Genomic DNA, 84,000 nt, shown 5'->3' with positions numbered 1-84,000 from the left:
AAGTTCTGCTCCATCTAGTTGTTATGTTCATTATAAATAAAAGTACCCTATAAGAGAGACTTTTTTTAAGTGTCTATCTTATAGGGTACATTTTAGTTTTCTAAACGGGCTTTTTTCAGATTCTGAATTAAGTCATGGCACTTAATAAAATAGGTACTTGTTCGCTTTTTAGCTGCAGTAATGCCAATTGCTGTGGCCAGATGGGTCTTGCCGACACCACTTGGACCAAGGAATACAATGTTCTCATTTTCTTCGATAAAACGAAGGCTTTGAAAATCGAGTATTTGTTGCTGGTTAATACTTGGCTGGAAATCAAAATTAAAATCCTTTATTTCCTTTAAATGTGGAAATGCAGCGACTTTCACCATCGCATGAATCATATTTTGCTCACGTACATCGATTTCATAGTTTGTCAATTTAATAAGTGTATCGATAAAAGAAAGCTCATTTTTAATGCTAAAATCGATGACTTCATTCAAATGGATGCCCATTTGCTTTAATTTTAAATACGCTAAGTTTTGCTGTAGTTGCTGATAATTTGTACTCATTATTGAATTCATTTATACATTTCTCCAATCGCTGCTAAATTCCGTTTTGCTAAATCGTTAATATCAGGGTATTCGGGCATGGCCTTTGTTATCATTTCACGATAATGTGCCTCTTGATAATTTAGTTTTGCTTCACTTATTTTGTGTTGCGCGATTAGTTCCATGTTATAATAAATCCATAATTGATTATCGTACACTTGTAGCCCTACTTTTTTGCCTTGATACCCCGGTGGTACGGAGTATTGATTGGACTTGTAGGAAATCATGCTGGATGCATTGACTTTCACAAGCGTATGGTTGATTCGATAAGAATCTCTTACTCGTTCAGTTGGTAGCTGGAGTAAGTGATTCTTTTCTTTTTGGAATTCTAAAATCGGAATTTTATTCGTTCCTTGATGAATTTCATGATTGATACGATTACACAATTTTTCAATATAGGCGTGTAATTCAGTTATGTTAAACTTTCCTTGATAGGCATGGATCTCATCCAAAAACTTCATCGTTGTCTCCACTTTTCCTTTTGTTTGTGGACGACCTGTTACACAAGGCTTCACGTTAAATCCAAAATCTCTCGCAAAGTGCGCAAACTTCGCATTCACTTTTCCTGCAAAATGTTCTGTTCGTGCTTCATCCATCACGGTTTTCATATTGTCAGTGATGAGTTCTTCTGGTACACCACCCATTTTTTCAAACGTGTCGGTTAAGAAAGAAAATAAAACTGCCTGCGATTTAGAAATACTCATATAGAAGAACCGCATACGAGAGTAGCTTAGCACTAACACGGCTACATTAATCTCTACCTGTTCACCATCACTTGTTTCATAAAGAATACTTTCTTTCCAATCCAACTGTGCTTGTTTGGCCATACGTGTTTCATAACGGATACCGCCATTCAAAGAAGATACACGCTCAGCTTTCTCAAAGTAAGCCTTAAATTCTGGCGTATTGGCAATATAGGTACGGAATGTAGATTGCCCACACTCTAAACCATGGTTGTCTTTTAAATACTAAAAGATTACGTCGATAATAAAATACCTGCTTAGAATCTTCTGATAAAAGGCTGGCAATAATCGGATAGAACTCATCAATTTTAGATGGCTTATTACGCTTTGTTTTTGGTATAAAGCCATTTAGATATTTATCGATTGTTCGTCGATCTACGCCTATATCCCTTGCTAATCTACTTTTATTAATCTTCATGTTTAAATGCTCCATTACTTGTTTAAAATTTGCTAAATCTGAAAGACTATTAATTTTAAAATCTGTCTCAATCTCTAATTGAATATGCATACTAACACCTCAGTATTAGTATGAAATGGAAGAGCATTTTTGTACATCTTTATTCAAGCAGGAATGTACATATTTAAATTAGCATTTGTAGCTGACACTATTTATGAGATAATGAATCATAATGTATTAATATCAACATGCCGAAAGAGTGATTCTAATGACTAATGAGCATAAATCTATCAACTTGCACTACCGTAGCATGCGAATTGGCTATTTGATAGCTGTTGTTATCACTATCATATTAGGTCTATCTTCTAGAAAATGGAGTCTTCTACTTCCGTCATTTGTGGCGCAGAACGCTGGGGACATGCTATGGGCTATGATGGTCTATTTCGGATTTCGATTGTTGCTAGTGCGTAAGAGCACCCTCACAGCCATTTGGCTCAGTTTTTTGTTTAGCTTTGGCATTGAATTTAGCCAATTGTATCAGGAAGACTGGATTAATCAGATTCGTGGGACAACACTCGGGGCTTTGATACTTGGGAAAGGTTTTCTTGTAGAGGATTTGGTTCGATATACAGTGGGTATTATAATAGCTACTGTAATAGATAAGGTGACACTTAAGTTCTCCCTTCGAGGTTAAATAAGGATGTTTTCGAAAAGATTGTTGCTATTCAACTAAAGGGGCAGGTTTCTTTAATAATCAGGAATGAACTTTTATTTTTTTCAACCGTATTGAGTAGAGGAGTTTAGCAGTATTCAAATATAGGAGGTAATATGATGGTACTAATAATTCCAAAATGTATGAAGTGTAGTAATAAAATCAAGCATGATGAAGAAATATTTGTCCAAATTCGATATCCGAAACGAAAAGGATTTACTGAGATCAAAGCTTATTTAAATCTCGAAGGAAAGTTTATCTGTAAAGAGTGTTCAACGAAAATTAATAATTAAGATATTGTGCTTTAGTTAAATTTTGATTCACAAAATATATAAAGATAGAATTTATTCAACAAGTTTTGTAGATTAAATCTGCCGTTTTGTTTTAACATCAACAATCTTCGAGAAAACTGCCATAAACAATTAAATGAAAAATCGCTCGGGAATTTTATTAATTCTCTAGCGATTTTTCATTTTAGTGTTATCAATTAATGGAACCTTATTTTACATGATCAATCTTTATTACAATGCCATATGAATAATGGTCATCATGCTATTCATTAATCCAGTTGATTAATTCCCTATCAAAAATATCCGGTTCTTCAAACATTGGGTTATGGCCACTTTTTTCAAAAATGACCTTCTTCACATTTTCATATGAATCATCCATTACACCCCAGAGCGAAACAGGAGCTACTAAATAATCATACCTTCCTAACCCTACAAATATAGGCTTATCAATGTGAGCTAAAGATTGGATTAAATTTCGTTCAGCAAAAGCTACACCCCAAAGGTAATCGATCACTTCCATATTTGTATAGACGCCATCCCACATATAAGCAGCATCGAACGTATAATCATAAAAGCTATGCGCTCCCATGCGGATACACATATGCACAAATCGTCTTTCAGGATCATTGTGAATATCATTCTCTAAGAAGGCAATATCATGCTCAAATTGCTTTTTACGCTGGGCGCTGGCAGTTTCATTAAAAAATGAAAAACTTTGCTGCTGTCTCTCTTGACTGTTTGTCGGCGCTGAATTTAATAAAATAACCTTCTGAACATATTGAGGATATTTTTCGGCATATGCCAAAGCCATAAATGCGTGCCCAGAATGTCCTAAAATAATGAAATCCTCAAGCTTTAGCCATTGTCTTGCTGTTTCGATATCCTCAACAATTTTATCCAAAGTATAATCTTCTTTCATTAAAGAATGAGGAGGCTTTACAAAACCTCTATGATCTAAGAAGATAAATTGAAAATGTTTATATAAATTTTCCGAGAACAAGCGTGGATAATATACACTGCTACCCACTACCAATATCGGCTTACCTTGTCCCTTCACACAATATTTTAAATTAAATCCTTCACTTAAGATGCTTTGATAATTATTCATAATAATCGTCCTCTTTTCTTTTTATATAGAAGAGCTTCATATTATGCTCTTCTTTCAATCACTCCCTTTCTTTTTTACATTCCCGTGTTTTCTCCATAGAACGCTCAAGCATTCTAATTCACCCCATTATTATTTTATTAATTGAAAAACGAGCGCTGAGCCGCTTCGTTGTTGTCGATTTCGTACATAATCATAACTCAATATTTTTCTATTCAATATGCCTGATAATATAGAAAAGTAAAATTTTTAAAATTTAAATCAAGTATACAATATTAATTCAAAAGTTTAAAATTATTAAATATTAGAAAAAATAGAAAGATAGAGGATACAAGACAATGGATAAACGATTACAACACATCATTACATTAAGAGAGAATGGTCGATTGGAAGAAGCGAATCAATTAATGGTAGCTCTAGTTAATGAAGAGCCTGAAAATGGATACTACCAATTTCAATGTGCCTGGACATATGATTCATTAGGAAAAGAACAAAAGGCTGTCCCCCACTATGAAAAAGCGATTCAATTAGGGCTTAAGCCAGAATTTTTAGTAGAGCTTATTTAGGATTAGGTAGCACCTATCGTACATTAGGGCAATATGAACAGTCGAAACGTATTTTTGAACAAGCTCTAAGTGAGTTTCCAGAAGCCGAACATGTAAAGGTTTTTTATGCGATGACTCTCTATAATCTTAGTGAACATTCAAAGGCTATGGAAACTTTATTAAATACAGTAATTCACACTACTCATCATGAAGGAATAAAAGATTATAGCAAAGCCATTAAGTTCTACAGTAATAAGCTAGATCAAACTTGGGAATAACACAATAAAAGATCAGGCTCCTGTTTATGAACCTGATCTTTTCATATTACTAAATAGACCTAAAACCCTATTAAACTATATTACTTTGTGTTTCTCGATAAATTCAAGATAGTAAAAAAAGTTTTCATTGAAATGACCTTATATAGTGCAAGCTATTTATGCTGTGAAAATTTCATTTTGAAAGAATCTATGATAAAATAAGAACATGCATTCCCTCTCTCTTGATTTTCTTAACGGGTATATTTTGTTATGATAATAAATTGGGGTGCGAGAATTTGTCTTAAAATATAATATATAACGTCGGATAATCTGTTGTTTTTTTACAGAGATGAAAAACAAATTGGTCAGTCCTTAAATTGGAGTATAGACTGAGCTACTCCTTATGGATCAGCGTCGATCGACCGCTCCCAGAAAAGCGTCAGTCGAACGGAAAATCAACCTAGTTCTAGCTTTAAAATAAGTTTGGTTAAATTAATACGATTTATCTCAATATAAGAACAAATCTAAAGAGCATGTTTTGAAAAAAGATTGATCAAAACATGCTCTTATTTGGATTTTGTAGATTAACTTCTTAAAGCTTGATTATTTTTGAAATCCTTATTGCACGAAAGCCCCTGTTAGCACAATAAGATTTGTCAAAAAAGTATCCTATTAATGGATACCAAGATGCTTTTCAAACCAATTGCAAGCTTCAAGCTTCATATAATAATTAAATTGGTGATCTACAAAAGGCATGCTGAGTCGAAGATTTTCTGGCTGTTCAGCGTACAATGGTAACAACTTTTCATAGAGCTCTAATGAATAAGTAAATAGTGAATCAGTATCTTGATCGCCATTGATTATTAGTAATGGTTTTGGTGAAAAACTACTTAACTTTTCATATGGATCTATCATTCGGAAATACTCTGTTCTTTTTGCTATTTCTTTCGCTGCATTCTGAATCGGTTCTCTCCATTGTTCATAAGTACCTGTTGATAGGATACTATCTTTTCATGCTTTTGAAAAAGATGGCTTTCCAGCTATTGGAATCGCAACTTTTATATTAGGGTTATTAGCTGCGATATAAAATGTTGCATATCCTCCCATAGATAAACCTGATATTCCTATTTTATTCTTATCAATCTCATCTCTACTTTTAAAATATTCAATGAGACTTTGTATATCGAATGCGGACTGTTCTATTACTTCATGCATATGAACATAAGAATCAAGACCAGTATCTGGTGGAAATACTTTAGAAAATTTGTTAGTTTCGGTGTTCATTTTCCTCATACCATGGTCTTTGCAATCGATACTAACATAATAAAACCCTTTTTTAGCAAGCATATATCCAAAATCTAATGCTTGCTCACGGTCTCCTCCGTATCCATGAAGAAAAAAGATTAATGGGCATTTCTTTAATTCATTTTGATAAATACTTAAAATCGGTATGTTATTCACTATGCGATCTTCCATTAATATTTTTGTCAATGGTGATACCTCTCTATAATTATTCTATTTACTGCTATAATTAATATTGTCCATTTAAACTCACTCCTTTCTCGCATATTTATTCTTTGCTATATGTTCCTCTTCAAGAAAACTGCCCCGTTAGAAAATTTTGTTCCTTTATAAATAACTTATATTCCTCCATAAATCGCTCTGATTCTTCTAAGAATGGATAATGGTTACTTCTTTCAAAAATAACTAATTTTGAGTTCGGTATTTCATCATTCATTTCAATAGAATATATTACTGGACACTGTACATCATATTTACCACCTATTATTAAAGTTGGTGTTAATATAAATCCTAATTTTTTCGACACATCATATACTTGCAATTCTCGACTGAAAAAGTTCAAACGAATTGCAGATATTTCCTTACTAATACTTTGAGAAAAAAGTTCATCATACTTATCAGGCTCAAATAAAGATAGCTTTGTCCTTTCAGTTTTTAGTTTATTTCTTTTTTCTGTTAGTAAATCTGGGTGTTTTAAGATTTCAATCAGTTCTTGCATTCTGTTGAATTTAGGGTGTTCAGGATTATAAATACAATCTTTTGAAAATGTCATATATTCTCTTGCAGCTGCTCCAACAATTACATTGAAATCTACGCTATTTGAAAAATATATTCCGTAAATTATTCCTAACATACCTCCAGTTGAATGCCCTGCGAATCCCCATTTTACAAAACCTAATTTTTCACGTATAGCTTCTAAATCGAATATTGATTCCAACATACTCAGTTGATAAGGCTCTATTGCTTTTTCTGAATGTCCTGTCTCTCTTAAATTTACTAAAAATACTTTGTTTGTTTTTGTAAATGTCTCTGCAAAATAATCTCCTGTCTGATTAAATACAGAGTAATGATGGGTTATACAAAGTGGTTCCCCTTCTCCCTTGATAAATATTTCGAAGGTGCCTCGTGACGTATTAAGTAACTCCCTTTCCCAATATCCCACTGTTATCTCCCTTTCTTATTAAACTATCCTGCTCCGTTAGTGAAGTATTTATTTTTCTATGTATACTCTTTCTAGTAAATTGGAAATAATTCCTCTATAAACAATATTTTCGGAAGAATATATTTTATTAAATATCAAAAGCGTGGGAATCATATGAATCAGAAAAGAGAATTGAAGCATATCATCTTAAAACCTTTTTACACTATCTATCTTTCCTTTATAAAATTGCTCTTACCTTAGTTAATAAGGGGTATTTTTTAGATTGTTTCCAAAATCTCTTTTGCGATTTCATCAAGTTCTTCTGCGAGTTCATTATGTGTAGGTGTTTCAGCCACTCTAGTTAAATACTCTCTAAACTGAACTCTTGACTCTACTGGTAATTCTGTAACTAAAAAATGTAAAATAAACCACTTCCAGTTATCATCATCTGAAGATAAAACATCTTGCACATGTGGAACAATATCTTCTGGAAAAGTTAAAAGTAATTCTAATACGCTTGGTGCCACTGGCCAATTCATATCTTGAATCCATTCAAGGAGGTTAGGAAGTAAAGGCAATATTTTAACTCTATCCATTTTTTTAATCATTTCTACTCTATCATTATCAAATTTATGTCTTGGCAATAGATCTTCAAAGTTTTCCATATGAATCCCTCCCTTTGATTTTTATAGATGGAAATCTATTTATCATATCGGTCTTTATTAAATTAATCCGCGCCGTTAGTCAATAAGAAAAGCTACCTTTGACTTCGGTAGCTTGATCTTAAACTTTTGCCTCCGTTAGTACAACAAGCAAAATATTTAAACTCCCATAATTGTTTTTATACGGTCATTTTCTTCTTTCTTATCCAAATACTCAAATAGTCCAAGTCGATTCCCCCAAGGGTCAGTGAAAGTTCCCCATTTTGCAGAAACTTCTTCACGGGAGTATATCTCAAATTCGTCAATTTCCAACTCTTTAACTAGTCGATCTCTTTCAGCTACTATATCAGTTACCCCTAAACGTAAAGGCCCACTTTCCTCTGATGGTATTCCTTCAGCAACTTGCAACCAGCAACCAGGGATTATTTCCCATTCGGCAAATCCGTCGTGTGGTATGAAATCAGCTTTTTTGCTTAGTAATGCTTCATACCACTTATACCCTTCGTTAAAATCAGTTACACGAACTTGATTGGTTATTTCAAAAATCATCTATTTACCTCCTAAAAAAATACATATTACATGTATTCTATAAAGTAAGAAGCAATCCTTCTTATTAAACTAAATTGCACAGTTAGTCCAATAAAAAAAGAGCTGCCTAAGCAACTCAATATTCTTCAAGTAAAGCATTCCAAAAGTTTAAGAACAAGTTTCACAAGCCATTAGCTAGTTAGTTCAATTACCTAATGAATAAGATTTCACAACTCCTGAAAAAAGTTAAAAATTTCCTACAAGTAGAAGTTCCAGGTCAGTTAGCCAATTCCCATACTTCATGAGGGCCGACACGATGTCGGTCATTTCGGTAATGCCACAGGACGTGGCGTTCTAAGACCAAGTTCCTCTATTTCAGCAGTTGTCTTTTGTACCGAAAATGTAGCGACAGGTACAGGTGTCTTTTGTACCGAAAGCGTAGCGACAGGTACAGGTAGGTGTTTGGACACCCGCTGAAAAGTAACTTAAATTCGCATTTATCTCACCACCTATAGAGGTGGGAGATTTCTGTAACTGCCGTTTCACTTACGTTAACATTAAACAAGTGCTGAAAGAAGTTAAACACCATCTTCATTCTAAATTTTATGTTCTTTAACTAATGTTATATAATTGCCCGATAATTATTGAGTAATCTGCATCTAGATTTTCTTTGTTTTCGATGATGATTTTACCTTCATATAATGATTCACCTGTACGTAAATCACCGATAAAGAGGAAATGACCGTCAAAAACACGATCGACTAAATATAGTTTACCATCTGTAACCTGTAAAAAAGGTTTTTCTTCATCATTTTCAATGCTTGGATATTTTAAGTTTAAAGGCTCTTCCCACTGTTTCTTTTCTATATTATAACGGTACAGCTCTAAACCATTGGCTGAGCGAACAGGAATGAATATATCTGTTCCATGAAGAATCATAGACTCCTTATATGGTTCTAATTCGGCTGGAATTGTCCATTCCTTCACTTCATTATTGAGATAGTTATAAAGATACATTTTACTAGAAATCGTTTCAGGCTTATCATCATCTAGGTATTTGTAATTTTCAACCATATATAAGAGATAATTTTCATTTTGTACTTTATTATTGTCATTAAATATATTGATGCTGGCCTGGAATCTCTCTTCTGACGCTAATTTTGCAAGTATTGAGTCCTGCTCTAATTCCTTTTTGTTTTCATCAATCGTATATATATGCAGCTCTTCATCACCATTGAGATAGCTAGTTCCTAAAATCTTTATTTTTCCATTTTCTACATAGACATCTCTCTCATTAATCCAGTCATATCTCACTTGGTCAGGCATATTGATTTCAAATGAAGAACTGTCATTTGTATGTTTATCAAGTGTGTCGATTTGAAGAGTGAACAAATTTCCTCGGCCCTCTTTTCGACCATTACTTTGAAAAGTGGTGTAAATCAAACGGTCTTCGTCTTCAAAATACTGACCAGGATTTAATTCTTTTCCACGCATAAAACTACGGTGTTCTTCAATATATTTTTGAAACATCAAAGGGTTATTTCGTCCTATCAACTCTCCAATGAAAGACCTGCTCTGATTAGTCGAACCATTCTTTGATATATGCAACCCTCGAATAATATCACCACTCTGATAACTCGCTTGAAGAATAAGATTGTCGATTTCTCCCTTATTTCCGCTAGTTGTTTCGATTTTAAAGGATACACCCTTTGCCATTGCCTGTTGAATATAGTAAGAACCGATTGTCGTCACGATGATTAAACTAATCAATATCGTTTTCCAATATTTTTTCATTGTCATTCCCCCCTAGACCCTGATTTTATATTTTAGCAAATGATTTGCGATCCAAATGGCACTGCTTAATACGATGACGCTCATTACCAGTTCCATTAGAAAGACCTCAAGTGCGTAAAAATAGCCACTATCAAATTCATTCACTAGTATTGGTACAAAAAGGACTCCGAACGAAAGCATTCCATAAATGATTGCGAAAAAAATGCCTTTTAAACCGTAACTTCGTTCAATTAAAATGGCAGTGAATAGAACTGTTACAAAGATAAGCCCGACTCCATAAATCAGGATAAATTCTGTCAAGGTTTTCGGATACAGCCAGCCCCACATTCTTAAACTATAAATATCATAAAATGAAAAATGCGATTGTAAATCTGTTGGTATAATACTATTAAAAATTTGTATTTCGATCGGGATTAACAATATTTGCAAAGTAACCAAACCAAGTACCAACAACATAACAGTCGTCAATTTTGCGAGATAAATACTAATTCTTTCAGTTGGCAACATTAATAATCTGTAAATAAACGTATTTTTTCCAAACCAATCTCGATACCAAATAAAGAAAACATAAATCATCAACATGGCGATGCTAAAAAAGATTGGCATCATAAACCAACCAGATTCAATGAAACGATGAAAAGGAGAAACCCCGTATTCCTTAATATATTGGCTCATTGATAGTTGATTTTTATACATCACCTGATCTGCGTCATTCATATATACTTTCGACACGACAATCGCCCCAATGAACTGACTGACAATTATCAATCCTATTAAAGTTAGGTACAATTTAAAAATTCGATTTACTTCGAAATTAAGAAGTTTGAAAAAGTTTTTCATCCACAATACACCTCTCTCATGACATCAACGACTGATTTCCCTTCCTTTTCACGTACTTCCTCTACGCTAAACTCCTTTAATACTTCACCGTTATCAATAAGCACTGCTCTATCAATCAAGTGTTCAATATCACTAATTTCATGGGTTGTGATAATCACACCACGATCTTCAATTAAGTGGCTTGTAAACACTTCGGCAATCTGTTCACGGGAGAAAATATCAATACCAGAAAATGGTTCATCCATCAGTAAGTAATCCACATTCAGTGCCAAACCTAATATCATATTGACTTTAGCCATATTCCCCTTTGATAAATTGGCAATCCGTTCAGTAGGGTCTAGTTTAAAAAATTGCAGCAACTCTTCTGCTCTTTGAGGATCCCAGTTTTTATAAAAATCGGCCATGAACGCAAAGGCATCACAAATTTTCATTTGCGGCAACATCGTAATCGTATCTGGAATAAAGGTAACTTTTTCAAAGCTTTCTTTCCGGATTTTTTCTCCATCAATCAAAATTTCACCGCTATTAATAGGAGTGAGCGCCATAATAGCTTTCATGATTGTCGTCTTTCCTACGCCGTTTATACCGATTAAACAAGTAATTTCTCCTTTTTCAGCAGTAAAAGAAAGTCCTTTTAATACCTGTTTCCTGCCGTATTTTTTCATGACATTTTTTACTTCGATCATTTCGATTCCTCCGCTTCTCCACTTTCGGCATCATGCTTTTTCTTAACTAGTTCCAGCACTTCGGATAACGGTACATTGATGGATTTAATAGAACCTAAAAATAAGTCAACCGCTTCAATAATCAATTCCTCACGGACGCTTTTAAGGACCGCTTCATCTTTAGTAATGCAGCTAGGCATATTTCCCTCAGTAAAAATCAATCCTTGTTCCTCCATTTCCTTATAAGCTCGTTGTGCAGTATTTGGGTTAATCTTCAGCTGGTTGGCTAGTTCTCTTCTTGATGGAATCTCCTGACCAGGTTCAAAATAACCCTGGGCGATTTGCTCTTTAAAATGTCGGATAACCTGGACATAAACTGGATCCCGATTATTAAACTTTACAGTCAATTAACTCAACTCCCAGAGAATTATATTTTTCGTGTATTAAGCACCTAATACAGATTGAACATATTTGTGCGCTAAGTACTTTTAAAGAACTACCCGATTTATTATTTAGCCATTACCCGCTAATCGGCCTCGGTGTATTAACAGCTTAATACACCATTCTCAAAAAAATGTAAAAGTGTATTAAGCACACAATACACTCTTCGTAATGTATTATATGCTTAATACACTTTTTATGTCAATCAAATCCATGGAAATAAATATCCATGTTCAAAAAAACAACCAGTTGTAAAAGTACTTTCCACGTTCGAATGAGCTGCATGCTCCTAACCCATGCATGCACATTTTTTACAGAAAAAAAGTATTAATTTACCTTATATAAATTTGACACTTAATTTCATTGACAGAAAAGTATTTAATAACGTGAAATAACGGCTGCTTTACAAGCAACCGTCATTTATACCATAGTTTATAATGCCTTGGAAGCCTGATGAATTAGTGCAGCTACCATTTTGTCCATTTGTGCAAAACGATCGTCTTTTGTTTGACCATTCACATATCGATAATAGATTTGCTGACATATTACTGCTAATTTAAAGTAGGCAAATGTAATATAATAATCGATGGCTGAAACATCACGCCCGCTTTTCTCTGCATATCGGTTTATGAATTCCTGACGTGTATAAAACCCTGGTAAAGTCGTTATTGGTGGTTCACCAAATGCGTATAGTAACATTTTTGGGTCATCTGCATGCATCCAGTAGCTCATGGCCACGCCTAAATCTGCTAATGGGTCCCCCACAGTTGTCATCTCCAAATCAAAAAGACCAATCATCTCAGAGTAATCGCTTGTAAACATTGCGTTATTAAGCTTGTAGTCATAATGAATAATGGTTGCTTCATGATTAGAAGGTACATGATCCTTTAACCACTTTGTCAATACCGCTACTTCAGCATGCTCTGCCGTTTTCGCTTTATCATAGCGCTCAATCCAGCCATGTACTTGTCGTTCCATAAATCCGTCTGGCTTCACCATATCCTGTAGCTTCGTTTCCTTATAGGGTATTGCATGAAGAGCAACAAGTGAATCAACCATCTTTTCTGAAATGAGCCGTCCTAAATCCTCTGTATTTTCGGTTCCAGGTGGAAAATGAGTATCAAGTACGATACCCTTTTTACGTTCCATTAAAAAGAAATCACTACCGATAATCTCTCGATCTTCAACGTATACATAAGGTTTTGGTACAGCAGCTAAAAATGGATGTAATGCTGATAAAATCGTAAACTCTCGTTTCATGTCATGCGCTTTTTTAGCAACTGGTCCATGTGGAGGTCGACGAAGAACAACTTCAAATTCGCCTACTTTTAGGCAATAAGTCAAATTTGAATGTCCAGCACTAAACTGTGAAATTTCTAGCTTCCCCTCTGGTAACTCCGGAAATTGACTCTTTAAAAATGAATGTAATTTCACTTCATCAATACGTTCACTTGCCCTTACTTGTATCGTATCCATTGTACCCCTCCCTTATATGATCGAGCTCATGCCGCCATCAACAACTATGACATCCCCCGTTATATAATCTGAGGCAGCCGCGGCCAAAAATAATGCAACGCCTTTTAGGTCATTTTCAGTTCCTAAACGTTTTAACGGCGTCACTCCCATTAAATAATCTTGTCCACGCTCAATTAAGACTTTTGACATTTTGGTTGGGAAAAATCCTGGGGCAATCGCATTTACATTGACGCCATATGGTCCCCATTTTACAGCTAAGTCTTTTGTTAGTGTGATGACTGCACCTTTACTTGCGTTATAGCCAATTGTATCCATGAAATCAGGTAATGTACCACCTAGCCCTGCAACCGAGGCGATATTAATAATTTTTCCGCTCTTTTGTTCTAGCATTATTTTGCCAACAGCTTGGCTCATTAAAAATGTGCCATTGACGTTAACATCGAAGACTTTTTGCCAAGCCTCATACGGCATTTCAACAGCTGGAGTACCCCAAGACGCACCACTGTTATTGACTAAAATATCAATTTGGCCGAATGATTCAAGCGTTTTTGACACTACGTTCGCTATATCCTCTGGCTTTGTCACATCACAGGCAAGAGCTAATGTTTGTACACCTAATTCAGCTAATTCTGCGGCTACCTCTTCGCATGCCTCGACCTTTCTTGAGCACAGTACAATGTTAGCGCCTGCTTCAGCAAAGCCTTGTGCAATTTGAGCTCCAAGACCGCGTCCTCCCCCTGTTACGATGGCAGTTTTCCCCTTTAAGCTAAATAAGTCTAGTACCGTCATTTCACCAGCTCCTCTTGTTTTTTAGCATGCTTTTTCAGCTCCAGCTTGGCAACCGTGTTACGATGCACTTCATCCGGTCCATCCGCTAAACGTAATGTTCGGGAATTTGCCCACTGTGCCGCAAGCGTCGTATCAGGTCCTACCCCAGCAGCACCGAATGCTTGAATTGCTCGGTCAATAACTCGCAATGCCATATTTGGCGCCACTACTTTAATCATCGCAATTTCTGCCTTCGCTTCTTTATTTCCTACTGTGTCCATCATGTACGCTGCCTTTAGCGTTAAGAGTCTTGCCTGCTCAATATCGATACGGGACTCCGCAATACGCTCACGCATCACACCTTGGTCTGCGAGTGGTCGATGGAAAGCATGTCGCTCCTGAACACGCACGCACATTTCCTCTAATGCACGTTCAGCAGCTCCAATAAGGCGCATACAATGATGGATACGACCCGGCCCTAAACGACCTTGCGCAATCGCGAAGCCTTTTCCTTCTCCCCACAAAATATTTTCAACTGGTACTCGAACATTAGTAAACGTCACCTCACCGTGTCCTTCTGGTGCGTGATCATAGCCAAATGCCGTAAGCATACGCTCTATTTTCACTCCTGGTGTATCCATCGGCACTAAAATCATCGACTGTTGCTCATGGATCGGTGCTGTAGAATCCTTATGTTTCCCCATAAAAATAGCGATTTTACAACGAGGATCACCGGCTCCTGTCGTCCACCACTTATGTCCATTTAAAATATAATAATCGCCATCCCGTTCAATACTTGCCTCGATGTTTGTTGCATCACTAGACGCAACTGCAGGCTCAGTCATTGCAAAGCAGGAACGTATTTCTCCACGTAATAACGGTTCTAGCCACTGCTTCTTCTGCTGTTCTGAGCCGTAACGCACAAGCACCTCCATATTTCCTGTATCTGGCGCATTGCAATTAAACACTTCAGGAGCAAGTAAAGAGCGTCCCATAATTTCACATAAAGGTGCATATTCTAAATTCGTCAAACCTGCACCATATTCGCTTTCTGGCAAAAATAAATTCCATAGGCCCGCTTCTTTTGCCTTGCGCTTTAATTCCTCCATAATTGGTGGGATCGCTCCCCAACGATCTTCCATTGCTTCTACCTGTGCAGCAAACACTGCCTCATTTGGATAAATGTATTGCTCCATAAAATTTGTCAGCTTCTCTTGTAGTTTTACTACTTTTTCACTATAAGAAAAATTCATAAAAAAGCCCCCCTTTATTTGAACATCAAAATGATAAATGAATGAATATTCATTTTTATTCTTACATTAAATGTTACCGCTATATTTCTTGTAAATCAATGTCTATTAAACAAAAATTTGAATTATAGAGAAAATTCATACTCAAGACAGTGTTTTCAGCGTATAGAAAATCTCATTACGATAAAAAAATACAAGTCAAAACACTATTTTGCCATAATATGTATCTTCAAATCAGAATAGCGTCTTACATAACGTGTAGTTGATTTCCGTTCCGGCTGGGCGCTTTGTAGCTGCCGCTTTGCTTTCGCTACAGAAAACATTTGTTGTTGCTGTCGCTACGCTTTCGCACAGATAAAACAATTGCTGTTGCTTCGCTTTCGCACAGAGCAGAGCTTCCTGGGGGCGTCCGATGAGCCGCTTCGCTTCGCTGCAGGGGCTCATCTGTGACGCTAATCCCCGAGGAGTCGCCCAGTCTCCACTCCAATCAACTTTTATAAATGGTATACGTTTTAACAAACATCATCTACAATTTTGAGTGATAAACCATTCATTAAAATTGGTAAATTACGTAAAGAAACATAAAAAAAGAGTAACTTCTATTTCAAAGAAGTCACTCATCTCAATTAATTTAATCTTTAACTTTATTTTTGTGTCCTTTAGCTAACTTCATAGCGAAAAACTGAGGTATTAAATTTAAGACACTCACAATTACTACTAGTTGAGAAGGCGATAAGGGTTTAAAATAACCACCATCCCATCCTATCCCTAACGTGTCCTCCATCCTACCGATAAAGTAAAAGGAACTAACTGCCGATACAATATTACCGATAATAAAAGGAATTGAATTACATGGAAAATTCTCCCAAAAAGCAAAAAGTGAAGTCATTACAATCATCATTAAATAGCCGAGCATTGATCGGTTAGTAAAATCTTGGTACATCGAAAAATAAACAAAAGGAAAACAGTATAAACAAACTATTAAAATACCAATTACTATTTTTCTCATATTGTCCCCTCTCTTGTATATTGATAATTTACGTAGAAAACTTGGACAGCCAAATCTTTAACATACTCCAAGAATATGATTGCTTTTTTTCAACAGTTGTCGTTTAAGCTTTCTATAGTCTAAAGTGTTTTGCCTTTCTTCATAATATCAGTAAGCAATTCACGAATAGCCAAAGGTAAATGGCGATTTTTTAAATACACTACATAAACATTTCGCCGTAAATTGGGGCAATCTACTTCCTTTTGTACAATAGTTTTAGCTGTAGGACCTTTTAAATAGTTTTCTGGTAAAATGGTAATCCCTAAATTTTCACGAACGAGAGATACAGCCGTCTCAAAGCGTTCAATTTCAAATTGGATATTAATGTTTTTTCCAGCCTTTTCAAATGCATCTAAAATGTCATGTCTCGTTTGAAAGCCTTCTGTACTAATAATAAAAGGCTCTTCACTTAAATCTGCGATCGTCAGCTTCTCTTTCTTCGCTAATGGGTGATTTAATGGTAAAACGGCTACAAGTCGCTCTTCATATAAGCAGTGAACTTCGAGCTCTTCATCATCCATTATTTGATTTGTAATAATTAAATGTGTTTTATAGCTTTTAAGCGATTTTTCAACACGCTTACTCCCTAAAATATCTACTAGATGAATCATCATTTCTGGATATTCTTTTTTATACTCTGTAATGACTTTTGGGAGCCAATGCTTAATCGATTCCATCACGCCTATCGTTATTTCACTTGTGCCACGTACAATTACCTCATCCATTTCTATTTTTAAAACTTCCATGTTTTTCAATATAACGTTTGCTCGTTCATATAAAAGCTCGCCTGCTTCTGTTAATTGAAGATTTCTTGTATTCCTTTCAAGTAAAGGTGAGCCAATTTCTTGCTCTAATTTTTTAATAGCATTACTTAGAGAAGGCTGAGAAATATGCAGTTTTTCAGCTGCCTTCGAGAAATTCATTTGCTCCACAACTGCTAAAAAATATTGTAATTGTTTAAAATCCACAACAACATCCTCCTCATTTATAGTTTTAAGCTATAGATTAATATTAATTATATATTAGAAATAATAATTATGTGAATATATAATTTATTCATAACAATATTTTCACTAGAATAATATTGGAAATGGGGTTGATGAAGATATGTATACAATGACAGATCAAAAACAGTGGAAAGGCCGTATAGATTCAACTACTAATACGAGTAGTTTCCGTTTACATCAAAAAGTGAAAAGAATTCCTATTAATGATGTAAGCGCTTCAGATAATCAGCATGCCGGTATTGTGGGCTTTATATGTGATGAAGGTGTACGTCGTAATCAGGGACGTGTAGGGGCAGCAAGTGCACCAAATGCTCTACGTGAATCATTATCTAGCTTACCTTGGACATTTAATGATGAACAGCAAATTATAGATGTTGGTAACGTTCTTTGTCTTAATCACGCTTTAGAAGAGGCACAGCATGAGCTCGGTGAAATTGTCAAAACATTGCTAAATAAAAAAATACAATGTGTCGTGCTTGGCGGTGGACATGAAACATTATACGGACATTATTTAGGCGTTCGTGCAGCGTTACCTAAAGATGCGAAAATCGGGATCGTCAATATAGATGCTCATTTCGATTTACGACCATACGATGAGCAACCATCGTCTGGCACAATGTTCCGTCAGATTTTAGAGCAGGATCCACATGCCGATTACTTTGTTTTAGGCATACAACCTTTCGGCAATACAAAAGAACTATTTGATAAAGCCGATGAGTTGCATGTGAACTATGTGTTAGAAGAAAATATGACGCCAGAAAATAAAGCACAAATCATGCATGATCTTCAGCAATATATGGATAATCATGATTATATTCTCTTAACGCTCTGTATGGATGTACTAAATGCTGCTTTTGCACCGGGTGTTAGTGCTCCATCACCATTTGGACTAGATCCAAAAACTGTACGCACGATACTTCAACAAGTCACTTCACATCCAAATACACATTCTTTTGATATTTGTGAGGTAAATCCTTCTCTGGATGAGAATGGGCGCACAGTTAAACTAGGTGCTTATTTTGTTTACGAAGCACTAAATCACTTACTTAGGAGATAAGGTTCATGATCGAAATTAATCAAATTACAACAGTATTTCTAGCAGTTGCACTATTCGCATTGGGCGGCTGGCTCATCAATAAAATCGGTTTTTTAAAGCGTTTTTGTATACCAGCACCTGTTGTTGGTGGCTTACTATTCGCCGCATTGACCACTATTCTAAAAACAACAGGCGTATTAGAAATTTCGCTTGATACGTCATTACAAAGCTTATTTATGATTACTTTCTTCACAACAATTGGTTTAGGAGCAAGCTTTAAACTTGTGAAGCTTGGTGGAAAACTATTAATTATTTATTGGTTGGCTTGTGGTTTCCTAGCATTAATGCAAAATGTTATTGGTGTATCTCTTGCATCGCTAATGGGGATTCATCCATTAATCGGTATGATGGCTGGTGCTGTTTCTATGGAAGGTGGCCATGGTGCCGCTGCAGCATTTGGACAAACATTAGAAGACTTAGGTATTTCATCAGCCATGACAATCGGTGCGGCTGCAGCTACATGTGGTTTAGTGGCTGGTGGCTTAATCGGTGGTCCGATTGTAAAGTACTTAGTTGGTAAATATAATTTAACGCCAAATGAACAAGAAACGGAAGAAATTGATTTTGAAAATAAACATGAACAAATTACATCCGATTCATTCTTTACACAAGTATTATTAATTACGTTCTGTATGGCTGTAGGTACATATGTTGGAACATTATTCTCAGAAGCTACAGGTTTCGTACTACCTGGCTATGTTGGTTCAATGTTTGTAGCTGTACTAGTGCGCAATATTATGGATAAAATAAAACCTGAAGCGATTAACATGAAGAGCATTTCTTTAATCGGCGATGTGACTTTAGGTGTTTTCCTTTCAATGGCGCTCATGAGTATTAAATTATGGGAAATTGCTGATTTAGCACTACCACTATTCATCATTGTTTTCGCCCAAGTATTCTTCATTGTCTTATTTAGTATCTTTGTATTGTTTAAGATTCTTGGAAAGAATTACGATGCGGCGGTTATGGTTGCCGGTTTTGCTGGTCACGGTTTAGGGGCAACGCCAAATGCAATGGCCAATATGTCAGCAGTTGTCCAACGCTTCGGTCCATCTAAAAAAGCATTTCTTGTAGTACCCATTGTAGGAGCGTTTTTAATCGATGTTTTCGGTATTCCCATTATTATAACGACGATCAATCTATTTAAATAATAATGAGCCGTGCAACTGTCTAATAATGACAATTGCACGGCTTATTTTTTGACTTATTGATTATTGTAATATTTCACTAACAGTTACAAATTCGTAGCCTTGTTTTTGCAAGTAAAGAATTACGTTCTCCAAACCATTTGCTGTCGTTTGATGAATATCATGCATTAAAATAATGCTGCCATCTTTCACCGATGCTTTCACATACGTTAATATTTTATCAGCATTGCGATGCTTCCAATCTAGTGTATCGATTGACCATAGAATAGAAGGCATCGTCATGACAGAACGAACTTTATCATTCGTTGCACCATATGGTGGACGGAAAACCGTTGGATACTGACCAATCGCTGCATTAATTGCATTGTTAGTTCGATCAACCTCTTGTTTAACATTCGCTGTCGATAAGGCTGTTAACTTTGCATGGTCCCATGTATGATTGCCTATTTCATGGCCAGCCTCATAAATTTGCTTTACGACTGCTGAATTTTTAGAGACATTTTGCCCAACCATAAAAAATGTAGCCTTTGCATCATATTTCTTTAAAATCGCTAAAACTTGTGGGGTAACTTTTGCATCTGGCCCATCATCAAATGTTAAAGCCACACGCTTATTTGCCCCTTTCGCTACTGGTACACCTTTATTGTATACTTTGTTATCAGTTATTTGGATATTTGCTAGCTCTGAAGCTTTCACATAGCCCTTTTGTTCACCTGCTTCTACATAGGCCCAGCCTGCTAGCGTTGTATATTGCTGAACGACTGTTTTATTGGCAATTGTACCGAGAACCTCGCCACTTGGGCTAGCAGTTAAACGAAGCACAGCGCCATTAGTAGCATTTACTCGTTTTTTTGTCGCAACAGGTTTCTTTAAAGAATTTGTTGCTACATAACCTGTTTGATGACCATGTTGGACAAATGACCAACCTCCAGGTGCCGATCCATATACAAAGACCATACTATTTTCGTAAATCTGTCCGGCTTTTTGTGCACTTGGACTAGGGTATGTAAATAATGTTGTTCCATCTTTTTTCGTCACTACATATTTTTCGGATGTAAGGCTTACTAATGCTGCCGTTTCTACATATCCCTCTAGCTGTTGCGCTTTAATTCGAGTCCATCCCTCACTTACTGGTGTAGCTGTTACATAACTACCCTTCACTATTTGACCGATTACGGCACTTTCTACGGAAGGTTCTACATAAACTGTTGTGTCATTAGCTACTGATTGAATAACTGGTGTACCCTCAGCATTTGCAGAAGTATTACCCACAAACACAAAACTGATTAAAAAAGTCAAAATAATAGCATAGGGTAAAAGTTTTTTCATCGTTCGTCACCGCCCTTTTCATCACAGATGTCTTTTCTCATATGTTTTTTCCATAAAAGTATAGGATTCGACTTTAATTATAGAATAATAAATTATCCCAGGAAATAGTAGGAATCAACTAGTTTTTCTGATTTATAATTTCTGAATTACACATTTTTTAGGATGAACGGTTATCAATTTGTTTACTGATAATTTTCTAAAATAATTTCCTCCTTTTCTTCATCAAAAATCCCCCGTGGTAGCGCTGGCAATAGATGATGAAAACAATTGGCATGTAGTACCTCCCCTCTTAAATGAAAATGATCGATTGTATTCCCAAGCATGAATACTGTTTTAGCTATTTTGCCAACTTTCATTTGTCAAAGGCCCCAAGACGCCTTTTTCAGGTACTTGTGCAGTGCACCCTATAGATATGACGATTGAAACGATAAAAAAGTTATTATTTTTTTCATATTTTTTCCTCTTACAGCGCACCGTACGCTGTAAGAGCATCTTCAATATGGAATGGTGGTGTCCAAGCCTGCCCATTCGCATTCGTCGTCACGAAAATATATTGTTTACCATCTTTTTCGATAATCGAGGCTAAGCAAAGACCCGCTTCAGGTGTATAGCCCGTTTTCCCGCCCAATATTGTACCTTCCCCACCTGGTATTTTAGCTAATAGTGAGCTTGTTATCGTTAATTCATTTGGGACATGAGTCATATAACTTTTCGAAGTCAAAATTTGATAAAAGGTAGGATTTTTAATGGCATAATGAAATAGCTTACTTATATCACGGACACTGGAGACATGGGCGGGATCATGTAATCCACTGGCATTGACAAAATGGGTATCATTCATCCCTAATTCATGCGCTTTATTATTCATTAATGTCACAAATGCTTCTTCACTACCTGCCATCGCATCCGCAAGTGTTCCTGTAGCATCCGCCCCAGAGGCAAGCAGTGTGCCATATAATAAATCTTCTATCGTTACAAAATCTCCTGCCTTAAAGCCCGCCATGGAAGCATTTTGAACAGTAAATTTAGAAATCGTTTGTGGTGTAACGATTGTTTGCTTCTGCAGATCCGTACTCATTTCAATAGCAACAATCGCTGTCATAATTTTCGTTAATGATGCAGGATAAATAATGTCATCTGCATTTTTTTCGAATAATACATCTCCTTTTTCATTCAGCAACAAAGCATTTTTACTATGCAACGAAGGTAACTCTATTGGCGTTTGTTCCGTTATTGTGTTGTTCGTATAATAAAAAAAGAATGCAACCGCACATATAAAACAAAATAAGACAAATTTTTTCATAAAAAAACGCCCCCCACACATTATAATAGGAGGCATTTATGAATATTCCTGTAGGAAATTTATGAAGAAATTCTTAAAGCTGATTTTTTATTAATAAAAATCATCGAAATCCGAACAAATTCTCGTTATATCTTTATTCGCTAATTTAAAAAATACATCCTGAGATACTTCTAACTTCAGTGCATCATCCTTTTTTAAATCCGCATATACTCCTCGTAAAATACGACCTGTTAAACCATGTGAAATAGCAATCACTTTCGGTATATGTTGAATGTCTTCTAGCCAAGCACTTAGTCTGTTCACTACTGAGTCATAAGCTTCTCCATTAGGCGCATTAAAATACCAATTATACACGTCTGTATTTTGAAGAAGATTTGGCCAAGAATTTTCGATTTCTTTCATTGTTAGTCCAGCCCATTGTCCCACTGCAACCTCAGTTAAACGATCATCTTTTTCAACATTCTTCAAGTCATATCCAATTGTTTCACAAATTATTTCCGTGCTCTGCATGGCTCTGCCTAATGGGCTCGAAAAAATTTTCCATTCATTAGGATTTCCAATTAAACTTTTCAGCATTTGTGCATTTTGTTGTACTTGATGTACACCCACTTCTGTTAATGGAGAATCGAGCTCTCCTTGATATCGTCCTTGTGTATTAAATTCCGTTTCACTATGACGAAGTAAGTAAATCGTTTGATTCAATATTGTTTCCCCCTATAATTTCTCCCCCGCTGTCACTCATTTTAAAACAATAGAATGATATAGACAAATCCAAAGAACAAACATAATGGACTGTAGATCCAAGTATCATATTTAGCAAACTGTGAATGTTTTATTTTTTTAAAAATTCCAACATAATTAAAATCACCAATCGCCCGAATAGTGAAAACTATAGCACAGACAATACTTCCGATTTTAGATGGACTATTTGCTTGAAAGCTCTGCAAATAATCACCTTGAACAACGATAATGATACTAGCAAATAGAATAAGAATGGCTACGAATAATGTTCCCCATTTTCTTGGAGTAAAAACAGGTTTATGCTCCCCCTCTTTTACAGGGAGAACAGCTGCAGAACCCCATCGACCTCCAAATGCCCAATATATATGCAAAAAACTGATAAACCACAGTAATCCCGCAGCTACTAATGGTAAAATTGATTTCATATAGTTACCTCCAAATTATCGCAATCCTAAAACATACACTACCGTATGTTATGGTAATAATTTTGTCCCTTCAGGTTCTATAACCATATTAGGGACATTTATAATCGTGGATTAAAAGCTCAACCATTTTATCAAGATCAAAATTAGGATTTTCTTCAAACCTTGTCATCCATCCTACATACGTTAAATAGGCAAGTCTCGCTCTATCTATCGATTCAGCATTGTTTATGCCTTTTTTTTGATACAATTTCGCAACACAAGAAATTCTTTGTTCTTCAATATCCACTAAGCGTGCTGCAACAACAGGATCATATTTTGCCCAAGTATAAATACCAATTTCCATTTTTTTATCTCGATTAAAACTAATTTTTAATAGCTGTTCTAAGGAAGCCCCCTGTTGCTCCATACTTTGAACAATCAGCTTTGTTGCATGTATTTCCCAATAGTCGACCATAGAATCTAACAGCTCTTGATGGTCACGAAAATAGTGATAAAAGCTCCCTTTACTTATTTTTAGTAATCGAGCAAGTGCTTCGATACGAACTTTATGTATTCCTTCATCAGCTAATTGTTGTAAGCCTGCTTTTATCCAATCTTCCCTCGTTAATTGCATGTCATCTCTCCAGAAAAATACGGTAGCGTATGTTTTTGTTTTAGATTACTACTAATTTCATTTTTTGTAAATTGTTTAATCTATTTATTTTTATGAACTTTAATGTTATTGTCAATCGTAATATTTATAGTCATTACCCTCGGTAAAATACATGCACATACTAATATAATAGCTAAAAGTTTTTTCATCTTTCTCTCCTTTTTTCATTTTATATCGAAAAGATCGCTTATAGGCAGCAACGAGGAACCGTTGATATTAGCGGAAAATGGTGACTAAGAGTGAAAATCAACTTTGTCTATTGATCATATTTTTTGTCTACAGCTGAGGCCAAGTTTTATTAATCCCTTGACCTCAATGACAACTTATCAATTATGCCGAGGCATAATTGCGTGACATCCGAGCCAACAGATGTTTTTTGCGCGAAAGCGAAGCGTCAGCAGCAGATGTTTTTTGCGCGAAAGCGTAGTGTTAACGCAGCGTCAGCAACTTGTTTCTAGACTGAGTTCCTCTGTCTCAACGAACATTTGTAGCTGACGCTTTGCTTTCGCTACTAAAGACATTTGCTGAAAGAAGTTAAAATGTATTATCAAATAGACTTTCTGCTATGCCTAGTAAAATATCTTTCTCTGTAAATTCCATTAATTCTTCTCTCGTAATAGCTTTCTGTTGAATTAAGCGGTTTGACTGAATAGTCACGAGCTTTTCAAATAAGTTTCGAATATACCGACCGTTCGAAAAGTTTGGAATTGATTCGACTGGAATTTGGTGCAATTGCTCCTTCATATGGTGTGCAAATACGTCACCATACTGGTAATCATTATTTTTACATAGCATGGCAAAAATATCATAAAGCTCATCCGTGCTAAAATTATCAAACTGCACAAAATGATTGAAGCGTGATTTAAAGCCTGGATTAGCAAGAAGAAATTCCTCCATGAGCTCTGTATAACCAGCAACGATGACAACTAAATCATCACGTAAATCCTCCATCGACTTTAATAGACTATCAATCGCTTCTTTACCAAAAGCGTCCTGTTTATCATTAATTAGTGAATAAGCTTCATCTATAAAAAGCACGCCGCCCTTTGCTTTATTCACAACTTCCTGGACCTTCAAAGCCGTCTGACCAACATATCCCGCTACTAAGCCTGCACGATCTGTTTCAACAAAATGCCCGCTTGAGAGTACACCAAGATGTTTATATATTTGGCCTATGATACGTGCCACTGTTGTTTTTCCTGTACCTGGATTTCCAGAGAACACTAGATGATAGGTGATTGGGAAGCTTGTTAAACCATGGTCAACACGCAAGCTTTGAATTTTAATGAAATTAATTAGATTGTGTAATTCCTTCTTGGCATTTGGAAGTCCTACAAGTCCATCCAGCTGCTTCTGTAACTTTTCAATTTCTCGCTCTATTTCTGGTGTTATTCGTAAACGTTCACCGTTAATAAACTCACCGCTATAAATAATTTTTCCCTCTTCATTAAAATAATCTCCTCGACCGTGCTTTTCTCCATTTACAAGGTCTCCGATATAGGAAGCCTGTCCATTAGTATAATAAAGAGTACCATGTCCCGTCATAGCATCCTCTTTAAATTGCCCCTCCGACACTAGCACACCTTGACTAGAATAGTTCTTACCTTTTCCATGCTTCATATCCTCAAAGAAATAGCCTTCATATTGAAGGGATATTACACCATTTGAAAGCTCCTTAGTACTTGGCGATTCTGGTGCGAAGTATAGCTTTCCAGCACCTTGCATATGATTCCAGATAAAATCACCTTCATATTGTAAAAAACCACTTGGATAGTATTGTTTCCCCTTGCCTTTCTTCATGCCATGGACAAAATCACCCTCATATTGCGGCTGGTTTAAATGCGAATACTGTGTACGAAGCTCTTTAAATGGAGCAATAGCATCTTCCTCATAATACAAAATCCCGTAACCTTCCATTAAATCATTACGAAAATGCCCCTCATAATATACCTGACCATCCTTATATAAAATTCCATTACCTTGTTTTTTATTTTGAATAAATTCGCCCTGATAAATCATTTGACCTTTTAAATACATGATGCCATTACCTTGCTTCATATGATTGACGAATTCTCCCTCGAATAACAGCTCCCCTTCTTGGTCAAATAACGTACCTTTTCCATCATAAATGTCATGACCAAAGTCATTTTTCTTCACACCGCCACGATACATTAATGTACCATCTGGATACAATATATCCTTTTCTTCATGATTATATGTCATTTGATTGCCACCCTTTATCCATTCAGTATATGCTCAATTATAGCGTGGAAAAGAATACCTATGTGCAAATTTTCAGAATTAATAAGGTGATCTTTTTTATGAAATTACATTCTTATAAGGTAAAAATCCGCCTAGATTAGAATCTACGCGGATTTTTATCTTATTTTTTATATGTAGCGATAATTTTGCTGCATTGATTGAATCGTTTCAATCATCTCTTCTCTAAGCTCAATTGGCTCTAGCACTTCAATGTTTGCCCCTTGGCTCAGCAGCCACATTTTAATACCATGTCCAAAAACTTCTGCTTCAAATAAATATTGCCCATCTTTTTTGGATAATATTTTTGCTGTTGGTAAGCGATCTAACACAGCTTGCGGGGATGTTCCTTTAAAGATAAACTTCATACGCATTAGCTCGCCAGCATGCATAAACTGAATACGTTTGCGAAATTCCCCTTCTTGAAAACGTTCGGCATATGGTATTTGGAATTTTTTATCAAGCTCATGAAAATGTTGAATTCGGTCGACTCTATACACAATGGGCAAATCCTTTTCGTGCTTATTATCATAAGCAATTAAATAAAAGTAGTATTCTGAGAAAATGACCGCGAGTGGTTTTAAAATCTTTTCTGTAGGAATTATTTCGCCTTCACGTAAATAATCAATTTTAATGATTTTCTTTTTTTGAACCGCCTCAGATAGAACCCAAATTAAAGGCAATAGAGACTTTTTATGATTTAAATCTACGTACAAATGTTTTTCGTTTAAAATAATATTGTGAATAAACTCCTGCTTATCAGCCGCAACAATCGAAATAAGCTTATCTATAATAGCGCTCATTTCTGATTTTAGCAGTGCTCTTGATTCGATGAGAATTTTAACAATCGCTAAAACTTGCTCCTTCGATAAAATACTTTCCCCTTTATTTGTCAGTCTGTACACATTTTCTGTCCGCACATATTCTAAATGGCAACCCAATTTAGCTTTTTCCAGATACGCTCGAATTTCATTCAAATCCCGTTGTATGGTTTTTTCACCAACATTATGTGTAAATGCTTCTTGTTTTTTGTTAATTCCTTGACCATCCATTAGTCTGTCAAACATCGAAATGACGCGATAGCCTTTGTTTTGTTGTGAATCTACCATATATCCCACTCTCTCTTCAAAGTTACTTTTCTATTATACAAAAAGAGTTGGACACTATTAGTCCTTTTAACTACGTAATTTCTATTTTATTGGTATAATTGGCACGACATACTATACTTTTGTTATAATTCACTTTATTTTTACAGTTAATTCCGTATTAGCAGATAAAAAGGACCTCAATCTCGGTGTTTTATTAAAAGTCAAGTTATTTTCTACTGTTAAAGATTTAACAACATGATAAATAGAATGTTACACATTATAATAGCTTTTTGCAGAATTAGTTGAAGGACTAATTCTGCTTTTATTTTTATATAGATGTAGCTTTTTAATAAAGTTCGATTAAAAGTAAGTTGCAAACGCTGATTTTATACAGAAAGAAACCAACTGTTTTGAAACAAAGTTTGATCAAAACAGTTGGTTCTTTATTTATCTAGTTTGGTTTTTATAAAAAAGTTTGATTATTTCGGGATGCGAATATTCAATTAAAGCACCCCGTTAGCCCTTCATGCAGTGCAAAAATCAGCACTTCACCACAGAAAATGAAAGATGATTACGTTCTTTCATGGGAGTTTAAGTACAATGTTTCACAAATTGATAACTTCCTTGGAATTTAATACAACAAAAAGGTTCTAAAACCAAAGCCTTTTTAGTTAAATTACCTTTTAAATCCACCTTCTGAATGAATAATCTGACCAGTAATCCAATCTGCTTCATCGCTCACTAGAAATTTAATGGTTTTTGCAACATCTCTCGGTTTTCCTATTCTACCGAAAGGAAACATCGGTTTTAATTCATTTTTTATTTCTTCTGTCATCCAACCTGTATCAGTTGGACCTGGATTTAATGCATTAACCGTTATTCCTAAAGGGGCTAGTTCAGCCGACAACGTAATAGTTAAAGCATCAACTGCTCCTTTTGTTGTTGCATATGCTAATTCGCCAGGCATTGGTCCTTGAAACTGACCTGAAGTAATATTGACTATTCTTCCACCTGATTTCTTATCAAACCTTTGAGCAAATCTACTACTTAATAGTGTCGTTGCACGCACATTTACCATGTAATGTTTATCTAATTCTTCGGCAGTTAAATTAGAAAAATCGTTGTTGGTTGAGTATGCTGCGTTATTAATCAAGATATCAGGACTACCAAGTTGTTCAGAAACTTTATTTATAAGTTGTTCAGGTGCATCATGTTGAGTTAAATCCAACTCCATAAATGATACCTTAATACCTTTTTTTATTAATTCTTCTTTTAATTTAACGGGTTCATCTAATTCAATGCTCCAAGGCATTTTTTTATCATATTCCGTCCAATAAGTAAAAAATATATGATAACCCGAATCAGCTAACTCCTTACAAATAGCGGCTCCTATCCCTTTCAGACGGCTTACACCCGTAACAATCGCAACTTTCCCTTTTAATTGGTCCATTATCATCTCTCCCATACCTAATATTACTTTACCATGATTGACCAAATTACTTATTGAACTAAACTGCTTCGTTAGTTTAAGTACATTTCATCACAATCTTTATAGTTACATTAACATAAATATCCAAAAAAGAATCATCTAACCTCTAAGAAATTTACAGAGGAAGGATGATTTTAATCAAACTTTATTACAAATTATCGTTCTTTATTATAAATAATCAATCTTTATTACAAGCTACAATAGATAAGAATCAATTTATACTGTAAAATACTAGTAATAATAAGAGTGGGGGTGTATTTTATGAGTGATTATACATACTGTTTACCCGTTAGTGAGGAGAAATTCTTTCAAGTCGTGATAAGTGAACTGAAAAGAAAACATGCAGATATGTCATGGGAGGTTTTGAGAACAGCTACTTTATCTATTGAAGATTTAGGTACATCTTATTATGTTGATGGGGCAAGAGGAAGTCGTTGGGATGCTAAAGGTATAAATATAAAATTTGCATTACCTTCCGCAGCGATTGAAGAATTAGATAAACCCCAAATTAAGTCAACCTTATTTGATGTTTGCCAAAGTTTAATTCCATCAGAAGTCGGCTATGATTTAAAAGGTATTATATTTATACCAGATTTAACACTTGAATTTAGCTTAGACAGTGATATTGATACACTTACAACAATTGACGTATTTGGTTCTGCCTCTCTTCAAATCCTTTCAGATGAAATAAAGAAAAATCTAAAAGAAGATAAACCAGAACTTGCACTAGATAGATTACATACATTCTGTACGCGTTTTTTCAGACAACTATGTACTAAATATAAATTACCTTATGATAAAGAAGATGGATTACACACCTTATTCGGTAAGTATCGTAAGCACTTAGAAGCAAGTAATATTGTTGATTCTAATATGACATTACAAATTTTAAAAGTATATACGAACATTTTAAGTGAATATAATCAAGTTCGAAACAATAGAAGTTTTGCACACGATAATCAAATTCTAAACAGTAATGAAAGCAAGCTAATATGCAGTCATATTATTGCTATTCTCAAATTTATTGATGAAGTTGATGAAATGGTTGAATTAATACATTGGTTGTAAAACGAGTAATAAAGAGATATTGGAAAATGCACGTAAATATCCCTTTATTATTAGTCATGTTTATATATTTTTGGCTATTCGTAACAAGTAGTGGAAACTAATTTTTAAAAATAATTTCACTACGCATTTGAAACATATTGTGGAGAAAGGAATTAATAATATGATTAATGTATATGTAGATGATTTAAGAGATTGTCCTAGTGGTTTTGTCGTGGCAAGAACGTTTCAAGAAGCCATTCACTTACTTGAAACTCACGAAGTAGATATACTTTCTCTTGACCATGATTTAGGAGAAGATCTACAAGGTAATCTATTGCCAACAGGTTATGACTTAGTAAAGTATATTTGTGAAAAAGGGTTACGGGCAAACAAAATATATATTCATACGGACAACCCTGTTGGTAGAGAGAATATGTATCAAACACTGCATGGAGCGAAACGAAGAGGTTTCATTGATTCAGATATTGAAATTTACCACTATTCTATTACCGAAAATAAATATACCGAATGAAGTAATACTAAACAATTGAACGAACAAATTGTTTAGTAAGAAAAAGAATGGGCAAGTCCACTACTTATTACGAATGCCCATATTTTTTTAAATTATTTGAACTGTTCAAAATGATTTGCGACCCATCGTTGATGATTTTCAGCCACATATTGTTCAACTGCTAGTAAGCGATTCACTAACTCCTCTTTAGAAAGCTGCATATATTTTTTCTTAGCGTTATTTATATCCCGTTCAGAAGAAATCCTTCTTAATGCAGTTTCGTCAAATTTAGAAGGCATGACTGACTTTTTATGCGTGTTCTTTACTTTATAGGTTCTGCTATACTGTTGATAATAGGCATGTAGTTCCTCATTACGCTTAATGGTATTCATATGGATGCCCTTTCCTTTATCATCAAAGGCTTTCGAATGCTCGCTAATGTTATGATAGGTTACAGGAATTCCTTGAGTTACAAGAAAGTCAATGGTTTGTTTACCGATAGAAACAGAACGCTTCTTACGTTGCTGATGTACTTGATCAAGCCACTGATGTTTATCTAAATGGATTCCTTTTGGTGATTGGTTCATAGCTACGTTCCTCTCTATATTGCTTAATTAAATCAATCTCTTTCAATTCAATCTTCGCTTGCTTTGCCATCTCTTTCGCTTTTCGAACTTCGACCTCTAATCCCATTTGTTTAAATCGTCTTTCCATATCTTTTGATAACTGAATGACTTCTAATAATTCATCCTCTTGGTCTGGTTCGGGTATTTTTGCTTTGCAGCCTAAACATTGCATTTTAGTAGGACAAATGTAATCTGTAACACAAGTACCACCCAACACTTTATTAAATACACCAACTTTTTCGGCGTAGGCATCAAATTCTTTTTGCAACTCTTGTGGACTTCTTATATACACATCATCAATGTCTACATAACTTGAAATAACATCATGTAATTCACTTACTGATTCTGCGATTTGTGTAGGTGTGGGAGCTGAATAATACCCTGTTACATTCAAATCCTTCTGATGTAACATTTTTGCGACAATATCAATCGGCATTTTTTGACGCTGAACAGCTTCTGTTGCAAATGCATGACGTAAAAGGTGTGCTTTCACAGTTACAGCTTTTCCGTTCTGCCTCTCAAATAATAATCCATGAAGTAAAAATCGAATGGAACTGTGTAAAGCATTTCCTTGTAATGCTTTACCTGCATATTGGAAATAATAAGGTAAAGGTGTGGGGAATACGTGCCTTCTTCCCTCCCTGTAAAGGACACTTGGAATTTTATCAGCGTCATAATGTGCTTTTAACATCCTTGATACTGTTTGAATATGTTCCATCGTTTGTTTACTTAAATAAAACTCTTCTAACGAATCTCTTCCTTTAGGAATAGCTTTATAGGAATAATGTAGCTTGTTGTTCTTTTTCTTTACCTCAATACATTCTTTTGTATTACTGATTTGAAGTAATTCATTCCTTCTTGCACCTGTTGTTGTTAAAATGTCGATGGCTAATAGACCAAATGTACAAGCCACATAAAATGGTTCTACATCTATTAATAAACCTTCTGCTTTGTCCTTGTGTAAAGTGATAAATGTTGAAGGTGTTAGTATACCTTTATGCCTCGAATGAAACGTATAGGGTTTTTGCCCGTTATCAGACTCGTATCCCCATAAAGATAAGAAATTAAAAATCTTCTCATGTTCTTCGATGGGTCTGTTTTGTACCCACTTTCCTAAAACGTTCTGCTCAATTAATTCATTAAACCAAAGACCTTCAGGTGCTGAATCACTCTCTATTGATTCAGCACGAATAAACTCAAGAAAATAAGCATTATTTTCATCAGAATAAGTCGACTTTTTTTGTGTCGCTTGCTTTATAATAATATCTGAAAAATCCTTTTGATGGTTTAGTACAAAGGAAGGTTTGTCCCATAAACGAAAATAAAATACTTCCCCAATACGTTTTGGTTCCGCATAAGAAAATTCAATCGGTAATGATATTGAATCAGTTTCTATCACCCTTATTTGTTGATGAAACGCATCTCTCAATCTCTTCATTTGATTCCATCGTAGATTTGCTTCTGCACGTATTGTTGAAAGATGTGGCACAATAGCATCTGTTTCATCCTTACGAGTGTTTTGGGCTTGTTCTATGGCTAATTTAGTAAAGGAAAACTCTCTACTATCATATGAAAAGGGTGGTAATAAAAACTTATTATAATATTGCTGTTCACCTGAAGGAAGGTTTTCACTAATCCACTTTTTAGTATAGTATTCAGAAGAATTATATTTACTTAGTAAATCCTTTTTCATACTGTTAGAAGAATTGATACAAATATCACCTTTCAAATATTTATCTACATGGACATTTGGTTCGAAATCTGAAAATGAAGTAATGTTACATTCCCTAAAAATGTCTTTGAGTCTTGGATGAAGTATGCTTATTATAGTAAATATAGTTTGTGTGTCATTATTCCTAACTTCTCCAATTAACGCTATAAGCAACAATTGATTTTTCCAATCGAAAGTTAAGCAGTTGTTATACAAATATTTAAGCAACCGTTCATCTAATTTATCAATTAAAAATTCACTTTTATTATTTTGTAGACACATTAATCGAGTATCCATTTGCCCAAGCATTTTATCGTACCATTCTGTTTTAGGTCTTGACTGCGTTATTTCATCCAAATTTATTCCAACCCTTCTAACAATTCTTTTAAATCTTCATCAAAGTTTTCGATGATAGATGATTCAATGACTTCAAGCTTTGGTTTTGATTTCTTCAAAGATTTTTGTTTAATATAATCCTCTTCATTTTTCTGCATTTGCTCCAACATATTCTCATGAGCTTCTCGATGTTTCGTTTCATCAAAATGATGCTCATACACATTCATCGTATCTGGATTTTTCCACTTCATATATTTAATCAGCTCGTTTTTTCGTTGATGAATTTCTGTTTCATTTTGTGCAACGTTATAAATCTCTCGTAATCGAGAAGTAACGAACCAATGCCTTGCTTTATGTGGATTTAAACTTAGTTCATTACTCTTCATTGCTCGATTCCAGTGGTAGTACCAAGCGTGATAAGTAAGAGGTGTTCCATTTACTGATAAAAAGATAGGGGCATCATCAGGTAATTGTTCAAAATTTAAATGATTCTCGTCAAAGGGTTTTCTTTCAGTATCTATGTAGTGAAACAATATTTTCACCGTATCTTTGCTAACACGTATAAACTTTATTTTTCTACCATGACTCCCCTTATTGAAGGTAATAAATTCTTGATGACTTTTACGTTTGCGGTAATCACCAACTGTTAATTCAATAATTTCTGAGGCTCTTGCACCTGTTTCAAATAGCATACGAGCTATCACCATTTCACGAAGTGACCAACTTGCTTTTTTTCCAGCTTGATATACTTGATAAGGTAGATCTATATCATCAATAATTTGTGGTTGCCATTCTTCATTGATAATTTTAAAATAGGAATCCGTTAATCTTCTATGAGGGATAACTTCTTCTGTACCTGCAATTGAAGGCATTCTTGGCTTATCATCTCGAACACCCTTTATCTCAACTTTATAGCTGTGCAAGAGAGTTTGACCATCTATTAATGGATTACTATACGGATACCGTTTCAAACGAATCATAGCCTTATAAAAAGATTTTAATGCCGATAAAAAACGACTTATCGTATTAGGACTTTTACTAGTTAAATTTACAAAGCGAAACGTGTCTTTATCACGAATCTTACACTTCATTTCATACATCAAATAATCTTCAACCACAACACGTATTTTTTCTTCTGGATCATTCCATTGCACTTTCTTTCCTTGATAGTTGCTTTCTTTCTCTAACCATTTAAAAAATGGAAGTAGACAATTCAAATAGGATATGGCAGAACTTTTGTCTATTCTTCCGAAACAGTCATGGTAGTAATCTGTTAAAGGTAGAAAGGGGTGATTTTCTTTAAATACAAGTAGCTCATACTTACTTTCGATATGTTTAGGACAATATTCAAACCAATACAATTATTAACCCCCTCAAAAGGAACGAATATTCTTATTTTAATGTTTTTTTTTCGTCATTGTAAAATGTTCAGTCTTATAACAAATTTAAATAAGAAAGATAGTCAAAATAAAAAAGCACACCACTAAATTGCATTTAGTAATGTGCATTTTCATTAAATGTGTAACATTATAAGTGAAACACTATTAAATAATACTTAATGTACAATTACTTGTACTTAATCTTACAGAGTAATTGAAGTCCTTTTTATCTGCTAATAAAGTTGCCCTTAAAATGAGCTTAATTTCCGTTCTAGGCTACTCACTTTCGGGATCAGATCACACAGCGTCACAGATGAGACCCTGCAGCGAGAAACGCGAGTGAAGTGGCTCATCGGACGCCCCCAGGAAGTTTTGCTCTGTGCGAAAGCGTAGCGACAGCAACAACAAATGTTTTCTGTAGCGAAAGCAAAGCGGCAGCTACAACAAATGTTTTCTGTAGCGAAAGCAAAGCGGCAGCTACAAAGCGCCCAGCCGGAACGGAAACCAACCTCTAGCTTTGCCTAAGCGTCATACTTTATTTAAGTGACACCTTAATGAATTTCATCTACCATTTTTTTAACCAAGTAAAAATCTTGTTGACCGAAATCTTTTGCAGATTATTCCTTTACTCTTACTGCAGTTCCATATGCTAATACTTCTGATGTGCCGTCCATGACCGATGATGTTGAAAATCTTATCGCAACAATTGCATTTGCCCCTAGTTGTCTTGCTTCATCCTCCATAGCTTGTGTGGCAAGTTCTCGAGAGCGAGTGAGCATTTCTGCATACTCCTTCATCTCTCCTCCGACAATATTACGAAGTCCAGCCATCATATCGCGGCCAATATTTCTCGATTGTACCGAATTACCTTTTACTAAACCTATAGTTTCTACAATTTCTTTTCCCGCTACAATATCTGTTGTTGATAGTAACATACAATACTCCTCCTATTTTTTATATTTTTCAACGGCTTTAACAGCTTCAGTAATGGAAGTCGTAATCACTCCCGTGCGCTTAATCAAGCCAATCACAAATAAATTACGATAAACAAACTGATTTTCAATTCCGTCCCGTACAAGTGCCTCTATTTTCATCATATTGTCCCGGCCTTGTTGGCGAACATCTGTAAATACACCTACGATTGGTCGATTCAGCATCGCAAATGCACCAATTTCTGCCGCTACACCTGAATCAATCTCAACGCCATCTAATACGGCCACTAATACATCGCTATTTTGTAGCATCTCTAAATCCGCTTGCGCAATCGCCAAACTATCAGCATATGCCGTCTTATCATTTATCGCATCATTCTCCTGTGGTACGTATAATTCAATACCTGGTACTGCCTCTCTAATTGCTGCAGCTAGCTGCTCGTTAACTAAACGATCTCCTAAAGAAAATAATCCATTTGCTAAGTATGCCTTCATAATAAAACTCCTATTCCAACGTTTTTTCAAACACTATTTTATGTCGATCTTTTTTATCTACAAAAGTTGAGACAATATCATATCCGTGTTTAAGATTTGTTATGAGCATTGCTTTTCGCTCATTTCTACCATATGTACGAACTTTTTTAAAGCCAAGTGCCTGTAAATGTTCATGCTGTCGCCTCAATAATCGACTGGCAATCCCTTGACCACGTTTCTTTTCATGGACACCACCTAACCAACTATAAAAAACGCCATCCGGATGTATGTAGCCTAGTTTAAAGCCTATGATATCTTCATTTTCTATTGCTAATAAACAAATGAGTCCTTCTTTACTTTCTAGTTTTTCTAGTGGGAGATTTGCTCCATCAAATACATGTGCATGAATTTCCTGTAATTGCTTCAACCAATCATATGGTACGCCTTCAATTGTGACGATATGCATTTTTATCACCCCTATCTCTACAGTCATTCATTATAGCAGAAAAGGTTGAACTTTAAGGTTAAACATAAGTTCTGTCCAAATTCATCAAGACATTGGCAACGGCCACATGTCGCCCATTCTCCTCTAATGCCGCTGAGATACGGGGCATCCCTGTAGACGAGATAAATATGCTATCGCGTAGTTCTATACATAAAAATACTGGAATCCAATCCCCTTGTCATTTTAGAGAATGGATAACTTCCTTTTCAACTCTATTGAATAGAAATTCTAAGTTAGATTTCCATTCAATCCAGCATTCTGATTCACGCCATAATTCAGCGATTACCCTAATACCATCAGCAGTTGGAACTTCATCTCTTATATTAGCTAAATATCTTAAAATAAACTTCAACGATTCTTCATCCGCATTTATTGACTGTATTTTTTCAAAGTCGTCTTCACCGTCATATAATTTCCCTGTATCAAGATACATTACATAGAGCTCTGCAAGCGTCATTGCACTTATATCGAAGACGAAATCAATTTCATCGAAGCTCTCACCAAAGAATCCTCTCGTTTCATCACGGTAATAACCTCAGACAGCTCTATATGATTTGATTCTAAATTATTTTGGATATAGTCCTCTGAAAAACCGACTACATCCAAGCCTTCATCACTTTCTAATGGCTTACCTCATATACATTATAAAGCATTTCTAATCTAGCGTCGTTGCTGTGAAAATAAAAGCACGCCCATCCGCATTTAAAATTTGTAGTCCTTTACTTGTTTCAGCTAATGGCTTGTCCCAACGAACATGGCCACAGCAGACTAAAAGCTCAGCAGCATTTTGTAGTTCTTTCCAAATATTCGGATTTCCAGGCAGGCCCTGAGAGCTAATTTCCGGACTTTCATGAAGTAGCAGGATGTCGGGAACTTGCCTTAAAATGTTTCTGAGTTTTTCCAAATAATCGGCTTCCCCCATCCGATTCGGTTTATTCACCCTACCGATAATTCCTCCGATTCCTGCTACTGCAAGATTTGCATGCATGATCGTACCCCCATTCGTGAAGAAATGGATACCTGAGGTAGAATTCAATTCCGCTAGTTCCTCATTCCTCAAGAGATCGTGATTTCCTGCGATGCCTGTGATAAATCCAAAATGACTCTGAAAAGCTCTCCATACAGGCAAAGGACTACCGCTAGCACCCCTTTTGGTTAGATTAGTATACAAGTCTCCACATAAGCACACCATCACCTTGGCAGGGTCCAAATCTGACAAATGAATTTGAAACAAAAGGGAAAGCACTTCCGCAAGTTCCTCACCAAGTAACTTCTGGGTTTCTGCCATCTTTTCTTGATTATGACCTGCGATTCCTTGTAAATCAGAAGCAATAATTAGCGCATCCAACTCCTCTGGCAGTTCAAGCATCTCTCCCCAGTAAACGGGAAACCATTCATAAGAAATCCCTGCTCCCTTTGGTGCAGCGGTAATGTATGGTATTTTCTCTAAAGGCTCTTTGGCAATATCAACGATTTTTAATGCTCTTTTCATCTGTTTCTTCATTTAAACACATCACCCCTTACAGAAAGGTACCAAAGTAATAATTTCATCTTTTCATGTGAATAGCCATCTATACCTCTTCAGGTTGCCATTGACATAAAATCGGTACCTCGTCCACGCTCCTTACAGTAATCATCCTTAGATTCGAATCATGTCTCCAGCTTTCACGTTACATCCCAAACTAATAAAAAAATCTCCCACTTTTATACGAACCCAAACTCATATCATTTGGATATACTGTTCGTTTTAGCGAGAGATTATATTCTATCATCCGATTGTTTCTACAATGTTTCCTTGCTGATCTTTAATATATGTTTTTTCAATTAGGAGTGAAAGCCCCGGTATAGAAGGTAATTCAAATTCTTTTTCTTGTGGCATCAAGTTTTGATTGAGCTCCATAACTGCCTTTTCATTTAAAGTTATGGTAGCATCCGCTTCCTCCACGCTATACCCACATTTTTCTCCTGGCTCAAATACAACTCGGATTTCTCGACCAACTAAGGTTAGTTTTTTCCCTTTTAAAATCCGCCCGCGTAATAGTTTACCGATTATTCCTGCTTGCTTTGCCCCCAACGTTAACTTATTAGGCTGTTTGCTGAACAATCCCTTTTTCCCCTGCTCCCAAGCTAGTTGGTCCACAAATAAATAGCCAGTATTTGAGCCTTCTTCCGCCATTCCTTTTTCTACCGCTTCGGCAATGGATGAAATATGTAAAAGAGATGCACGAGATAAGTCAGTAACATAGCTCGGGATATATTCTAGACCTGCATTTAGTACACCAATTGTATTCCAAGTTTGCATCGCCTCAAGCTCATCACCTGTAATCCCTACCATTTGAATAAATTCCACTTGTCCATTCGGTGTATCAATCGCAGGCAACTCTGGATCTAATGTATATGCAAGTGCTGTTAAAAGCGTATCAGCGCCTTCGCAGATTGGACCATTAGCATCCAAATAATCACCTGCTCTGAAAACATTGCCACTGTCAAAAACATATCTTCCCATGTTTTGCAGCAAATTTAACGCCCACGCTGGTGGCTCCTCCTCGTCTTCATTTCGAGCAAGACGAAATGTTAACTCAAACCCATATCCGCTGTATTCAGCATCCTCTGATTCTTTTTCATATAATTCGGAAAATCCATAAGTTACAAAATGCCAGTGTGGAACTGGTGTCTCACTTTTATAGGCACTGATTCCTTCAAGCGGATCTTCGCCTCCTAGTAAATATGGAATAACGGTTCCATAATGCTTCGGCTCCTGGTCTCCGTAAACTTTTAATACTTCCTGATCAATCGCGTCCCAGCCAGATGCATTTATTTCTTCGCTCATCAACAACTCCCCCTATGTATTCCAATATTACCTATAATTATACTATAAAGTATATAACACACTCCAAAGAGAATAATACCTAATTTAATTACCTCTAATATTACTAGATTTTTTTCATTAATCTGTGTGAATATTGAGTAAAAGTTACTAAGTCCTATGACAATCTGTAAAGACATGCCTAAATATGAAGCCTCAACGGATATCTAGATGCGCCGAGGCGTTATCAAAGCGAGGATAAAAAATAATTAGAATGATTCAAAATTTCGCCTTAACCGTATAACATTACTGGTGAACGGACACTTTGTAAATAATCTGCAAGCTTCCCAGCATATACTTTTTCTAAATAAGGTAATTGTGCAATGCAATGGGGTGTCATTAATGCTGGGTTCTGATAAACTTTCAGCCCTCCAACCTTTAAAAGCATCGCCACAAATTGCGAGCAAAAATAGGCACGCTCTCTTCTTACCTCTTTTTGCATCACCACGCCAAAGAGCCCAATAAAATTATATTTATAGCGATCACGATTCCAATGCATATATTCTACGATTTTCATCATCTCTAAGTATTGAAAATGAGATATTTTACAACGATAAATGACACAATCGGCTGTTTCAAATAGCCCTCTTTCTGCGTCTTCTCGCAAAAAACCCCCACTTAAAGGATTGTTTAGTTGTCTACGTCCAAAGCTATACATTTCAAAGAGTTCCTCATCAAAAGCAATGGACGCATGATTCATCTCTTTTCCAGTATACATGCCTATAGCTTTTGATAATAATGTACCTGTTTTTGTTAATACTATGTAAATGGTGTATGCCATTTCCTCACCTACTTCAATATTCTTCCCTACTACCAATACGTTTTAAATATTCAAACGGTTTCATTTATTTCCTTTTTTTATAAGTATATATAACGAAGCTCATTTTTTCTTAGTAAAAAGTGAAGATTTTCTTAATTATCATCTATAATTTTAAACTTATGTTTTTCCGCCACCTTTATTTATATGTCTTGAATCGTATTCTTATGTGATTTACTGATTTTTTCTATAGGCATGTACGAGAGGATATTAACTGTGATTGTCAAAGTATGTGGTGTATAGTTTGAGGCTTTATAGGGGCATTTAGTTAAAGTTCAATGTTAAAGACTATCATATACTTTATTAGTTTGTATATTATAGTATGTTTATTGACTATTATTTTTATCGGTTGTCTTGGATTAAAGAAGCCATTGCCTTTGGATTTACATAAGGAGTTTTTGATTTTATCAGTAATTGTCATAATAACTTGTTTCGTAGCAACACAGATGAAACAATCAAAATCTTCTTTAGAAAAATGAAATTAATTACTAATTAAGCTTTTCATTAAACCCCAATTGTTAGAAACAATTGGGGTTTAATTTTCATACTAGCAATTTTTCAACTGGCTTTTTCATTGCCGGATTTTCATATATTAATTCTTTATCGTTGCCTGGGTGTTGTAACAATTATTTTGATATATATTTATCGCTTCTTTTAAAAATATTTGCTCCTTTTCTGTAAAAGGATTCGGAAAGTTGAATGATTCTGTGGATGGTAGCTTTTTTTCAACCAAATCTAAATTTCCTTTCAAGGTTTCATTCATAAGTTGCAGAAGTGTTTTAACTGTTTCTTGAGCTTCTTTTGAAGAAGGTATAGCTTTTGTAAGTGTTAAATGTTTAATTTCTGATAAAACTTTAGTCCATTTTTTATCTAGATCGATTTCTTCGGATTTATTTATACTAAATAATTCATCAGTTATATCTGAAAAGTGTTCTTTAAACCATGTTTCAGTATTTTCAGCAAACATTAATTTTTGAAGCATAGCACAAAATATCTCGATATGGATGATTTCCTCATCTTTCACTGTTTCAATAAGATGGTTTATATCAGATAATATATTTATAATTTCAAGTTTTTTTGCTTCAAATAACTGTTTTTGATCGTTTAAAGATTTTAAGATAATTTCACCTTTAACAGTGTTTTTTTGCAGTATGTCTTTAATTTCCTTTAGCGACAAGCCTAGAAACTGTAATGACTTAATGTTTTGTAAAGTAGATAGGTCCTCTGTAGTATATAATCTATGCCCACCCTCTGTATAATCACTTGGTTTCAGTAGGTCTATGCTGTCATAATATCGAAGTGTTCTAATACTAACACCAGACATTTGCACAAGTTCACCTATCGTAAAAATCCCTTTCTCCGACAAATTATTCTCTCCTTAATGATTGACTTTAAAGTATCGTATAACGGGATAAGAAAACTTTTTTCCATTTAAAGTATAAATTGCTGCAATTAAAATTAATATTGTTTCAAGAATAATAAGTGCAAAAGAAAGGTTTGAAACTGCGCTCCATTTTTTAGACATAAAAGTTAATAACAAAAAAACTGGGAAGAAAGTAAAATGAAGGTTCATCCCTTCTTTTGCATGATCAGCAAAATATTTATTCTTATTCCTTGATACTAAGTATACCAATATAGGTAAAATAAAGGTTAATAGTAGCGAGAACAGATGCATTAAACTTGCCAATCCTCTGTTTAATAAACTCTCTTTTTTCATTGTGCTTTTCCTCCAATAGCATATTTGATTGTTACCTTTTAAAGTGAGTAACTAAATTCATCATAAAAGGTGACGCTACTGGAGATTCAAGGACAAATGATAAATTTTTCATTAAATACTTACATATCAGAATTCACGTTTGGATTTTTCTGACTACTCCCACAGTTAAAGCAGTGGGGTTCTTATGTACTTAAGAGAAGCGTCATTACCCGTCACTCCTTTCTTTTTTTGATTATTTACAATATAAACATATGTTCTAAAAAGAAAAATGCACTTCATTCCTCCCACCTCTGAAGAAGTGGGCTTCCTGAAGCTCAATTCTGTGATTTCTTTAAAGTTTTCCTTGTGTTTAAATACTTCATCAAATATAGCTGTTGTTATTTTTAGTTTGCTCTATTGTATGATATAATCGTTTTACTGACTAACCTAAGCAAGTCAAATTGAGCTGTAGCGATACCGTACGCTACAGCTTTTTTTGTCCTCCACCACAAGGATTATTACTTTTCCAAATACTCCTCTGCTAGTTGCGGATTTTTGTATATGGCCATACCAGTTTGCAATTTTTTAAAGCCGATCTTTTCGTAAAAAGGTTCATTTCCTGTCGTTGCAATTAGCTGAATACAAGAAACATCCTCTAATTGGTGAATGATGTCCTCTAAAAGAGTTCTGGCAATTCCTCTTCCTTGATAATCTTTATGGACTACAACATCATAAATAGCAGCATTGAATACACCGTCTGAAAGAGCTCTCGCAAACCCTATAATTTCATGATCTTTTACTGCGAAAACTTGGTGTGTACTTGCATTGAAAACTTTTTTTATGATGCGTTCGTCATGTTTCATCCATCCTACCGATTGATAAACTTCTTTTAACATTGCTAGCTCGTTTTCCTCTACTTTATATTTAAGTAAAATCATTTTTCATTCCCCCAAATTTTGCACTTCTTTAAATCTATATTAATATCCCTTTTCTCATTACACAATATCTCTCAAATCTGTATAAAGGTAGCACTTCAAATTTAAAAATTTCTCCGTTCGTTATGCTTTCAGGTATTATGTTTCCCGTTGATATGCTGCTCAATCTCTTACAAATAATTGGTAAAGTTTTTCCTGTAACTTGGGGCTATTTGAATTTTTATGTGATGATAAATGGGGAATGATGTCTATTTTATCGTTAATATTAACGATTATAGTTACTTTATTGTTATGTACATGGTGACTTGGACGATTACATACAATTGAATAATCCTCTTCCCTATTGGAATTAGCTAGGCTGAGGGAAAGCATAGAATCAAGTATAATGAAAAAATTAAAATACTTTAAGTGAAAAAGAGAATCCCGCAGTAAAAAGCTTTTCTGCGGGATTTTATATTGGTCGGTGAATAATCTAGAATTAATGTAGCAACTATTCTTTTCTTATTCATGTTCATATCATTTTCTTTTATTTTCTGGATCGTATAAATCCTTTAATAGTATCTCTTCCGTACTATTTTTATATTGAATGAGTATTTTGTCTTCGTCTGTCAGTTTCTTTTCTTCACCATTGTCCAGTAATAATGTATTTTCATCTAAAAATGTAAACGTGACATTACTTCCATCTTTTAAAATCCTGGCTGGTTCTGAAAAATCATTCCACTTTTCATAAATAATGATCTCATAGATATACTTCTGTCCCCTATGTTTCATCGATAAAGGATAACGATTGTCATTTTTCGTTTGAAAGGACAATGTAACCGTTGTACCTTGTTGTTGGACGGTTGTTTGTATGCCCTTTTCATCTGCTATCCACATGTGGGCGAAGAGGAAGAAACAACCAATGGATATAATAAGGAAAATGGATAGTAGTGATCCTACAATAATGAAAATCTTTTTCCTATTTTTTGATCGCACCTTTTTAAAATAATCGATATTTTTATCCTCCTTTTTTTGCTCATGGGTACGTTCTACCAACAGGTTTTCCTGCATTTCCTTTACATACTGTTGGCACTCCTCACATTGTTCCATATGTTTTTCTATTTGTTTATTTGTCTCTTCGCTTGTTAAATTTTCTATGTAGCTCGGGATTAAATCTCTAAAAACGCTATGATTCATTATTTTCCCCACCTTTTCTGATTTGTTGTTTTGCACGATAAAATGTTACTCTTGCCCAGTTTTCTGTTCTTCCCAAAATGGAGCCAATCTCTTTAAAAGATAAATCACCTAATAATCTGAGATAAAGTATTTCACGGTTTATCTCACTCAGTTGTTGAGCTTTTTTATAAAAATTAATTTTGTCTTCATTTCTAAAATATTCATCTTCTAAATTATAAAATATAGGAGTTTCATCACTTAGTGAGTTCACTAACTGGTGCTTGTTTTTTTCGCGATTCATTTCTTGTAACCACACGTTTTTCGCGATTGAACATAACCACGTTGAAAATTTTGCTTTTCCGTTATTATGAAAGTTTTCAATGGACTTAATGGCTTGATAGAACGTCTCTTGCGTTAATTCTTCAGCAGATTGACCATCATTTGTAAGGGTTAATAAATACCTAAAAATAAAATCCCCATATTCTTGATATATATTTTCTTTATCCACGATTTACCTCCTTTCTAATGAGAATTTTGCTATTCTGAATCAAGTCTTTTGAAAGCCAATCATCTATATATCCAAAAATTTGTTGATTCGTTACAACAATTTTTTTATTTTTTTCTTTATTCATTTTTTGTGCCCTAATCATTTTTATTGTGGGGTTTGAAATATCCTTCATTTCTTCTAAAGATTATCACGCCTGTTGATTAACAATTGTGATCTCCTATATTGACACCGAGGATTACTGTCGTCTAGTGACCCCTTTCGTCCTTATTGTTCTATCACATCCTCTCATTTATTGTTTCTAGCCGGCATCATTTTTATCATTATTCACCATTTATAAATCAAGCCTCTTGACGAACGTTTGTTCCGGTATTAGAATAATGAAAAAAGGAGGCAATTTTATGCAAAAAACGAACACCATCGAATTAGTACATTTCTCAGAAGAGTACGTGGATAGTTTAAATGACTTTGACCTTCCAGAAGAACAAAGTCAATTTACTGCCCTTCCAAAAGAGATTTCTATAGAAACGGTTGGACAATATCCGATTGTTATTTTGAGTGATCATGTACCTGTAGGATTTTTTGTCCTGCACGCAACAGAAAGAGTAAAAGAGTATTCTAATAATCCAAAAGCTATGCTGCTTACTGCATTATCTATTGATCATAAACAACAAGGAAATGGGTACGCCAAAAAAGGGATGATAGCATTGTCTGAATTTATGAAGAGGGAATTTAAAGAATATAATGAAGTCGTTTTAGTCGTTAATCAAAAAAATATTCCGGCTCAAAATTTATATTTAAAAGTTGGCTTTGTCGATAATGGGGAAAGAAGAATAGGACGTATTGGCGAGCAAATTGTTATGAACCTAACCATCTAATAGATTTTCAAAAATCACTCGTCATGACATGGGTGATTTTTTTGTTCTCCCCTTTTCTAAAATCTAATGACAACTTGTAATCCCCTTTTTGGTGTCCTGATTAATAGATTGAATTATTCCGTTCTATTGCCAATAGTTGAGTCTTTTCATTTAGTAAACATAATATTTTTATCAATACTACTAGCTCTTATTTTGCAAGACACATATGGTAACTCTCATCAAGTGAAAACATAAAAACAGGAAAAGAAAACGATTTGTCTTTCTTTTCCTGTTTCATTTTAAGTTTTATGGTCTACCTCGATGCAGGTAATGTTGTGTGGCATTCCCTGCATTAAATTGCTCAGTAATATATTGAACAGCGTCTTGTAGAGCTAATTTACTGTTACACGTGAAAACATCTATTGCCGCATAACCGTACTCCGGCCACGTATGAATCGTTAAATGTGATTCTTGAATAATGACTACACCGCTAACCCCATACGGTGAAAAATGATGGAAATGTTCGGTTACAATCGTTGCCTTTGCTTTATGAGCGGCTTGGCACATAATCTTTTTAATTTGTTGCACGTCATTGAGTAATGCGTCATTGCAATCGTGCAACTCTAATAAAATATGATGCCCTAATGCATGCTTGGATTGTGATTTTTGTACTGTTCTCTTCATTTGTGAAAACTTGTTATTTTTGCAATCTGGGCAACCACTGGCTTGAAGTTGAGCAATCGTGCTGTATTGATAGCCAGCTCCGACTGTAAGGGCGTGCTGACAATGGCTACACTGATAAACGACGGATTTTCTCTCTATTTCTCCTGTGTAAATGGGTCGCGTAAATTTACGCTGATTAGGAATATAAGGAGTCATTTGCTCTGTTGTTTGTAATACGAATAATTGGCTTGTAGCACCTAAAATCTGCGCACCTTCATAGGTGTTTAAGTCGTATTGGATACTGCCAATCACGAAGCCCATAGCATATAAGCTTTGCTGTAGTTGCCACTGCTTTTGGTAGCTACGTTTAGCATAGGAAAAAAACACATGTCGCATTGCTTCAGGCTTTAATGCGTTAATCGCACGTGATAAAAAAAGCTGTGCGCCAGTCAAGGTATACGGTGTGTCTGTGTATACGCAATCAAACTGGTGGGCGTATGTTTTAGGCAAAGGCTCCTGAACGTTATAATAATCTGTTTTAATCGGAAGCTCATAGTCCTTAGCTATTTTGCTAATCGTACATAAAATTCGTCTATCAATATCTAACACAACAATTTTAGTGGTAGAGTTTGGAGCAATTTTCTTTAGTAAAAACGCTAATGCAACACTGATGAAATCATCATCACCTAAACACAAAATACGCTTATTGAGTAGCATCGTATAGTCAAGTGCGAGCAATGCACGTTTTAAGGCTGTCTCAACTGTACATTTTGCTTGATCGATTGCCACGTCAGCAGAAGGTCTAGCTTCATAAATAGTGCTTAATTCGCTAATATTTTGTGTGATCCATTCTGTACGAAATGCATCATCTGTCGTTAACTGAAGATACAGTTTAGCATCCGCACCTGAGAGTTGAAAATATTGTGAGATAGCGAGCTGGCCCTTTTTTGTTAAGCTATGTTTACCCCAACCTTGCTTGGCAAATTCTTTCTTCATTGCTGAAACGATAGGTATTGGTAAGTCTGTCGTATGAGCTAAAGATTTAGTTGTACAATTTTCGTGGAAATATAAAGCAAGTAGAGCTTTTTCTAATGTATGATAGTGTTCTTCAAGCTGCATATCAGCTGTAATTTGTTGTAATTGTTTTTGCATTGTAGATTCGTCCTCTCAATTTTAATAAGAAAAAAATTAAAATTGTCTAAATCAACGAATAGAAAAAGCGCGACTAAAACTAGTCGCGCTAAACGTTTATACGAAGCTAACTAATTCTAATCTTGCTTTTTTGCACAACAAATAACACCCTTAAATAGGTGGTTTGTTCGACAAAATAAGCTATAACGTTGATTCAGATTAGAATTCTACAATTAACAAAAAGTTCACCCTTTTTTAAAATAGTCTTTTTACTATATAATAGATATGAAAATTTCGCAAGTTTTAGTAAATCATCTCTTTTATAGTGTAATATTCCCTTAAAATGTTGTATTATGGTATGGTTTACAGTATCTAGCCAATCTAAATGAGGGTTTCATTAAGTGTATTAGTATGGGGGGAACAATAAAAGTTAGAAAGGGGTTAATAAGATGAGAGATATTAGAGTTTATCATGTGGATGCATTTACAACAGAAAAATTTGGAGGTAATATAGCTGGCGTCGTGCTAGATGCTGAAAAATTATCCGAAAATGAGATGCAAAGTATCGCAAAAGAACTAAATTTATCAGAGTCTGTATTTTTACTACCTTCAAATAATGAAGATTAAAACAACCAACCTAATATTCACCAGTAAATCTTTTTAAACCATTGCGTATATTTTTCGTAGGTTAGATTGATCCTGAGACCCCCTGCTATATCTTTATTTGTCATTTTGTCTGTTAGGAATTGGATCAATTCATTTTTTGTTAGATACATAAAAGAGGCTGGACATAAGTATTTTTATAAAGCAAAATTAAAAAATATCCACAAAAGAAAAGCGCTAGAAATCAACGTCAAAAATTGATTTCTTGTGCTTTTTAAGGTTCTGACCAGTTTTGTCCCAGCCTCTTAGTGAGTAAAAAATATAAAAAGGAAATTTATTGCTTTTCACTTGATTGCGTTAACAAAATGTTAGCATCTATTCACACATTCCTCCTATGGTGAGTTTATGTGGCAACACATGGGTGCTGGTGGGTTTAATTATATAGTCTCGGTTTCTATTTCATTGGAATCTAGCCTATTTTTAATACTAAACTATGCATGATTATTCTGAAATTAAACCGTAAGCAGAAACTTTCTTAATTTTTAAGGATACGAACATTGAGACAATGTAGGCTAAAATAAGAATGCCTACACATAGCATTAGAATAATCGGTAAATGAACGATAAAGTCTAAACGTTTCACCCCTGCACTTGAAAGTAATACAGAAAGCATAGGGTTCGTATAAAAATATCCTAGTACACCTCCAATGGCCACTCCAGTAATAATCACGGGCACAAAGCTGATGGAAATTTGATGCATCAATTGAATTGTTGAGTAGCCTATTGCTTTCATTACGCCAAACTCTTTCTTACGCTTAATAATCATCGTTTTGATGATCAGATACAGAATCATTACAACAACTAGAACGGTAATTGTCAGAACCATTATCATAACTGCAAACACTGCAGCTGTATACATACCTGTTTGGCTCTCTACATTTTTATCTATGTCTATCGTTTCTACTATATAATCTCCGTACTGTTCGTGAACGTTTTCAATAAAGTTTTGGTTTGATATACCATCTAGATATACATAAAGGGTCGTGCCTTTATAATCTGACTGTAATCGCTGAATTCCATCCATCGTTAATGAGGCTATTTGCCCTAAATTGCCGATTGATTGGCTAAGGCCAGTTACTAGAAAACTAGCTGTTTTAGTCCCATATTCTACTTCAACCGTATCGCCAATTCCTTTATTAATTTGATTTGATACAACCCAGGAGATGGATATTTCATTATCATATTTTGGCTGACGGCCTTCGTAGACAATATTATTTTCTAACTGATTATAATTATCCGTAACATTCGTATTTACAGTTTGATTATCAATTTTTGTTGTAATAAAATCAAAAATATTTACCTTACTTACATGGTCCATTTGTTTAATGTGACTCAAAAGTTCTGTTGTATCTGCATCTTGCCTAACAGATATCATCACATTTGCCGGTTCTACGCCAAATAAGTTAACAAATGCGGTTTTGTCTGAAGCAATGTTGTAAAAAAGTACCACTGAAAAAACTGATGCGAATGTTAATGCAACAATAATTAAAAGTATCATGATGTTTTGTTTTACATTTGACAGCATCGATTTAATTGCAAGTAAAAAATGAAGCCCCCCTCCCGTATTCTCCAATAGAAAATAATTTTTTCTAAAACTATGCGTTTGAATACCTCCCCGAAGTGCCATGATAGGTTGAATTTTTCGAACACGGAAGGCGGAAATTAATGTAACAATTACAACACAAAAAGCAATAATGAATATATTGGCTAAATTAATAATCATATTGAATCTCTGATACCATATTAATCCAGATAGAGATGAAATAATGTTTCCTATGATAGGCATAAGACAATATGACAATGCAACCCCTACAACACTTGCACTAAAAGCAATTAAAACAAACTGTAAAATATTTGACGATAGGATTTGTCTACCTGTATAACCAATTGCTTTAAGTACTCCTATATTCGTCATCCCGTCTTCAATGCTATTTGATACACGATACTTAATGACAATTAGTGAAACAAGCACGATAATGGCTGCAAAAGCTACTAAAATCATAGCTATGATGTTAATGGTCAACGTGCTCACACTTTTCACCATCTCAATATCTAACGTCCCAATAGATGAAGTCGGCTCACCTACTGTTGATTGAGGAAACTCCTTAATAAAATCATTTACTAACTTTGTAGATTGTGTTTTGTCTTCCATCACTGCAGATATGATCAATCCTTTGTCTAGTTCATCAGCTAACGTTTGATAAGCAATTGCTGGTAGCATGAATTTCATGAATCCAATGTTGGTCGTACCCATCATTGTTGTTTCAAAAAATCCAGCAATTCGATACTTATAGTCCTTGTTTTGATATGTGATGGTAAAATCTTCACCTAACTCATAACCACCATTTGTTTTAAAAGTGTAAGGAATAAAAATATCATTTGCACTTGAAGTGTTTAGTTTTTCAACCAACTTCAACGCCCCGATATTACGATGATCATCCGCATTAAAAATAGCGGTACGACTAGCTAATTCATTATCACCAAAATTAAATTTGGCAATGTCCATATTGATAATTTCTTCTGTTTCTGACTCTGTCACCCCTGGATATTTCGTTATAAATTCTCCATAGCTTGAATTATAACTTGCATAATCCATCATAATTATTGCGTGAGGATCTTTTAATTGTTCCGCTTTACTATCAAAAAATGTATTGATTTGAGTAATGACCATTAGACCTATATTCAGAAGTAGCGCAGCAACTAAAATAAATGTAAATAAGGAAGCTGTTGCAGATTTACTTCTTCTAATATTAGCGAGGGCTAAATTCATGATTTTCACCTTACCACCCCATTTCTGCAAGGAAAGCCCCGAGCTTTTCATGACGCTCGAAATTCTCTTCCTCACTGAACGCGCCTAACTGCAAGTCACCGCAAATTACGCCATCTCGCAAATATAAAATTCGGTTTCCACGCAATGCTGTTTTCATATCATGAGTGACCATGACTATGCTTTGCCCATTTCGATTTACATTTGTTAAAACATCTAACACACTATCACTAGATGCAGAGTTTAATGCACCAGTTGGTTCATCGGCAAAAAGTATTCTCGGATTGTTAATTAATGCTCGAACAATCCCAACTCGTTGAGCCTCACCACCAGAAAGCTGTGTCGGAAATTTAGACCATGCGTTTTCATTGATCCCTACTTGTATTAATAGTTCTTTCGCTTTTTTTACGAGTTCACGCTTATTCTTATTTACTAAAAGACCACTTGCCAGTACATTATCGAGTACGCTCATATTATCCAGTAAATAAATTTGTTGGAATACAAAACCACAATTATTCCTTCTAAATATTGCCAGTTGGTCGTTGTTTAATTTAGCTAAGTTTTTACCAGCAAAATCGATTTCGCCTAATGTCGGTTTATCCATTCCACTCATTGCGTAAAGTAGAGTGGACTTCCCAGACCCTGAACTACCCATTATGATTGTAAAATCCCCTTCTATTAAACTGATATCTAGATTTTTTAATACATGCTGTTGAATTCCACCGCTCGAAAAGGTTTTACACAGCTTCTCCGTTTTGATAATCGTCTTTGTCATGTTTTTAGCACTCTCCCTTTATTAAGCTCATGTTTGAATTTGCAAATCAAAGAAAAAAGACCGTAATGAAGATTACAGTCTTATCATACAAAATGAATTCTTATTAAATCTTTGTGCAATTATTAACTAATCCTTAATTATCATGCAAGCTTGATTTTCAATACTACGGTAAAGCCATCTTGCCCATTGTAACAGCTAATCTGGCCATACATATTTCCCATGAAATACTTCGATATATAGAGACCAAGTCCTGAACCATTCTTGCCTCCGATATTTGTTCCTCGATAATATTTATTGAACAGTAGAGGCAATTCTTCTTCGCTAATTCCTGACCCTAAGTCCATGATGTGGAGTTCAAGATAACCCTGTTTGATTTGTGACTTAATAGTGACCTTAGTTCCTGCATATTTATATGAATTACTGATAATATTGTCTATTACCTGCTGCATACGTACAGAATCCGTTAAAATAATACATCGTGGAATTGAATCATAGACGATCTGATTGTCATAATTTACATTTTCAATCATATCAACAAGTACCTCGCTCGATTCTTCGGTTACCGTTATCTGTAACTGTTGCAGTTCTTCTAAAGTGGCATGAAACATATCTGTAACAAGTAAGTCAATTTGCTCTGCTTTCGAATAGATTGTATTCACTTGCTTAATGACCTTTTCATCCTTTGCCTGCAGAAGCATCAATTCACTAACTGCCTTTATTGAAGCAACAGGCGTCTTAATATCATGACTTAATGTGGCCACAAGCTCTTTCTTACTACGGTTGGATTCATACTCTCTTTGACGAGCAGCATAGAGTTCTTCACGTAATAAATCAAAACTTTCCGTGAATGCACCAAAATAATTGTCTTTATCCATATTTAAAGGAATATCTAAATTACCTCTAGCAACATTCGCCGCGAAATGTTGAAGCTGCATAAAAGGTTTTAGTAACGTTCTATAAATATAGACATTGTAAATAATACTAACAATCATTACTAAACCAACTATTAAACTGAAAGATGTAACCAGTTCCTTTTTCATTTTTTGCACTATTTCATGATCGTTATTGCGGATAATAATTTTCCCTACGACCTCATCATTTTGCTTCACATCAATAATCGAATCCCTATTTTTGATGGCGTCATATATATTAATAAACTGAATACCCGGTGTTTGATAAATTACATTTTCTAAATTATCTATAATCATAAGTGGTTGTTGAAAGCCGCTGTTATCAAATGTTTCATTATTAATTTGTCCCCAATTTTTTTCGACCGTTTTAACTAATTCATTAATGGCTACTATATTCATTTCTGAAATATTTTTATTGTTAATCATAATTATTGGGAAAGTAATTCCTGCAACAAAAATAACCAGAAGCAGGACACTAAGCAATTTTATTCTCATTGCTTAGTGTCCTCTAACACATATCCTGTTCCCCATATCGTTTTTATAAATTGCGGGTCCTTTGGATTTTCTTCAATTTTCTCACGTAAATGCCGAATATGTACATTTAGTGTCCCATCCCCTACAAAAGAATCTCCCCATACATTTTGAAACAATTCATCTTTAGTAATGATACGGTTTTTATTATTCACCAAATAATACAGAAGCTTATATTCCATCGTTTTTAGACGAATATCAATACCCTTTACTCGAACACGATGAAGTTTTGTATCAATTTGGATTTGACCAAACTCTAAAACCTCTTGTTGGTTAGAACCACTGCCATATCTTTTGAGTACTGCTTTTACTTTTGCTAATAATATGCTTAGTGTATATGGTTTTTGAATGTAATCGTCCCCACCTATGTTAAGTGCGATTAGAACGTCGTCATCGCTGGAACGAGCGCTTATAAATAGAATCGGAATCTGCGTAGTTTTACGCAATTTTTTACATAAATCAAACCCCGATTCACTACCGAGATTGATGTCTAGAAGAAGCAATGATGGTTCATGTTCTTCCAAAAATAACTCGCACTCTTCTGCACTTGCCACAAAAGCCGTTTTTACTTCGAACATATTAAAATATTCACAAGTTGTTTCAGCTAAAGCGATCTCATCATCAACAATTAAACAATCTAATTTCATCGTAATTCTCCTAGAAAAAGACTTTCGGTATGCATAGCATAAGAACCCTGGTTAAAAACGCTGAATTCATAATCTGTTTGCTGTGGCAATTTTTCATTTAGCTTTTTAATTATGATATCTCTCTTGTCTTTTAAAATCTCATTTTCTTCTTTAAGTTTGATATTCTCGTGAAATTTATCGAATTGCGTTCTACAATCAGCCATACACATTTCCTCCTAAAGTCCGCTAAATTTTCACAATATGTCATCCTATTATAAGGGGATTTAACAAAAATTGCATACTAAAATCAGGATTTATGTTTTAACACACATGCAAATAAACTCTTGAAGAAGATACTAGTTGATCTTGGAATCGAGCCAATTACCATACATGGATTAAGACACACCCATGCATGTGTGTTGCTGTACAAAAAGATATCCATTTACTATGTATGTGAACGATTAGGCCATAAAGATATTGAAACAACTCATAACATTATGCACACGTTACACAGGAATTACATGCAGAAGAATCTAAGTCGACAACGGCTATATTCGCTATCTTGCTCTCTTCTTAGAATTATACATCATTTTTATGCATATCTGAATTTCAGGTATGCGTTTTTTATTTTTAATACAGATAAATAATTGATGCTCATAAAGGCTTTGAGAACAATTTGTACAAAAAATTATATTTCTTACTGCTAAAGAAAGCTGTATTATCAAGGCCTTTTATTGTGTAAAATGAATTCAATTCTTATCGTTTTCTATCGTTTTCTCAAAAAACGGAGAAAGCCCATAAACCTTGATATATAAAGGTTTATGGGCTTTCAAGTATTTCTTATCTTGACTAAAAAACTTCTAACGATAGCGGTGGTCGGGGTCGAACCGACACTCCAAAGGAACACGATTTTGAGTCATAGTGGATTCTATTAGTGCCATTTCTATTAAATCCGTCAATATAGAAACCCTCTTGTTCGTAAAGCACCAGTTAATACAATACTTAAACTTCCGCTTCTCCGATAATAGCTTTTATCCGTGCTTGTTCTTCAGTCATATCTAAGTATTCAAAAAATCCAAGAAGCGCGAGAAATCAACGATGCTAAAAATTCTAATCTTTGCACAACAAATAACACCTATAGGTGGTTTGTTCGACAAAATTAAGCTATAACGTTAATTCCGATTAGAATTCTACAATTAACAAAAAGTTCACCCTTTAATAAATTGCATTATTTAGTATTCTTACTATATAATAAACTCGAAAATTCAAAAAAATCTAGTAAATCACTGTATGGAGGGAACAATAAAAGTTAGAAAGGAGTTATTATGATGAGAGTTATTAGAGTTTATCATGTAGATGCATTTACAACAGAAAAATTTGGAGGTAATACTGCTGGCGTCGTGCTAGATGCTGAAAAATTATCCGAAGATGAGATGCAAAGTATCGCAAAAGAATTAAATTTGCCGGAAAGCGTATTTTTACTACCTTCCAATAATGAAGATATAGATTATAAAGTAAAATATTTCACTCCCACTGAAGAAATCAACTTTTGCGGACATGCAACTGTTGGGTTAACATGGCTTTTGGCGACTGAGTTTGGTCTTGCTGAGAAAAAGGAAGGTATAGTGCTAGAAACGAATATCGGTAGAGTACCGGTTGTATGGCATAAGGAAAACGGAAAAGTTAGCGATGTGGAAATGACGCAAGTAACGCCAAAAACACAAGATATCGATATTGATGTGGAAGAGCTTAGTCGACTAATCGGCGTCAATTCCAAAAGCATTGATTTAACCTATCCAATCAAACTAGCGAATACTGGTGTCTGGCATTTACTCGTTCCAATAAAAGATCAAATCGATATCGACAATGCAGTGCCAGACTTAGCAGCGTTAGCAAAACATAATAAAGAACATAATATCAGTACGACACATCTTTATACTTTTACTAATTTGCAAGAATATGAACTATATACAAGAGATTTTGCGCCAGGGATTGGCATACCAGAGGATCCTGTAACTGGTGCAGCAAATGGTGCATTAGCGGGCTTCTTCTATTTAGAAGGCGTTATTCCTCAAGGTGACATAACACATCTTAAAATCGCTCAAGGAGATGCAATAGGAAGACCTGGAACGCTTTATGTGACTGTTATTCCGAATGAATTAAAACCAGTCATCAAAGTTGCAGGAGCTGCTACCATCACAATTCGAGGTATTTCAACTATCTAAACATAGCAGCTTAAATTTGAGACTTTTTTATAGGTATGATTTTCAAAAATCACTCTTTATGACATGGGTGATTTTTTTCTGTTCTCCCTTTTACTGATGGTGCCTACACATATAATTGTCAGTGCAGATAGACTGTTTTGACAATCGGCTATTTAAAGAAAAAATGCCAACGTCATATGTAAGGATTACATACTCTTTTGGATGTTCTAATTGAATTATTCCACTTCATATCAAATCTTCAAGTTCCTTCTAATAGTTTACATAATATTTTTATTCAATAAATAAAATGTTCCCCTATTTGGTAAGTTCTCATGGTAGCGTTGAAGAAGAAAAGAGACGCTTATTGTAGTAATAGGTAAGCCTTTGACGTTATCTCCGGCTTTCCCCCGTTTCAAAAGATGAAACAACAAACCAGATGACATCTCCTTTGTCAAAAGTACTATTAATTGCATTAATAACATTTTCGCAAATACTTCTTTACCATCTACATACATAATTAAGGTTATATGTTTAATATTTAAAGAATCACTCATTTCAAGTGAAATGCCACCCCCGTTATGGATAAGATAGATTATTAGTTTATATGAGCTAATCTCATTAAAAATAGAATTCTGGGTAATTTATGTAATTCCAACTCTCCCCCTCCTCAATTCTCCGCACCTGTCTATTTACCTTTATAACTCTCATCATAAAATATCTTAATTGCAATTCATTTTTACAAATACAACAGGAGAGGTGGTAAAAACTTAAATGAATCTAATAAATGAGATTAACCAAAAAATACAACAAATTATTAAAAATCTGAAGCAAGACCAATATATTGACGGTTCGTGGAGATATTGTTTTGAAAATGGCCCAACGACCGATGCAAATATGATTATCATGTTAAGAGTATTAGATTATGATGATGAGAATCTTATAAAGAAACTTGTTGCACGTCTGCTTCAGCAACAGCAAAATAACGGTGCTTGGAAGCTTTATGATGATGAAAAAGGAAATTTATCTGCAACAATTGAAGCATATACAGCTCTTTTATTTTCTGGACATTTGAATAAAGATGATCCGTCGATGAAATTAAGTGAACAATTTATTGTGGAGAATGGAGGACTTGAAAAAAGTCATATTTCTACTAAGTGTTTACTAGCTATTACCAACTTATACCCTTGGCCAAGACTATTTCCTATCCCACTTAGCATCATGAATATACCAAAGTTTCTAACATTTAATTTTTTTCATTTTAGCTCATACGTACAAGCACACTTTCTTCCTATCTTAATATTAGGACACGATAAATTTGTAGTTACTAATAAATGGACGCCTGATTTACAGCATTTATTTTTATCTCAAAAGAAATATAATTCACTTAAAAAGAAAAAAAGATGGTTTAGTTTATTTAAAAAGATATTGCCTACTTATAAAGAATCTACGAGGCTAAAAGCTGAACAACATATATTGAATTGCATTGAAAAGGATGGGACATTATATAGTTACGCAAGTTCTACATTTCTTATGATTTATGCACTACTTTCTCTAGGTTATAAAAAATCTTCTCCTATTATTCAAAATGCTATTGGAGGTATTAGATCTTTTTTATACGAAAAAGGAGATGTTTTTCATATTCAAAACTCTCCTTCGACTGTTTGGGACACTGCGCTAATTTCTTATTCCTTACAAGAATCGGGTCTTACCATTAAGGATCCAGCTATCCAATTAGCTTCGAACTTCTTAATGGAATTACAACACAAACACTCTAATAAAGGATGGGGTTTTTCAGAAAGCAACTCCATTAATCCTGATGTTGATGATACACAAGCGGCATTAAGGGCACTATCTAATTTCACATGTAGTCATTCTGAATTTCGTATGGCCTGGAATTCGGGAGTTGATTGGTTATTAAACATGCAAAACAATGACGGAGGCTGGGGAGCATTTAAAAAAAATAGTCCTTCATACATTAAATGGCTTTTCCCCATACAGAGTTTTGAAGACACTGCTATAGATCCTTCTGCTGCTGACCTCACCGGCAGGACATTGGAATTTCTAGGGAATCATTTAAATTTGACTATGCAGCATCCTCGTGTATTGAACAGTGTAAAATGGCTAATAAAGAATCAAACTAATGATGGTTCATGGTACGGACGTTGGGGGATATCTTACATTTATGGTACATGGGCTGCTGTCACGGGCTTAAAGGCAGTTGGAATTCCATCTGATCATCCAACTATTCAGAAAGCAACAGATTGGTTGTTAAATAGAAGACAATCTGACGGAGGCTGGGGTGAATCATGCCAGAGTGATTTTCATAGAGAATATATTCCTTTACCCTATTCTACATTAGTACAAACTTGTTGGGCAGTTGATGCATTAATTTCTATCTCTGAGTTTCCTACAAAAGAAATCACAGAAGGAATTATAAGAATTTTAGAATGGCAAAATACAGAAACTAGTCGGATTACTTATCCTACAGGTGCAGGTTTACCAGGACACTTTTATATACACTATCACAGCTATCAATACGTATGGCCTTTGGTTACATTGAGCCATTACCTAAAAAAATACAATTAGTTCATTATTGGAGTTTTAAAAAAAAAAATAGTTAATCTATCTACCCCCCTCCTTTTTCATCTCATATACTATATTGTTCCTATCTTTTCTGTAATTTACTTTTATTTGAAAGGAGGTTTTTGTCAATGGGCAATATTGATCCTAATTTAATGCGTGTTTTCCGACAAAGAATTAGAAACCCTCATTGTTTCGGTCGTGTATGTGGAGCTCTTAGATCATGCAACTATCATCAGTTAAGAAGTCCCGCAGGTGCATATGGTCTTGTTGATCGTCTATCTGACTGCTGTGGAGTACCTATAACAAGAGATCAGAGAGATAATGCAGCACACTGGCTTATGAATTGTGGAGTTGATCCTCTAAACTCAGCTCACCGAAGAAGGATGTGGGGTATTGTTAGGGGAGGTTTGTGGTAAACCGAAACACTTTTTAGCAGGGCAACTAACCATGGTTAGTTGCCTTCTTTTAAAATAAGTTGCGAGACACACTCTACATGTGCGGAGTGTATGTGGCAACATATGGGTGCTGGTGGGTTAAATTAAATTAAAAAATGACTCTGCTCTACTTTAGCGAAATACCAACTTACTGTATTTTCTACTTTCACTTACAAAAAGAGCATCAATCCCTTTTTGATCAGCGACTCTATTAAGTTGAAGAATTATTTCATTATGTATCTAAGTTTGATTACCTCAAGTCTTTCTTTTTTCTTCTTTTCTTCTTTTTGATTCTTTTACATAATTAATATAGTTCCCTGTTCCTTCTATTGCTGAAACTGCAATGATGGCCCATTCTAGTGGATTAACATCTCTTAGCGTTTCCTTTCCATAGAGTAATGTAATGCTAGCAATAAACCCATAGAGAATTGCTTTAGAAAAATACTCCCAAATAGGAGAATAATTTTCTATATTAATTTTGTCGTATATTTTTTCTATTAAGATTACCATTCCTATAATTAAAACTACGGTTATAATCATTTCCGTCTTCATAGTCCGCCTCCATAAAAAATTTTAACACATGCTTCATTATATAATTTCTTCGAAAATATCTTCAATCCTTTGTGTAACAAAAAAATCTACTACTGGGAATCCGTTCTTTTATCATTTCTTTATTATTAAACTAACTCCAACCACTTCTACGACTTTAGTTGCCATTATTAATCTCTTGGTTATAGGGAACAGGTCAACCGTTTTTTATTGTTTTAACAGGTATGCGGAAACATATCTACTACAATTTTTCAAAGCCGGAATCTTAGTACCTTTAACATTCACACCTTACCGCTTTCAGTCAGTGAATCCTTTCCTTTCGCAATCTTTACTTCACTCCTAATTAATTATTTTCATACGACCAACTTTACATCTTAAATACTAGCTCTCTAAATATTTTCTAAAAAAAACAAAATCCCTTTTATTAGGATTTGGTCTTCCAAATTTTTATTATACTAACTCCAACCAAGCAACAGCCTCGCAATGTACGGTGTGTATGAAACATGAGATGTTTATGGGTATATCTACTTCTCAAATGCCTATGTATGCATGATTATAACATTAGATAACGCGAAAATTCTTATAGAATTTTCGCGTTATCTATCCACTCGTTACAATTATATAATCTAACCACAGAACACCTTCATTGTTATGATGGATAGTGGTTTTAACTTTTTATTATGATATAAATTTAGCTATCACCAAAGTTGCGGCACAATAAATATCTACCGTGGTAGCTCTCTTGCTTCCATTCCGTATGAAGTTTTTAAATTAATCCGTTAAATTTAAACTCGTGGTTAGTGTTGTGGAGGTGAAAATGTTACTTTATCCATACATTTTGTTTCATCACATATACTTCATTCATTAATTGTAAGTTATGCGGATAAATAATCATCTTTCTCTCACACTAATGGTGGAGGTGAGATGATCATGGGTAGTAATAAACATAAAAATAATAAAACTCAAGACAACAAAAAACAGCAGAATCAAAATCAAAATGCTAACAGAGAGCGTAAAAATGAAAACAGAGAAGAGTTCGGTGAGGAAGTAGATTTCAGTAGTATTCAAAATGAAAATAAACGTTAATTGTGATAAACTAACTCCCAATATTCACCTTAGAAGAAGGTGTGTATTGGGGCTTTTCTTATTGTGTAAACATCACCTAGATCCATCTCTTTCGATTTCTTAAAGTACAAAAAAACCGGAAATAATTCCGGGCTGATTACCACTTACTTTTTTCCTTCATGACACACTGTCTCGCTTTCGCATTCGATCTTAAGAATAACCTAAGACAACAGTGCTTTAGCTTACAGTTGATGGTTATTCAGAGTAAACGATCAATCGTACTCATCGGGTTAACCCCTATCCATTACTTTTTCTTTCACAACAAACATTTTCACTAATATTTTTTCTTGAACTTTTCTGCTTGGTTAGTAAAAAAACGTCTTCACTTATGATAAGAATTTAGCTACTACCAAAGCTGCGGCACAATAAATATCTACTGGTATCCATAAGAGCCAACCTATCATCCAGTTTAATTTTATATATACATTAGATGGTATTATTTTCAATGTTATTTTTGTATTTCCTACGAGTTCATTATTTTTCCGTACCCCCTTCTGAAATATTCTCAACCTTCAGTTCTGCTTGAGTTAAATTAGGATTATGAAAATCAACCTCTAAAAATGCGTATTGAGGATTTGAAATCGACAATTTCACACTCCTTCGTTTCATCCTAATTCCTTAATAAATCAATTAAAAGCTTAAATTGCATGTGGCTATTATATTCACAAGGTAGTAACAATATGCACTATTAATTTACAAAGTTTTGCAATGAGACCAATCAATTGTCGATTATTGACGTAAAATTTCAAAAAAATGGAGCGTCTACCCCATATCGCATGGTAATTTTCATTTATCTTGATCTCCTTTCCTATCCTGCATACGAAAAGCACTTCATAGCATTTTCAATAAAATTACCTATTTGTTTCATATTTCCACATTAACATCAATACCTTTTTATTTGAAATGAAACTCTTTGGTGCTCAATTTCTCTCGAATGCTCTCCCATTTCAGTTAGGTTCGAACAGGTAAGTTTAAACTGATTGGGAACATTGCTGTCCCCCACCGTCATTTGCAGCTATACCTCCCAAAAAAGAGGTAGTAAAATGGGCTGTAATAAGTCATTTACAACCTCATAATAAAAGCAGATGGCTATGTAGAGGTCCATTACAGAACTTCTAAGCCATCTGCTTTTATAGGCAAGCACTTTTTTATCATTAAAAAGAATGGAGAGAAGTTAGTTCCTCTTCATAAGTCTTCAATCCTACACTTCTCCTTTTTTACGAGCCGCCATTTCATCTTTCATTTCTTCTTTTAATCCTTCAATTGACTTTTGACGTCGCTTATTTTTTTCTTTAATCATTTCACTTTGCATAGGGTCTGCAAACTCCAAACTAATTTCCGCTTCATGAAGTTTTTCTTCAGTGTTTTTAACGATATCACGGATTCGTTCAACGTTATTGGATCTATCATCTGGTTTTGAGTGTCTTGAATTAGCCATGGTAACCTCCTGAAATTTGACATAAATTTAGGTTGGCTAATTTAGTTGTTCCTATGTGTACTAATTTTTACTAAGAAGAATGTACGGTGCTGATCACTCAAATACATAAGATTCCTTACATGCAAATTTGATATTCTACACACATTTATTCAAACGGCTATGAATGAGCTCCTCTACCTGTGCTTTTAGAGCTTGATTGGCATAACGTAGCACTTCATCTTCGCCTGCTGTTTTGATGATTACATCGCTGAAATATTCATCAATTTTGACCCACTTTACAACGGCAATATTTTTCTTAGCTAGAACTCGCCTTTTATTGTAGAAATCATGTCTTATATCTTTTAATAAATCTTCTACAATATGGATGTAGATTTTGGACATTTTTAACTTTTCGAGCGATGAATAGTCTTGTTGTAATGACCTGATGGCCATATCTAATTTTATAAACTCATACAAAACACTACGATCCTCACCATTAATCATCAACGTCCACCATCTTTGCGTCTTGGATTGTATCAAATGCAATACGTTTGATGGCTACATCCGTCTCAAGTAACAATTCCTTTTTAATTGTATCAGTTCCTGTAACTAGCCCTGTCTCGTCATGCAAATTATTGTTGCTCCACAGCGTTAACGTAATCAGTTTTTGCATTTTAAAAGCGCGTTGTATAGTCTGTTCTATTTCCTCTAACTCCCACTCGGTTAATTCTCGCTTTTTATCGTAAAATTGCTCTTGCTTCCATACTTTAATGAGGCCAAGATGCTCAGGAAGCATCATCGCCGTCCACTTCATTGATCCACGGTCACGTATCATCTAAACACTCCTCGAATTCTTAATCGTTCTTCTATCTCGTCTTATCTCATTCCCCCCTTACGCTAAGTGCCCGCCTACTAAGCGATTACGTGTAATAGCTGTGCCAGCCTTTGTATAAGAAGCCGCCCTTAATAAGGCTACAGCGCCATATTTTCTTCGAATAGCATCCATAACGTGGCCAATTACTTGTCGTTGCTCCTTGCGCTCATCAAATAAATCCAATTGGATACTGCACGCTGGTTCTAGGTTCGTTATTCTAACTGACAATTGACGCGCTGGCTCGCCTGCAAAGTGCTCATCCAGTAATTCTAGACAAGTTTTATACATCACTAGCGTTTCACTTGTTGGCACTGCAATCGTTCTAGAGCGTTGGAAACCTTTTGTCATAGCACTACGACTATAAGACAAACCTAATGTAATTGTCCGACCGACATAACCTGCTTCGCGCGTTCGCCTCATCACGTCCTCACACATTTCTAGTAACGCCACGGATATTTCTTTTCTTGTATGGTAGTCACGCATTAACATCTGGCCTTTCCCAAAGCTTAGAGCTGAGTTTTTAACTAGAGGCTCTCCAAGCGTGGAAAGATCAATGCCATGCGCATGGTGGTACAGTTGATTACCCATGATGCCGAATTTTTTTTCTAATTCATTTAAATCAGCTTTTGCTAATCCACCGACTGTTACTATCCCCATTGCATTTAACTTGGCTTCCATCTGTTTTCCGATACCCCACATCTCAGATAAAGGACGCACAGGCCAAAGTTTCGTTGGCACATCTTCGTAAGTCCACTTTGCAAAACCTGACTTTTTAGCTTCAAGGTCTAAAGCAAGTTTTGCCATCAACATGTTCGGCCCCATCCCAATAGCACTTGGAATACGAAATTGATCATATATCGCTTTTTGAATTTCCTTTGCTGTATCCTCAGGAGGTCCCCAAAGCCTTTCTGTTCCAGTTAGGTCCACCCAACTTTCATCGACACTATAAACATGTATGCACTCTGATGGCACATACTTTGAAATAAGGCGAGTGATAGCCATAGACATTTCAATGAAGAAACTCATCTTCGGTTCAAAAAGTTTTATGTCTGGATGCTTTGGTATTTCAAAACGACGATTTCCTGTTTTTATCTTAAATCGCTCCTTCATAGGTGGCGATGCAGCTAAGACAACGCTACCAGGTTGAGTGAAATTAGCTATGATGGCGATTGGGGTTGTCATGACATCTAAACCTTCAAGCATTGCCATGCAACTAGCGTAAAAGCTTTTCATATCAATACATATAATGGAACGTTCAGGCAGATTTTCATCCATTAAATGATCCCTCGCTCTTTATAGACATGGAACAATAATTAAAAGTACGCTATTGACTATCTTAATTATTTTGACACACGTGATGACTCCAGACTTTGTACTGTACATCCTATTTACTAACTGATTGTGTTGCATCCCTTTTATTAACTGATCTTTCATTGTTTTTAATCTCCCCACGCAAAACAGAACGTTTGTTTGTATATATTATACGCACAAACGTTCTGTTTTAGAAGTGGTAATTTTTAGATCAGTCTTTTTAATTGATCTGAAGCTGATTTAAAGTCCTGTAATTCCCCAATATCGTGGAAGTTTCTCAATGGATTCCTACAGCTCTAATTCTTTCTAATACAAATGGTATTGTAAATTTTTAGGACTTACATGTTGAATTAACTGCATAATTGATTAGCCTTATAACAGATTCACCAAAGATTTTGTTTGGTTAGGACTTACAACAATACAGAATTTGCAGATGTTTTTCTATTTTTATCCTTGCATTATGATGTCAGCTACTATTTAACGCGAGAAGATTTAATGAAGAAGGAAATAATTAAACCAACCATAGCTATAATTAGAGTGAATATAAAGGAGTCCTGTACTCCCGCTGTTAATGAAGCTCTAATTGAAGAAGGGTCAGATAGATCAGTCATATTGTTCATATATCTTTTCTGAGAAGCGGACATAATCGTAATCGCAACTGCAGTGCCAATTGCTCCCGACATTTGCTGTAATGTATTCATTAAAGCAGTACCATCTGGGTAAAGATTTTTAGGTAATTGGTTTAGTCCATTTGTCTGAGCAGGCATCAAAACCATCGATACACCTAAAAATAGAATGGAGTGCATCACAATCACCATACTAACCGGCGTTTCAATGGTAACGTTTGACATGATCCATAACATGATAAACATGATTGCAAATCCAGGTATAACAAGTCCTCTTGGTCCGAATTTGTCAAAGATACGACCTGTGATTGGGGACATTAATCCATTCAGCACACCACCTGGCAACAAAACAAGCCCCGCGGTAAATGCAGTCAATGCTAGTCCTGTTTGCAAATATAATGGCAACAAAATCATCGTGGACATTATTACCGTGAAGCAAATAAATACGGCCAATAAACCTAGAGTAAACATTGGATATTTTAATACACGTAAATCAAGCATAGGTTTATCCATTTTTAATTGTCGCAAAGAAAACAAGGTAAGTGCAGCAAGACCTATAATAATCATCGTGATCACAATCGTACTTCCCCAGCCATTCTCACCCGCGCTGCTAAAGCCATAGACAATTCCTCCAAAACCAATCGAAGATAGAAGAATAGATAATATATCAATTTTGGGTTTAGTTATGGTTGATACATTCTGCATATACACTATACCCGATACCAACGCAAGAATCAGAAAAGGCAAACAAACCCAGAAAATCCAATGCCAAGTCAGTTTTTCAAGAATTAATCCTGAGATTGAGGGTCCAACTGCGGGTGCAAACATAATGACTAACCCTATTAGTCCCATTGTTGCACCTCTCTTATTGACGGGAAAAATCAATAAGATCGAATTAAACATCAGAGGTAGCAATAATCCCGTACCTATAGCTTGAATCACTCGAGAAAACATTAATACTTCGAAGCTTGGTGCAAGAGCTGCGACTAGTGTCCCAATAATTGAAAAAATCAATGACACAATAAATATTTGACGTGTACTAAACCATTGAAGTAAGAGACCCGAGACAGGAACTAATATCCCTAAGGTCAATAAATAACCTGTTGTCAGCCATTGAACCGTGGAAGAACTAATAGAAAATACTTGTATTAAATCCCCGAGAGCCATGTTTAAAGCCGTTTCACTGAACAATCCAATGAAACCAGCAATTAAGAAAGAAATTAATATTGGAGTAGTTTTAATCACTTTTGTTTGTTGTGTTTCTACTGTTAATGACATAAATAATCCACCTAAAATTTTATTTTGTTATAAGCTTGTCGTTAGTCTTAGCAGATTAATTTTAATGGCAATTTCTTCTGCACTTCTTTTTTTGTACAACGAGTTGCTTCCTTCTCTCTTACTCTACTTTCTTTTTTAAACAGCAGATACACGAAATAAGGAACATCGATAATGTAGATCACAAATGCCTACAGGCAGTTCAGCTGGAGCAAAGATCATCTTTCCGATATTACATATTTATAATGAATACCGACTAGTCTTCTAGCCACTATGAGGGGCAATTAAGCCAATAAATCCAACACTTCCTGCTAAAAATAAACATGCGCTAACTAACCCGACGCAGCATAAAAGAAAAAACATTCTTTCCCGGTCTTTCTTTAAGCCTATTCCTATGGCTAATACCTCATCCAAATTTAATAGGTTAAGTCTGTGCGATTTCCATCAAATGATTGGCGTTAAAATTATTATCCATGGAATACGCTAATATATGAATCCTAGTCGTACTATAAAGGCTGCCTGATAACCAGACAGTCGCCATTTCAAAATCTTGTGGGTCCATCTCTAATGAAATATAAAGAGTAATGGCCCTAAAACCTGAACTAAAGGCGCTCCCTACTAAACATCGGCCACGCCCATAGTCGAAGGGGATGCAAGATAATTTCTTGTCATCCCCTTCATTAAAACTCCTGAAACCGCCATGAAGGCACCAACCAATAGCGCCCCTATCACACGCGGAAGGCGCGATGTTTGAATGATTAAATGATCCATATTCTCTGAATCAAAATGAAAAAGCTCCTGTCACATCATTTCATAACTCATTGATTTCGAACCATAGAAAAGAGATACGATTATTGTCACACTGAACAGAATGCATAATATGACAATTAAAACAAACTTATGGCTTAATAACGATTTCATTCCTTCTTGATCCATTCCATTACTTGTTCAGATGCTTTTGCACACTTTCTAAAAACTTGATTCGACTATAAACAGGACCTCCTTCCATGAGCGGATCAACCACATTGACATATACGTGATCGTGTTTAAAGGCATTAATATTTCGGATAATTGGATTCTTCTTCAAGTCTTCGAATGCATTTTCCGCATCTTTGTTATCATTCGTAGAGAATTGCACAAACAAATAGTCTGGGTTCATTTCTGCCAATTGCTCGGCAGAGATTGCATCTTGCAATTTAGCCATGCCTATCTGATCTGGCATTTCTAAACCAATGTCATTGTATAAAAAGGGGTTAAAGTCTACATTTTTCGCAAAAATGTAAGTTTGCCCTCCGCGTATACGAACAGCGGCCACTTTTTTACCTTGAAGCTTTTCTTTTAATGATGCTTTTACTGCTTGTGTATCTGTTTTATATTGGGATAGAATTTTTTCTGCCTCACCTTGCTTTCCAGTTAATTCAGCCATTAATTTCAAATTGTCTTCCCAGTTTGTAGAAACGTGCGACACCAAAATAGTGGGAGCAATTTTTTCCAATTTCTCCACTACCCCTTTTGGGAACTTGGTTGAACCTAAAATAACGTCTGGCTCTAATTGCAATATCTTCTCAAAGTTAGGTTGTCTTTTTTCACCAATTGATTCCGCCTTGCCCGTTACCGAAGCAAACATTTCTGGAAACTTTCCGCCCACCGATATTGCCCCTATTGGATGAACGTCAAGCATTACCGCATCTTCCATCGCTTCCATAGCCCCAGTAATCACAATTTTTTCTGCTTTTTGTGGAACGGTATACTTTTCACCGAGATACTCAATCGTTCTTGTTTCGCTTGTTCCTGTATTGTCCACTTGAGATTGCGCTGAATCTCCGATGCTGCCGGAGGTTGAGTTTGATTTGCTCTGTTTGTCTCCTCCTCCACATGCAGCCAAAACAATCATGAATGATGCTATCAAACCAACTAGTATAAACTTTTTATTCATTCTTCACCTGAACCCCTTTCAAAACAGTATCCCTATTATCATGATCAGTAATATTAATCCCTAAATGCTCACGCAAGGTGACGCCCGTATATTCACTTCTGAACAAACCTCTTTCAACCAATTGCGGCATCAGCTTTTCAAAAAACAGTTTCAAAGATTTTTCTGAACCACCCGGAATAGCTATAAATCCGTCAATAGCTCCAGCCTCAAATCGCTCAATTATATCGTTCAATACGTCTTCAACCGTTCCAACTGAAACCCAGTGAGCAGACCCGACAACCTCTGGCCTTGTTAATACCTCTTCCACTGTAGGCTGATGATTTGTAATATACCGGCGCAACAGCTCAGCATGTGTTCGGCTGCGAACTGGCTGATTCGGATCAGGTAGCATATCCGAAGTTACTTGACGATCCAAAGCAAAGCTACTCAAATCAAGACCCAGTACTGATTTAAGCGATGCATGTCTGCGCTCAATAGTCAAATGTGCGTGTGCGGCCTTATGTAATTCATGGGCTTCCTCGCGAGTTTCGGCCAAGAAAAAATATAAACCTGGCAAAACTTTTATGGCGTCCGGATCGCGCCCATGCTCGATAGCTCTTCTTCTCAGATCATTTCGCAATTCCACTCCCGATTCAAGGTCTGGCATCGCTGCGAAAATAGCATCTGCTATTGAAGAAGCAAAATTTCGTCCTGTATCCGACGCACCTGCTTGAAATAAAGGAATCGGTCCTGATTTATGGGCAGGCAAAGTAAGTGGTCCCTTAACACTAAAAAACTCACCTGAATGATTAATTGGGGAAACCTTATCCTTATCAGAAAACATGCCTGAATCACGATCAATCACGATGGCTTCAGTCGGAAAACTTTCCCAGAGTTTGCGTACGACCTCAGTAAATTCAATTGCTTTCGCATATCTTTCTTGTGATGAAGGCATAGGTGACTCACCGAAATTTTCGGCACCTTCAATAGAAGTGACAATATTCCAGCCAGCACGTCCATTGCTTAGCCAATGCAAAGACTGAAGCTGTCTAGCAACAACATACGGTGGATTAAAAGTCGTAGAAATAGTCGTAACTAACCCGATCCGCACTGTTTCACGAGCAATCGCTGCAAATATCATAGTAGGGTCAGGACTACCGAAATTAGCGGAATCGCCAAGCATCTGTGGACTAACAAAAAGATAATCCGCCCTGAAAAGAAAATCGAGCTTTGACCTCTCCGCCATCTTTGCCAAATCAATGTAAGGGTCAATTGAACCCATTTTTTCCACACCGCTGTCTGGGCGCCGCCAGTCGCCTCCTTTCAACCAAGCAGATAAGACTAACCCAATACATAATTGTCCATTTACAGTCAATATTATCAATCCTTCCTATTAAAAATAGTTTTGCACCCACGAAATACTCTGATCAGATGTTACCTCTAAAAGGCTATTAATTAATAATGATTCTCATTATCGATTACAGTGTAGCAAGATCTGCAACAAATGGAAATACACAAATCACAAATACTATATGCATTATTATCTAATCTAGGTTTACTGAATGATGATTTAGCCGACATGCAAGATAGAGCTGGAAGGAAAGAATGAGACAAAAGGGAAAAAGCCTGCACTCCCGGTTCATCACCAGTTGCAGGCGTAATATATAAATCAGTAACTCAATTTATATGATTATCTAAATTATGTATGTATACAGAGGGAGACACACCAAATTTCTTTTTAAACACTCTACTGAAATATAGCGGATTGGTATAACCAACACTAATAGCAATATCGTGAATGGGAAAATTGCTTACTTTAAGTAAGTCACTCGCTCTTTCCATACGATAATTGATAAGATAGTCGATTGGACGAAATCCAGTATGTTTGTGAAAGAAATAGGAGAAGCGTTTGGGACTCATTGCATGCAGCTCCGCCAATTCGTCGAGTGTCAACGGATTCATATAATGCCGGTGTATGTATGCAATAGCCTCCTCTATCACCCTTTCACTTGGAGAACTGCCACTCTCTCGATGCTTACACCCCACCAAAACTTGATGCATGACACTTAAAAATAACTCCTTGACACGAAGCTTCCCAATACCTCTAAGTGTATTGGCATTCTGATGAAGCATGATAAGTAATTCTAGCACTCTCGGATTTGCTCCCGCTTCCAGTTTGAAATGAGAGTCGCATTCATGACCGCTATATACTTTGTCTAACTTGTCAAATCTATAAAACAGTAAATAGTACTCGTACTCTGATTGATTTAAAACTTGCGCGTCCAGTTGCATGCCTGGAGCCACATGAATTACTGAGCCTGGATGTAATTCATAGACAGTTCCATTCACACTCATTCTAGCCTCTCCACGAATTACAAAAAGAAATCCATGCCGGACAGCCCTAAATTCACTTAGTATACTTTTCGGCTGGATGACTAAACGGTGAACACCTTCTATATCATAGAAACCTCTAGCAAATATCTCGGCTAATTTATCCAAATCTATCATGATAATGCACCTGCTCCCTATCCAAACATTGTACATCTGGGTTACTTTCATTAATGCCAAACAACAAATCTATTTCTCGAGATATCAGCCTAACCGTTATTTGTTGGGGATCCACACAGTCAATATTGCCACCCCTTTCTATATAGTAAAAATAGTTTTGTCCCATGAAGTACTCTAATCAGATATTACCACTAGAAGACTATTAGTTAATAATGATTCTCATTATTAACTAATAGTCTAGCAAGGTCTGCAACAAATGCAAATACACAAATCACAAATGCTATATGCATTATTATCTAATCCAGGTTTACTGAATGATGGTTTAGCCGATATTGTAAGAGCCTTGTTAACTTCCACATACAATTTCCAATGTTTATTTTCTTCATACATTGTATCTCGATTTAATCAAAATCGTCAGTCCTTAAGGTTTGGTTTACTATATCTCCTAAAACACGAACATAAACGTCTATTTCCCGTTTTGATTTTAAATTTTTCCTTCATCATTGGTGAGGCTGCCAGTACGATACTACCGGTTGCTCAAAGTTGCCTATAACTGCAATGGGATCTTTCAAGACATCTAAGCCTTCTAGCATTGCCATACAGCTTGCGTAAAAGCATTTCATGTCAATAAAAATTGTCCTTGTTCGGCAGATTGTCGTAATTCATATTACCTCACGCTTCCGGTGTGTAGCAGGCATTATTGCTAGAACATTGTTAATAATAAACGTACGCTTTGCCTGCCTCGTAAAGCAAAATGCTGTAAAGGAATCACCAACAATCTTTATGATTTTCACACGCCTTTTCGTAATAACACCAGACTTGGCTACATAGATCATGCTAACTACTTGTTGACGCTGCATTGCTTTTATTAACTGTTCTTTCATCCTCGGTGCTCCTTTTCACTAGCCCTGTTTATATGCAGTGAGCACGACAGAGCCGTTTTCAAAAACAGAACAAACGTTTGTTTTATTATTATACGCACGTACGTTCCTAATTAAAAGAGGGAATTTCAGCTAATTTTTAAGGAGTATTTAGAGGATAAATAAATCCATTTCGCCTTGGCGTAATTGTTGTTGTTGCTGTTGTCGCTTCGCTTTCGCACAGAAAACATTGCTGAATGAGGATAGTGGGCGTTCGTGTAAGCCTACAATAGCTTTGTACATATTCTGTGCTTAAGACATGTATTGAAAATTTATTAGAAAGGATGTAATTATTAGTTCAAATATTGACTATACTTCACCATCAACCCAGTTCACTTTTGATGTAAATGACAGCACTCTTTTTAAAAAAGATGATCGGAATTTTATAAATATTCTAGGTGTAGAACAATTAAATACGTTAGAAAATATATCTTTGCTTGATATTTTTCTAAGTAAGAATAAGGTGATAGAGCCTCACTATCATCAAAATGCAGCAGAACTTGTTTATTGTATTTCTGGTGCTGCAATTGTTTCTATATTTAATCCCTTTACAAAAGAGCTTAAAAACTATCCTATCGAGCCTGGCCAAGTCGCCAATGTACCGCAAGGATGGTGGCATTATGAAATAGCTACTGAGAATGACACGCATTTACTAGCTATTTTTAATGCTCCAATACCTGAAGTTATTTTAGGTTCAGATATATTGAAATTTACACCTTCCAATGTTATGGCTCACACGTATTGTTTAGATGAAAATCAGTGGAAGAAAACAACCGCGCCTATTGTACCGTCAACATATATTGGTCCACCTAAAGACTGCAACCGTGTAAAATCAACTTCTGAAAAGCAAAAAGATCAAACGGAGCAAAACGATCCTCATCATAAACATAAAAATAAGTATAGACCTTCACGATTTATGAACCCATATCCGCCATATCAATATCCAAATATGAATCCATATATGAATCCTTATGGCCCAAATCCTTATGGCACATATTATTAAGCAATAGTAAAAAAACGGAAATCGTAATCGTTCATACGAGTGTATGACTCGACATCATAAGCTCTACACCTTTCATCGCATAAAAATAAATAAAAAGGAAAATCTATATTTTAAGTCATAGCTTCGTTATTACTAAAAGAGGTGTAGAAAATGGAATTATTTCCAGTGATCCATACAAATTTTTGGGATGCTGTAATAGCCGTTCCAGCTGTGTTACTTATTACACAGCTAATTAAGGTGTTTATGCATGTTAAGCCTAAATATGTTCCCGCGATCGCCCTTGTTATTGGCTTGGTTATTTCTATTTTTATTAGCCATAGACATAATCTTATTGCAGGAATATTTATGGGCTTTTTTTATGGTTATGCAGCTATTGGGAATTTTGCTGCATTAAAAACAACTATTAATAGCTTTAAAAGCAAGAAATTAAAGGAATAAACCTTTCACTAGTTCACCACCCAAAGTTTGGGATGATGTTTGTTAAAAAGCGGATATTGGTGGCCACACCTGATCAGTTTTCTCATGGACCCGAGCAGATTTTGGCCTCACCTGATCAGTTTTCGCTAGGACCTGAGCGGATTTCGGGCTGACCTGATCAGTTTTCTCTTAGACCTAAGCAGATCTTGAATCGACCCGAGCAGTTTTCTCTTGGGCCTAAGCGTGTCCTTGGCTAATCGTTTTCACATGGACTACAGCGTCACAGATGAGACCCTGGAGCGCAAACGAAGCGACTCACCGTCATCAACCCTTTTATTGTAAAAAATGATTAGAATTTCATTTATTAGCACATCCTAATCTCATAATTAATGAACGAGAGTTAGGATGTGTAACAATGGAATTGGTGAATGGAAATCTAACATCATTACGCTATAAGGAAATTTTTAAGATATGGACACAGATCGGCGTTAATCATGGCTATATAGCTTCAAATCATGCATTTTTTAAGCACGCCATTGATAAAAAATTGAAAGCTATTATCGTGGATTTTGTGCAATGTTTAAAAGAGGAAAATAAACATCTAACGGTGTTATTAAAGGAAAATGGGGTGCTTGCCCCTACTACATCAATCGACTACAGACAGTTGAAAATGGGCAATATCCGAGGAAAAAAAGCTATTAATGATACAGAAATTAGCACCATTTTATCGATGAATATAGCTTCTTCACTTATTTCAGTTAGTCAAGCTTTAGAAATATCTGTTAAGAAGAAGCATACTGCAAAATATGGAGAACTTCATATGAGGTATGCCATACTTGGCGCAAAGCTAGTGCGACTCAGTAACGACAAAGGCTGGCTACTAGCTCCTACTACACTTTGACACTCCCCTCTAAAGGGGCAAGCTGACTAACGTCAGTGGGATTCTTGCTACCAAAGGCGAAATCTGTAATGTTAAAAAGCTCTCGTTTGAAAGCGAGAGCTTCTATGTTTTTTCCTTCTTATCGACTTCTTACGAACAACAACTTGTACCACTGATTCACAAGGAACGGTAGCACAGACAAGCTATAAATAAAGCCTAATTGCGCGGTACTTAATGTGGCAACCTCAAACACACTTGTAAGCATTGGAATAAACAGTACTGCGTGTAAACTTAAAAAACCGATTAAGAATGCAAGCCAAGTGTATTTATTCGAAAATAATCCAATGGCGAAGATCGATTCTTTAGCTCTAGAGTTGAAGCCATGCACTAATCGTGACAAGCATAATGTTGTAAATGCCATAGTGCTCGCCGTTAAAGTATCTCCCGTTGACAATCCGATTTCAAAGGCAATAGTTGTCGAAATTGCAATTAGTAATCCCTCGAGTACTACTTGAGTAGTAAATGCTTTATTTAATAATGGTGTATGAATATTTCGGGGCTTGTCCTTCATTGTTTTTTTATTATTCGGCTCTAGACCGATTGCAATCGCCGGTAAACTATCCGTTAGTAAGTTAATAAATAATAGATGCACAGCCGCAAAAGGAACTGGTAGACCTAAAATTGTTGCATATAAAACAACAAAAATGGCACCTGCATTCCCAGATAATAAGAACAAAATAGCGTTTTTAATATTCGTATAGATACTCCTACCGTTTGCAATAGCCTTAACAATCGTTGAAAAATTATCATCTGTTAGTATCATAGAGGAGGCATCCTTAGCGACCTCTGTGCCAGTAACGCCCATTGCCACGCCAATGTCGGCCTGTTTTAGGGCAGGTCCATCATTAACACCATCTCCTGTCATGGCGACGACATGTCCTTTTTCCTGCCACGCTTTAACGATACGAATTTTTTGAGCTGGTGTTACTCGGGCATAAACAGAAAAATCATTAACCTTTTCTTGAAGCTGCTGATCTGTTAGGCCTTCTATTTCATGCCCTTCAATCGCTTCAGAAGGATCATTTAAAATCCCGATTTGATTGGCAATAGCCGTTGCCGTAATTTTATGATCCCCTGTAATCATCACCGGTTTGATCCCAGCTTTTATACATTTTTCAACCGCACCTTTAGATTCTTCTCTTGGCGGATCCATCATCGCAACTAAACCAACAAAGATTAAATCTTTTTCAGCTCTTGCATCAATTGCTTGATTTCCCTTTACCTCTTTGTAGGCAACTGCTAGCACCCTTAACCCATTCATAGAAAAATCACGATTTACCGCTTCGATTTTTTGGCGTTGTTGTTTTGTAATATTAACTATACCTTTTGAAGTTTTTATTTTTATAATTTTAGGGAGAAGGACATCTAATGCTCCTTTTGTAATCATGATAGATTGCTGATTGATATTATTTACAGTACTCATGAGCTTTCTATCTGAATCAAAAGGGATTTCGGCCACTCTTGGATAATGATCTCTTATCTGTAATTCGTCAAAACCATATTGCTTCCCTAGTTTTACGAGTGCAATCTCAGTGGGATCACCGATTTCCTTATCGTCCCTTTCTACAGCATCATTACATAATATTGCCTTTAACATAAGATCTTTCTCAACTGCATTTCCAGTGTATAGCCGATCATGTGGAATCACTTTTTCATCCACATATAACTCTTGTACAACCATTTTATTTTCAGTTAATGTTCCTGTTTTATCTGAACAAATGACAGATACACTGCCAAGACTTTCAACAGCATAAAGCTTTCGAATAATGGCATTTTCCTTTGCCATTTTTTGTGTTCCAAAAGCTAGCACAATGGTAACAATGGAACTTAATGCTTCTGGAATTGCTGCGACGGCAAGTGAAACAGCAAACATAAACGATTCTACTAGCGCACGCCCTCTAACAAGGTCAATCACGAAAATGGCTAAACAGACTAACGTAATCCCTAAAGCTAATTTTTCTCCGAACTGATCCAAACTTACTTGTAAAGGTGTTTTCTTCTCTTTCGCAGTATCGAGTAAATTTGCAATTTTGCCGATTTCCGTTTGCATCCCGATAGCTGTAACCATGACAATACCACGACCTGTTGTCACAAAGCTTCCAGAGTACACCATATTCCTTTTATCAGCAACCGTTACATTGCCTTCCTTAATAGGATCGATACTTTTCGCTACAGCGATTGATTCACCTGTCAGCGAGCTTTCATTGATATGCAAATTATGGCTTTCTAATAATCTACCATCTGCATTTATATAATCGCCAGACTCCAAATACAGAAGATCTCCAACGACAATATCTTCTGAAGAAATCTCTATGAGCTGATTATTTCGCATTACTTTGGCAATCGGAGAGGTTAAGGCTTTTAAATTATCCAAAGACTGTTCTGCCTTGATATGCTGTACAGTACCTAGGATAGCGTTCAATATAACGACAACCATAATCACAATCGTGCTTCCAACTTCCCCTAATAGAAATGAAACGAAAGCAGCGATGATTAAAATAATGACCAATAAATCTTTAAACTGACCAAAGAAAACGGCGAATGCACTTGTTTTTTTTCCTTCCTTTAATACATTATAGCCGTATACTTCTTGCCTCTTTTGAACGTCATAATCACTCAATCCTTGATCTGTCACGTTCAAATTTTTCATAACTTCAGCTGATGATTGTTGATGATAGTCTGACATTCGATTCCCCCTCCATTTGAAATTATTAAGTAACTCACAGCAGCCACCCTGTCCCGAATTCCTTCTCACTGACTGAATTCAGGAGAAAATACTGTTATTAGTTAATAAGTTAGATTCCCAACAGTAGACCCCTTTGAATTATCTATCTTAGGCAGAGAGAAACTTATATATCCTAAAAATAGTATTGAATCATCAGACTCTCTATCTACTCGAGCCCCTAAAATACTTTAACTACAACAATCTATTCCTTGCCCTATTCCAGTATGATAATAATCGATATAGAAATTAAATAATTGTTTATAGATGAAAATATAATATAAAGTGAAGCTTGAATCAGTGGGGCTTCTTCATCTGCACTGTAGAAATTCGTGATGACCATTAAGGCCAATGTGAGCACAAAAAAAGACATTTGGAGTATGGCTACTCCAAATGCCCTTCGTCATATGCATAGACTCCCAATAGGCCAGTCTTGCCATTATTTTATTGTTTTATTTGCGACTAACAAATAATCGAGTGCACTCATTCTAGTAAGCTTATGAGTAAATTTTATAGCATCCGCTTGAGAATCAAACATAAAGTTTTCGAGTTCATCTGTTGGTATATATTGATCAGCGATTTTTCGTTTTAGTTTTCGTACAGATAAAGTGTGTGAATCCTCTTCATATAAAATAATAGCACCCACATTTCGGTAAAGCGTCTGGTCAATCGTTGCGACAACTTTCACATTTGATCCTTTGAATTCTGTTAAATCTATCTGCATGTATTTACCAACCTCCTCTAAACTTACATTCTATCTCCCTATATAATTGTCCTTCTTTTTCAGCAGCATCTCCTGGTTATTCAACCAAAAAACTCCATTATAAAAGTTCATCACCATAAGGAGTGGCTGATTTCCGTTCCGGCTGGGCGCTTTGCCGCTGACGCTTCGCTTTCGCGCAGATAAAACATTTGCCGCTGACGCTTCGCTTTCGCGCAGAGCAGAGCTTCCTGGGGGCATCCGATGAGCCACTCTAGACTATGAGTTGTTGTGAGCCGATTTCAGCTCTAGCTCAGCCTCATTTGAAACTGGCGCTCTTTTTAGAGAGAAAATAGCACAGCCTAGCGCACATAAAACTAAAATGACACCGAAGCTAGATAAATGCATAGCAGATCCTGTAACAGTAAACATAGCTCCACCAACAGCTGAACCTATAGATATACCGATTTGTAATGCAGCCGTATTTAAGCTTTGTTGAATATCAGATGTTTTTGGATCAGTTTGTATTAAATAATTTTGTAATGGAGGTGTAAGAGCCCAGCTAAGTGCACCCCATAAAATTGTTACGACTAAAAAGAGTGGCAACGCAACAATCGTGTAAGGAATACTCAATAATACAACGGCGAAGGTAGATACAATCAATAGAATGGCTTTACCAGTACCAATTTTGTCACCTAGCCAACCACCTAGAGCATTCCCACTGACAGACGCTATTCCGAAGATTAGATAACAGATACTAATCCAAGAGGCACTCATATCAAATGCTTCTACTAAAAATGGTGTTAAATATGCGTAAAGCATATAGTGACCAGCCAGCATAAATAGTGTTATCAATTGTGCACTTAAGATTTTTAAATTGGCTAATGATTTCATTTGAGCCTTTAATGGGACAACTTCTACAACTGGCATTTTTTCCAGTAGTAACGCAATAAGAATCATAGATACAGTTGAAAGAAGCGCTATTCCTAAGAACACAGCTCGCCATCCAAATGCTTCTGCCACAAATATCCCCATTGGCACACCGATGACAAGTGCAGAACTGACACCCATGAACACAAGCCCTAAAGCTTTTGCACGATGTCTTGGTTCAACAATTTTTGTTGTAATCGTTAAGGATAAAACGATGACCAATGCAGTACTCATTGCTGTGAAAATTCTAGCAATCATGACGATCGAGAATGTCGTACTAAAATAAGTCATCAGATTCCCTAAAGTAAAAATAAATAAAGAAATAAGATAAAGGCGCTTCCTTTCCACTTTTGCGGTTAATGATAAAAGGACAGGCGCAGATATTGCATAGACAAGAGCAAAGATTGTAATTAATTGTCCTGCAGTTGCTAAGGACACATTTAAATCCTCTGCAATTGTTGGTAATATACCACCTACAATTAATTCCACCAATCCTACCGCAAAGGTAGTAACGGCAAGAATATATACTCTCCAATTCATAGTAATCACCCTTCTGTTACACTTTCATTTTTGTAGGGAGAATAAAAAAAATCCTGACTACAAAAATAAAGCAAAATTTTTGTAGTCAGGATTTTATGGTTCCTGGTAGAGACCCTCAATCCATATCATTGAGGTTATACAGATCAAATATTTACGTTAGCTATAGTAGCATATTGAATTTTGCATGACAACATTTATTTCATAAAATCGGTTCACTATAACCTTTCAATCATTGAAATGCAAACGCTTACCGAATAAAAAATCATTTCAAAAGAGAGAAATTTTAGATTTTACTTATATTTTTTTAAGTTTGACCATACATACTAATATAACAGAACATTGCGAGGTGATTGTTTGCGTATATTAGGTTTAGTATGCTATTTTTTATTGTTGTTTTATGGTGTAGAACCAGTAATAGAAGAGCTCTCACTCGATAAACAAGCAATCATTTCTCCTAGTCTCAGCAAACAGCAAATCCCCATAAGAGAAACAGTTGAAAATTCAACAGTTTGTGTCTATTACCCCGCTTATAAAGTTTGTAAAGAATTATCAGCCAACTAAAAAAGTGAAAAAAGATGCAACTCAAGGCTGCCTCTTTTTTCACTGAAATTCCAATTTATTTTATTTTGGACCGATATGGAAACGACTAAACGGATATATTGTTAATTTAGCTTCACCATAGATGGCATCTTTAGAAATTAAGCCATAATGGCGGCTATCAGAACTTTTCAAACGGTTGTCCCCCAGTACAAAATACATACCCTCAGGAACCTTTTTTTCATTTAATAATTGCTCTAACGTGAAATTCTCTGTAATACGTAATTGATTAGGATCATCTGTTTGACGATTCACATAATCTTCTTTATAAGCTTTGCCATTTACATACAAAATATCGTCTTTCATTTCAACTGTATCACCTGGCAGGCCAATCACTCGTTTAATATAAAGTTCATCTTCTGTTGGTGATTGAAAAACAATTTGATCAAAGCGTTCAATTTTGCTCATTTTACTTACAATAATAATATCTTTATCATGATAAGTTGGGTACATAGAAGCACCTTGCACTTTAATCGGTGCAAATAAGAATTGCTTACAGCCCAAAACAACTATAGCTGTAATCACAATAATTTTAAGATAAGATATTAATTCTTTTTTGAAACTTGATTTCTCTTCTTGCATGCTCATTCCCCGATACTGTTTTTTTATAGTATAACATTTTCTACAGTATAATGACGAATTAATCACATAAATTGTTCCAAGTTCACCAAAATGACTCATCGGCATAACGTGAGGTTGATTTCTGTTCGAACTGGAGGCTTTCCCAGGGGCATCGGAAGATCTACTTCTCTTGAGCTCCTCATCTATGACGCTGTAGTCCATGTAAAAAGGAAACGCTTAGGTTAAATAGAAAACTGATCAGGTCAACCCAAGATCTGCATAGGTCCAAAAGAAACTAATCGGGTCAGTCCAAAATTCGCTCATACATTTTAACAAATGCCATCCCTAATTTTTGGTTATGAGCCACAAAAATAGACAAAGTTACTTTATAACTTTGCCTAGATGCATCCTATTCTTTTGTTTTTCGAGTATGAATGGTTACTTTGCGTAGTAGAGTGATGCTGCTATTAATTAAGTCGACCGCTAAACCAATACCTGCACGTAAGGTAACTACTAATAAAAGTGTGCCTATAATCAACACAATCACTCCCTCAACCATTTCTAATAAAATTATACATCAATTTTCTGACTTTTCAAACACGTGGTCCGAAATCAATTATGCCGCGGCATACACGTCCGGAATCGGCTTTGTGTTCAGGCTACATGAGGGCATACACGATGTCGTTCTTAAACTGAGTTCCTCTATTTCAGCGTGTTTGGACACCTACTGAAAAAATTAAAAAAACCATTCAACTAGGCATGCACCCTACCTGAATGATTTTTTTATTTTTTACATAAAAATTTTTAAACACAATAGTTGTAAATGTCGCATAGCTGAACTGACTCGACTTTTTTGAACCTTACGCTTAGGCACATAGCTTTGCATGCAATCGTTTAGAGCTGTATACCTAAGCACCTGGGTCCTCCCATTCATTGATCTCCCTCCCTTCATTGTCAATAAATTCACAGCTATCTTACTCAACTGGTCACTCCAAAGTATTTATTGCAAACTGGCTTTTAATTCCGATTTTATTTTTTCTAGCTCTGTCTCTTCAGGGATGAAATACCATATATGGTCAATCTTTTTGCCATTTCCTTCTTTAAATGATAACTGATCAATATTACCATCCATTTTTTTATAAATACTTTGTAATTGGATTAAGTCCTTCATCGTAAAATTCATACGAACATTATCTCCTACTACATCAAGCATATCTGTAGCCTTTAATAATATAGAAGGTGTCGAAGAGGCTTTTTTCAGAACCGCTTCAATAATTTGACGTTGTCGAATTTGACGACCAAAATCACCACGGGGATCTTCATAACGAATACGTGAAAAAATCAGTGCCTTATCACCGTCTAAAGTGATCTCACCCTTCGGATAATGGTAGGCGTTATAAGTTAAATCCATGTCGTTATCAATTGTAACCCCACCAATCGTGTCTATAATTTGCAGGAAGCCTTCCATATTAACAAACACATAATAATCGATTGGTATATCTAAAAAATGCTCCACCGTATTCACCGCCATTGGAACGCCTCCAAATGCATAGGCATGGTTGATTTTATCGACGGAATTATGTCCAATAATTTCTGTACGAGTATCTCGAGGTATGCTGAGCATCTTCATCGTGTGTTCTTCAGGATTCACGGTAATGACTATCATCGTGTCTGAACGGCCACTATCATTTTTACGTTCATCCACCCCAAGCATTAACACAGAAAACGGATCTTTTTTCGTAACTATTTTTTGTTCTTTATTTTCATCACCTGTCGTTTCAATTAAGGGTGTATTTATTTTATTCATCGTTTTTTGGATTGTATAATAAGCAGTACCTATAAAAATTAAAAAAATTGTTAATAAACTACCTACTATCCATAGCCAAATTTTCTTCTTGCTCTTTTTTTCCTTAGAGCGTTTCATATTTTTTTCCATACATTATGTCCTCTCTTGCCAAAAAATTTACCCCTACATTTGACGTTTGAAGTTGGAAAAAAGTTAATATAGTCTAATTATATGCATATTGGACGAAAAAAAGACGTACACTAGTATTTACTAAATGCACGACATTCTATTCCTTTAATTGTACATACCCCCTCATTTATTTAGTGTCAGCATATGACAATAAACCTTATTTGATTCTTTTATACAAGATGGAAACTTTTGTAGCTGACATTTCACTTTCGTTACAAAACATTTGCTAAAGAAATAAAATAACAATAGTAAAAGGCTCAAGACAGCTTTACATTGTATTAAAAGTCAAGAGTTAAAGTGATGCACTTAATTTTTCATGATCCTGTATACAATGTGCAAAATTATAATATGCTATTTTTAAGCTGAACTAATTTTGATTAGTTCGGCTTTTCTTATGTTGCGGATTCAGTTAGCATTGAAATTAATAAAAGGTTTACTAATAAGAGGAGGATTTGAATGAATACAGAAATAAGGTTCAGAATGGCTACTGAAAAAGATTTAGATTGCATTATTGCAATGCTTGCAGATGATGTTTTGGGAAGTAAACGTGAGCGTTATGAGCATCCACTTCCTAATAGTTACATAAAAGCATTTGAGGCTATAACATCTGACCCCAATAATGAGTTAGTAGTGGCTTGTGACGGCAATGAAGTGATTGGGGTACAACAAATTACTTTTACTCCTTATATAACACATCAAGGTGGATGGAGAGCTACTATTGAAGGAGTGAGAACAGCTGCTTCTGTAAGAGGAATGGGTGTAGGTACTGAACTAATAAAATGGGCAATTCAACGTGCAGAAGAACGTGGTTGTCATTTGGTACAACTGACAACTGATAAAAAAAGACCAGATGCGTTAAGGTTTTATGAACGGTTAGGTTTTAAAGCAACGCACGAAGGTTTAAAGCTAAAGATTTAAAATTTTTTATTCAACCAACGAGGGCTTTACTTCAATAAGGGGTAGAGCCTTTTTCTGTTTCCTGGAATGAACAGTCAGTTATAGAGAACACTAATATGAGGTGTTTTCCTAATGAAGAAAGTTCTTATATTAATTATTGCCATTTCTCTTTTTGCCGTTTTATCAAAAACTAAAGCGATGATAAATGAATATGAGGAAATTACAAAATCTGATAAAGCAGATATTACCCTCTGTGCTAAAAAGATGAATGAAGCATATACAGATTTTAAAATTATTTTTAAAGGTGGTGTCCTTACAAGACCTTATTGGATAAATACAACAAGTCCTACTTGGTCACCTCAAATTATCTATGAGGATATCAATAAAGATGGAAAAAATGAGTTAATCATAATTTTGACCAAGGGTACTGGTACTGGAATATTAGAACGAGAAGTTCACGTTTTCCATATCCAGAATCAAAGAATAAAAAACGAGCTTGTTGAAGTACCAGTTGAAGTGCTTGTTGATAACCCGATTGCTATAGTGTTAAAAAACGTAAAGACTGAGTTATCACCTAACAAAGCCATTATTAGTATCGGAGAGAAAAAATTCACAATTAATGTTAAACCTTTAAAAATTGAACCTGAACATTTATTTCCTGATATATACTTTGGCAATCTTATCAATTTTGAAATAAATGACAATCAACTTATTGCGAAAATTGGAGGTCAAATTTCCCCAGCTGGAGGGAGTATAGGGGGTATTCAAATTACGTATATGTTTAAGGATAAAATGTATCAAGCAAAATCAATTGAATTTAATCCAAATGAATAATGTATTGTTAAATTAACAGGCGTTTCTATAATAAATTGAAACGCTTTTTTACTAACGGCGCAGGATAGTTAAAGAAGATTTAGGGTACGTTACTTCTAAAAAGGAGTAACGTACCCTAAATGAAAAATCTATTCTTAATTAGTTTGTATACGTTTATATTTTCGTTCAGTCTTTCCATGTTATTAGGAAATCCTGTTTATTCACAAACTACATCTTCAGATAAAATTGAATATTTACATCCTGCAAATAAGGAAAAAGTTTTTGATGAAACTGTAGATGAATTTTACCAGGCATTAAGAGATCTAAAGTATCCTGTACATCAGGAGTTTTATCAAAGATTTAAGCAGAAGCCCAAGCAACAGCAACAGCAAAGAGATTTGGATACTGCTCTTTTTAAAGAAATGCCTGATGCATCTGTAAATATTAGAAAAAAGTTATTGTTTAATGAGATAGAAGGATTAAATTATATAACTTTTGATGGAAATATTCTTCGGCCCTACCCTGATATAGATATTAACTACCAGCAGACTGTTAGCCCTGATCGGTAAGCCCGTATTCAAATAACGCATATAAACAACCAGGCACCTCCGGTACGATAGATGTATCAATTAAAGGAGGCACTTTTTTTATGTCCACTA

At 35.4% G+C, this 84,000-nt stretch carries 81 protein-coding genes, 7 pseudogenes and 1 riboswitch; of the genes and pseudogenes, 20 read left to right on the top strand and 68 right to left on the bottom strand.

Going from position 1 to position 84,000, the window contains the following annotated elements; genetic code table 11:
• Positions 1 to 95: 95 nt before the first annotated feature.
• Positions 96 to 548 (bottom strand): annotated as a pseudogene (locus tag ABH966_RS19295) (ATP-binding protein); the annotation flags it as partial.
• A gap of 8 nt (positions 549 to 556) precedes the next feature.
• A pseudogene (gene istA / locus ABH966_RS19290) lies at positions 557 to 1,838 on the bottom strand (IS21 family transposase).
• Positions 1,839 to 1,995: 157 nt separating this feature from the next.
• Here istA and ABH966_RS19285 point away from each other — a divergent pair.
• Both ABH966_RS19285 and ABH966_RS19280 read left to right on the top strand, forming a co-directional pair.
• The gene (locus ABH966_RS19285) at positions 1,996 to 2,421 is read left to right on the top strand and encodes a ribosomal maturation YjgA family protein (RefSeq protein WP_370081206.1); all 426 of its coding nucleotides are present in this window, start codon (positions 1,996 to 1,998) and stop codon (positions 2,419 to 2,421) included.
• Positions 2,422 to 2,558: 137 nt separating this feature from the next.
• Positions 2,559 to 2,732 carry a Fe3+ hydroxamate ABC transporter substrate-binding protein gene (locus tag ABH966_RS19280; RefSeq protein WP_370081204.1) on the top strand — a complete coding sequence of 58 codons (174 nt, stop codon included), beginning with the start codon at positions 2,559 to 2,561 and terminating at the stop codon, positions 2,730 to 2,732.
• Between the two features lie 259 nt (positions 2,733 to 2,991).
• Here ABH966_RS19280 and ABH966_RS19275 read toward each other — a convergent pair whose 3' ends face one another.
• Positions 2,992 to 3,837, bottom strand: coding sequence for an alpha/beta fold hydrolase (locus ABH966_RS19275; RefSeq protein ID WP_370081202.1), 846 nt, complete (start codon positions 3,835 to 3,837; stop codon positions 2,992 to 2,994).
• 335 nt (positions 3,838 to 4,172) lie between these two features.
• Between ABH966_RS19275 and ABH966_RS19270 the strand changes: the two are divergent.
• Positions 4,173 to 4,657, top strand: a pseudogene (locus tag ABH966_RS19270) (tetratricopeptide repeat protein).
• Positions 4,658 to 5,308: 651 nt separating this feature from the next.
• On the opposite strand, the gene ABH966_RS19265 reads toward ABH966_RS19270, so the two are convergent.
• The 14 genes from ABH966_RS19265 to ABH966_RS19200 form a co-directional block, all read right to left on the bottom strand.
• Complete coding sequence (locus tag ABH966_RS19265) at positions 5,309 to 5,551, bottom strand: alpha/beta hydrolase (RefSeq protein WP_370081200.1); 243 nt, start codon at positions 5,549 to 5,551, stop codon at positions 5,309 to 5,311.
• Positions 5,552 to 5,647: 96 nt separating this feature from the next.
• Complete coding sequence (locus ABH966_RS19260; RefSeq protein ID WP_370081198.1) at positions 5,648 to 6,127, bottom strand: alpha/beta hydrolase family protein; 480 nt, start codon at positions 6,125 to 6,127, stop codon at positions 5,648 to 5,650.
• Positions 6,128 to 6,230: 103 nt separating this feature from the next.
• On the bottom strand, positions 6,231 to 7,100 hold the full coding sequence (locus ABH966_RS19255) for an alpha/beta fold hydrolase (protein WP_370081196.1): 870 nt from the start codon (positions 7,098 to 7,100) through the stop codon (positions 6,231 to 6,233).
• A 257-nt stretch (positions 7,101 to 7,357) separates the two neighbouring features.
• Positions 7,358 to 7,744: a DUF5071 domain-containing protein gene (locus ABH966_RS19250; protein WP_370081194.1), complete on the bottom strand. Its 387-nt coding sequence runs from the start codon at positions 7,742 to 7,744 to the stop codon at positions 7,358 to 7,360.
• A 156-nt stretch (positions 7,745 to 7,900) separates the two neighbouring features.
• Positions 7,901 to 8,290 (bottom strand): VOC family protein, encoded by a 390-nt coding sequence (locus ABH966_RS19245; protein ID WP_370081192.1) that lies wholly within the window; start codon positions 8,288 to 8,290, stop codon positions 7,901 to 7,903.
• A gap of 591 nt (positions 8,291 to 8,881) precedes the next feature.
• Positions 8,882 to 10,063: a hypothetical protein gene (locus ABH966_RS19240; protein ID WP_370081190.1), complete on the bottom strand. Its 1,182-nt coding sequence runs from the start codon at positions 10,061 to 10,063 to the stop codon at positions 8,882 to 8,884.
• 12 nt (positions 10,064 to 10,075) lie between these two features.
• Positions 10,076 to 10,903 (bottom strand): hypothetical protein, encoded by an 828-nt coding sequence (locus ABH966_RS19235; protein ID WP_370081188.1) that lies wholly within the window; start codon positions 10,901 to 10,903, stop codon positions 10,076 to 10,078.
• On the bottom strand, positions 10,900 to 11,589 hold the full coding sequence (locus ABH966_RS19230; protein WP_370081186.1) for an ABC transporter ATP-binding protein: 690 nt from the start codon (positions 11,587 to 11,589) through the stop codon (positions 10,900 to 10,902). Before ABH966_RS19230 ends, ABH966_RS19235 begins: the two co-directional genes overlap by 4 nt.
• Positions 11,586 to 11,975, bottom strand: coding sequence for a GntR family transcriptional regulator (locus ABH966_RS19225; protein ID WP_370081184.1), 390 nt, complete (start codon positions 11,973 to 11,975; stop codon positions 11,586 to 11,588). The genes ABH966_RS19230 and ABH966_RS19225 overlap by 4 nt, the downstream gene beginning before the upstream one ends.
• A 466-nt stretch (positions 11,976 to 12,441) precedes the next feature.
• Positions 12,442 to 13,485 carry a phosphotransferase family protein gene (locus ABH966_RS19220; RefSeq protein ID WP_370081182.1) on the bottom strand — a complete coding sequence of 348 codons (1,044 nt, stop codon included), beginning with the start codon at positions 13,483 to 13,485 and terminating at the stop codon, positions 12,442 to 12,444.
• Between the two features lie 12 nt (positions 13,486 to 13,497).
• Positions 13,498 to 14,274: an SDR family oxidoreductase gene (locus ABH966_RS19215; RefSeq protein WP_370081180.1), complete on the bottom strand. Its 777-nt coding sequence runs from the start codon at positions 14,272 to 14,274 to the stop codon at positions 13,498 to 13,500.
• Positions 14,271 to 15,506: an acyl-CoA dehydrogenase family protein gene (locus ABH966_RS19210; protein WP_370081178.1), complete on the bottom strand. Its 1,236-nt coding sequence runs from the start codon at positions 15,504 to 15,506 to the stop codon at positions 14,271 to 14,273. Before ABH966_RS19210 ends, ABH966_RS19215 begins: the two co-directional genes overlap by 4 nt.
• 628 nt (positions 15,507 to 16,134) lie before the next feature.
• Positions 16,135 to 16,512 carry a hypothetical protein gene (locus ABH966_RS19205; RefSeq protein ID WP_370081176.1) on the bottom strand — a complete coding sequence of 126 codons (378 nt, stop codon included), beginning with the start codon at positions 16,510 to 16,512 and terminating at the stop codon, positions 16,135 to 16,137.
• Positions 16,513 to 16,631: 119 nt separating this feature from the next.
• Positions 16,632 to 17,519, bottom strand: a complete 888-nt coding sequence (locus tag ABH966_RS19200; RefSeq protein WP_370081174.1) for a LysR family transcriptional regulator — start codon at positions 17,517 to 17,519, stop codon at positions 16,632 to 16,634.
• Positions 17,520 to 17,658: 139 nt separating this feature from the next.
• Between ABH966_RS19200 and hutG the strand changes: the two genes are divergently transcribed.
• Entirely contained in the window at positions 17,659 to 18,615 is a 957-nt protein-coding gene (hutG, locus tag ABH966_RS19195; RefSeq protein WP_370081172.1) for a formimidoylglutamase, read from the top strand.
• A 5-nt stretch (positions 18,616 to 18,620) separates the two neighbouring features.
• Complete coding sequence (gltS, locus tag ABH966_RS19190) at positions 18,621 to 19,805, top strand: sodium/glutamate symporter (protein WP_370081170.1); 1,185 nt, start codon at positions 18,621 to 18,623, stop codon at positions 19,803 to 19,805.
• 60 nt (positions 19,806 to 19,865) lie between these two features.
• Here the strand turns inward: gltS and ABH966_RS19185 are convergent, their stop codons facing one another.
• The 9 genes from ABH966_RS19185 to ABH966_RS19145 all read right to left on the bottom strand — a co-directional run bounded on the left by ABH966_RS19185 (position 19,866) and on the right by ABH966_RS19145 (position 29,049).
• Positions 19,866 to 21,131 carry a polysaccharide deacetylase family protein gene (locus tag ABH966_RS19185; RefSeq protein WP_370081168.1) on the bottom strand — a complete coding sequence of 422 codons (1,266 nt, stop codon included), beginning with the start codon at positions 21,129 to 21,131 and terminating at the stop codon, positions 19,866 to 19,868.
• A gap of 182 nt (positions 21,132 to 21,313) precedes the next feature.
• Positions 21,314 to 21,487 carry a hypothetical protein gene (locus tag ABH966_RS19180; protein WP_370081166.1) on the bottom strand — a complete coding sequence of 58 codons (174 nt, stop codon included), beginning with the start codon at positions 21,485 to 21,487 and terminating at the stop codon, positions 21,314 to 21,316.
• A gap of 107 nt (positions 21,488 to 21,594) precedes the next feature.
• The gene (locus ABH966_RS19175; protein ID WP_370081164.1) at positions 21,595 to 22,434 is read right to left on the bottom strand and encodes a D-alanyl-D-alanine carboxypeptidase family protein; all 840 of its coding nucleotides are present in this window, start codon (positions 22,432 to 22,434) and stop codon (positions 21,595 to 21,597) included.
• 90 nt (positions 22,435 to 22,524) lie between these two features.
• Positions 22,525 to 23,136, bottom strand: coding sequence for a histidine phosphatase family protein (locus ABH966_RS19170; protein WP_370081162.1), 612 nt, complete (start codon positions 23,134 to 23,136; stop codon positions 22,525 to 22,527).
• Positions 23,137 to 23,177: 41 nt separating this feature from the next.
• A complete protein-coding gene (locus ABH966_RS19165) occupies positions 23,178 to 23,600 on the bottom strand; it encodes a DUF3995 domain-containing protein (protein ID WP_370081160.1) in 423 nt (140 codons plus the stop codon).
• Between the two features lie 88 nt (positions 23,601 to 23,688).
• Positions 23,689 to 24,213: a TetR/AcrR family transcriptional regulator gene (locus tag ABH966_RS19160; protein WP_370081158.1), complete on the bottom strand. Its 525-nt coding sequence runs from the start codon at positions 24,211 to 24,213 to the stop codon at positions 23,689 to 23,691.
• Between the two features lie 573 nt (positions 24,214 to 24,786).
• Positions 24,787 to 26,475 carry an AAA family ATPase gene (locus ABH966_RS19155; protein WP_370081156.1) on the bottom strand — a complete coding sequence of 563 codons (1,689 nt, stop codon included), beginning with the start codon at positions 26,473 to 26,475 and terminating at the stop codon, positions 24,787 to 24,789.
• Positions 26,476 to 26,642: 167 nt separating this feature from the next.
• The gene (locus tag ABH966_RS19150) at positions 26,643 to 27,620 is read right to left on the bottom strand and encodes a helix-turn-helix transcriptional regulator (protein WP_370081154.1); all 978 of its coding nucleotides are present in this window, start codon (positions 27,618 to 27,620) and stop codon (positions 26,643 to 26,645) included.
• Positions 27,621 to 28,275: 655 nt separating this feature from the next.
• On the bottom strand, positions 28,276 to 29,049 hold the full coding sequence (locus ABH966_RS19145; RefSeq protein WP_289417341.1) for an SDR family oxidoreductase: 774 nt from the start codon (positions 29,047 to 29,049) through the stop codon (positions 28,276 to 28,278).
• Positions 29,050 to 29,349: 300 nt separating this feature from the next.
• Here ABH966_RS19145 and ABH966_RS19140 point away from each other — a divergent pair, with 300 nt between their 5' ends.
• Together ABH966_RS19140 and ABH966_RS19135 are read left to right on the top strand one after the other, a co-directional pair.
• A complete protein-coding gene (locus tag ABH966_RS19140) occupies positions 29,350 to 30,156 on the top strand; it encodes an abortive infection family protein (protein WP_370081152.1) in 807 nt (268 codons plus the stop codon).
• A gap of 160 nt (positions 30,157 to 30,316) precedes the next feature.
• Positions 30,317 to 30,667, top strand: coding sequence for a cyclic-phosphate processing receiver domain-containing protein (locus ABH966_RS19135; RefSeq protein ID WP_370081150.1), 351 nt, complete (start codon positions 30,317 to 30,319; stop codon positions 30,665 to 30,667).
• A gap of 92 nt (positions 30,668 to 30,759) precedes the next feature.
• On the opposite strand, the gene ABH966_RS19130 is transcribed toward ABH966_RS19135, so the two are convergent.
• From ABH966_RS19130 to ABH966_RS19055, 16 genes are all read right to left on the bottom strand, one after another.
• Positions 30,760 to 31,233 carry a hypothetical protein gene (locus ABH966_RS19130; RefSeq protein WP_370081148.1) on the bottom strand — a complete coding sequence of 158 codons (474 nt, stop codon included), beginning with the start codon at positions 31,231 to 31,233 and terminating at the stop codon, positions 30,760 to 30,762.
• Positions 31,199 to 33,340, bottom strand: coding sequence for a site-specific integrase (locus ABH966_RS19125; protein WP_370081146.1), 2,142 nt, complete (start codon positions 33,338 to 33,340; stop codon positions 31,199 to 31,201). Before ABH966_RS19125 ends, ABH966_RS19130 begins: the two co-directional genes overlap by 35 nt.
• A gap of 2 nt (positions 33,341 to 33,342) precedes the next feature.
• Positions 33,343 to 34,680, bottom strand: a complete 1,338-nt coding sequence (locus tag ABH966_RS19120) for a tyrosine-type recombinase/integrase (RefSeq protein WP_370081144.1) — start codon at positions 34,678 to 34,680, stop codon at positions 33,343 to 33,345.
• A 635-nt stretch (positions 34,681 to 35,315) separates the two neighbouring features.
• Positions 35,316 to 35,633, bottom strand: coding sequence for a YbjQ family protein (locus ABH966_RS19115; RefSeq protein WP_370081142.1), 318 nt, complete (start codon positions 35,631 to 35,633; stop codon positions 35,316 to 35,318).
• A 12-nt stretch (positions 35,634 to 35,645) separates the two neighbouring features.
• Positions 35,646 to 36,125 carry a nucleoside 2-deoxyribosyltransferase gene (locus ABH966_RS19110; protein ID WP_370081140.1) on the bottom strand — a complete coding sequence of 160 codons (480 nt, stop codon included), beginning with the start codon at positions 36,123 to 36,125 and terminating at the stop codon, positions 35,646 to 35,648.
• Between the two features lie 10 nt (positions 36,126 to 36,135).
• Complete coding sequence (locus ABH966_RS19105) at positions 36,136 to 36,570, bottom strand: GNAT family N-acetyltransferase (RefSeq protein WP_370081138.1); 435 nt, start codon at positions 36,568 to 36,570, stop codon at positions 36,136 to 36,138.
• Between the two features lie 217 nt (positions 36,571 to 36,787).
• Positions 36,788 to 37,066: a hypothetical protein gene (locus ABH966_RS19100; protein WP_370081136.1), complete on the bottom strand. Its 279-nt coding sequence runs from the start codon at positions 37,064 to 37,066 to the stop codon at positions 36,788 to 36,790.
• 198 nt (positions 37,067 to 37,264) lie between these two features.
• Entirely contained in the window at positions 37,265 to 38,113 is an 849-nt protein-coding gene (locus tag ABH966_RS19095) for a metallophosphoesterase family protein (RefSeq protein WP_370081134.1), read from the bottom strand.
• A gap of 264 nt (positions 38,114 to 38,377) precedes the next feature.
• Positions 38,378 to 39,439 carry a suppressor of fused domain protein gene (locus ABH966_RS19090; protein ID WP_370081132.1) on the bottom strand — a complete coding sequence of 354 codons (1,062 nt, stop codon included), beginning with the start codon at positions 39,437 to 39,439 and terminating at the stop codon, positions 38,378 to 38,380.
• Between the two features lie 268 nt (positions 39,440 to 39,707).
• Positions 39,708 to 40,256 (bottom strand): hypothetical protein, encoded by a 549-nt coding sequence (locus tag ABH966_RS19085; protein ID WP_370081130.1) that lies wholly within the window; start codon positions 40,254 to 40,256, stop codon positions 39,708 to 39,710.
• A gap of 628 nt (positions 40,257 to 40,884) precedes the next feature.
• Positions 40,885 to 41,658, bottom strand: a complete 774-nt coding sequence (locus ABH966_RS19080; protein WP_370081128.1) for a MerR family transcriptional regulator — start codon at positions 41,656 to 41,658, stop codon at positions 40,885 to 40,887.
• A 12-nt stretch (positions 41,659 to 41,670) separates the two neighbouring features.
• A complete protein-coding gene (locus ABH966_RS19075) occupies positions 41,671 to 42,009 on the bottom strand; it encodes a DUF4870 domain-containing protein (RefSeq protein ID WP_370081126.1) in 339 nt (112 codons plus the stop codon).
• Between the two features lie 497 nt (positions 42,010 to 42,506).
• Entirely contained in the window at positions 42,507 to 42,926 is a 420-nt protein-coding gene (locus tag ABH966_RS19070; RefSeq protein WP_370081124.1) for a GNAT family N-acetyltransferase, read from the bottom strand.
• 513 nt (positions 42,927 to 43,439) lie between these two features.
• Complete coding sequence (locus ABH966_RS19065) at positions 43,440 to 44,099, bottom strand: zf-HC2 domain-containing protein (protein WP_370081122.1); 660 nt, start codon at positions 44,097 to 44,099, stop codon at positions 43,440 to 43,442.
• Positions 44,089 to 44,586 (bottom strand): RNA polymerase sigma factor, encoded by a 498-nt coding sequence (locus tag ABH966_RS19060; protein ID WP_370081120.1) that lies wholly within the window; start codon positions 44,584 to 44,586, stop codon positions 44,089 to 44,091. Before ABH966_RS19060 ends, ABH966_RS19065 begins: the two co-directional genes overlap by 11 nt.
• Positions 44,579 to 44,710, bottom strand: coding sequence for a hypothetical protein (locus ABH966_RS19055; RefSeq protein ID WP_255350012.1), 132 nt, complete (start codon positions 44,708 to 44,710; stop codon positions 44,579 to 44,581). Before ABH966_RS19055 ends, ABH966_RS19060 begins: the two co-directional genes overlap by 8 nt.
• A 274-nt stretch (positions 44,711 to 44,984) precedes the next feature.
• On the opposite strand from ABH966_RS19055, the gene ABH966_RS19050 reads away from it, so the two are divergent.
• Complete coding sequence (locus tag ABH966_RS19050; RefSeq protein ID WP_370081118.1) at positions 44,985 to 45,461, top strand: GNAT family N-acetyltransferase; 477 nt, start codon at positions 44,985 to 44,987, stop codon at positions 45,459 to 45,461.
• A 285-nt stretch (positions 45,462 to 45,746) separates the two neighbouring features.
• On the opposite strand, the gene speD is transcribed toward ABH966_RS19050, so the two are convergent.
• A complete protein-coding gene (speD, locus tag ABH966_RS19045) occupies positions 45,747 to 47,255 on the bottom strand; it encodes an adenosylmethionine decarboxylase (RefSeq protein WP_370081116.1) in 1,509 nt (502 codons plus the stop codon).
• A gap of 428 nt (positions 47,256 to 47,683) precedes the next feature.
• Here speD and ABH966_RS19040 point away from each other — a divergent pair.
• Positions 47,684 to 47,854, top strand: a pseudogene (locus ABH966_RS19040) (PhzF family phenazine biosynthesis protein); the annotation flags it as partial.
• Between the two features lie 483 nt (positions 47,855 to 48,337).
• Here the strand turns inward: ABH966_RS19040 and ABH966_RS19035 are convergent.
• The 5 genes from ABH966_RS19035 to ABH966_RS19015 form a co-directional block, all read right to left on the bottom strand.
• A complete protein-coding gene (locus tag ABH966_RS19035) occupies positions 48,338 to 50,665 on the bottom strand; it encodes an ABC transporter permease (RefSeq protein WP_370081209.1) in 2,328 nt (775 codons plus the stop codon).
• 10 nt (positions 50,666 to 50,675) lie between these two features.
• Entirely contained in the window at positions 50,676 to 51,437 is a 762-nt protein-coding gene (locus ABH966_RS19030; RefSeq protein ID WP_370081114.1) for an ABC transporter ATP-binding protein, read from the bottom strand.
• A gap of 140 nt (positions 51,438 to 51,577) precedes the next feature.
• Positions 51,578 to 52,843, bottom strand: coding sequence for a sensor histidine kinase (locus tag ABH966_RS19025; RefSeq protein WP_370081112.1), 1,266 nt, complete (start codon positions 52,841 to 52,843; stop codon positions 51,578 to 51,580).
• Positions 52,840 to 53,526: a response regulator transcription factor gene (locus tag ABH966_RS19020; protein WP_370081110.1), complete on the bottom strand. Its 687-nt coding sequence runs from the start codon at positions 53,524 to 53,526 to the stop codon at positions 52,840 to 52,842. Before ABH966_RS19020 ends, ABH966_RS19025 begins: the two co-directional genes overlap by 4 nt.
• Positions 53,523 to 53,729, bottom strand: coding sequence for a hypothetical protein (locus ABH966_RS19015; RefSeq protein WP_370081108.1), 207 nt, complete (start codon positions 53,727 to 53,729; stop codon positions 53,523 to 53,525). The genes ABH966_RS19020 and ABH966_RS19015 overlap by 4 nt, the downstream gene beginning before the upstream one ends.
• A 99-nt stretch (positions 53,730 to 53,828) precedes the next feature.
• Here ABH966_RS19015 and ABH966_RS19010 point away from each other — a divergent pair.
• Positions 53,829 to 54,082 (top strand): annotated as a pseudogene (locus tag ABH966_RS19010) (tyrosine-type recombinase/integrase); the annotation flags it as partial.
• Between the two features lie 751 nt (positions 54,083 to 54,833).
• Positions 54,834 to 55,730, top strand: coding sequence for a PhzF family phenazine biosynthesis protein (locus tag ABH966_RS19005; RefSeq protein WP_370081104.1), 897 nt, complete (start codon positions 54,834 to 54,836; stop codon positions 55,728 to 55,730).
• A gap of 257 nt (positions 55,731 to 55,987) precedes the next feature.
• On the opposite strand, the gene ABH966_RS19000 is transcribed toward ABH966_RS19005, so the two are convergent.
• Entirely contained in the window at positions 55,988 to 56,263 is a 276-nt protein-coding gene (locus tag ABH966_RS19000) for a hypothetical protein (RefSeq protein ID WP_370081102.1), read from the bottom strand.
• 217 nt (positions 56,264 to 56,480) lie between these two features.
• Between ABH966_RS19000 and ABH966_RS18995 the strand changes: the two genes are divergently transcribed.
• Positions 56,481 to 58,295: a terpene cyclase/mutase family protein gene (locus ABH966_RS18995; protein WP_370081100.1), complete on the top strand. Its 1,815-nt coding sequence runs from the start codon at positions 56,481 to 56,483 to the stop codon at positions 58,293 to 58,295.
• A gap of 686 nt (positions 58,296 to 58,981) precedes the next feature.
• Here the strand turns inward: ABH966_RS18995 and ABH966_RS18990 are convergent.
• Complete coding sequence (locus ABH966_RS18990; RefSeq protein ID WP_370081098.1) at positions 58,982 to 59,278, bottom strand: hypothetical protein; 297 nt, start codon at positions 59,276 to 59,278, stop codon at positions 58,982 to 58,984.
• A gap of 927 nt (positions 59,279 to 60,205) precedes the next feature.
• On the opposite strand from ABH966_RS18990, the gene ABH966_RS18985 reads away from it, so the two are divergent.
• Positions 60,206 to 60,361, top strand: a complete 156-nt coding sequence (locus tag ABH966_RS18985) for a hypothetical protein (RefSeq protein ID WP_370081096.1) — start codon at positions 60,206 to 60,208, stop codon at positions 60,359 to 60,361.
• 1,240 nt (positions 60,362 to 61,601) lie between these two features.
• Here ABH966_RS18985 and tlp read toward each other — a convergent pair.
• From tlp to ABH966_RS18925, 12 genes and pseudogenes are all read right to left on the bottom strand, one after another.
• Positions 61,602 to 61,838, bottom strand: a complete 237-nt coding sequence (gene tlp / locus ABH966_RS18980) for a small acid-soluble spore protein Tlp (RefSeq protein WP_053595505.1) — start codon at positions 61,836 to 61,838, stop codon at positions 61,602 to 61,604.
• 135 nt (positions 61,839 to 61,973) lie between these two features.
• Positions 61,974 to 62,321 (bottom strand): YhjD family protein, encoded by a 348-nt coding sequence (locus ABH966_RS18975; RefSeq protein ID WP_370081094.1) that lies wholly within the window; start codon positions 62,319 to 62,321, stop codon positions 61,974 to 61,976.
• Positions 62,314 to 62,652 (bottom strand): YolD-like family protein, encoded by a 339-nt coding sequence (locus tag ABH966_RS18970; RefSeq protein ID WP_370081092.1) that lies wholly within the window; start codon positions 62,650 to 62,652, stop codon positions 62,314 to 62,316. Before ABH966_RS18970 ends, ABH966_RS18975 begins: the two co-directional genes overlap by 8 nt.
• 57 nt (positions 62,653 to 62,709) lie before the next feature.
• A complete protein-coding gene (locus ABH966_RS18965) occupies positions 62,710 to 63,966 on the bottom strand; it encodes a Y-family DNA polymerase (protein ID WP_370081090.1) in 1,257 nt (418 codons plus the stop codon).
• 509 nt (positions 63,967 to 64,475) lie between these two features.
• A complete protein-coding gene (locus ABH966_RS18960) occupies positions 64,476 to 65,906 on the bottom strand; it encodes a DHA2 family efflux MFS transporter permease subunit (protein ID WP_370081088.1) in 1,431 nt (476 codons plus the stop codon).
• Between the two features lie 261 nt (positions 65,907 to 66,167).
• A complete protein-coding gene (locus ABH966_RS18955; RefSeq protein ID WP_370081086.1) occupies positions 66,168 to 66,317 on the bottom strand; it encodes an iron chelate uptake ABC transporter family permease subunit in 150 nt (49 codons plus the stop codon).
• Between the two features lie 210 nt (positions 66,318 to 66,527).
• Positions 66,528 to 66,725 (bottom strand): annotated as a pseudogene (locus tag ABH966_RS18950) (iron chelate uptake ABC transporter family permease subunit); the annotation flags it as partial.
• A 118-nt stretch (positions 66,726 to 66,843) separates the two neighbouring features.
• A complete protein-coding gene (locus ABH966_RS18945) occupies positions 66,844 to 67,839 on the bottom strand; it encodes an ABC transporter substrate-binding protein (protein WP_370081084.1) in 996 nt (331 codons plus the stop codon).
• Complete coding sequence (locus ABH966_RS18940; RefSeq protein WP_370081083.1) at positions 67,832 to 69,193, bottom strand: NtaA/DmoA family FMN-dependent monooxygenase; 1,362 nt, start codon at positions 69,191 to 69,193, stop codon at positions 67,832 to 67,834. The genes ABH966_RS18945 and ABH966_RS18940 overlap by 8 nt, the downstream gene beginning before the upstream one ends.
• 302 nt (positions 69,194 to 69,495) lie before the next feature.
• On the bottom strand, positions 69,496 to 70,326 hold the full coding sequence (locus tag ABH966_RS18935) for an AraC family transcriptional regulator (protein WP_370081081.1): 831 nt from the start codon (positions 70,324 to 70,326) through the stop codon (positions 69,496 to 69,498).
• Positions 70,327 to 70,788: 462 nt separating this feature from the next.
• Positions 70,789 to 70,992, bottom strand: a pseudogene (locus tag ABH966_RS18930) (Y-family DNA polymerase); the annotation flags it as partial.
• On the bottom strand, positions 70,989 to 71,210 hold the full coding sequence (locus ABH966_RS18925) for a transcriptional regulator (RefSeq protein WP_370081079.1): 222 nt from the start codon (positions 71,208 to 71,210) through the stop codon (positions 70,989 to 70,991). The gene ABH966_RS18925 and the pseudogene ABH966_RS18930, both read right to left, overlap by 4 nt.
• Before the next feature lie 328 nt (positions 71,211 to 71,538).
• On the opposite strand from ABH966_RS18925, the gene ABH966_RS18920 reads away from it, so the two are divergent.
• The 3 genes from ABH966_RS18920 (at position 71,539) to ABH966_RS18910 (ending at position 73,567) form a co-directional block, all read left to right on the top strand.
• Positions 71,539 to 72,249, top strand: a complete 711-nt coding sequence (locus tag ABH966_RS18920; protein WP_370081207.1) for a cupin domain-containing protein — start codon at positions 71,539 to 71,541, stop codon at positions 72,247 to 72,249.
• Positions 72,250 to 72,399: 150 nt separating this feature from the next.
• A complete protein-coding gene (locus ABH966_RS18915; RefSeq protein ID WP_370081077.1) occupies positions 72,400 to 72,687 on the top strand; it encodes a hypothetical protein in 288 nt (95 codons plus the stop codon).
• A 394-nt stretch (positions 72,688 to 73,081) separates the two neighbouring features.
• Positions 73,082 to 73,567, top strand: coding sequence for a DUF3231 family protein (locus ABH966_RS18910; protein ID WP_370081075.1), 486 nt, complete (start codon positions 73,082 to 73,084; stop codon positions 73,565 to 73,567).
• Positions 73,568 to 73,685: 118 nt separating this feature from the next.
• Here the strand turns inward: ABH966_RS18910 and ABH966_RS18905 are convergent, their stop codons facing one another.
• The 3 genes from ABH966_RS18905 to ABH966_RS18895 form a co-directional block, all read right to left on the bottom strand.
• Positions 73,686 to 76,292: a cation-translocating P-type ATPase gene (locus tag ABH966_RS18905; protein ID WP_370081073.1), complete on the bottom strand. Its 2,607-nt coding sequence runs from the start codon at positions 76,290 to 76,292 to the stop codon at positions 73,686 to 73,688.
• A gap of 475 nt (positions 76,293 to 76,767) precedes the next feature.
• Positions 76,768 to 77,052 (bottom strand): hypothetical protein, encoded by a 285-nt coding sequence (locus ABH966_RS18900; protein ID WP_370081071.1) that lies wholly within the window; start codon positions 77,050 to 77,052, stop codon positions 76,768 to 76,770.
• A gap of 255 nt (positions 77,053 to 77,307) precedes the next feature.
• Complete coding sequence (locus tag ABH966_RS18895) at positions 77,308 to 78,498, bottom strand: MFS transporter (protein ID WP_370081069.1); 1,191 nt, start codon at positions 78,496 to 78,498, stop codon at positions 77,308 to 77,310.
• A 62-nt stretch (positions 78,499 to 78,560) separates the two neighbouring features.
• Positions 78,561 to 78,660: riboswitch (purine riboswitch) on the bottom strand.
• 192 nt (positions 78,661 to 78,852) lie between these two features.
• Here ABH966_RS18895 and ABH966_RS18890 point away from each other — a divergent pair.
• Positions 78,853 to 79,059: a hypothetical protein gene (locus ABH966_RS18890; RefSeq protein WP_370081067.1), complete on the top strand. Its 207-nt coding sequence runs from the start codon at positions 78,853 to 78,855 to the stop codon at positions 79,057 to 79,059.
• A gap of 60 nt (positions 79,060 to 79,119) precedes the next feature.
• Here ABH966_RS18890 and lepB read toward each other — a convergent pair whose 3' ends face one another.
• The 3 genes from lepB to ABH966_RS18875 all read right to left on the bottom strand — a co-directional run bounded on the left by lepB (position 79,120) and on the right by ABH966_RS18875 (position 81,592).
• On the bottom strand, positions 79,120 to 79,677 hold the full coding sequence (gene lepB / locus ABH966_RS18885; protein WP_370081065.1) for a signal peptidase I: 558 nt from the start codon (positions 79,675 to 79,677) through the stop codon (positions 79,120 to 79,122).
• A gap of 388 nt (positions 79,678 to 80,065) precedes the next feature.
• Positions 80,066 to 80,194, bottom strand: coding sequence for a hypothetical protein (locus ABH966_RS18880; RefSeq protein WP_370081063.1), 129 nt, complete (start codon positions 80,192 to 80,194; stop codon positions 80,066 to 80,068).
• Positions 80,195 to 80,656: 462 nt separating this feature from the next.
• Positions 80,657 to 81,592: an LCP family glycopolymer transferase gene (locus tag ABH966_RS18875; protein WP_370081061.1), complete on the bottom strand. Its 936-nt coding sequence runs from the start codon at positions 81,590 to 81,592 to the stop codon at positions 80,657 to 80,659.
• A 495-nt stretch (positions 81,593 to 82,087) separates the two neighbouring features.
• Between ABH966_RS18875 and ABH966_RS18870 the strand changes: the two genes are divergently transcribed.
• From ABH966_RS18870 to ABH966_RS18860, 3 genes are all read left to right on the top strand, one after another.
• Positions 82,088 to 82,549 carry a GNAT family N-acetyltransferase gene (locus tag ABH966_RS18870; protein WP_370081059.1) on the top strand — a complete coding sequence of 154 codons (462 nt, stop codon included), beginning with the start codon at positions 82,088 to 82,090 and terminating at the stop codon, positions 82,547 to 82,549.
• Positions 82,550 to 82,660: 111 nt separating this feature from the next.
• Positions 82,661 to 83,362, top strand: coding sequence for a hypothetical protein (locus ABH966_RS18865; protein WP_370081057.1), 702 nt, complete (start codon positions 82,661 to 82,663; stop codon positions 83,360 to 83,362).
• 119 nt (positions 83,363 to 83,481) lie between these two features.
• Complete coding sequence (locus tag ABH966_RS18860; protein WP_370081055.1) at positions 83,482 to 83,910, top strand: hypothetical protein; 429 nt, start codon at positions 83,482 to 83,484, stop codon at positions 83,908 to 83,910.
• Positions 83,911 to 84,000: the final 90 nt, after the last annotated feature.

The sequence above is a fragment of the Lysinibacillus sp. RC46 genome, from assembly GCF_041262385.1.
Taxonomy (GTDB): Bacteria; Bacillota; Bacilli; order Bacillales_A; family Planococcaceae; genus Lysinibacillus.
The sequence above is the reverse complement of the archived record's forward strand: the minus strand, read 5'-3'. Positions and strand labels throughout refer to the sequence as shown.

What these genes read in the sequence shown, in the direction of transcription:
- ABH966_RS19265 (WP_370081200.1), bottom strand. Translation starts at nt 5,551, where the DNA reads ATGATAGATCCATATGAAAAGTTAAGTAGTTTTTCACCAAAACCATTA.
- ABH966_RS18995 (WP_370081100.1), top strand. Translation starts at nt 56,481, where the DNA reads ATGAATCTAATAAATGAGATTAACCAAAAAATACAACAAATTATTAAA.
- ABH966_RS19220 (WP_370081182.1), bottom strand. Translation starts at nt 13,485, where the DNA reads ATGGATACGATACAAGTAAGGGCAAGTGAACGTATTGATGAAGTGAAA.
- ABH966_RS19110 (WP_370081140.1), bottom strand. Translation starts at nt 36,125, where the DNA reads ATGAAGGCATACTTAGCAAATGGATTATTTTCTTTAGGAGATCGTTTA.
- ABH966_RS18990 (WP_370081098.1), bottom strand. Translation starts at nt 59,278, where the DNA reads ATGAAGACGGAAATGATTATAACCGTAGTTTTAATTATAGGAATGGTA.
- ABH966_RS19055 (WP_255350012.1), bottom strand. Translation starts at nt 44,710, where the DNA reads ATGAATAAAGAAAAAAATAAAAAAATTGTTGTAACGAATCAACAAATT.
- ABH966_RS19085 (WP_370081130.1), bottom strand. Translation starts at nt 40,256, where the DNA reads ATGGCATACACCATTTACATAGTATTAACAAAAACAGGTACATTATTA.
- ABH966_RS19250 (WP_370081194.1), bottom strand. Translation starts at nt 7,744, where the DNA reads ATGGAAAACTTTGAAGATCTATTGCCAAGACATAAATTTGATAATGAT.
- ABH966_RS19180 (WP_370081166.1), bottom strand. Translation starts at nt 21,487, where the DNA reads ATGAAAGTTGGCAAAATAGCTAAAACAGTATTCATGCTTGGGAATACA.
- ABH966_RS18905 (WP_370081073.1), bottom strand. Translation starts at nt 76,292, where the DNA reads ATGTCAGACTATCATCAACAATCATCAGCTGAAGTTATGAAAAATTTG.
- ABH966_RS19165 (WP_370081160.1), bottom strand. Translation starts at nt 23,600, where the DNA reads ATGAAATCAATTTTACCATTAGTAGCTGCGGGATTACTGTGGTTTATC.
- ABH966_RS19160 (WP_370081158.1), bottom strand. Translation starts at nt 24,213, where the DNA reads ATGCAATTAACGAGGGAAGATTGGATAAAAGCAGGCTTACAACAATTA.
- ABH966_RS18860 (WP_370081055.1), top strand. Translation starts at nt 83,482, where the DNA reads ATGAAAAATCTATTCTTAATTAGTTTGTATACGTTTATATTTTCGTTC.
- ABH966_RS19175 (WP_370081164.1), bottom strand. Translation starts at nt 22,434, where the DNA reads ATGAAAAAATTTGTCTTATTTTGTTTTATATGTGCGGTTGCATTCTTT.
- ABH966_RS18865 (WP_370081057.1), top strand. Translation starts at nt 82,661, where the DNA reads ATGAAGAAAGTTCTTATATTAATTATTGCCATTTCTCTTTTTGCCGTT.
- gltS (WP_370081170.1), top strand. Translation starts at nt 18,621, where the DNA reads ATGATCGAAATTAATCAAATTACAACAGTATTTCTAGCAGTTGCACTA.
- ABH966_RS18935 (WP_370081081.1), bottom strand. Translation starts at nt 70,326, where the DNA reads ATGATAGATTTGGATAAATTAGCCGAGATATTTGCTAGAGGTTTCTAT.
- ABH966_RS18895 (WP_370081069.1), bottom strand. Translation starts at nt 78,498, where the DNA reads ATGAATTGGAGAGTATATATTCTTGCCGTTACTACCTTTGCGGTAGGA.
- ABH966_RS19100 (WP_370081136.1), bottom strand. Translation starts at nt 37,066, where the DNA reads ATGACGCTTGCAGAGCTCTATGTAATGTATCTTGATACAGGGAAATTA.
- ABH966_RS19240 (WP_370081190.1), bottom strand. Translation starts at nt 10,063, where the DNA reads ATGAAAAAATATTGGAAAACGATATTGATTAGTTTAATCATCGTGACG.
- ABH966_RS19065 (WP_370081122.1), bottom strand. Translation starts at nt 44,099, where the DNA reads ATGAATCATAGCGTTTTTAGAGATTTAATCCCGAGCTACATAGAAAAT.
- ABH966_RS18875 (WP_370081061.1), bottom strand. Translation starts at nt 81,592, where the DNA reads ATGGAAAAAAATATGAAACGCTCTAAGGAAAAAAAGAGCAAGAAGAAA.
- hutG (WP_370081172.1), top strand. Translation starts at nt 17,659, where the DNA reads ATGTATACAATGACAGATCAAAAACAGTGGAAAGGCCGTATAGATTCA.
- ABH966_RS18965 (WP_370081090.1), bottom strand. Translation starts at nt 63,966, where the DNA reads ATGGATGAAAATCTGCCTGAACGTTCCATTATATGTATTGATATGAAA.
- ABH966_RS19140 (WP_370081152.1), top strand. Translation starts at nt 29,350, where the DNA reads ATGAGTGATTATACATACTGTTTACCCGTTAGTGAGGAGAAATTCTTT.
- ABH966_RS19090 (WP_370081132.1), bottom strand. Translation starts at nt 39,439, where the DNA reads ATGAGCGAAGAAATAAATGCATCTGGCTGGGACGCGATTGATCAGGAA.
- ABH966_RS19275 (WP_370081202.1), bottom strand. Translation starts at nt 3,837, where the DNA reads ATGAATAATTATCAAAGCATCTTAAGTGAAGGATTTAATTTAAAATAT.
- ABH966_RS19070 (WP_370081124.1), bottom strand. Translation starts at nt 42,926, where the DNA reads ATGATTTTACTTAAATATAAAGTAGAGGAAAACGAGCTAGCAATGTTA.
- ABH966_RS18975 (WP_370081094.1), bottom strand. Translation starts at nt 62,321, where the DNA reads ATGATTAATGGTGAGGATCGTAGTGTTTTGTATGAGTTTATAAAATTA.
- lepB (WP_370081065.1), bottom strand. Translation starts at nt 79,677, where the DNA reads ATGCAAGAAGAGAAATCAAGTTTCAAAAAAGAATTAATATCTTATCTT.
- ABH966_RS18915 (WP_370081077.1), top strand. Translation starts at nt 72,400, where the DNA reads ATGGAATTATTTCCAGTGATCCATACAAATTTTTGGGATGCTGTAATA.
- ABH966_RS18960 (WP_370081088.1), bottom strand. Translation starts at nt 65,906, where the DNA reads ATGTCATTAACAGTAGAAACACAACAAACAAAAGTGATTAAAACTACT.
- ABH966_RS19135 (WP_370081150.1), top strand. Translation starts at nt 30,317, where the DNA reads ATGATTAATGTATATGTAGATGATTTAAGAGATTGTCCTAGTGGTTTT.
- ABH966_RS19230 (WP_370081186.1), bottom strand. Translation starts at nt 11,589, where the DNA reads ATGATCGAAGTAAAAAATGTCATGAAAAAATACGGCAGGAAACAGGTA.
- ABH966_RS19050 (WP_370081118.1), top strand. Translation starts at nt 44,985, where the DNA reads ATGCAAAAAACGAACACCATCGAATTAGTACATTTCTCAGAAGAGTAC.
- ABH966_RS19105 (WP_370081138.1), bottom strand. Translation starts at nt 36,570, where the DNA reads ATGCATATCGTCACAATTGAAGGCGTACCATATGATTGGTTGAAGCAA.
- ABH966_RS19210 (WP_370081178.1), bottom strand. Translation starts at nt 15,506, where the DNA reads ATGAATTTTTCTTATAGTGAAAAAGTAGTAAAACTACAAGAGAAGCTG.
- ABH966_RS18870 (WP_370081059.1), top strand. Translation starts at nt 82,088, where the DNA reads ATGAATACAGAAATAAGGTTCAGAATGGCTACTGAAAAAGATTTAGAT.
- ABH966_RS19130 (WP_370081148.1), bottom strand. Translation starts at nt 31,233, where the DNA reads ATGAACCAATCACCAAAAGGAATCCATTTAGATAAACATCAGTGGCTT.
- speD (WP_370081116.1), bottom strand. Translation starts at nt 47,255, where the DNA reads ATGCAAAAACAATTACAACAAATTACAGCTGATATGCAGCTTGAAGAA.
- ABH966_RS19025 (WP_370081112.1), bottom strand. Translation starts at nt 52,843, where the DNA reads ATGAGAATAAAATTGCTTAGTGTCCTGCTTCTGGTTATTTTTGTTGCA.
- ABH966_RS19245 (WP_370081192.1), bottom strand. Translation starts at nt 8,290, where the DNA reads ATGATTTTTGAAATAACCAATCAAGTTCGTGTAACTGATTTTAACGAA.
- ABH966_RS19185 (WP_370081168.1), bottom strand. Translation starts at nt 21,131, where the DNA reads ATGAAAAAACTTTTACCCTATGCTATTATTTTGACTTTTTTAATCAGT.
- ABH966_RS19215 (WP_370081180.1), bottom strand. Translation starts at nt 14,274, where the DNA reads ATGACGGTACTAGACTTATTTAGCTTAAAGGGGAAAACTGCCATCGTA.
- ABH966_RS18925 (WP_370081079.1), bottom strand. Translation starts at nt 71,210, where the DNA reads ATGAAAGAACAGTTAATAAAAGCAATGCAGCGTCAACAAGTAGTTAGC.
- ABH966_RS19145 (WP_289417341.1), bottom strand. Translation starts at nt 29,049, where the DNA reads ATGGACCAATTAAAAGGGAAAGTTGCGATTGTTACGGGTGTAAGCCGT.
- ABH966_RS19005 (WP_370081104.1), top strand. Translation starts at nt 54,834, where the DNA reads ATGAGAGTTATTAGAGTTTATCATGTAGATGCATTTACAACAGAAAAA.
- ABH966_RS19205 (WP_370081176.1), bottom strand. Translation starts at nt 16,512, where the DNA reads ATGAGAAAAATAGTAATTGGTATTTTAATAGTTTGTTTATACTGTTTT.
- ABH966_RS19035 (WP_370081209.1), bottom strand. Translation starts at nt 50,665, where the DNA reads ATGAATTTAGCCCTCGCTAATATTAGAAGAAGTAAATCTGCAACAGCT.
- ABH966_RS19280 (WP_370081204.1), top strand. Translation starts at nt 2,559, where the DNA reads ATGGTACTAATAATTCCAAAATGTATGAAGTGTAGTAATAAAATCAAG.
- ABH966_RS19095 (WP_370081134.1), bottom strand. Translation starts at nt 38,113, where the DNA reads ATGAAGAAACAGATGAAAAGAGCATTAAAAATCGTTGATATTGCCAAA.
- ABH966_RS19155 (WP_370081156.1), bottom strand. Translation starts at nt 26,475, where the DNA reads ATGACATATAATCATGAAGAAAAGGATATATTGTATCCAGATGGTACA.
- ABH966_RS19235 (WP_370081188.1), bottom strand. Translation starts at nt 10,903, where the DNA reads ATGAAAAACTTTTTCAAACTTCTTAATTTCGAAGTAAATCGAATTTTT.
- ABH966_RS19020 (WP_370081110.1), bottom strand. Translation starts at nt 53,526, where the DNA reads ATGAAATTAGATTGTTTAATTGTTGATGATGAGATCGCTTTAGCTGAA.
- ABH966_RS19030 (WP_370081114.1), bottom strand. Translation starts at nt 51,437, where the DNA reads ATGACAAAGACGATTATCAAAACGGAGAAGCTGTGTAAAACCTTTTCG.
- ABH966_RS18945 (WP_370081084.1), bottom strand. Translation starts at nt 67,839, where the DNA reads ATGAATAAAAAGTTTATACTAGTTGGTTTGATAGCATCATTCATGATT.
- ABH966_RS18985 (WP_370081096.1), top strand. Translation starts at nt 60,206, where the DNA reads ATGGGTAGTAATAAACATAAAAATAATAAAACTCAAGACAACAAAAAA.
- ABH966_RS19000 (WP_370081102.1), bottom strand. Translation starts at nt 56,263, where the DNA reads ATGAGTGATTCTTTAAATATTAAACATATAACCTTAATTATGTATGTA.
- ABH966_RS19115 (WP_370081142.1), bottom strand. Translation starts at nt 35,633, where the DNA reads ATGTTACTATCAACAACAGATATTGTAGCGGGAAAAGAAATTGTAGAA.
- ABH966_RS19015 (WP_370081108.1), bottom strand. Translation starts at nt 53,729, where the DNA reads ATGGCTGATTGTAGAACGCAATTCGATAAATTTCACGAGAATATCAAA.
- tlp (WP_053595505.1), bottom strand. Translation starts at nt 61,838, where the DNA reads ATGGCTAATTCAAGACACTCAAAACCAGATGATAGATCCAATAACGTT.
- ABH966_RS18910 (WP_370081075.1), top strand. Translation starts at nt 73,082, where the DNA reads ATGGAATTGGTGAATGGAAATCTAACATCATTACGCTATAAGGAAATT.
- ABH966_RS19075 (WP_370081126.1), bottom strand. Translation starts at nt 42,009, where the DNA reads ATGAAAAAAGAGAGTTTATTAAACAGAGGATTGGCAAGTTTAATGCAT.
- ABH966_RS18970 (WP_370081092.1), bottom strand. Translation starts at nt 62,652, where the DNA reads ATGATACGTGACCGTGGATCAATGAAGTGGACGGCGATGATGCTTCCT.
- ABH966_RS19285 (WP_370081206.1), top strand. Translation starts at nt 1,996, where the DNA reads ATGACTAATGAGCATAAATCTATCAACTTGCACTACCGTAGCATGCGA.
- ABH966_RS19150 (WP_370081154.1), bottom strand. Translation starts at nt 27,620, where the DNA reads ATGGTAGATTCACAACAAAACAAAGGCTATCGCGTCATTTCGATGTTT.
- ABH966_RS18900 (WP_370081071.1), bottom strand. Translation starts at nt 77,052, where the DNA reads ATGCAGATAGATTTAACAGAATTCAAAGGATCAAATGTGAAAGTTGTC.